Annotated in this window: 84 protein-coding genes; 36 read left to right on the forward strand and 48 right to left on the reverse strand. The window is 58.9% G+C overall.

The annotated features are described in order from the left end of the window. Positions 1-174: 174 nt before the first annotated feature. The 9 genes from hemW to FZE95_RS17285 form a co-directional block, all read right to left on the reverse strand. Positions 175-1,359, reverse strand: a complete 1,185-nt coding sequence (gene hemW, locus FZE95_RS17245) for a radical SAM family heme chaperone HemW (protein ID WP_150302064.1) — start codon at positions 1,357-1,359, stop codon at positions 175-177. Continuing rightward, positions 1,356-1,961, reverse strand: a complete 606-nt coding sequence (gene rdgB, locus FZE95_RS17250) for an RdgB/HAM1 family non-canonical purine NTP pyrophosphatase (RefSeq protein WP_150302065.1) — start codon at positions 1,959-1,961, stop codon at positions 1,356-1,358. Before rdgB ends, hemW begins: the two co-directional genes overlap by 4 nt. Next, a complete protein-coding gene (locus FZE95_RS17255) occupies positions 1,954-2,403 on the reverse strand; it encodes a DUF4426 domain-containing protein (protein WP_150302066.1) in 450 nt (149 codons plus the stop codon). The genes rdgB and FZE95_RS17255 overlap by 8 nt, the downstream gene beginning before the upstream one ends. 15 nt (positions 2,404-2,418) lie before the next feature. Next, complete coding sequence (gene metW, locus FZE95_RS17260) at positions 2,419-3,009, reverse strand: methionine biosynthesis protein MetW (protein ID WP_150302144.1); 591 nt, start codon at positions 3,007-3,009, stop codon at positions 2,419-2,421. A 2-nt stretch (positions 3,010-3,011) separates the two neighbouring features. Then, positions 3,012-4,154, reverse strand: a complete 1,143-nt coding sequence (gene metX, locus FZE95_RS17265; protein ID WP_150302067.1) for a homoserine O-succinyltransferase MetX — start codon at positions 4,152-4,154, stop codon at positions 3,012-3,014. A gap of 139 nt (positions 4,155-4,293) precedes the next feature. Then, positions 4,294-4,584 carry a DUF167 family protein gene (locus tag FZE95_RS17270; protein ID WP_150302068.1) on the reverse strand — a complete coding sequence of 97 codons (291 nt, stop codon included), beginning with the start codon at positions 4,582-4,584 and terminating at the stop codon, positions 4,294-4,296. A 29-nt stretch (positions 4,585-4,613) separates the two neighbouring features. Further along, positions 4,614-5,204: a YggT family protein gene (locus FZE95_RS17275; RefSeq protein WP_150302069.1), complete on the reverse strand. Its 591-nt coding sequence runs from the start codon at positions 5,202-5,204 to the stop codon at positions 4,614-4,616. Positions 5,205-5,213: 9 nt separating this feature from the next. Beyond that, positions 5,214-6,032: a pyrroline-5-carboxylate reductase gene (proC, locus tag FZE95_RS17280; RefSeq protein ID WP_150302070.1), complete on the reverse strand. Its 819-nt coding sequence runs from the start codon at positions 6,030-6,032 to the stop codon at positions 5,214-5,216. A gap of 3 nt (positions 6,033-6,035) precedes the next feature. Beyond that, positions 6,036-6,737 (reverse strand): YggS family pyridoxal phosphate-dependent enzyme, encoded by a 702-nt coding sequence (locus FZE95_RS17285; RefSeq protein ID WP_150302071.1) that lies wholly within the window; start codon positions 6,735-6,737, stop codon positions 6,036-6,038. Positions 6,738-6,815: 78 nt separating this feature from the next. On the opposite strand from FZE95_RS17285, the gene FZE95_RS17290 reads away from it, so the two are divergent. Next, positions 6,816-7,850 (forward strand): type IV pilus twitching motility protein PilT, encoded by a 1,035-nt coding sequence (locus FZE95_RS17290; protein WP_150302072.1) that lies wholly within the window; start codon positions 6,816-6,818, stop codon positions 7,848-7,850. Positions 7,851-7,910: 60 nt separating this feature from the next. Continuing rightward, positions 7,911-9,053 carry a PilT/PilU family type 4a pilus ATPase gene (locus FZE95_RS17295; RefSeq protein ID WP_150302073.1) on the forward strand — a complete coding sequence of 381 codons (1,143 nt, stop codon included), beginning with the start codon at positions 7,911-7,913 and terminating at the stop codon, positions 9,051-9,053. Between the two features lie 78 nt (positions 9,054-9,131). Here the strand turns inward: FZE95_RS17295 and FZE95_RS17300 are convergent, their stop codons facing one another. The 7 genes from FZE95_RS17300 to gshB all read right to left on the reverse strand — a co-directional run bounded on the left by FZE95_RS17300 (position 9,132) and on the right by gshB (position 15,254). After that, on the reverse strand, positions 9,132-10,400 hold the full coding sequence (locus tag FZE95_RS17300) for a dihydroorotase (RefSeq protein ID WP_150302074.1): 1,269 nt from the start codon (positions 10,398-10,400) through the stop codon (positions 9,132-9,134). Between the two features lie 2 nt (positions 10,401-10,402). Then, positions 10,403-11,398, reverse strand: a complete 996-nt coding sequence (locus tag FZE95_RS17305; protein ID WP_150302075.1) for an aspartate carbamoyltransferase catalytic subunit — start codon at positions 11,396-11,398, stop codon at positions 10,403-10,405. Between the two features lie 7 nt (positions 11,399-11,405). After that, positions 11,406-11,912: a bifunctional pyr operon transcriptional regulator/uracil phosphoribosyltransferase PyrR gene (pyrR, locus tag FZE95_RS17310; RefSeq protein WP_150302076.1), complete on the reverse strand. Its 507-nt coding sequence runs from the start codon at positions 11,910-11,912 to the stop codon at positions 11,406-11,408. Continuing rightward, positions 11,909-12,346, reverse strand: a complete 438-nt coding sequence (gene ruvX / locus FZE95_RS17315; RefSeq protein WP_150302077.1) for a Holliday junction resolvase RuvX — start codon at positions 12,344-12,346, stop codon at positions 11,909-11,911. Before ruvX ends, pyrR begins: the two co-directional genes overlap by 4 nt. Then, positions 12,346-12,915, reverse strand: coding sequence for a YqgE/AlgH family protein (locus FZE95_RS17320; protein WP_150302078.1), 570 nt, complete (start codon positions 12,913-12,915; stop codon positions 12,346-12,348). The genes ruvX and FZE95_RS17320 overlap by 1 nt, the downstream gene beginning before the upstream one ends. Before the next feature lie 108 nt (positions 12,916-13,023). Further along, positions 13,024-13,923, reverse strand: a complete 900-nt coding sequence (locus FZE95_RS17325; RefSeq protein WP_150302079.1) for an energy transducer TonB — start codon at positions 13,921-13,923, stop codon at positions 13,024-13,026. A gap of 368 nt (positions 13,924-14,291) precedes the next feature. Then, entirely contained in the window at positions 14,292-15,254 is a 963-nt protein-coding gene (gshB, locus tag FZE95_RS17330) for a glutathione synthase (protein ID WP_150302080.1), read from the reverse strand. Positions 15,255-15,471: 217 nt separating this feature from the next. On the opposite strand from gshB, the gene pilG reads away from it, so the two are divergent. The 8 genes from pilG to FZE95_RS17370 all read left to right on the forward strand — a co-directional run bounded on the left by pilG (position 15,472) and on the right by FZE95_RS17370 (position 27,987). Continuing rightward, on the forward strand, positions 15,472-15,888 hold the full coding sequence (pilG, locus tag FZE95_RS17335) for a twitching motility response regulator PilG (protein ID WP_150302081.1): 417 nt from the start codon (positions 15,472-15,474) through the stop codon (positions 15,886-15,888). A gap of 36 nt (positions 15,889-15,924) precedes the next feature. Further along, on the forward strand, positions 15,925-16,290 hold the full coding sequence (gene pilH, locus FZE95_RS17340) for a twitching motility response regulator PilH (protein WP_150302082.1): 366 nt from the start codon (positions 15,925-15,927) through the stop codon (positions 16,288-16,290). A 52-nt stretch (positions 16,291-16,342) separates the two neighbouring features. Further along, positions 16,343-16,879 (forward strand): chemotaxis protein CheW, encoded by a 537-nt coding sequence (locus FZE95_RS17345; RefSeq protein ID WP_150302083.1) that lies wholly within the window; start codon positions 16,343-16,345, stop codon positions 16,877-16,879. An 81-nt stretch (positions 16,880-16,960) separates the two neighbouring features. After that, positions 16,961-19,000: a methyl-accepting chemotaxis protein gene (locus FZE95_RS17350; RefSeq protein WP_150302084.1), complete on the forward strand. Its 2,040-nt coding sequence runs from the start codon at positions 16,961-16,963 to the stop codon at positions 18,998-19,000. A 94-nt stretch (positions 19,001-19,094) separates the two neighbouring features. Beyond that, positions 19,095-19,937 carry a CheR family methyltransferase gene (locus FZE95_RS17355; RefSeq protein WP_371923576.1) on the forward strand — a complete coding sequence of 281 codons (843 nt, stop codon included), beginning with the start codon at positions 19,095-19,097 and terminating at the stop codon, positions 19,935-19,937. A 2-nt stretch (positions 19,938-19,939) separates the two neighbouring features. Further along, positions 19,940-26,380, forward strand: a complete 6,441-nt coding sequence (locus FZE95_RS17360; RefSeq protein WP_150302086.1) for an Hpt domain-containing protein — start codon at positions 19,940-19,942, stop codon at positions 26,378-26,380. Further along, a complete protein-coding gene (locus tag FZE95_RS17365) occupies positions 26,373-27,344 on the forward strand; it encodes a chemotaxis protein CheB (RefSeq protein ID WP_150302087.1) in 972 nt (323 codons plus the stop codon). Before FZE95_RS17360 ends, FZE95_RS17365 begins: the two co-directional genes overlap by 8 nt. Before the next feature lie 166 nt (positions 27,345-27,510). After that, positions 27,511-27,987 carry a chemotaxis protein CheW gene (locus tag FZE95_RS17370; RefSeq protein ID WP_150302088.1) on the forward strand — a complete coding sequence of 159 codons (477 nt, stop codon included), beginning with the start codon at positions 27,511-27,513 and terminating at the stop codon, positions 27,985-27,987. 48 nt (positions 27,988-28,035) lie between these two features. Here the strand turns inward: FZE95_RS17370 and FZE95_RS17375 are convergent, their stop codons facing one another. Together FZE95_RS17375 and ompR are read right to left on the reverse strand one after the other, a co-directional pair. Beyond that, complete coding sequence (locus tag FZE95_RS17375; RefSeq protein ID WP_223825114.1) at positions 28,036-29,343, reverse strand: ATP-binding protein; 1,308 nt, start codon at positions 29,341-29,343, stop codon at positions 28,036-28,038. Beyond that, entirely contained in the window at positions 29,340-30,056 is a 717-nt protein-coding gene (gene ompR, locus FZE95_RS17380) for an osmolarity response regulator transcription factor OmpR (protein ID WP_150302089.1), read from the reverse strand. The genes FZE95_RS17375 and ompR overlap by 4 nt, the downstream gene beginning before the upstream one ends. A 252-nt stretch (positions 30,057-30,308) precedes the next feature. Here ompR and FZE95_RS17385 point away from each other — a divergent pair, with 252 nt between their 5' ends. The 3 genes from FZE95_RS17385 to gshA all read left to right on the forward strand — a co-directional run bounded on the left by FZE95_RS17385 (position 30,309) and on the right by gshA (position 34,723). Further along, positions 30,309-32,678, forward strand: a complete 2,370-nt coding sequence (locus FZE95_RS17385) for a Tex family protein (RefSeq protein WP_150302146.1) — start codon at positions 30,309-30,311, stop codon at positions 32,676-32,678. A 1-nt stretch (position 32,679) separates the two neighbouring features. Beyond that, positions 32,680-33,081 (forward strand): PaaI family thioesterase, encoded by a 402-nt coding sequence (locus FZE95_RS17390; protein ID WP_150302090.1) that lies wholly within the window; start codon positions 32,680-32,682, stop codon positions 33,079-33,081. 70 nt (positions 33,082-33,151) lie between these two features. Beyond that, entirely contained in the window at positions 33,152-34,723 is a 1,572-nt protein-coding gene (gshA, locus tag FZE95_RS17395; protein WP_150302091.1) for a glutamate--cysteine ligase, read from the forward strand. Between the two features lie 478 nt (positions 34,724-35,201). On the opposite strand, the gene FZE95_RS17400 is transcribed toward gshA, so the two are convergent. Next, positions 35,202-35,606 carry a flagellar basal body-associated FliL family protein gene (locus FZE95_RS17400; protein ID WP_223825115.1) on the reverse strand — a complete coding sequence of 135 codons (405 nt, stop codon included), beginning with the start codon at positions 35,604-35,606 and terminating at the stop codon, positions 35,202-35,204. Between the two features lie 164 nt (positions 35,607-35,770). Here FZE95_RS17400 and FZE95_RS17405 point away from each other — a divergent pair, with 164 nt between their 5' ends. After that, entirely contained in the window at positions 35,771-36,748 is a 978-nt protein-coding gene (locus tag FZE95_RS17405) for an NADPH:quinone oxidoreductase family protein (protein ID WP_150302093.1), read from the forward strand. 74 nt (positions 36,749-36,822) lie between these two features. On the opposite strand, the gene trmL is transcribed toward FZE95_RS17405, so the two are convergent. The 5 genes from trmL to glnA form a co-directional block, all read right to left on the reverse strand. Beyond that, a complete protein-coding gene (gene trmL / locus FZE95_RS17410) occupies positions 36,823-37,290 on the reverse strand; it encodes a tRNA (uridine(34)/cytosine(34)/5-carboxymethylaminomethyluridine(34)-2'-O)-methyltransferase TrmL (protein WP_150302094.1) in 468 nt (155 codons plus the stop codon). A gap of 167 nt (positions 37,291-37,457) precedes the next feature. Beyond that, complete coding sequence (gene ntrC, locus FZE95_RS17415; protein ID WP_150302095.1) at positions 37,458-38,888, reverse strand: nitrogen regulation protein NR(I); 1,431 nt, start codon at positions 38,886-38,888, stop codon at positions 37,458-37,460. Beyond that, positions 38,885-39,964 carry a nitrogen regulation protein NR(II) gene (glnL, locus tag FZE95_RS17420; protein WP_223825116.1) on the reverse strand — a complete coding sequence of 360 codons (1,080 nt, stop codon included), beginning with the start codon at positions 39,962-39,964 and terminating at the stop codon, positions 38,885-38,887. The genes ntrC and glnL overlap by 4 nt, the downstream gene beginning before the upstream one ends. 298 nt (positions 39,965-40,262) lie before the next feature. Next, positions 40,263-40,904, reverse strand: a complete 642-nt coding sequence (locus FZE95_RS17425; RefSeq protein ID WP_150302097.1) for a DUF4124 domain-containing protein — start codon at positions 40,902-40,904, stop codon at positions 40,263-40,265. 143 nt (positions 40,905-41,047) lie between these two features. Next, positions 41,048-42,451, reverse strand: coding sequence for a glutamate--ammonia ligase (glnA, locus tag FZE95_RS17430; protein ID WP_150302098.1), 1,404 nt, complete (start codon positions 42,449-42,451; stop codon positions 41,048-41,050). Positions 42,452-43,005: 554 nt separating this feature from the next. On the opposite strand from glnA, the gene thiI reads away from it, so the two are divergent. The 11 genes from thiI (at position 43,006) to dtd (ending at position 54,374) form a co-directional block, all read left to right on the forward strand. Then, the gene (gene thiI, locus FZE95_RS17435) at positions 43,006-44,463 is read left to right on the forward strand and encodes a tRNA uracil 4-sulfurtransferase ThiI (protein ID WP_150302099.1); all 1,458 of its coding nucleotides are present in this window, start codon (positions 43,006-43,008) and stop codon (positions 44,461-44,463) included. A gap of 141 nt (positions 44,464-44,604) precedes the next feature. Next, positions 44,605-46,416: a translational GTPase TypA gene (typA, locus tag FZE95_RS17440; protein WP_150302100.1), complete on the forward strand. Its 1,812-nt coding sequence runs from the start codon at positions 44,605-44,607 to the stop codon at positions 46,414-46,416. 523 nt (positions 46,417-46,939) lie between these two features. Then, a complete protein-coding gene (locus FZE95_RS17445) occupies positions 46,940-48,448 on the forward strand; it encodes an RICIN domain-containing protein (protein ID WP_150302101.1) in 1,509 nt (502 codons plus the stop codon). Between the two features lie 137 nt (positions 48,449-48,585). Further along, positions 48,586-48,837: a GlsB/YeaQ/YmgE family stress response membrane protein gene (locus FZE95_RS17450; RefSeq protein WP_150302102.1), complete on the forward strand. Its 252-nt coding sequence runs from the start codon at positions 48,586-48,588 to the stop codon at positions 48,835-48,837. A 150-nt stretch (positions 48,838-48,987) separates the two neighbouring features. Continuing rightward, positions 48,988-49,443, forward strand: a complete 456-nt coding sequence (locus FZE95_RS17455; protein ID WP_150302103.1) for a VOC family protein — start codon at positions 48,988-48,990, stop codon at positions 49,441-49,443. A 78-nt stretch (positions 49,444-49,521) separates the two neighbouring features. Next, complete coding sequence (sodC, locus tag FZE95_RS17460; protein WP_150302104.1) at positions 49,522-50,043, forward strand: superoxide dismutase family protein; 522 nt, start codon at positions 49,522-49,524, stop codon at positions 50,041-50,043. Positions 50,044-50,183: 140 nt separating this feature from the next. Then, the gene (locus FZE95_RS17465; protein ID WP_150302105.1) at positions 50,184-50,720 is read left to right on the forward strand and encodes a DUF924 family protein; all 537 of its coding nucleotides are present in this window, start codon (positions 50,184-50,186) and stop codon (positions 50,718-50,720) included. Between the two features lie 133 nt (positions 50,721-50,853). Then, positions 50,854-52,188, forward strand: coding sequence for an META domain-containing protein (locus tag FZE95_RS17470; protein WP_150302106.1), 1,335 nt, complete (start codon positions 50,854-50,856; stop codon positions 52,186-52,188). Positions 52,189-52,292: 104 nt separating this feature from the next. Beyond that, the gene (locus FZE95_RS17475; protein ID WP_150302107.1) at positions 52,293-52,871 is read left to right on the forward strand and encodes an NnrU family protein; all 579 of its coding nucleotides are present in this window, start codon (positions 52,293-52,295) and stop codon (positions 52,869-52,871) included. 91 nt (positions 52,872-52,962) lie between these two features. Continuing rightward, complete coding sequence (pip, locus tag FZE95_RS17480; protein WP_150302108.1) at positions 52,963-53,934, forward strand: prolyl aminopeptidase; 972 nt, start codon at positions 52,963-52,965, stop codon at positions 53,932-53,934. A 2-nt stretch (positions 53,935-53,936) separates the two neighbouring features. Further along, complete coding sequence (gene dtd / locus FZE95_RS17485; protein ID WP_150302109.1) at positions 53,937-54,374, forward strand: D-aminoacyl-tRNA deacylase; 438 nt, start codon at positions 53,937-53,939, stop codon at positions 54,372-54,374. Positions 54,375-54,376: 2 nt separating this feature from the next. Here dtd and FZE95_RS17490 read toward each other — a convergent pair whose 3' ends face one another. The 11 genes from FZE95_RS17490 to ubiE all read right to left on the reverse strand — a co-directional run bounded on the left by FZE95_RS17490 (position 54,377) and on the right by ubiE (position 61,797). Continuing rightward, the gene (locus tag FZE95_RS17490) at positions 54,377-54,970 is read right to left on the reverse strand and encodes a 2-hydroxychromene-2-carboxylate isomerase (protein ID WP_150302110.1); all 594 of its coding nucleotides are present in this window, start codon (positions 54,968-54,970) and stop codon (positions 54,377-54,379) included. Between the two features lie 24 nt (positions 54,971-54,994). Continuing rightward, a complete protein-coding gene (locus FZE95_RS17495) occupies positions 54,995-55,723 on the reverse strand; it encodes an SDR family oxidoreductase (protein ID WP_150302111.1) in 729 nt (242 codons plus the stop codon). Between the two features lie 94 nt (positions 55,724-55,817). Next, on the reverse strand, positions 55,818-56,525 hold the full coding sequence (locus FZE95_RS17500; protein WP_150302112.1) for a 16S rRNA (uracil(1498)-N(3))-methyltransferase: 708 nt from the start codon (positions 56,523-56,525) through the stop codon (positions 55,818-55,820). Then, positions 56,522-57,322 (reverse strand): twin-arginine translocase subunit TatC, encoded by an 801-nt coding sequence (gene tatC, locus FZE95_RS17505; RefSeq protein ID WP_223825117.1) that lies wholly within the window; start codon positions 57,320-57,322, stop codon positions 56,522-56,524. The genes FZE95_RS17500 and tatC overlap by 4 nt, the downstream gene beginning before the upstream one ends. After that, positions 57,291-57,749, reverse strand: coding sequence for a Sec-independent protein translocase protein TatB (gene tatB / locus FZE95_RS17510; protein ID WP_150302113.1), 459 nt, complete (start codon positions 57,747-57,749; stop codon positions 57,291-57,293). The genes tatC and tatB overlap by 32 nt, the downstream gene beginning before the upstream one ends. A gap of 6 nt (positions 57,750-57,755) precedes the next feature. Beyond that, positions 57,756-57,986, reverse strand: a complete 231-nt coding sequence (gene tatA / locus FZE95_RS17515) for a twin-arginine translocase TatA/TatE family subunit (RefSeq protein ID WP_150302114.1) — start codon at positions 57,984-57,986, stop codon at positions 57,756-57,758. A 23-nt stretch (positions 57,987-58,009) separates the two neighbouring features. Further along, positions 58,010-58,342: a phosphoribosyl-ATP diphosphatase gene (locus FZE95_RS17520; protein ID WP_150302115.1), complete on the reverse strand. Its 333-nt coding sequence runs from the start codon at positions 58,340-58,342 to the stop codon at positions 58,010-58,012. Beyond that, on the reverse strand, positions 58,335-58,748 hold the full coding sequence (gene hisI / locus FZE95_RS17525; protein WP_150302116.1) for a phosphoribosyl-AMP cyclohydrolase: 414 nt from the start codon (positions 58,746-58,748) through the stop codon (positions 58,335-58,337). The genes FZE95_RS17520 and hisI overlap by 8 nt, the downstream gene beginning before the upstream one ends. A gap of 72 nt (positions 58,749-58,820) precedes the next feature. Continuing rightward, positions 58,821-60,416 carry a ubiquinone biosynthesis regulatory protein kinase UbiB gene (gene ubiB / locus FZE95_RS17530; protein ID WP_150302117.1) on the reverse strand — a complete coding sequence of 532 codons (1,596 nt, stop codon included), beginning with the start codon at positions 60,414-60,416 and terminating at the stop codon, positions 58,821-58,823. After that, a complete protein-coding gene (locus FZE95_RS17535; RefSeq protein WP_150302118.1) occupies positions 60,413-61,036 on the reverse strand; it encodes a ubiquinone biosynthesis accessory factor UbiJ in 624 nt (207 codons plus the stop codon). The genes ubiB and FZE95_RS17535 overlap by 4 nt, the downstream gene beginning before the upstream one ends. After that, a complete protein-coding gene (ubiE, locus tag FZE95_RS17540) occupies positions 61,036-61,797 on the reverse strand; it encodes a bifunctional demethylmenaquinone methyltransferase/2-methoxy-6-polyprenyl-1,4-benzoquinol methylase UbiE (protein ID WP_150302119.1) in 762 nt (253 codons plus the stop codon). The genes FZE95_RS17535 and ubiE overlap by 1 nt, the downstream gene beginning before the upstream one ends. 156 nt (positions 61,798-61,953) lie before the next feature. Between ubiE and FZE95_RS17545 the strand changes: the two genes are divergently transcribed. The 3 genes from FZE95_RS17545 to FZE95_RS17555 all read left to right on the forward strand — a co-directional run bounded on the left by FZE95_RS17545 (position 61,954) and on the right by FZE95_RS17555 (position 63,537). Then, the gene (locus tag FZE95_RS17545; RefSeq protein ID WP_150302120.1) at positions 61,954-62,229 is read left to right on the forward strand and encodes a polyhydroxyalkanoic acid system family protein; all 276 of its coding nucleotides are present in this window, start codon (positions 61,954-61,956) and stop codon (positions 62,227-62,229) included. Between the two features lie 153 nt (positions 62,230-62,382). Further along, on the forward strand, positions 62,383-62,793 hold the full coding sequence (locus FZE95_RS17550) for a phasin family protein (RefSeq protein ID WP_150302121.1): 411 nt from the start codon (positions 62,383-62,385) through the stop codon (positions 62,791-62,793). Positions 62,794-62,814: 21 nt separating this feature from the next. Continuing rightward, positions 62,815-63,537: a phasin family protein gene (locus FZE95_RS17555; protein ID WP_150302122.1), complete on the forward strand. Its 723-nt coding sequence runs from the start codon at positions 62,815-62,817 to the stop codon at positions 63,535-63,537. Between the two features lie 137 nt (positions 63,538-63,674). Here FZE95_RS17555 and FZE95_RS17560 read toward each other — a convergent pair whose 3' ends face one another. The 8 genes from FZE95_RS17560 to FZE95_RS17595 all read right to left on the reverse strand — a co-directional run bounded on the left by FZE95_RS17560 (position 63,675) and on the right by FZE95_RS17595 (position 73,897). Further along, positions 63,675-64,289, reverse strand: a complete 615-nt coding sequence (locus tag FZE95_RS17560; protein WP_150302123.1) for a TetR/AcrR family transcriptional regulator — start codon at positions 64,287-64,289, stop codon at positions 63,675-63,677. 29 nt (positions 64,290-64,318) lie between these two features. After that, complete coding sequence (locus FZE95_RS17565) at positions 64,319-65,950, reverse strand: PHA/PHB synthase family protein (protein ID WP_150302124.1); 1,632 nt, start codon at positions 65,948-65,950, stop codon at positions 64,319-64,321. 212 nt (positions 65,951-66,162) lie between these two features. Then, entirely contained in the window at positions 66,163-66,543 is a 381-nt protein-coding gene (locus FZE95_RS17570) for a gamma-butyrobetaine hydroxylase-like domain-containing protein (protein ID WP_150302125.1), read from the reverse strand. 237 nt (positions 66,544-66,780) lie between these two features. Further along, positions 66,781-68,121: an ATP-dependent protease ATPase subunit HslU gene (gene hslU, locus FZE95_RS17575; RefSeq protein WP_150302126.1), complete on the reverse strand. Its 1,341-nt coding sequence runs from the start codon at positions 68,119-68,121 to the stop codon at positions 66,781-66,783. A gap of 16 nt (positions 68,122-68,137) precedes the next feature. Beyond that, positions 68,138-68,671, reverse strand: coding sequence for an ATP-dependent protease subunit HslV (gene hslV / locus FZE95_RS17580; RefSeq protein WP_150302127.1), 534 nt, complete (start codon positions 68,669-68,671; stop codon positions 68,138-68,140). A 251-nt stretch (positions 68,672-68,922) separates the two neighbouring features. After that, the gene (locus FZE95_RS17585; RefSeq protein ID WP_150302128.1) at positions 68,923-69,513 is read right to left on the reverse strand and encodes an SPOR domain-containing protein; all 591 of its coding nucleotides are present in this window, start codon (positions 69,511-69,513) and stop codon (positions 68,923-68,925) included. 5 nt (positions 69,514-69,518) lie between these two features. Further along, complete coding sequence (argS, locus tag FZE95_RS17590) at positions 69,519-71,264, reverse strand: arginine--tRNA ligase (protein ID WP_150302129.1); 1,746 nt, start codon at positions 71,262-71,264, stop codon at positions 69,519-69,521. A 374-nt stretch (positions 71,265-71,638) separates the two neighbouring features. Beyond that, positions 71,639-73,897 carry a primosomal protein N' gene (locus FZE95_RS17595; RefSeq protein WP_150302130.1) on the reverse strand — a complete coding sequence of 753 codons (2,259 nt, stop codon included), beginning with the start codon at positions 73,895-73,897 and terminating at the stop codon, positions 71,639-71,641. A gap of 191 nt (positions 73,898-74,088) precedes the next feature. Here FZE95_RS17595 and rpmE point away from each other — a divergent pair, with 191 nt between their 5' ends. The 3 genes from rpmE (at position 74,089) to FZE95_RS17610 (ending at position 76,526) form a co-directional block, all read left to right on the forward strand. Continuing rightward, entirely contained in the window at positions 74,089-74,304 is a 216-nt protein-coding gene (rpmE, locus tag FZE95_RS17600) for a 50S ribosomal protein L31 (protein ID WP_150302131.1), read from the forward strand. 23 nt (positions 74,305-74,327) lie between these two features. Continuing rightward, on the forward strand, positions 74,328-75,107 hold the full coding sequence (locus tag FZE95_RS17605) for a thermonuclease family protein (protein WP_150302132.1): 780 nt from the start codon (positions 74,328-74,330) through the stop codon (positions 75,105-75,107). A gap of 156 nt (positions 75,108-75,263) precedes the next feature. Beyond that, positions 75,264-76,526 (forward strand): malic enzyme-like NAD(P)-binding protein, encoded by a 1,263-nt coding sequence (locus FZE95_RS17610; RefSeq protein ID WP_150302133.1) that lies wholly within the window; start codon positions 75,264-75,266, stop codon positions 76,524-76,526. A 51-nt stretch (positions 76,527-76,577) separates the two neighbouring features. Here FZE95_RS17610 and FZE95_RS17615 read toward each other — a convergent pair whose 3' ends face one another. The 5 genes from FZE95_RS17615 to fmdA form a co-directional block, all read right to left on the reverse strand. Beyond that, on the reverse strand, positions 76,578-77,651 hold the full coding sequence (locus FZE95_RS17615) for an AAA family ATPase (RefSeq protein WP_150302134.1): 1,074 nt from the start codon (positions 77,649-77,651) through the stop codon (positions 76,578-76,580). Positions 77,652-77,717: 66 nt separating this feature from the next. Next, the gene (locus tag FZE95_RS17620; protein WP_150302135.1) at positions 77,718-78,764 is read right to left on the reverse strand and encodes an aliphatic amidase; all 1,047 of its coding nucleotides are present in this window, start codon (positions 78,762-78,764) and stop codon (positions 77,718-77,720) included. A 24-nt stretch (positions 78,765-78,788) separates the two neighbouring features. Continuing rightward, complete coding sequence (locus FZE95_RS17625) at positions 78,789-80,429, reverse strand: sigma-54-dependent Fis family transcriptional regulator (protein WP_150302136.1); 1,641 nt, start codon at positions 80,427-80,429, stop codon at positions 78,789-78,791. Between the two features lie 54 nt (positions 80,430-80,483). Continuing rightward, entirely contained in the window at positions 80,484-80,807 is a 324-nt protein-coding gene (locus FZE95_RS17630; protein WP_150302137.1) for an FmdB family zinc ribbon protein, read from the reverse strand. Between the two features lie 71 nt (positions 80,808-80,878). Then, positions 80,879-82,108 carry a formamidase gene (gene fmdA, locus FZE95_RS17635; RefSeq protein ID WP_150302138.1) on the reverse strand — a complete coding sequence of 410 codons (1,230 nt, stop codon included), beginning with the start codon at positions 82,106-82,108 and terminating at the stop codon, positions 80,879-80,881. Positions 82,109-82,550: 442 nt separating this feature from the next. Here fmdA and urtA point away from each other — a divergent pair, with 442 nt between their 5' ends. The 5 genes from urtA to urtE are packed head-to-tail and all read left to right on the forward strand — an operon-like array spanning position 82,551 to position 87,413. Then, the gene (gene urtA, locus FZE95_RS17640; RefSeq protein WP_150302139.1) at positions 82,551-83,795 is read left to right on the forward strand and encodes an urea ABC transporter substrate-binding protein; all 1,245 of its coding nucleotides are present in this window, start codon (positions 82,551-82,553) and stop codon (positions 83,793-83,795) included. A 58-nt stretch (positions 83,796-83,853) separates the two neighbouring features. Next, positions 83,854-84,774 carry an urea ABC transporter permease subunit UrtB gene (gene urtB / locus FZE95_RS17645; RefSeq protein ID WP_150302140.1) on the forward strand — a complete coding sequence of 307 codons (921 nt, stop codon included), beginning with the start codon at positions 83,854-83,856 and terminating at the stop codon, positions 84,772-84,774. A gap of 27 nt (positions 84,775-84,801) precedes the next feature. Beyond that, complete coding sequence (urtC, locus tag FZE95_RS17650; protein WP_150302141.1) at positions 84,802-85,971, forward strand: urea ABC transporter permease subunit UrtC; 1,170 nt, start codon at positions 84,802-84,804, stop codon at positions 85,969-85,971. Further along, on the forward strand, positions 85,968-86,708 hold the full coding sequence (gene urtD, locus FZE95_RS17655; RefSeq protein ID WP_150302142.1) for an urea ABC transporter ATP-binding protein UrtD: 741 nt from the start codon (positions 85,968-85,970) through the stop codon (positions 86,706-86,708). The genes urtC and urtD overlap by 4 nt, the downstream gene beginning before the upstream one ends. 15 nt (positions 86,709-86,723) lie before the next feature. Then, positions 86,724-87,413, forward strand: a complete 690-nt coding sequence (urtE, locus tag FZE95_RS17660) for an urea ABC transporter ATP-binding subunit UrtE (protein WP_150302143.1) — start codon at positions 86,724-86,726, stop codon at positions 87,411-87,413. Positions 87,414-87,545 lie beyond the last annotated feature (132 nt).

The following is an 87,545-nucleotide window of genomic DNA, read 5'->3' on the forward strand; positions in this document are numbered from 1 at the left end:
ACGCCGTAGAGGGAGAGGGAGGAGACCATCTCATCGAGTTCCATCTCGACCATAGGCGTCGCCGGCTCGTAGGTTGGCCAGGATGGAACCTGGCCCTCCATAGCTGGTGCTGTCGTGGAGCGTGGAGCTTTGTTCCAAGCTGGCGACGCGGATTGGCGGTTCATCCCCATCGAGCTATGACTCGAGAAACATCTCAAGCAGATCATTGAGAAACAACCGCCCGCGCTCGGTTGGGCGCAGGCGTTCTTCCCATGGTTCCAGCAAGCCTTTGTCCATCGCCAGCTGTAGTTGCGGAGTGATGTCTGCCAGCGCCAGGCCCGTTCGCGCCGCGTAGTACCCGGTCGGCACACCTTCGACCAGACGCAGGGCATTCATCAGAAAATCAAAGGGCAGTTCCGCTGCCCCCAGCTCCTTGCGCCCGGAGCAGAAGGGGCGGGCCGGATCCAGGTAATCCTTCGGCGTGCGGGTCTTCCAGTAGCGTTCAATGCGACCATCGGGATGGCTGAATTTGCCGTGGGCGCCCGCACCGATACCGATAAAATCGCCGTACTGCCAATAGTTGAGGTTGTGCCTTGCCTGCTGCCCGCGGGCATAGGCTGAAATCTCATACTGAATGAATCCCGCTTCGGCCAGCCGCGCCTGACCCGCTTCCTGGATATCCCAGAGCACGTCTTCCACCGGCAGGGTTGGCGGCCGTGAATAGAACACGGTATTGGGCTCAAGAGTCAGCTGGTACCAGGAGAGGTGTTCAGGACCGAGGGCGATCGCCTGCTCGATATCGGCGCGCGCATCCGCCAGGGTCTGGCCGGGCAGGCCATGCATCAGGTCCAGATTGAGATTATCGAAACCGGCGCGGCGGGCCATGTCCACGGCGCTCAGCGCTTCGCGGTCGTCGTGAATGCGACCCAGGGCCTTCAGGTGCGCCGGGTTGAAGCTCTGAATGCCGATCGACAGCCGGTTGATGCCCGCGCTGCGATAGTCCGCGAACTTGTCCTGTTCGAAGGTGCCCGGATTGGCTTCCAGCGTGATTTCAATATCCGCGGCGAAATTCAACCGAGTGGCCATCGCTTCCAGCAGCCGACCGAGGCTCGCCGCGGAAAACAGGCTTGGTGTGCCACCGCCAAAGAAGATAGAGGTGAGTTCGCGCCCGTGCGTGCCGGGCAGATCCTCTTCGAGATCGGCTATCAGCGCATCGATGTAGGCGTCTTCAGGCAGGCCTGAGTCGCTGGTGTGCGAGTTGAAATCACAATACGGACATTTGCGCACGCACCAGGGGATATGCACGTAGGCGGCAAGAGGCGGTCGTTGCAGGATGGCAGCCGCGCCAGTTGAGCCTGGCGCGCGGCGGGGATTGATCACGACAGCCCGAGGCGGGAACGCAGTTGCGCCATGGCCCGACCACGGTGACTCAGGCGGTTCTTTTCGTCGGCCGGCAGTTCGGCGCTGGAGCACCCGGTCTCCGGCACCCAGAACAGCGGATCATAGCCAAAGCCATTGCTGCCGCGGGGTTCGGTCAGAATGCGTCCACGCCATGCGCCTTCACACACAATGGGCGTCGGATCATCCGCGTGCATCAGTAGCGCCACTACGGAAATAAATCGCGCTCCACGCTCGGCTTCCGGCACGTCAGCAAGCGCTTCAAGCAGCTTGGTATTGTTCGCTGCATCGCCGCCGCCCCCTGCGTACCGTGCGGAATAGATGCCCGGCGCGCCGCCTAACGCATCCACAGCCAAGCCGGAATCATCGGCCAACGCCGGCAGGCCGGACGCGCGTGCAGCGTGCCTGGCCTTGAGTATGGCGTTCTCGATGAAGGTGAGGCCGGTTTCTTCAGCTTCCTCGCTGAGAAACTGGCTCTGCGGCAGAACGTCCACCGCATCCCCCAGCATGGCCTGCAGCTCGGCCAGTTTGCCGCGGTTACCGCTGGCCAGCACCAGCTGGCGAAAAGGCAACGCCTTACTCATCCGGATAGAATTCCTGCATGAAGGTCATGGTGTGTTCCGGTGCGCCTTCTTCTGTCTGCACCGAGACTTCAAAGCGCAAAACGCCACGCTGGGCAGCTGTATAGTTCGCTACGAAGTAGATGGCTTCTTCTTCCTGTACGCGAATGAAATCAAGATCCTGGCGCTGCTCCAGCACGTTTCGTACGTTGCCCTCGACAATGGCATCGATCGGCTCAGGACCCTCCGGCGTTTGACGCTGGACGGCTATATTGATCACACCATGGGTCGGGCCGCGTTCCAGTCCTACGTTGGCAGCGGTTTCAGGGGGCAGGTAACTGCTGTTGAATACGGTGCGGTACACCAGCAGATCGCCAAAGCGCTCGGGCTCGGCGGGGCTCTGTGCTTGTGCCATGGCGAGAGGGGCGGCCAGAAACAGCATGGTGCATAGCAGCTTGCGTAACATAACGGTACTCCTTGATCAGCGTGTAACACGGTAGATTGCGATCTCACCCAACAAGTTCGGCCATAGGGCGCTCAGTTTTCCAGCCTGATGCGACTGGTCTACTACCAGCCGGTCCAGGATCTGAATAGAGCGCTCGCGGCACAGATCCTCAAAATCCCTGAATGTACAAAAGTGAATGTTGGGCGTGTTGTACCAAGTGTAGGGCATGAAATCGGACACCGGCATCTCGCCGCGTAATCCGAGATACAACCGGCAACGCCAGTGGGCGAAATTGGGGAAGGTCAGAATGCCTTCCTTGCCGATGCGCAGCATGTCTTCGAGGACGCGATCCGGATAGTGCATGGCCTGCAAGGACTGGGTCATGACCACTGTATCGAAGCTCTTGTCCTCGAAGTTGTCGAGTTCCTTGTCCAGGTCCTGTTCGATCACGTTGACGCCCTTGCGCACGCAGGCACTGATCTTGTCCGGATCGATTTCCAGCCCATAACCGTGCACGCCCTTGCTGTCTCGCAGGTAGCTCAACAGCTCGCCATCGCCGCAACCCAGGTCGAGTATGTGGCTGTTGGGCCGAATCCATTGTTCGATGATTTGCAGATCGGCGCGCAAGGTCATGCGTCCACCTCGATACGGTTCATATAACCACTCAGCGCGTCGGCATAGCGGGGTATCGGCAGCAGGAAGGCATCGTGGCCCTGGGCTGCCTCGATTTCCAGATAGCTTACCGGCTTGTTAGCGGCCATCAACGCATTGACCAGCTCCCGCGAGCGCGCCGGAGAGAAGCGCCAGTCGGTGGTGAAGGAAATCACCAGGAAGCGAGCTTTGACGTTTTGCAACGCCTTGGTCAGGTCGCCACCGTGGCTCTCGGCGGGGTCAAAATAATCCAGCGCCTTGGTCATCAGCAGATAAGTGTTGGCATCAAAGCGCGCGGAAAACTCCTGGCCCTGGTAGCGCAGATAGCTCTCGACCTGGAACTCCACACTGGTGAAATCGTAGTTGAGCCGATCGGTACGCAGCTCGCGGCCGAATTTCTCGCCCATCGAATCATCCGACAGGTAAGTGATATGGCCGACCATGCGGGCCAGCATCAGGCCGCGTTTGGGGATGACGCCAAAGGCGGCGTAGTCACCGTTGTGAAAATCCGGGTCAGTGATGATGGCCTGTCGGGCGACCTCGTTGAAGGCGATGTTCTGCGCCGACAGCTTGGGTGCCGCGGCGATTGCCACGCAATGGCGAAGGCGCTCGGGATAGCTGATCGCCCACTGGATGGCCTGCATACCGCCGAGGCTGCCGCCCACTACCGCGGCCCAGCAATCGATATCCAGCACATCAGCCAGGCGCGCCTGGCTATGCACCCAGTCTTCAACTGACAGAACCGGAAAGGTTGCGCCGTAGATCTTGCCGGTTTGCGGATTGATGCTGCCGGGACCTGTGGAACCGTGGCAACCGCCCAGATTATTCAGGCTGACCACAAAGAAACGGTTGGTATCAATCGGCTTGCCGGGACCAATGCAGGCATCCCACCAGCCGGGCTTGCGGTCATCCACATTGTGATAGCCAGCGGCGTGGTGGTGCCCGGACAACGCATGGCAGATCAGCACGGCATTAGTGCGGCTGGCGTTAAGTGTGCCGTAGGTTTCGTATACCAGGTCAAACTGGGTCAGAGTCTTGCCGCAGGCCAGCCGCAGCGGCTCTGAGAAGGACTGACGCTGGGGAGCGACCAGGCCAACTGAATCAGCAGGAAATCCGGACATCGGGAGTTTGTTCCTTAAACGCGGCTGCGACGAAGCGTCAACAGACCCTATTAACTGGTAGCGCAGGAGAGGATAGATACAGCGCGCGCACCCAGCGAACGAGGCGCCAGTCTAAAGAGCGCAACGGGTGGGTGCAATATCAGCAGCGGCTGATCTTCAGTTCGGGCGGCAATACGCCAGGCGCCTCAATGGCAACGCGTTTCTGTCTGCTTTGCTGGCCACTGAGCAGGCTGACCCGCGGCCTCGGCACGGCGAACGCTGTGGCCAGGAATTTCAACAGCATCTCGTTGGCTTTGCCATCCACTGGCGGGGCGCTGATACGAATCTTCAGGCGTTCGCCGTGCAGCCCGGCAAAGCCCACGGCCCTGGCGCCAGGCTGCAGGTGACAGTCCAGAATCAGACTGTCGTCGCGCCATGAGTAGAACGCCATAAGCTCGCCCCGTTGCGTGTCGCTGGCCCTTAGAGCGCCAGGGTCAAACCACGGGGCATACCGGTCGCGGCAGCCAGATTGGCGACGACCAGCATGTCGACCAGGCGCAGGGCAATGAAGGCGAAAATCGGCGAGAGATCCAGCCCGCCCATCGACGGAAGTATGCCGCGAATGGGCGCCAGCACGGGTTCGCAGAGTTGCTGTACCAGCATGGCTGCAGGGTTGCTGCTGTGCGGCGCGACCCAGGACAGAATCACGCTGATGATCAGGGCGAAAAAGAAGATCTTGAGGAACAGGGCGGTGACGCCTATCAGTGACCAGACAAGCAGTTGCCCGATGTTTGGCAGCGCGTACCCCATCAGCATGACGATGATCGCTATCAGTACCAGCTGGATCAGAATCGCCAGCACCAGGGAGGCCATGTCCAGCCCGCCAAAGCTTGGCACAACCTTGCGCAGCGGCTTGAGCAAAGGCTGGGTGGCGCGCACGATGAACTGCGAAAGCGGATTGTAGAAGTCGGCGCGTATCAGCTGCAGGATGAAACGCAGCAAAACCACCAGCAGATACAGACTGCCAAGCGTCTGCACCAGATATATTGCTGCCATGTTGACGTTATTCATAGTGGTTCCTTATGCAAGTTCCCTGGACATTTCGGCTGCACGTGCGGCGGCGGCCTGCATGGCCCGTGCGACAATTTCCGGCAGGTCATCATTGGCGAAGCTGTTGATCGCCCGTTCGGTGGTTCCGCCTGGCGAGCTGACGCGACGGCGCAGTTCCGCAGCGTCGACATCGCTGTGTACGGCCATGTCCGCTGCGCCCAGCGCGGTATACAGCGTCAGGCGTTCGGCAGTTGCGCGTGGCAATCCGAGCTGTTCACCTGCGGCAATCATCGCCTCCATCATGTAGAAGAAGTAGGCCGGACCGCTGCCCGACACGGCAGTTACCGCATCGATCTGTGATTCCTGATCCAGCCACAGGCTGATGCCGACCGCGTTGAGGATGTCTTCGGCCTGGCCTTTCTGCTCGGGCGACACGGCGGCGTTGGCAAACAGACCGCTGACACCCTGACGGCGCAGCGAAGGCGTATTGGGCATGCAGCGGACGATGGCCGTCTGCTCGCCCAGCCAGTCGCTGAGACTGGCACTGCTGATGCCGGCGGCAATGGAGATGATCAACTGACCCGGCTTGCGCTCGGTGGGCAGCGCACGGCACACCGCCTGCATGACCTGAGGCTTTACCGCCAGCACCAGTACGTCACATTCGGCGGCCAGCCTGGCGTTGTCCGTGGTGGTGCGGATGTTCAGTTCGGCGGCCAGTTTGTCGGCCTGCTCGGCCCTATGATCGCTGGCCAGGACGCGCTCGGGTTGCATGCCCTGCTGCAGCATGCCGCCGATGAGGCTGGTGGCCATATTGCCGGCGCCGATAAAGCCGATAGTCGGAGCGGTCATGATTTATCCTTGATCGGAAAGAGGGTTTGAATAGTCCCGGGGGCCGAACAGCGCGGTACCGATACGTACGATTGTCGAGCCTTCCTGCACGGCTTCGGTGAGGTCATCGGTCATCCCCATTGAAAGCGTATCGAGAGGTTGCGGCAGCGCTTGCATGGCCTGTCGCAACTGTTGTAACGGAACGCGCCGCGCCGCGCTGTCATCCGCTGGCGCCGGAATCGCCATCAGCCCGCGCAGCCGCAGCCGGGGCAGGCTGGATACCGCAGCTGCCAGCGCAGGCAAATCGTCGGGCATTACGCCGGATTTGCTTGCCTCAGCGCTGATATTGACCTGCAGACAGATATTCAACGGCGGCAGGTCCGCAGGCCTCTGATCGGAGAGGCGCTGGGCAATTTTCAGGCGGTCAACGCTGTGCACCCAGTCGAAATGCTCGGCGATGGCGCGGGTCTTGTTTGATTGAATGGGGCCGATGAAGTGCCAGGTGAGCGGCAGGTCTTGCAGCGCGGCTATCTTGTCCAGCGCTTCCTGCAGGTAATTCTCGCCAAAATCGCGTATACCGTGTGCCCATGCGTCCCGTATTGCAGTTGCTTCCCGGGTCTTGGTCACCGCCATCAGCGTCACTTCCTGCGGGCCGCGCTCGGCGCTCTCTGCGGCGCGGAAAATGCGGTCGCGAACGTTTGCAATATTGTCTGCTATCGTGGACATTACTGTCTCTGGATACCTTGCCAATCGGATTTGATCTGCCGGCATTCTACATGCATGCAGGACGCTATGGGGAACCCTATGGATATTACTGAGCTGTTAGCCTTCAGCGCCAAACAGGGCGCGTCGGACTTGCATCTTTCGGCCGGATTGCCGCCCATGATTCGAGTGGATGGCGATGTGCGTCGGATCAACGTGCCGGCGATGGAGCACAAGCAGGTGCACGCGCTGATCTACGACATAATGAATGATAAGCAGCGCAAGGATTTCGAAGAATTTCTCGAAACCGACTTCTCCTTTGAAGTACCCGGCGTTGCCCGCTTCCGGGTTAACGCCTTCAATCAGAACCGTGGCGCAGGCGCGGTGTTCCGGACCATTCCGTCCAAGGTGCTGACCATGGAAGACCTCGGCATGGGCGAGGTGTTCAAGAAAATCTCTGACGTGCCGCGTGGGCTGGTGCTGGTTACCGGGCCAACGGGCTCGGGCAAATCAACGACCCTGGCGGCCATGCTCGATTATCTGAACGGCACCAAGTATCAGCATATTCTGACCATCGAAGACCCGATCGAATTCGTTCACGAATCGAAGAAATGCCTGATCAATCAGCGCGAAGTGCACCGCGACACGCTGGGCTTCTCCGAAGCGCTGCGCTCGGCGCTGCGTGAAGACCCGGACATCATCCTGGTCGGCGAGATGCGCGATCTGGAAACCATCCGCCTGGCATTGACCGCCGCAGAAACCGGCCACCTGGTATTCGGCACGCTGCACACCACCTCGGCCGCGAAGACTATCGACCGGGTAGTGGACGTGTTCCCGGCGGAGGAAAAATCCATGGTGCGCTCGATGCTGTCGGAGTCGCTGCAGGCGGTTATCTCCCAGACGCTGCTGAAGAAGATCGGCGGCGGCCGGGTCGCGGCCCATGAAATCATGATGGGCACGCCGGCGATTCGTAACCTGATTCGTGAAGATAAGGTTGCGCAAATGTATTCCGCCATCCAGACCGGGGGCAACATTGGCATGCAGACGCTGGATATGTGTTTGAAGGGCCTGGTGGCTAAAGGACTCGTCACTCGGGATGCGGCGCGCGAAAAAGCCAAAGTGGCTGATGGCATCTAACTATTTGCCAACGCAGGCCGATACTCAGCTACCGGCCCGGACGGCGATCGAGGGATAGTAATGGAATTTGAAAAATTATTGCGGCTGATGGTCGAGAAGGGTGCTTCCGACTTGTTCATCACTGCGGGCGTAGCGCCCAGCATGAAGGTGAACGGGAAAATCATGCCCGTGACCAAGACGCCGCTTTCGCCCGAACAGACCCGCGAAACGGTACTCGGCGTGATGACCGAGGCCCAGCGGCGCGATTTCGCTGACCAGCGGGAATGTAATTTTGCGATCAGCGCCCGGGGCATCGGGCGTTTCCGGGTGAGTGCCTTCTATCAGCGCAATCTGGTAGGGATGGTTCTGCGGCGCATCGAAGTGAACATTCCGACCATGGAGGATCTGCGGTTACCGGAGATTCTCAAGAAGTTGGCGATGACCAAGCGGGGCCTGGTGATCTTTGTTGGTGCCACGGGCACCGGTAAATCCACTTCGCTGGCGTCGATGATCGGCTATCGCAACAAGAACTCCAGCGGCCATATCATCTCCATCGAAGATCCTATCGAATTTATCCATCAGCACCAGAACTGCATCGTTACCCAGCGTGAAGTCGGGATCGACACCGATTCATTCGAGACGGCACTGAAGAACACCCTGCGTCAGGCGCCGGATGTGATCCTGATTGGCGAGGTGCGGACCAAGGAAACCATGGACCACGCGGTGGCCTTCGCCGAAACCGGCCACCTGTGTCTGGCCACACTGCATGCCAATAACGCCAACCAGGCGCTGGACCGGATCATCCACTTCTTCCCGACTGACATGCATCAGCAGGTGTGGATGGATCTGTCGCTGAATCTCAAGGCGATCGTTGCCCAGCAGTTGATCCCGACACCGGATGGCAAGGGGCGGCGTGCGGCCATTGAGGTGTTGCTCAATACGCCACTGGCTGCGGACATGATCCGCAAGGGCGAAGTGCATGAGCTCAAGCCTTTGATGGCGCGGTCGAACGAATTGGGTATGCAGACCTTCGATCAGGCTTTATACAAACTCTACAGCCAGGGTGAGATTACCTACGAAGATGCACTCGCCCACGCCGACTCGGCTAACGATCTGCGTCTGCTGATCAAGCTGGGCTCGGAGACAGATGGCAAGCATCTCATGGGTGATAGCAACACCGGCCTGTCCCTTGAGCCTGACGCGGACGAATTCCGGCGGCGCTAAGCCTCGCCGCTAACCCCGGCCGCTAATCATTAGTCAAGCCCGCTCCGGACCCGGAGCGGGCTTTCTGCAGGTCAAATCCTACGCCTGATAGACCAGACGGCCGGCGCTGAAGGTGTGGGTAACCGCGCCCGGCACGCCCAGCCCCAGGAAGGGACAGTTGGCCCCCCTGGATAGCCAGTTCTGACCGATTTCGCTGGAGGCGGCCGGATCGAACAGGGTGATGTCCGCCCAGTCGCCGATGCTCAACTGTCCCGCCGGCAGATGCAATGCTCTGGCCGGACCGCAGGTCAGGCGCGCCAGCAGCGCCGGCAGTTCCAGCAAGCCGTCTGCCACCAGGGTAAGCGCCAGCGGTAGCAATACCTCGACGCTGCTGATGCCTGGGGCAGACGCAGCAAAAGGTACCCGTTTGGCTTCAGGCTCGTGGGGTTGATGGTGTGATGAAATGGCCTGCACGACGCCGCACTGTACCGCCTGGCGCAGCGCATGTTGGTCTTCGCGGCTGCGCAGCGGCGGCTGCACATGCAGCAGACTTGAGAAGCCTTCCAGGTCCTCGTCACACAGCATCAGTTGGTACATCGCCAGATCAGCAGTAATCGGCAGGCCGCGGGCCTGGGCATCGGCCAGCATATCCATGGCGCGGGCACTGGTCAGGCCGCTGAAGTGTGCGCGTACACCGGTCTGCTCGATCAGCAGTAGATCCCGCGCCAGGGCGACGGTTTCTGCTGCTTCCGGAATGCCTGTCAGGCCCAGACGCGATGCGGTGGCCCCTTCGTGGGCGAGGCCGCCTTCAGCCAGCGCCGGATCCTGCGGCGTGAATATAACCGGCAGGTCGAACCCGGCGGCGTATTCCAGCGCCCGGCGCAGGATGCGGTTACTTTTCATCGGCGCCAGCCCCTGGGTAAAGGCGACGCAGCCGGCATCACGCAGCGACACCAGTTCGCTCAGGTGTTCCCCATCCAGGCCCTTGGTTAATGCGGCAACAGGAAATACGCGAACCTGGCCAGCCCGCTCGCTGCGGTCGAGTATCAGCTCAGCAACCGCCGGTTCGTCGAGCACCGGATTAGTGTCCGGCAGGCAGCACAGGCTGGTTACGCCGCCTGCCGCCGCAGCGCGGGTTTCGCTGGCAATGGTGCCCTTCTGGGACAGGCCGGGCTCGCGCAGGCTGACGTTCAGATCCACCAGTCCGGGGCTGGCAATCAGCCCGCGGGCGTCGATGACTTTCGCCTTGAACCCCTCCGGTGCCGAGCCGATGGCCTCGATTCGGCCGTCAGCGATGTGCAGGTCGGTTATCTCGTCAAGTTGGCTGGCGGGGTCGAGGACGCGCGCACCTTCGATAGTCAGTCGCATGGTTACTGGGTTTCCTGATTGAGCTGGCGCTGGGTGTTCTGACCGGCCATGGCCATCGACATAACGGCCATCCGCACGGCGATCCCGTAGGTCACCTGATTGAGGATGACCGATTGCGGTCCGTCTGCGACGGCGGATTCGATTTCTACGCCGCGGTTGATGGGGCCAGGATGCATGACCAGTGCGTCGGGTTTGGCCAGCGCCAGGGTTTCGCTGGTCAGGCCGTAGAGGCGGTAGAACTCACCTTCACTGGGCAGAAGGCCGCTCTGCATGCGCTCCTTCTGCAGGCGCAACATGATGACGACGTCCACGTCTCGCAGGCCGATGCGCAGGTCGTTGAACACGCGCACACCGTATTGCTCGATACCTGACGGCAGCAATGTGCGCGGAGCGATCACCCGAATGTCGGGACAACCCAGGGTGCGCAGTGCCTGCATGTTCGAGCGGGCGACCCGCGAATGCAGGATGTCGCCCACGATAGCCACTGAGAGATTCTCGAAGCCGCCCTTGTGCCGGCGGATGGTCAGCATATCCAGCATGGCCTGGGTCGGATGCGCGTGATTGCCATCCCCGGCATTGATGATCGCCACGTCAGGGCAGACGTTCTGGGCAATGAAATGCGCCGCGCCGGAATCGCCGTGGCGCACCACGAACATGTCGGCAGCCATGGCCTCGAGGTTGCGCAGGGTGTCGTACAGCGTTTCCCCTTTGCTGGTCGAGGAGGTGGAAATGTTCAGATTGAGTACGTCGGCTGACAGGCGCTTGGCAGCCAGCTCGAAGGTGGTTCGGGTGCGGGTCGAGTTCTCGAAGAACACATTACATACCGTCTTGCCGCGGAGTAACGGCACCTTCTTCACCGCGCGCTCGCCCACTTCAAGAAACGAATCGGCGGTGTCGAGCAGTTCGGTGAGCAGCTCTCTGGGAAGCCCCCCGATGGTCAGAAAATGTCGAAGCTGGCCCTGCTGGTTCAATTGGAGTTGGCTGGAATTCACGCTCATGGGGCTCTCAGTCTGCGGGGTTCAGGGTCAACTTTAATGGCGAAGGGCCGGTCAGTTTAACGCGGCGCCCGGGGGGCAGCACCAGGCTGGCTCCCAGGATATCCGCGCGGATGGGCAGCTGGCGGGCTTCAATATCCAGTAGCGTGACCAGGGTGACCGAGGCAGGGCGACCGTAATCGAACAATTCGTTGAGCGCGCCGCGAATGGTACGGCCGGTCATCAGTACGTCGTCGACCAGCACCAGGTGACGGTCATCAATACTGAACGGGAGTTCCGACGGGCGCACCCGTTGAGGTAAACCGTGTTGTTCGAAATCGTCGCGATAAAAAGCGATATCCAGCGTACCCAGGGGCGCATCAGGGAAGCAGCGGCTATGCAGTTGCTTGGCAATCCACACGCCTCCGGTATGGATGCCGACGAAGGCCGGGTCGCTGCGCTGATGGTGCTCCAGATAACGGGTCAGTTCCTCGGCCATGCTGTCGAGCAGCGGGTCAACCTCGGGTAGGGCGGTCATTGACTCTCCTTGGACAGATTACCCAGCCAGGTCTCGAGCAGCAGGGCTGCTGCCAGACTGTCGACCGGGCTGTCTCTATAGCTGGTCGGGCTGCGGCCGGTGTCACGCAGCTGTTGCTTGGCTTCGAACGTGGACAGGCGCTCGTCAAAGCAATGGGTGGTCACGCGGAAACGGCCTTCGAGCCGTCTGGCGAATTTCTCGGCGCGAGCGCTCATCGCGCTAGGCGTGCCGTCCATGTTGATCGGCAGTCCTACCACGAGTGCGTCGGGCTTCCATTCATCGATCAACCGGGCGATATGATTCCAGTCCGGAATGCCGTCGCGGGCGCGCAGTACAATCAGCGGCTCGGCGCTGCCGGTCAGGCTCTGGCCAACCGCAACGCCGATTTGTCGGGTACCGAAGTCGAAACCCAGTACGCGTACCGCTGGGGTCATCAGGCGTGCCCTGCCTGGCTGGTCAGCAAGCTGAGGTCTATTCCCAGCGTGCGCGCCGCTGCACCAAGCCGTTGTTCGCTCGGCATCCCGAACAGGATGTGGTGATCCGCCGGGCAGCTCAGCCAGGCGTTATCGCCCAGTTCCTGATCGAGCTGACCTGGCTCCCAGCCGGCATAACCCAGCGCCACCAGTGATTCTTCCGGGCCCTGACCGTTGACCATGTCAAACAGGATGTCCCGTGAGGTGGTTAGCTGAATAAAGCCCAGATCGAGGGTGGCTTCCCAGCGCCGCGTTCCTCTATGAAGAACAAAGCCCCGTTCGGTCTGGATAGGCCCGCCGCTGTACACCGGTATGTCGGCGATATCGGAGGGTACATCCAGCTCAGGGGAAGTCTGCTCGAGAATATCGCTCATGCTCAGGCCGCTGAGCTGGTTGACGACCAGCCCCATTGCGCCTTCTTCACTGTGATCGCACACGTAAATGAGACTGTGCATGAATCGCGGATCCGCCATGTGCGGCATGGCGATCAGGAAATGATGGGTCAGATAGTTCGAGGTAATGTCGGTCATGCCCATAGTATTGGGGGTAGCACTGACCGCTGCAAGCGCGAAGCTACAGAGGATGTCGGATTATGCAATTGGCTGGGCGCATCGGCGGAGATTGGAGGACGATACCAATCAGAAGCTGGAAACCCGGTCACCCGGTTCAAAACGCCAGGTGCGGATCAGCTCCAGAACGTCGACATCCATCAGATCGCCGGTGAAGGGAGCGAAGGGCGCGGCGAGACGAACGATGCGCAGCGCTGCATTGTCGAGCACCCGTTGCCCTGAGCTTTCAAGAATCTTCACGTCACGCAGGGTGCCGTCACGGTTGATTTGCACCTGCATACGCAAACTGCCGTAGATCCGCTGGTCACGGGCCTCGGCTGGATAGTTCTGGTTGCCGATGCGCTCGACCTTACGCCGCCAAGCTTCCTTATAGTAGGCGCCCTTGTCCTGCATGGTCGAAGCGGCATTCAGGCGGTGGATGCGTGGACGTTTGGCATACTGTTGACGCTCTTCGGCGAGTTGGGCCTCAAGACTGGCGATTTCTTGGGACAAACGCGACATATCGAAGCGCTGGGTCGGCCGCGGTGACTCGACTGGCTCAGGTCTTTCCGGGGCTTTGCTGACCCGGTCGGGGCTGGGCGCGGTGGTGGTCACAGTCTGTTGTGGTTGCTCCGGCTCAGGTGGTGGCGCGCTGATTTCCTGGGCCGGGGTGACCTCATGAATCTCGGTGTCCTGGAAAGGCGCTTCCTCGATGGTGCTGGGCGCGGCTTTTTCATCCAGAGTACCGCTACCTTCCTGGTTCATTTGCGCCAGATAGTCAGCTTCCTCCGGAGCCTCGTCCGATTGTTGCGTGGCAAGCGTGATCTCCAGCGATTTGGACAGCTCGCTGGGTGTCGGCAGGTCGAACGTCACGCCGAGAATAAGCAGCGCGTGCAATACTGCCGCCAGGAACAGGGTGAACCCCAGGCGGTCACGGGACGTGACGGTCTGCTCTGTAACAGGGGAGCTGGCTGTAGCTGCGTTCTTCATGCTTTCCGTAGGCTGATAAGTGCGAGGGTTTGCTAGGGTCTGTTGCCGTTTCATCGCGAGCCGCGTTGCTGTGTCAAATGGCGCCAGGCAAGGCGCGGGACGCAGGCAATGGTTGTTCCCTTGCCAAGTCCCGCAACGCCGCATGGCGTCATTTGCCACGCAACCCGAAGGGACGGGGCCCGTTTAGCGCAGCACTGCGTTACTCGTCGCTCATTTGGAACAACCAAACTTCACTTCTCGTGTTTTGTTCTGCACGAAACGGGCCTCCGTCGCGGCCGCGATGAAACGGCAACAGACCCTAGGGTCTGATGGCGGCAAACCGTGCTATCCATTGTGCATCGCAGTCTGCCGTCGATCAGTGAAAAAGTCTATGCGCCCGGTCGCGCTTCCAGTTGGCGAGCAATGGCATCCATAAGCTGACCGCCGATGTCGGTGTCGTACGCAGCGTCGATCTCACGGATACAGGTGGGACTGGTCACGTTGACCTCGGTTAGATAGTCACCAATCACATCGAGCCCGGCAAACAACAGGCCCCGTTCGCGTAACACTGGCCCGACCTGGGCGGCGATCCACCGGTCCCGTTCGGTAAGCGGGCGTGCTTCGCCTGTGCCACCAGCGGCCAGGTTGCCGCGCGTTTCGCCTTTTTGTGGAATGCGCGCCAGACAATAAGGTACGGGCTCGCCTTCAATCATCAGGATGCGCTTGTCGCCATCCTTGATTTCCGGAAGATACTGCTGGGCCATGATCTGCTGCTGCCCGTGATTGGTCAGGACTTCAATTATGACGCTGAGGTTCGGGTCATCTTCGCGTACGCGGAAAATCATCGTACCGCCCATGCCATCCAGCGGTTTGAGAATCACATCACGGTGCGTGCGCGCGAAAGCGCGCAGTATGTCTGCTCGGCGCGTGACAACGTTCGGTGGCGCGCATTGTGGGAACTGAGTGGCGAACAGTTTCTCGTTGAAGTCGCGCAAGCTGGCAGGTCGATTCACCACCATTACGCCTTCCTTTTCAGCCGCTTCGAGGATGTGCGTCGCGTAGAGGAATTCATTGTCGAAGGGCGGATCCTTGCGCATCAGGATGACATCCATTTCCGCCAGGCTGGCGTGACGTTCTTCGCCCAATGCGTACCACGTCTGCGGGTCGGCGTGAACAGTGAGGGGGCGCATGCAACCCATTGCCTTGCCGTTCTGCATGAAGAGATCCCGAGGCTCAAGATAATGTAGCTCCCAGCCTTTGGCTTGAGCGGCCAGAAGCATGGCCAGGGAGCTGTCCTTCTTGTAATGGATAGCGCTGATTGGGTCCATGACAATACCAAGACGTGTACGCATTCGGTGCCACCGCTGTGATGTTCTGGAAGCGTTCGAGTTTACCCTCTGGGGCGCTTTCGGCAAAAGGTTGATTAAACTCGCAGAATGCTTCAGATATGAACAACCTTTATAGATTGGTCATATAAACTGTGCTAAAAGTACGCTCTAAGGGAATGGCTGGTCGGGGGGTAGGCACCATGCCGCTCAAATCGACCCATATATAAAAAGGGCTGGTCTAATGGAAGAAAATTTCGAGAGCCTGAAGGTCATGGTCATCGATGACAGCAAGACCATTCGACGGACGGCAGAAACGCTGCTGAAAAAAGTCGGATGCACTGTCATCACTGCGGTGGACGGCTTTGACGCCCTGGCCAAGATTGCTGACAATCACCCCGATATCATTTTTGTCGACATCATGATGCCGCGTCTCGACGGCTATCAGACCTGCGCGCTGATCAAGAACAACAGTGCCTTCCGTGCTACCCCTGTGATCATGTTGTCTAGCAAGGATGGCCTGTTCGATAAAGCGAAGGGCCGCATAGTGGGTTCTGACCAATACCTTACCAAGCCCTTCAGCAAGGAAGAGCTTCTCGGCGCGATCCGCGCCCATGTTCCGCAAACCCAAAACAAAGTCGCTGGTGCTGCCGGGGCCTGAGCCCTGCTCGCCGATTAGATTCTCCGGGGGAGTCCGATGGCTCGAATTCTAGTAGTGGATGATTCGCCGACCGAGCTATACAAGCTTACCGGCATGCTCGAAAAAAATGGTTTCGAAGTTCTCAAGGCCGAAAATGGTGCTGATGGGGTGGCGCTTGCCCGTCAGGAAAAGCCTGACGCGGTGCTTATGGATATCGTGATGCCCGGGCTGAATGGGTTTCAGGCCACCAGGCAACTGACCAAGGATGCCGAAACTTCGCATATTCCGGTCATTATCGTTACTACCAAGGATCAGGAAACCGACAGGGTGTGGGGCAAGCGTCAGGGTGCAAGGGATTACCTGACTAAACCTGTCGACGAATCCACTCTGATCGATACTCTCAAGTCAGTACTTGGCAGCTAAAGACGAGCGCACACTCGTCTAATGCCACGTTTGCAACCAGAACAGGGATGGCATGGCAGATTCTACTCACCCTTTCGATGTTCTCCAGCAGCTCGTTGCCCAGTGCCGGCAACAGGCCGCGGGTCTGCCTGCCCAGGAAGTGGTAAGCGAGACCTGGAGCGGAGTCGGTTTCCGACTGGCGGGCCAGTCGATGGTCGCCGCTATGGGAGAAGTCGCAGAAATACTGCACGAACCACGTTATACCGCCTTGCCAAGGGTGAAATCTTGGGTACGGGGGGTGGCGAATGTTCGGGGCCGGCTGTTGCCCATCATCGACCTCAGTCGCTTTTTCGGTTCTTCGATAAGCGTTCCGCGTAAACAGCGCCGCGTTCTGGTGCTGGACCGGGACGACGTGTTCGTCGGGCTGTTGGTGGACGAGGTATTGGGAATGCAGCATTTCCCGGTCAGCACCTTTACCTCCGAGACACAGGATGCGGCCGAGGCGTTCAAGCCTTATGTGGTCGGCGCCTATGTTCGGGAACAGGTTTCGCTGGTATTTAATTTCCGTGCGTTGGCGCGCGATCAGACGTTTCTCGACGTAGCGATCTGACCAGGGGCGGCCGGTGTTTGCCGGTACGCAAGAGTTCAAGCTTCATAAAGAAAATGCCGTGGGCCAGGTAGGGGCCAGATGATGAAAAAGCTCGATACACAGAAACTATCCGCCATGCGTGGCAACCGAACTATCACCGGCTTGTTTGCCGTCCTGATCGTTTCGTTGTTGTTGCTATTCGTCAACTTCCTTTACCTGAATATTCAGAGTGCATACGACACTGAATATATCGGTCACTCCGGTGAGTTAAGGGTGCTGTCGCAGCAGATCTCCAAGTCTGCAACCGAAGCAGCTACCGGTACGCCTGAAGCGTTCGGCCTGCTGGCTTCCGCCCGCGATGACTTTCAGGAGCGCTGGGACTATCTGTCCGAGGGCCGCGAAGAAACTGGCTTGCCCGCGGCTCCGGCAGCCCTGCAGGAGCAGGTCGCTCGGGTACAGGACGACTGGGATCGGGTGCGCCAGAACGCCGATGTGATTCTCGCCAGTGAAGCCACGGTTCTGTCTCTACATGAAGTAGCCGTCACCCTGGCTGACACGGTTCCGCAGCTACAGGTCGAATATGAGGACATTGTGGATGTGCTTATCACGGCCGGTGCCAGCGCCAGCCAGGTCTCTCTGGCGCAGCGCCAGTCGCTACTCGCCGAGCGTATTCTGGGTTCGGTAAACCGGGTGTTGTCAGGCGATGCTGACTCGGTACTGGCTGCTGACAGCTTTGGTCGGGACGCGAGTCTGTTCGGACGTGTTCTACAAGGCATGTTGCAGGGTGACGAGGATCTGGGCATCGCCCAGGTAACCGATGAAGACGCCATCATGCGTCTGAACGACGTTGCCGACATGTTCAGCTATGTATCGGACTCGGTCGACGAGATCCTGCTGACCTCGCCGGAGCTGTATCAGGTACGCCTGGCCGCCAATGATATTTTCACCGATTCCCAGCTACTGCTGGAAAACGCGTCTGACTTGTCTCGCGGATTTGAAGAGCGTAGCGACGCGCGCTGGACGAATACCCTGGTGGGTTACGCGCTTGCTCTTATAGCGCTTGGCTGCATTTTCCTGATCGGCGTCCAGATGACGCGAGAAACCCGTGCGCGCCTGGCCGAAACCGCAGAAAAGAACGAACGCAACCAGGCCGCTATTCTGCGTCTGCTCGACGAAATTGCTGACCTGGCCGATGGTGACCTGACAGCCGAAGCCACAGTGACTGAAGATTTTACGGGTGCCATCGCCGACTCGATCAATTTCTCGATCGACCAGCTGCGCGCCCTGGTGGAAACCATCAACCATACAGCCCTGCAGGTCGCTACAGCCGCCCAAAGCACGCAGAGCACCGCGATTCATCTGGCCGAGGCTTCCGAGCATCAGGCCCAGGAAATTGCCGGAGCCTCGGCTGCTGTCAACGAAATGGCCGTGTCCATCGACCAGGTGTCAGCCAACGCCGCAGAGTCCTCAGCAGTGGCCGAGCGCTCTGTGGCGATTGCCAACAAGGGCAACGAAGTGGTGCAGAACACCATCGTGGGTATGGATACCATCCGCGAGCAGATCCAGGATACTTCCAAGCGCATCAAGCGTCTGGGTGAATCCTCCCAGGAAATTGGCGATATCGTGAGTCTGATCAACGACATTGCTGACCAGACCAACATCCTCGCCTTGAACGCTGCGATTCAGGCCTCTATGGCGGGCGACGCCGGCCGCGGCTTTGCCGTGGTCGCCGATGAGGTACAGCGCCTGGCCGAGCGTTCATCCGGTGCGACCAAGCAGATCGAGGCACTGGTGAAGACCATTCAGACCGACACCAACGAAGCGGTAATCTCCATGGAACATACCACTGCCGAGGTGGTGCAGGGAGCCCGGCTGGCGCAGGACGCCGGTGTCGCTCTGGAGGAGATCGAAAAGGTATCGACCAGCCTTGCTGCGCTGATTCAGAACATCTCCAACGCTGCCCGACAGCAGGCTTCCTCTGCCGGTCACATTTCCAACACCATGAACGTGATCCAGGAGATTACTTCGCAGACCTCCGCGGGTACGACCACTACCGCACGAAGCATTGGCGAACTGGCGAAGCTGGCAGAAAGCATGCGCCAGTCAGTTGACGGCTTCACCCTGCCGCAGCAGGACGGCTGACCGATGCAAGGGGGCCTACGGGCCCCCTGTAGCCGGCTAACGCGAGGGGCTTACTGTGAAAGCGTCGAACTGGTCATTGCAGCACCTGCCGGATATGGACGACACACAGTTCCGTCAGTGGCAGGCATTGCTTGAATCGCGCACAGGTGTCTGTGTGGGGGATCAACGCAGATTGTTTTTGCAGACCAGTTTGTGTGCACGGATGCGCGAGAAACAGATGACCGACTACCAGACCTACTACGAGCATGTAACTCAGGGAGCGATAGGCGCCATTGAGTGGTCGGCATTGCTGGACAACGTGACGGTTCGCGAAACCAGTTTCATGCGCCACAGACCGTCGTTCGATTGTGTGACCCGGCATCTTCAACAACGCTTGAGCAGTGTTTCCGAAAAGCGGCCGTTGCACCTCTGGAGTGTCGGCTGCGCTAGCGGTGAGGAAGCCTATTCACTTGCAGTAACGACCGCCCAATGCCTGCGTTCAGCTGGCATGAACGAGGATGGCTTTGGTATCTGGGCGAGCGATATCAGCCCCAAGGCTCTCGAACAGGGGCGCGTCGCCCGGTATTCCACTGCCCGGTTGGGAGGGCTCACACAGACAGAACGATCCACCTGGTTTAGCGCTCTCAGGGACGGACGGTATGAAGTCATACCGGCGCTGCGCGACAGGGTGTGCTTTACCCGCCTGAATATTCTCGAACTGGCCCAGGCCCCGATCCGGGATCTGGATATCATTTTCTGCCAGAACCTGCTCATCTATTTCCGTCGTTGGCGTCGCCGCGACTTGCTCAACCTGCTGGCCAGCCGATTGGCACCGGGCGGCATGTTGGTCATTGGTTTAGGTGAGATTGTGGACTGGAAAAACCCCTTGCTCGAGCGTGTACCCGATGACCGGGTGCAGGCCTATGTGCGACGGGAAAGTAACGGAAGTCTGGAGTGAATATGGGTGATCGGCATGATTATGTCGCCCTCGACTGGGTCAAAGGCGAAATTTCCGAGACATTGGGCCAGGCACGCCAGGCTCTGGAAGCTTTTGTAGAAAACCCCGAGGACTCAACACGTCTGCGTTTTTGCCTGACCTATATTCATCAGGTTCACGGCACACTGCAGATGGTCGAGTTTTATGGCGCAGCGTTGCTGGCTGAAGAAATGGAACAGCTGGCGCAATCCTTGATGCATGGCACCGCGAGCCGTGAAGGGGAGGCGCTGGAAGTCCTGATGCAATCGATATTGCAGATGCCGGCATACCTTGACCGGGTGCAGAGTGGGCGTCGCGACTTGCCGTTGGTGCTATTGCCGTTGCTTAACGATATGCGTTCGGCTCGTGGCGAAAAGCTGTTATCCGAAAATGCACTCTTCAGTCCGGACCTTGGGGAGCAAGGTGATATCGACCTGTCGCCGGCCCCCGAATTTGCTGATGATCTGATCGTCATGCGCCTGCGCAAATTGCGTCAGGCCATGCAGATCGCCCAGGCCGGCATCATTCGAGAGCAAAACGTCGCTGCCAATAGCCATCAGCTGGGCAGAGTTTTCGCTCGCCTGGAGTCGCTATTCAAAGGGGTTCCCTTTGGCGACCTGTGGACCATTTTCGCGGGCGTGGCCGAAGGACTCGAGCTGGGAACGATCGAGACAGGTACGGCAATTCGCAATCTGTTGCGCGAGGGTGATCGTGAGCTTCGCAGGCTGGTGGAGAAAGGCATTGCTGCGCGCGGTGAGACACCTCCTCCGGAATTGCAGCGTAATCTGTTGTTCTATGTTGCCAAAAGCCTGGGCAGCAGTCCGAGGCTGGATGCGCTCAAGGATCGTTACCAACTGCGTACCCTGTGGACCCAGGCCGAACGCGATGCCCAGTCATCGGGCAGCCGATTGGTGGGGCCGGATCGCAGTGCCATGCAGTCAGTGGTTGTGGCGTTGGGCGAAGAGCTTTTGCAAGTCAAGGAGCGGCTCGACCTGTTCGTACGCAGCGACCGTTCCGATCTGGGGAACCTCAAGGCCTTGTTGCCAACCCTGAAACAGATTGCCGACACGCTGGCGATGCTTGGGCTAGGCCAGCCGCGGCGTGTATTGCAGGATCAGATCGTGCGGTTGGAACAGCTCGCAAATGGCGACATCGAAGTCGATGATGCTGGCCTGATGGACATTGCCGGCGGGTTGTTATTCGTTGAAGCCAGCTTGCAAGGCGTTTCAGGGCAGGAGCGTGGCGAAGCTGCCGAGGCAGACGGCGAGTCCGAGACGAGTCAGGCTCCGGTTAGCCAGGACATGGCGCAGGTGCATCAGCAGGTAGTTCAGGAGGCGCGAAATGCGCTCGAGCATACTCGCGACGCCATCAATTCTTTCATTGCCCAGCAATGGAATCATGATCAACTCCAGCCTGTAGATGAATACCTCAACAGCGTTCGCGGCGGCATGGAAATGCTCGGATTGCAACGCGCCGCCGATACCCTCGGTGCCTGTCGTTTGTACGTTATCGAGCAGTTGATCACCACCCAGTCCATTCCCGACTGGGAATCGCTCGACGCATTGGCTGATGTAATTACCAGCATCGACTATTACCTCGAGCGCCTGGCGGAAGACGACAGTGACCGCGGTGACAGTATTCTCTCGGTAGCCGAGGAACGCCTTGCGGTGCTTGATTATGACCCCGCTGGCGTCTCCCGGCGCAAGGCTGAAGCCGACAATCAGCCGACGTCGGTAATCCCGGGGGAGGCGACTGCGGTGCAAACGCCGGCAGTAGAGATGGAAGACGTCGAGGAGCTGGATACCGAGCTGGTCGAGATCTTTATCGAAGAAGCGGGCGAAGTGCTGGAGGCCTTGGCCGAGTTCACGCCGATCTGGCAGGCCGAGCCGGAAAACCACAAGGCGCGCGCCGAAGTGCGCCGATCTTTCCATACGCTCAAGGGTAGCGGCCGGATGGTTCGGGCTGGCGTACTGGCCGAACTCTCCTGGTCAGTGGAGAACATGCTCAACCGGGTGATAGACCGCAGTATCGAGCTGACGCCGACAGTGTTCTCGGTAATCAATGCTGTACGTGAGGTCATGCCCCGTCTGGTAGAAGACTTTGCAGCAAACACCCAGCAGCAGTTGCCGGAAGTCTCCCGGTTGTCCGCTCATGCCGACGCGCTATCCAAAGGGCTGACACTGCCCGAAGACGCGCCCGCGCCCGTGCAATTGGCGGGTGAAGCAGCCAGCCTGGGTGAAGCCGAGCCTGAAGAAGTGGTTGATACTGAAGCGTTGGCTGCGGGTTGTGTTTCAGACCAATCGCCAGCGCTCGACGAAGAGCCTGTTGTTGTGCCCGAGAGCGAGCTGACCGAGTCCTCGTCCGAGCAAGCTATGGTCGAGGCTTCAGAGCCTCGCGAAGGGGATGAGCCGGAAGAGGACTGGATAAATGCCCAGCTAGACGCTGAATTGCTGAGTGCTGAACCTGCGGGGCTCGAGCCAGACGACGAGACCACTCAATTGCTACCGGCAGCTCCAGGTGATGTGGACGAAGAGCAGGCTCAAGCACTGGAAACAGGTGACCAGCCTGACGCACTGCAAACCGACGCCGACGCCGACGCGACTGCCGCGATGCCGGAAACTGAGCAGGCCGAGGCCGAGTTGCACCTTGATGATGCCGAAGCGCTGGCTGCGTTAGACGCCGGTGTGGCTGAAGCGTCCGAAGGCATGGATCCAGTGTTGCTGGAAATCTTCAACAATGAAACCCAGGTGCATATAGAGGAAATTCGCCGCTTCATCGCCCGCTGTGAAGACTCCGTGCCGCAGCCAATCAGTGATGCGTTGCAACGTGCGCTGCATACGCTCAAGGGTAGCGCGCACATGGCTGGTATTCAGCCGATCGCCAGACTGGTCACGCCACTGGAAAAACTGGCGAAGGATTTCAAGGGCAACCTGATCGACGCCGATGCGTCGCTGGCAACGCTGCTTGACGAAGTCGTCGGTATGATCGAAACAGGTCTGGTACAGCTGCAATCGGACCCTGAACAAGCCATTGCAGGCTCCGATAGCTTCCTTGGACGGGTGAAAGCGCTCCATGATGAGGGACTCAGCCAGCTGGAAAGCCGTCGCTCCGACGCGGAAGACAGTCGCGATAACCAGGCAGGTTTACTGTCCATTTTCCTTACCGAGGGCATAGAGCTGTTGCTGGATGCAGCCGATGCGCTGCAGGCATGGCGCCGTGGGGAAGGTGATATCGACGGATACGGTCTGGTGCGTAGCTTGAGAGAGCTGGGAGAGGTCGCCGGCGATGTCGAGCTGAATACGCTGGAGACGTTGTGCCTGCGTCTGGAAGAAGTGCATGAGGCTATTCTGGACGGTCGATTGCAGCTTGATGACAGTGTCGCGTTAGCGCTCGAAGCGGCCCATGATCGTCTGATCGTAATGATGGATCAGGTCGCCTCCCATCAGTTTGTGGTGCCTGCCGAGAACGAGATGGCGGCGCTGCACGCACTGTTTGTTGACGAGCGTACGCCGGACGCCATCGCTTCCCTGGCGGAAGAGGAGCTGACCGGACCTGCCGAGGCGCAGGAGCAGACTGTTTCGCAAGGCTCGCAGGACGATACACCGCCAGGCATGTGGCATCCGCGCGAAGCGGTTACCGATCATGAGCTGGTCGATATCTTCTTGGAAGAGGCGCAGGAAATTATCGAGAGTTCAGGCGAAAGCTTGCGCACCTGGCTCGACGACACGGGCAACAACATTGCGGTAGAAGCCTTGCAGCGCGATCTTCATACCCTCAAAGGCGGCGCCCGCATGGCCGAGATTCGCCCGGTTGGCGATCTGGCGCACGAGCTGGAGTTTCTCTACGAGGGGATATGCGAGTTCCGCTATCAACCCAGCGAGCATCTCGCCGCTTTGCTGCATGCCTGCCACGACTGCCTTGCCGATATGGTAGAGGGCGTCACCGCCGGACGCCCGATCAGCGATGGCTTGGGATTGATCGGCGCCATACGCGCTTATCGTGCACATCCTGATCAGCCAGTGGAATTGCCATCCCGCGATTCAGCCGCGCAGTCGGAATTCAATGTCAAGGCGCCGAGCTCTCCAGCTGCGGCACAACCTTCGGCATTCTCCCAGCCCATGCAAGGCATGCTGGCGATGTTCCTTGAGGAAGCGCGGGAGCTGCTCGAGCCCTGCGCTGCGCTGTTGCAGCGCAGGGAAGACGATCCCACGGCTGCGCACGATCTGTTGCACAGGGTGCAGACACTGAAAGGCAGCGCCCGTCTCGCCAACCAGCACGATCTGGCAGAACAGGCGAAGTTGCTGGAAACCGCCCTGCACGAAAGCGAGCCTGACCATGTCGAGCTGTTGGAGCGCTCACTGAGCGAGCTTCAGTCGGCGATCGAAATGCTCGCTTCAGGGCAGGAACTGTCGGCAATCGACTGGTCGCTGACGGCGCATACACAGCCTGGCTCTGTAACGACTTCCAGCAAGTCCGCGGAAAAGCCTCGCGTTATCGACTCCGGCAAGACACTGGCCGACGTCAAGGCGATCCTTCAGCAGGCGATGGAAGCGGGTGACGAGCGTCGGTCGAACGCTCGTAACAGTGCTCAGGAAACCGTTAAAGTGCCGGCTGGCCTGCTCGAGGACCTGGTGAACCTGGCGGGTGAAACCTCCATCTTCCGCGGCCGTATCGAGCAGCAAGTGACCGATTTGAGCCATACGCTGCAGGACGTGGAAAGTACTATCGAGCGGGTACGGGATCAGCTGCGCCGGCTGGATATGGAAACCCAGGCACAGATCCTTTCACGCCATCAGGAAGAAATAGAACAGGCCTACGAAGAATTCGATCCGCTGGAAATGGACCGGTATTCGCAGCTGCAGCAACTGTCCCGCTCGCTGTTCGAGTCGGCGTCCGACTTGCTTGATCTGAAAGAAACCCTGGCCTCCAAGAGCCGCGATGCGGAAACTCTGCTTATCCAGCAGGCTCGGGTGAATACCGAATTGCAGGAAGGTCTGATGCGTACCCGGATGGTGCCATTCGACCGCTTGTTGCCACGCATGCGCAGGGTAGTCAGACAGGTCGCCGGCGAACTGGGAAAAGAGGTCGAACTGGTCGTCGGTAATGCTGAAGGGGAAATGGACCGCAGCGTGCTTGAGCGCATGATCGGCCCGCTGGAGCATATGCTGCGTAACGCGGTTGACCATGGCATCGAGATGCCGGCGGGGCGCGAAGCCGCCGGCAAGCCGGAAGAAGGTCGCATTACCCTGGATCTGCGCCGTGAAGGCAGCGAGATCGTGCTACAGCTCGCTGATGACGGTAAGGGCATCAACCTGGATGCGGTACGCCGCAAGGCCATCGAGCGAGGCTTGCTGGATTCTGATGTCGAGTTGTCTGACGACGAGATTCTGCAGCTGATCCTCGAGGCAGGCTTCTCTACCGCCGACAAGATTACCCAGATATCGGGCCGCGGCGTCGGCATGGATGTGGTCAACGCGGAGGTCAAGCAGCTCGGCGGTAGCATGACGCTGGTGAACGAGCCGGGCCAGGGCACCGCCTTTACCATCCGCCTGCCCTTTACCGTATCGGTGAACCGCGCGCTGATGGTTTACTCCGGCGATGACCTGTTCGCCATTCCGCTGAATACCATTGAAGGTATCGTTCGTGTCTCGGGTTACGAGCTGGAGGCCTACTATGCTCCGGATGCGCCACCCTTTGAATACGCTGGTAAAACCTATGATCTGCGGTATCTCGGAGAGTTGCTGGTCACCGGCCAGCAGCCCCGGCTAACCGGGCATTCCTTGCCTCTCCCGGTGATCCTGGTGCGGGGGGCCGAACACAGCATGGCTGTCCAGGTGGACGCGCTGGCAGGCTCGCGGGAAATCGTTGTGAAGAGCCTCGGGAAACAGTTTGCGGTCGTACCGGGTATCTCGGGTGCCACCATCCTCGGTGACGGCCGGGTCGTCGTCATCCTCGATCTGCTCGCCGTGATTCGTGCCCAGCAGGCGTTGCAGTCACAGCAACGACTGGCCGCTGAGCGCGCTCAGAGCATTGCTGCGCCGCTCGAAGAGCGCTCGACGCTGGTCATGGTGGTGGATGACTCGATTACGGTTCGCAAGGTCACTACGCGACTGCTTGAGCGTCACGGTATGGAAGTGGTGACTGCCAAGGACGGCGTCGAAGCTATTGCCATGCTGCAGGATATCCAGCCGGATATCATGCTGCTGGATATCGAGATGCCCCGCATGGATGGCTTTGAAGTAGCCACCCTGGTGCGTCACGATGAGCGGCTCCAGGATCTGCCGATCATCATGATCACATCCCGAACCGGTGAAAAACACCGTGAGCGGGCGCGGACTATCGGTGTTAACGATTACCTCGGCAAGCCCTATCAGGAAACCGAGCTGCTCGAGGCGATAGGCAAGCTGGTTACCATTCGTGAATGAGACGCCGGCACCGGCCATTGCCTTGCTCGCCAGCCAGCCAGCCAAGCGAAAGCTGCTGGCTGAGGTGTTGGTCGAGTTCGGCTACCGGGTTGTCTTCGCCAATGAGCCTGAGCGGCTGGATTGTGCGCAACTGGCGGCGGTTGATACTGACGCATGGTTGCTCGAGTTATCGGAAGAATCAGAGCTTGCCGAGTGGCTGCTTGAACATAGCCCGGTCCCGGTACTATTGGGGACGGGGGAAGTACCTGACCGGCACAACGAGGAGTATCCGCGCTGGAAACGCAGGTTGTATAACAAGCTTCAGCCTCTGCTCGGCGACCCGCCAGACGGGCAAGCGCCGAACTTGTCGGTAGCGCCTCCAAACCAGTCAGGGGTGCCTGTTGCGCGTTGCGTCTGGTTGCTCGCGGCCTCGCTTGGCGGCCCGGCAGCAGTAAAAAGTTTTCTGGATGCGTTGCCTGCAGATCTGCCGGTAGCATTCATTTACGCACAACACATCGATGCAGGCTTCGAGTACAAACTCCCGCAGATTCTGGGGCGGCACAACAATTGGCGGTTCTTCAATTGCGAGGAAGGCTCGCGTTTGCACGAAGGCGAGGTGATGGTCGCGCCTATCAAGCGCGCAATCGAGTTTGGTCCCGGCGGTGAGGTGCGATTGTCTGATCAGCCGTGGCCAGGCGCTTATCAGCCAGCTATCGAGGTGTTGCTGGATGGGGTCGTCAGGGCTTTCAGTCCGGGATGTGGCGCGATCATCTTCAGCGGTATGGGTGAAGACGGAGTGAGTGCGTGCGGCCGCATGCACGCAAAAGGCATGCAGGTGTGGACGCAGAGTGCGGAAAGCGCAGCCTGCGCGACGATGCCGCTGGCGGTCCAGCTTGCCGGATACAGCAGTCGGCAGGGATCACCGGAGGAGCTCGCAACGGCGATGCAACAGTGGGTCGACCAGGAATGGCTCGTTGCGCTCTAGCGCTGCTGAAAAATCAGCGCAGCCGTGGCCCGATACACTCATGCGAATTGGCAGGTTGCAGGCTGCGTCAATGCATGGCGTGCCTGCTGCAAAGCGGCTGGGTTACAACATGATCACGACGAAGGGTCGATAGACCTGGCGCCACGGATATTATCGAGAGGACAAGATGGCAACGTCAGATGCATTGGAAAGCTTGAACGGACTGGTTGTACCGCTCGCTTCAAAACCCCTGTTACTGCCTAACATCGCGGTTGCCGAGCTGGTGGGGTACCGCCTGAGCCAGCCAGCTACCGAGGGGCCCGAATGGTTTCTCGGCTGGACAACCTGGCGGGATCAGCTGGTCCCCTTGATTGATCCGGAACGCCTGCTGGGACAAACCCCTTCGGCGGACAGCTCCGCCCAGCCTCGTACACTGGTGCTCAACGCGCTGGGCGGCCGGTCAGGGCTGAAGTTTGTTGGCATGCGGATCTCTGCCATCCCGCGGTCACGCAAAGTGATTCGTGGCGAAATCGAAACCACAGACGAAGGTGCTGAGTTCGTCCTCCAGGAAGTCAGCCTTGGTGGCGATTCGCAGAGCATGTTGATCCCCGATCTGCTGGCCATCGAACAGGCGTTGGCCGATACCGGATTGCTACGCGCCTGACAGGCGGCTCGCAACATCCTTTGGCCGGGTTTGATCCCGGCCGGTTCTTCAGTCTGCTACCGGAATACTGAAGCGGGCTTCGGTACCACCGCCGCCGCGGTTGAGCAGCTGTACCGTTGCGCCGTGGGTATCGGCTATGCGCTTGACAATCGCCAGGCCCAATCCGGTTCCCTTGGTCGAGCGCGCCCGGTCGCCCCGGGTGAAGGGCGTAAACAGCGATTCCGATTCGGCCGGTTCGATGCCGGGCCCCCTGTCCAGCACTGCAACGACTAGATAACGCTGGGCACCGGTGCGGGTTTCGTAGGTGCAGACTTCAACCCCTGCGCCGCCGTGCTTGAGCGCGTTTTCAATCAGGTTGGTTATCGCGCGCTTGATCGATAGTCGACGCAGCGGTGTGATCGGAACGGGCTCAAGACACAGTCGTACCTTTTCCTCTCCGGTATTGAGCGGTGCGGCCACTTCTCTGATGAGCTCGTTGATATCTGCCGGCTCGGAAGCCTCGGCATTACCTTCGCGGATGAATGCCATGAACTGGTCGAGGATCGCGTCCATATCCTCGATATCCCTGATCATTCCCTCGGTGAGTTCAGGGTCGCTGGATGACAGCATTTCGGTTGATAGCCGCATGCGTGTCAGCGGTGTGCGCAAATCATGCGACACCCCCGCGAGCAACAGAGTGCGATCACGGTTGGCCTGCTCGACGTCATGTGCCATCTGATTGAAGGCCCGGTATACCTCGGCAATTTCTGCCGGCCCGCCGGTATCCAGCAGCCGGATTCGCTGCCCGCGTCCGACCCGCCGGGCGGCCAGTTCCAGTACCTTGAGCGGTCTGTTCAGCTGGCGCACGAAGATCCAGGCGGTTGCAGTGGACAACATACCGATCAATAACAGCCAGGTGACCACCCACCAGATGCGCTGGCCGCGTAGCGGATGCGCATAAAGCGGAACCTTCAGCCAGTTATTCCCATAATTGGCTTGATGGATCCAGATGGCTGGCTCTTCCTGGGTCCGCACCCGTACCTGGGTGCGGTCACCGAGCTCGTCGCGTACCTGATTGGTGAAAATGCCTGAATAAGGCCAATGGATTTCCCCTTGCGGAACATTTTCCTCGGCAACCAGCTCCATGCCGGTCATACGTTCAAGGTCACTACGCGCTTCGGGATTGCTGGTCCAATAGGCATGTACCAGCATCGCCGTGCCATGGCTATATTGGCGGTCGACCAGCAGATCCTCGTTGCTCATCAGATAGACAATGGTGAGCAGCTTGGAGAACAGCGTGACCACCAGCACCAGGAGGAGGGTTCGGGCGAAAAAACTACGCGGCAGTAAAGGATGCCAGCCGGGACCTCCCTTCACTTGCCGTCCGGTACGAATACGTAGCCCACGCCCCAGACTGTCTGGATATAACGTGGCTTCGACGGGTCGGGTTCAAGCATGCGGCGCAGGCGGGAAATCTGGACGTCAATTGAACGCTCCAGCGCATCCCATTCGCGGCCGCGTGCCAACTGCATCAACTTGTCCCGCGTCAACGGCTCGCGTGGATGCTGGACCAGCGCCTTGAGCACGGCGAATTCCCCGGTGGTCAGCATATGGACTTCGTCGCCCCGTTTGAGCTCGCGGGTCGCCAGGCTGAGCACGAAATCGCCGAAGGTTACTTCGTTATCATCCGAGCTCGGCGCGCCTGGCACCTGCGGCGACTGCCTACGTAGCACGGCCTTGATACGTGCCACCAGCTCCCGGGGATTGAACGGTTTGGGCAGATAGTCATCGGCACCCATCTCCAGCCCTTCGATGCGGCTGGTCTCGTCGCCCTTGGCGGTCAACATGATGATCGGCGTGCGATTGCCCTGATCGCGCAGACGTTTGCAAGCCGTCATGCCATCTTCACCGGGCAGCATGAGATCGAGCACGATCAGAGAATAGAGTTCACGGGCCAGCAAACGGTCCATCTGCTCGGTGTTCTCAACGGCGCGCACGCGATAATCCTGCTCCGTCAGGAAACGCTCCAAGAGCCGCCGCAATCGTACGTCGTCATCGACAATAAGGATTTTTTCGCCTTCGCTGTTCATGCGTCTCGCCTTGTCTGATATAGAGATCATTGTCGCGCAAGCCGTCGGGTTTGCTCATTGACCCCTTGTTACAGGAAATGTCTGGTGGCGTTTGATCCGGGCTATGAAGCCGCGCCGTCTCGTCACCTTTTCCAGCTTCGTATTAGTACACCTTAGCCGTTGGCAGCAAGGGCTGCTGCGTCCAGTTTCCTCGTTTACCGCGAGACTCGGTTATACTGCGCGGCTCGTTGAAAAGACTGGGTGCCCGTGCCGATGGAAAGTATTGCTTCACGTATTGCCAGCGAGCTGGCAGTTCGCCCCGAACAGGTGATCGCTACCGTAAGCCTTCTTGATGAAGGTGCCAGCGTTCCGTTTATCGCACGCTACCGGAAAGAAGTCACCGGCAGTCTTGATGATACCCAGTTACGTTTTCTTGAAGAGCGGCTGCGCTATCTGCGCGAACTGGATGATCGGCGCCAGAGCATACTTGCCAGTATCAGCGAGCAGGGCAAGCTGACGGCGGAGCTGGAGCAGAGCATCCGCGAGGCCGATACCAAAACCCGTCTTGAAGATCTGTACCTTCCTTATAAGGTCAAACGCCGCACCAAGGGTCAGATTGCCATTGAAGCCGGCCTTCAACCCTTGGCCGACCAGCTGTTTGACGATCCCGGCCAGGACCCCAGCCAACTGGCGGCCGAATACGTTGACGCCGACAAGGGCGTAGCAGACGTCAAAGCTGCGCTTGATGGCGCCAAGTACATCCTCATGGAACGCTTCAGCGAAGATGCGGGACTGCTTGAGCGTCTGCGTCAGGCGATGCGCCAGGACGGCCGCGTAACGTCACGTCTGATTGCCGGCAAAGAGCAGGAAGGCGCCAAGTTCCGTGATTATTTCGAGTATGACGAGGCGTTTCGCAATGTGCCTTCGCACCGGGCATTGGCCATTCTGCGCGGTCGCAACGAAGGGATATTGAGCATCTCGTTGCAGCTGGGCGATCCGGATGCGCCGTCGACTGCTACGCATCCCTGCGAGGGCATGATCGCCGAAGCCTTTGATATTACTGATCAGGGTCGCCCGGCTGACAAATGGCTGGCCGAGGTCGTCCGCTGGACCTGGCGGGTCAAACTGCTGGGTCATGTCGAAACCGAGCTGCTGGGCGATCTGCGTGAGGTAGCAGAAGACGAGGCGATCCGCGTTTTCGCCAACAATCTCAAAGACCTGTTACTGGCCGCACCCGCCGGCCCCAAAGTCACGCTGGCAATGGATCCGGGTCTGCGCACAGGCGTCAAGCTGGCCGTCGTCGATGCCACCGGCAAGCTGGTCGACACCGCCACTATCTTTCCCCATGCGCCCCGTAACCAGTGGGATCAGTCACTTGCGGTGCTGACGTCGCTGTGCAAGAAACATGGAGTGAATCTGATTGCCATTGGTAACGGCACGGCATCACGCGAAAGTGACAAGCTGGCCGGGGACCTGCTCAAGCTGTGTCCAGACCTGAAAATGCAGAAGATCACGGTTTCCGAAGCGGGCGCCTCGGTGTATTCGGCTTCCGAACTGGCTGCCAAGGAATTTCCCGATCTGGATGTTACCTACCGTGGCGCGGTTTCCATCGCGCGGCGCCTGCAGGACCCGCTGGCGGAACTGGTGAAGATCGAGCCCAAATCGATTGGCGTTGGCCAGTACCAGCACGACGTGTCCCAGCTGAAGCTGGCGCGTAGCCTCAACGCTGTGGTCGAAGACTGCGTAAACGCCGTGGGGGTGGACCTGAACACGGCTTCAATGCCCTTGCTTACGCGTGTATCGGGCCTGAATCCGACCATTGCGCAAAATATCGTGGACTATCGTGACGCCCACGGTGCGTTCGCCAGCCGTCGCGAGCTGCTCAAGGTCACCCGGCTTGGCGCCAAGACCTTTGAACAGGCAGCCGGCTTTCTGCGTGTGATGGGCGGCAATAATCCGTTGGATGCCTCCGCCGTTCACCCCGAGGCGTATCCTCTGGTCGAACGTATCGCAGGGGAAACCGGCCGGGACATTCGTGGCCTGATTGGCGACTCCGCTTTTCTTCGCAAGCTGGAGCCGGCCAAATTCACCGACGAACACTTCGGCATTCCGACTATCAGCGACATCCTCAAGGAGCTCGACAAGCCGGGCCGTGACCCGCGCCCCGAATTCAAGGCCGCCGCATTCCAGGAAGGCGTCGAGAAGATTGGCGACCTGACGCCCGGCATGGTGCTCGAAGGCGTAGTCAGCAACGTAGCCAATTTCGGCGCCTTCGTTGATATCGGCGTTCATCAGGACGGGCTCGTGCACATTTCCATGCTTTCGCACCAGTTCGTCAAAGACCCGCGTGACGTGGTCAAGGCCGGGGATATTGTCAAGGTGAAGGTGCTTGAAGTCGACGTGCCACGCCAGCGTATCAGTCTCACCATGCGCATGGATGATCAGTTAGGCGCCACTGCGTCGGGTGCCGCTGCGTCCGCTGTAGCTGGGTCTGCTTCGACTCGCAGTGGCGAACGCCGCCCTGATCGCTCTGGATCGCGGGGCACGGCCAAGCAAGGCACATCAAAAGCTGGCGCTCAGCCCGCTGCGACTGGTACGTTTGCCAACCTGTTCGCAAACGCGAAAAACCTGAAGAAGCGCTGATATGACCGAACATCCGAAGCTGGCCGAGATCATGGAGAGCCGCATGAGCGCGTTTACCCAATCGCTCGGTGTCAAATTTCACTCGATCGAGCGGGGCAGCTGTGTTCTGCGCCTGCCGGTGCTGGAACATCACTTCAATTCCACCGAGCGGGTACACGGCGGGGTGATTTTCAGTCTGCTGGATTCCGCCATGGGCGCTGCCGCCTTCAGCGTGCTGGAGCCTGATGAAAGCACGGCAACCATCGAAGCCAAGATTAATTACACCCGCGCGGTAACCGGCGGCGAACTGGAATGCACCGGAAAGGTGGTTCATGCCGGCACGCGCACCATCATCGTCGACGGTGAAATCTGGCAGGACGGCGTGCTGGTAGCCAAGTGTCTGGGTACCTTTGCACGCATCTGAACGCTTCTATACTGTTAAAAAATCCGGTGCGCAGGGTGTCACCGGTTTCCATGCCCAAGGAGTGACAACCTTGTCACCAACGCTCAGCCAGTATCTCGAACTTCTTGGTCAGCCGACCTGCCGTGAGCAGTTGCTCGACTGCAAGCACGGCATCGAGAAGGAAAGTCTGCGAATTACCGAAATGGGTGCTTTGGCTCAGACCCCGCATCCCACGGCTCTGGGCTCGGCCCTGACGCATCCGACCATTACCACGGACTATTCCGAAGCACTGGTGGAGCTGATCACGCCGGTTTGTACCAGCATCGACAGTTTGTTCGAGAACCTCGACCGTGTTCACCGCTTTACCTATAGCCAGCTGGGAGACGAGCGGTTGTGGATCCAGTCCATGCCCTGTCTATTACCGGAGCGTGATCAGGATATTCCGATTGGCTGGTATGGCACTTCCAACATCGGCATGCTCAAGCATGTCTATCGCCGCGGTCTGGCGATTCGTTACGGCAAGGCCATGCAGTGCATCGCAGGCATTCACTACAACTTTTCGCTACCCCACCAGGTCTGGCAAGTGTTGCAGCAGCATGACGGCGATCAGCGCCCAGCGCAGGATTACCAGTCGGCCCGTTACATGGCGATGATCCGCAATTTCCGTCGCTACGCCTGGTTGTTGATGTATCTCTTCGGCGCGTCACCTGCGGTGTGTGCGAGCTTCCTGCAGGGACGCGACCACAGGTTGCAGCGGTTGGGTGACAAGAGTCTGTATCTGCCCTACGCGACCAGTCTGCGGATGAGCGACCTGGGCTACAACAACAACGCCCAGTCGGGCCTGAATATCTGCCACAACGGGCTGGATCAGTATATCCAGAGCATGCAGCAAGCCATCAGCATGCCTTATGCGCCCTACGCTGAAATGGGCACCCATGATGCGCAGGGCAACTGGCAGCAGCTCAATACCAATTTGCTGCAGATTGAAAACGAGTTCTATAGCCCGATTCGTCCCAAGCGCGTCACGCGCAGTGGCGAAAAACCGGTGCACGCGCTCGCAGCGCGCGGCGTGGAATATATTGAAGTGCGTTGCATGGATATTGACCCCTTCGCGCCGCTGGGGATCGAGCCCACCACCGCGCGGTTCCTGGATAGCTTCCTGTTATTTTGCGCGCTACAGGACAGTCCCGAATTCGAGCCTGCGGAATGTGAGGAAGCGGGCGTGAATTTCGACCTGGCGGTGAAACGCGGCCGGGAACCGGGCTTGAATCTGCAGCAGAACGGAACCGCGGTCGCGCTCAAGGACTGGGGGCTGGAACTGCTGGACGACATTGCTGCCTGCTCACGACTGCTCGATCAGGCGCATGCGACGTCCGACTTCAGCGACAGCCTGAGTCAGCAGCGGGACAAATTGCACGATCCCGATCTAACGCCTTCGGCGCGGGTGCTTGCGGAGATTCAGCGACACGGCAACAGTTTCTTCCGTTTTGCCCTGGCGCAATCGGAAGCGCACCGGGAATATTTCATGGCGCGGCCGCTCGATGCCGAAAGTCTCGAAGACTTTCGGACACAGGTGGAGGAATCGCTGGCCGAGCAGGCCGCTATCGAGGCGAGGGACGATGTGGATTTTGACTCCTTCGTCAGTACCTACCTGAGCCAGTAACTTCGGTAGTTAGCCATCTCAATGTCGGAGCCTGTCTTGAGGTGGCGGGCTCGCTCTGCCAGTGATGGGAGGGCTAGCCGCAAGTCCGACTCTGGCGGAAGTTCGGGGTCAGCTGCCGCAAGCCGACAGGGCCGCGCCGACACGCTGCAGGTACGTCCCTGTAAGCTCGTCGATGACATCCCTGTCATCGGACGGTCGACGCAACCCTGTCGCCTTGCTTCGCAGAAAGATTTGAGTTTCCGGATGGCACAAGCCAATACTGGTTCATTCTCCGCATCACACCAACGTCTGATCGAGCCCACCGGCTGTCAGGGTGGAGCAAGTGTTGAAAACAGGGATGTTTTCGCCAAGCCTCCAGGGATGGGTTCACGGCGTCTTGCGCAATCCTGACAGCTNGCCAAGCCTCCAGGGATGGGTTCACGGCGTCTTGCGCAATCCTGACAGCTGGCGGGCGACAGCGCCGGGTGCCAGTTCCAACTCACTGTGTAATGAGATTATTGAACAACAGATCCGTGACCAGCGGCTGACCTTCCTCTTCTTCCAGTACCTGCTGGACCGCTTGCAGTGCTTCGCTGCGCAGCTGCTCCTTGCCTTCCAGTCCTGCCAGAGCGTCCGGGGTCTGGCGAGCGAAGAGCGTGACCAGGGTGTTGCGTATCAGTGGGTTGTGATATTCGATACGTGACACCGCAGCGTTATCGCTGGCACGTAGCGCCACGTCCACTTTCAGGTACTGCAGTCGCGGACCGGGGCCGATGGTGCCTATGAAAGCGGGTTTCAGATCCACGTAGGGCGAGGTGCCTGGGGTGTCGGTCGCCGCCTGGGCCGGCAATCCCGCAGAAATTGCCAAAGCTAATGCCAGCCATGCCTTCTTCAATCCTTTCACGTCTACTACTCCGCTGGTTTTGCCACAGCATATCCGAGCAGGGCTGTAGCGCCAATTCATTACGCCCGCCGGTCTTATGCATGCTGATCAACCGCAGACATGGTAATTGACCCGTGCGCGGCGTATGCCGCTAGACTGTTGGAAAACCGCCCAAGGGAGACATCATGAAAGCCGTATTATGCAAAGAGTTCGGACCGGCCAGCAGCCTGGTTCTGGAAGAGACTACCGATCCGGTCGCCGGCGATAACCAGGTCGTTATCGATATCCACGCTGCCGGGGTCAACTTCCCCGATACGCTGATCATTCAGGGCAAGTATCAGATCAAGCCGCCCTTTCCGTTCTCCCCGGGCGGTGAAGCCGCAGGGGTGGTGGCCAGCGTGGGCAGCAATGTAAAGCACCTCAAGCCTGGCGATCGGGTGATGGGCTTGACCGGCTACGGCAGTTTTGCCGAAAAGGTCGTTGCAGATGCCACAAAGGTGTTGCCGATGCCTGATGACATGGATTTCACCACCGCTTCCGGTTTCAGCATGACCTACGGCACTTCCATGCATGCCCTGACGCAACGTGGCGAGCTCAAGCCGGGTGAGACGCTCCTGGTGCTGGGCGCGTCCGGTGGCGTCGGTCTCGCGGCGGTCGAAATTGGCAAAGCCATGGGTGCTCGAGTTATCGCTGCGGCGTCTTCTGCTGAAAAACTCGAGGTCGCTCGCAATGCCGGCGCCGATGAGGTGATCAACTACAGCGAAGTCAGCCTCAAGGACGCGGTCAAGGAGCTCACCGGGGGCAAGGGCGCGGACGTGATCTATGATCCGGTCGGCGGCGATCTGTTCGACGAGGCGGTTCGCGCAATCAACTGGAAAGGCCGCTTGCTGGTCGTCGGTTTCGCCAGTGGCCGTATTCCCGATTTCCCGATCAACCTGGCGCTGCTGAAGGGCTCGTCAATTGTAGGGGTGTTCTGGGGTTCCTTCGCCGCACGCGAGCCACAGGCCAATCTGGACAACTTCCGCCAGCTGTTTGCCTGGCATTCCGAAGGGAAGCTGAAGCCGCTGGTGTCTGAGCGCTTCGCATTGGGCGAATATGAGCAGGCCCTGGAACTGCTCAGCTCGCGCAAAGCGGTGGGCAAGGTAGTCATGCAGGTTCGCTAGTATGGTGCGGGTCTGCTCCGTTCCGTCGCGGCTCGCGAGGAAACGGAGCAGACCTTGAAGAGTTGTGAGGCTGCTTACCCCAGCGCGCCAGCAAAGCCCTGCTGGCGCCAGGCCTCGAATACCAGTACTGCTGCGCTATTGGACAGGTTCAGGCTACGGCTGTCTGGCAGCATCGGTATGCGTAGCACCTGGTCGGCTGGCAGGCTCTCACGAACCTCCGCTGGCAAGCCGCGGCTTTCCGGACCGAACAGAAACATATCCCCCTCACTGAAGCGCACATCGGTGTAGCTGCGCGTACCCTTTGTGCTCAGGGCAAACACCCGCTGTGGCTGAACCTGGGCAAGACAGCTGGCGAGGTCCGGGTAGGTTTTCAGCTCGGCAAACTCGTGATAATCCAGTCCCGCGCGGCGTAGCCGCTTGTCGTCCAGCTCAAAGCCCAGCGGTTCAATGAGATGCAAGGTGCAGCCTGTATTAGCGCACAGGCGGATGATGTTGCCGGTATTGGGCGGGATTTCCGGTTCAAGCAAGGCGATATGAAACATGCTGGCGTATCGAGTCAGGGGAGTGGACGGCAGTGTATGCGGCCCAAGTCACCAGCAGCAAGCCGCCACATATCAAAAATTATTCATATCGCAGGCTTGTGCAACCCAGCAGCATTCCCAAGCTCATAGCTTCCAGCTTCCAGCTTCCAGCTTCCAGCTTCCTATGTCTATTCCATCTCCTCCTCTTCCGCGCCTTCGCTGTTCATGCCCAGCTCCTTGATCTTGCGGGTCAGGGTATTGCGTCCCCAGCCGAGCAATTGCGCGGCGTCCCGACGTCGGCCAGCGGTATGTTTCAGCGCGGTTTCGATCATGATTCTTTCAAATGCCGGCACTGCAGCATCCAGTAGATTGGTCACGCCACGGGCCAGCTCCTGATCGGCCCAGTTGCGCAGGCTGAGCTCCCAGTGGTCGTCCCCGACCGTTTCCTGGTGCTGAGTGAGCATCTCGGGCGGCAGGTCTTCAATCAGGACTTCACGGCTTGAAGCCATAACCGTGATCCAGCGGCAAGTATTTTCCAGCTGCCTGACGTTGCCTGGCCAGGGCAGGGTGCTCAAATATTCCTGGGTCTGTGCCGTGAGAACCTTGGGTTCAACTGACAATTCCTGCGCGGCGCGGGCCAGAAAATGCTGTGCCAGGGTGGGTATGTCCTGGCTGCGTTCGGCGAGCTTCGGAATATGAATGCGAATAACGTTCAGGCGGTGGAACAGGTCTTCGCGGAATTTTCCTGCCTGGACCAGACCTTCCAGGTTCTGGTGTGTGGCGGCAATGATGCGAACGTCGACCTTGATCGGGGTGTGACCACCGACCCGGTAGAACTCACCATCTGCCAGTACGCGCAACAGCCGCGTCTGGGTTTCCGCTGGCATATCGCCGATTTCATCAAGAAACAGTGTGCCGCCGTCGGCCTGCTCGAAGCGCCCGCGACGCTGTACAGCGGCGCCGGTAAAAGCGCCTTTTTCGTGACCGAAGAGCTCCGACTCCATCAGATCCTTGGGAATTGCGGCCATATTCAGCGCGATGAACGGGTTGCGCGCGCGCGGGCTATGCCGGTGCAGGGCATGGGCAACCAACTCCTTGCCGGTCCCGGATTCGCCATTGATTAACACGGTGATATTGGAATGGGACAAGCGTCCTATGGCCCGAAATACCTCTTGCATCGCTGGCGCTTCGCCAATGATCTCCGGGGTGCGCATCTGCGTCGTGTCCTGCGCGGCACTCTGCTGTTCGCGGCTATGCGCGAGGGCGCGTCGAACCAGGGCTACCGCTTCGTCGACATCGAAGGGCTTGGGTAGATATTCGAATGCGCCGCCCTGGTAGGAGGCCACGGCGCTATCCAGATCGGAATGCGCCGTCATGATGATGACTGGGACTTTGGGGTGCTGATCGCGAATCTGCGCCAGCAGATCCAGACCACTGGTGCCGGGCATACGGATATCGCTGATCAATACGTCCGGGTGCTGGCGCGACAGCCTGGCCAGGGCACTATCGGCGCTGTCAAAACAGACCGGCTCCATTCCTTCCTGCTGCAGTGCCTTATCCAGAACCCAGCGTATTGAGCGGTCATCATCAACAATCCAGACGTTTTCGGCTCGGCTCATGCATTAGTCTCCGGGTGTTGTTCCAGCGGAAGGAACAGGTTGAATTGAGTATGGCCGGGTGAGCTCTCGCACTCGATCAGTCCCTGATGCTGGCTGATGATATTTTGCGTGATGGAGAGGCCCAATCCCGTGCCATCGGCACGGCCGCTGACCATGGGATAGAAAATACTATCGAGCAGTGCAGGCGGAATGCCCGGCCCGTTATCGATTACCCGCAGGTGGCAGACTAGCCGGTGGCGCTTGTGGCCGATGGTGAACTGTCGCAGTGCCCGGGTCTGCAGGACGATGCGGCCCTGCTCAACCTGGCCATTTTCGGTGATCGCCTGCATGGCATTGCGCACGATATTCAACACTGCCTGGATAAGCTGTTCGCGGTCACCCATGAGTTCGGGAATGCTCGGATCGTAGTCACGCTGCAGATCGATCTGCCCATGGGTTTCGGCCTGTATCAGATGAGCAACTCGCTCGGTGATCTCGTGGATGTTCAGGGGTTGCAGGCTCGGCGGGCGGTAGGGGCCAAGCATACGGTCGACCAGGTTACGCAGACGGTCAGCTTCTTCAATGATGACGTCGGTATAGTCGCGCAGTGATTGGCTGGGCAGCTCACGGGCAAGCAGCTGCGCTGCGCCACGAATGCCGCCCAGCGGGTTCTTGATCTCGTGGGCGAGGCCGCGCACCAGTACCTTGGTGACTTCCTGCTTGGCCAGTTGGGCTTCTTCCTTGGTGATGCGCAGCAAGCGGTCCCGGGGGTGCACTTCCATCAGGATCCAGTTATACCCGGCCGCGGCAAGCGGAGTCACCGTATAGTCCACCACCAGGCTGTTGCCGTTGTTCAGGCTGAGCTGGGCTTCGCGTTTGGTGAAAGCGTGCATGTTGTCCAGCGCATCATGCAGGGAAGCCAGCGCTGAGGCACGGTCATGAAAGAAATCCCCGACGGGCTGCTGCTGAAGCCGCTGACCGCTTACCTCCAGCAGCATCTCCGCAGCCGGGTTCAGATAACCGAGGCACAGCTGGTCGTCCAACAAAACGACTGCAGTGGTGAGGTTTTCGAGAATCTGAATTCGGTCTGGCAGCATAGTGGTCCCCATTGTTTGATCAGATAAATGCAAAAAGCGAACCACCCTGGAGCGCTGCTCACAAATGAGGGCGGATAAAACAGTGGAAAGGCTACATTTCAGACCATACCCTCAAAAAAGGCCCGTTTATGGAGCCGTCGATCAATCCACTGTTCGCCTGAATGGGTGGCAACGCACCAGAACCCTGCACCCCATGTGGCCGGGTTGGTCCAGGCGAGTCGATGATGCTGTTGAGATGGGCATTGAAATGACAAGTGTGCACCAAACAGGTGCGCACCTGTAGGGAGGGTGTTCTGTTTCAGTTACCCGATCGGCTGGGGGCGGGGACGTTAGGTGCGCGTGGCGCGGCGGGAGCACGCGGCGCCTGATTGGCGTTGGCGCGGCCAGGCTGGTTGAGCGAGGTGCGTTGGATGTGAATCCGCAGCGGGTCGCTGCGCTGGATGATTTCGCCTCGAGCGTTAACGACGACAGCGGTGACCGTGTGGCTGCCCCGATCCAACTCGTTGATCTGCAGCTGATGGGCTGCATTGCCGTTTCCGGGTACCGCCTCTTCGGCAAGTTTGCCATCCACTTCTGCACGTAGCAGGTGGTTGCCGCTCAGCGGTGGGTTGGTCTCCACGGTAAGACTTAACGTACCGTCGTTGGCGCGAACGGCCTGGTCATGTGTGGGTGAGGTAATCGCCAGGCGCTGGTAAACCGTCTGGGATTGCTGTCCGGACGTCTGCGAACGGTCCCGGTCGTTTTGCCATTCCATCGCTGAGGGTGATGGTGGCTCGATGGTGTTCACCGGCCCCAGATCAATGCTGTCTGCCTTCGGGTGAGGCTGATCGGAGAAAACACGGTTGCCGTTTTCGTCGGTCCACGAATAGACCTGGGCTGAAAGGCTGCCAGCGTATAGCGCCAGCAAGATCATGCTGGCCAGAATCGATATGCGAACCATGCTGCTTCACTCCTGTGGATTACCCTTGGGCAGACCCTAGAGTTGCACTCCGCGGGATGGCTGGCAAGTTGCTATGTCACAGTTGCTGACAGACGAAAAAAAAGGGCGTCCAAACGGACGCCCTCCTGCATGTCTGCAATCGATCAGACGCTGTAGTACAGATCGTACTCGAGCGGATGAACGAAAGTGCGCACCTTCAGCTCTTCTGCCGCTTTCAGTTCGATGAACGCGTCGATCAGTTCATCGGTGAATACGCCGCCCTTGGTCAGATACTCGCGGTCGCCGCTAAGCGCCTCGAGTGCCTCCTTCAGGCTGCCACAGACCTGCGGAATCTGCTGCGCTTCTTCCGGCGGCAGGTCATACAGGTTCTTGTCTGCAGCGTCGCCAGGGTGAATCTTGTTCTGGATGCCATCCAGGCCAGCCATCAACAGTGCAGCAAAGGCCAGGTAGGGGTTGGCAGCCGGATCAGGGAAGCGTGCTTCGATACGACGCGCCTTCGGGCTGGAGACATAGGGAATACGGATCGACGCGGAACGGTTGCGAGCCGAGTAGGCCAGCATGACCGGTGCTTCGAAGCCCGGAACCAGACGCTTGTAGGAGTTGGTCGACGGGTTGGTGAACGCGTTCAATGACTTGCCATGCTTGATGATACCGCCGATGAAGAACAGCGCAGTATCGGACAGGCCGGAATAGCCTTCACCTGCGAAGGTGTTCTTGCCATCCTTGGAGATCGACATGTGCACGTGCATGCCGGATCCGTTATCGCCATACAGCGGCTTGGGCATGAAGGTAGCAGTCTTGCCGAAGGCATCCGCCACGTTATGCACGCAGTATTTCAGAGTCTGTACTTCGTCAGCCTTGTGCACCAGCGTGTTGAACTGCACACCGATCTCGTTCTGGCCAGCGGTGGCTACTTCGTGGTGGTGTACTTCGATGACCAGGCCCATTTCTTCCATGGCGTTACACATGGCGGTACGGATTTCGTGGTCGTGATCAACCGGCGGCACCGGGAAGTAGCCGCCCTTGGTAGCGGGACGGTGACCCTTGTTACCGGTTTCGTAGTCGGCGTCAGTGTTCCAGCCCGCCTGCTCGGAGAAGATCTTGAACATGGAGCCTGACATGTCGGACTTGAACTTCACTTCGTCAAACACGAAGAACTCGGGCTCCGGGCCGACAAAAACGGTATCGCCGATGCCGGTGGACTTCAGATACTCCTCGGCACGCCGGGCGATGCTGCGCGGATCGCGCTCATAACCCTGCATGGTGGACGGCTCGATGATGTCGCAGACGATGATCAGGGTCGGCTCTTCGGTAAAAGGGTCGAGGACCGAGGTTTCGTCATCAGGCATCAGAATCATGTCGGAAGCTTCGATTCCCTTCCAGCCAGCGATGGAGGAGCCGTCGAACATCTTGCCTTCTTCAAAGAAGTCATCCTTTACATCGCGGGCCGGCATGGTTACGTGGTGTTGCTTGCCCTTTGTATCCGTGAAGCGTAGATCGACCCACTTCACGTCAAATTCCTGGATCAGTTGCATCGCTTTCGACATGGTTTCCTCCAAAGAAACATTTGCCCGGGCGTCTCGCCCGGATCTTCAAATTCGAGCGGAATTTAGTTCCCGCATCCGCTGAGCTACAAGGTAGCAAAAGCTGTGCCATTTCTAAGTGCACGCTGAAATGAGCATGATAGAGCAGTAGCGCGGCTTTTGGTGCAAAAAGGTGCCGTTGCGCTGCGCAATAAGAGTGCAGTAAAGCACGTTAGTGATCAAAAATGGTGCAGATTATCGCGCGGCTAGAGGCGGAAGCTGGAAGCGTAGGCTTCAGGCTGGAAGGTCGAACCTTGCGTTGGCAGGTGAGGTCCGGCCATCAGCCGAGTGAGCCGAAAGACCTGCCCACACTTCGCAACTGTCGTGCTGTTTGCGCCAACGGTCGCTTCATAAATTGACCATCGCTGGCGGAGCAAGCGCAACAATCAACCAACAACTCCGACCTAACCCTTCCAGCTTCCAGCTTCCAGCTTCCAGCCCCACCGTCCGACGCTCAACGCCCCATCAACCCCCGGTAAGCGCGTATAATGCTGCGCTTTGCCTGGTTGTAGCTGCCCATGAAACTGATTATCAAGTTCTTTCCCGAAATCACCATCAAGACGCGCCAGGTGCGCAAGCGATTCGTGCACCAGCTCAAGACCAACGTCCGGGTGCTGCTCGCGGCGATCGATCCTGCTGCGCGGGTGGCTGGTTCCTGGGACAGTCTTGAAGTGATTCTCGGTGATGATCCGGCCCTGCAGCAGCAATGTATCGAGCGCCTGTGTAATACGCCGGGTATCGCCCATCTGCTGGAGGTGCGTGATTACCCGCTGGGCACACTTGAGGAGCTGGCGGAGCTGTGCATCGCCTGCTTTGGAGACCAGGTTCGTGGACGCACTTTTGCGGTGCGCTGCAAGCGTGTGGGGCGGCATTCATTCAGCTCCCAGGACGCAGCGCGGCTGGTTGGCGAGCAGCTGATGTTGCGTTGCGGTGCGGCGGGCGTATCGCTCAAGGCGCCCGAGGTCGCGGTAAAGATGGAGATTCGGGACAACCGGGTGTGGCTAATCCAGGCGCGCCATGAAGGGATGGGCGGGTTTCCACTGGGGACGCTGGAGCCGGTGCTCAGCCTGCTTTCCGGTGGCTTCGATTCCACTGTCGCCAGTTATCAGATGCTGCAGCGCGGTCTTTTGCCGCATTTCGTCTTCTTCAACCTCGGTGGTCGCGCCCACGAGCTGGGCGTACGGCAGGTAGCGCATTATTTGTGGGAACGCTACGCCGCCAGCCATCGCCTGCGGTTTATCAGCGTTCCGTTCGAGGGAGTGGTGGCGGAGCTGTTGCAAAACGTGGAGAACAGCCAGATGGGTGTTGTGCTCAAGCGCATGATGCTGCGAGCGTCCAACCGCATCGCCTGGCGACTGGATTTGAACGCATTGGTCACCGGCGAGGCGATATCGCAGGTGGCCAGCCAGACCCTGCCGAATCTGGCGGTGATCGATCAGGTCAGCGATCTGCTGGTGCTGCGTCCGCTGATTACCAGCAGCAAGATGGACATTATCGATACGGCGCGGCGCATCGGTACCGAAGCCTTTTCCAGCAGCATGCCGGAGTATTGCGGGGTGATCTCGGTCAATCCGGCGATCCGCACGAAGCCGGCGAAGGTGGCCGAGGCTGAAGCCGGGTTCGATTTCGCGATTCTCGACGAGGCGGTAAAGAATGCTCGCTATACCGATTGCAGCGAGCTTGAACTGGACCTCGAGGGAGCCGACGCCGTGGAGCTGGTAAGCCAGGCGCTGCCCGGTCAGGTAGTGCTGGATATCCGTGCGCCGGACGAGCAGGAGCTCAATCCGCTACAACTGCCGGGCGTTGAGGTCATGCACGTTCCGTTCTATACGTTGAACAGTCGCTTCTCCGAACTGGACGCTTCGCGCGCTTATCTCCTGTACTGCGACAAGGGCGTAATGAGCCAGCTGCACGCTCAGTATCTGCTCGATGCGGGGCATGGCAACATCCGTGTGCTACGATTGCCCAAGGTCTGAGCGAGAGCTGCAGACGGTTCGAAAAATAGCGCGTGGCGGTGTTTCGTACAAAAAACATACACTGTCACGGCTGTCTCTGTATAATGCCCCCCTCATTTTTATAAGCCGGCGAACTGCCGCGCATTTCCCAGGACGTCCATAGTGATCGAGAATCTCCGTAACATAGCCATCATTGCCCACGTCGACCACGGCAAGACCACATTGGTCGATAAGCTGCTGCGTCTGTCCGGCACCCTGGACCGTAAGGAGCTCGAGAACGAGCGCGTGATGGACAGCAATGACCAGGAAAAAGAGCGCGGTATCACCATTCTGGCGAAGAACACCGCTCTGAAATGGAATGGCTACGACATCAATATCGTCGACACCCCCGGCCACGCCGATTTCGGTGGCGAAGTAGAACGCGTAATGAGCATGGTCGACTCCGTGCTGCTGGTGGTTGACGCGCAGGATGGTCCCATGCCGCAGACGCGTTTCGTTACCCAGAAAGCATTCAAGGCGGGTCTGCGCCCGATTGTGGTCATCAACAAGATTGACCGTCCCGGCGCGCGTGCCGACTGGGTCGTCGACCAGATCTTCGATCTGTTTGATAACCTCGGCGCTACCGATGAGCAGTTGGACTTCCCTATCGTGTACGCCAGCGCCCTGAACGGGATCGCCGGTCTGGACCACGAGAATATGGACGACGACATGGATGCGCTGTTCCAGGCAATCGTCGACCACGTTCCGGCGCCTGATGTTGACGTTGACGGCCCGTTCCAGATGCAGATCTCCCAGCTGGACTACAACAGCTTCCTGGGTGTAATCGGTATCGGTCGTATCGCCCGCGGCACCGTCAAGACCAACACGCCGGTTATCGCCATTGGTGCCGATGGCAAGAAGCGCCAGGGCCGGATCCTGAAGATCATGGGTCACTCGGGTCTGCAGCGCGTTGAAGTCGATCAGGCTCAGGCTGGCGATATCGTCTGCGTCAGTGGTATGGACGAGCTGTATATTTCCGACACGCTGTGCGACATGAACAATGTCGAAGCGCTGCCACCGTTGTCAGTCGACGAGCCGACCGTCTCGATGACGTTCCAGGTCAACGATTCACCCTTCTGCGGTAAGGAAGGCAAGTTCGTTACCAGCCGCAACATCAAGGAGCGTCTGGAAAAGGAGCTGCTGCACAACGTTGCGCTGCGTGTTGAGCAGGGCGATGACGCTGACAAGTTCAAGGTTTCCGGTCGTGGCGAACTGCACCTGTCGGTACTGATTGAAACCATGCGTCGTGAAGGCTTCGAGCTGGCCGTAGGCCGTCCGGAAGTGGTTATCAAGGAAATCGACGGCGAGAAGCAGGAGCCGTACGAAAACGTCACCATCGATATCGAAGAAATTCACCAGGGTCCGGTGATGGAGCAGATGGGTCTGCGTAAAGGCGACCTGAGCAACATGGTTCCGGATGGCAAGGGCCGTATCCGTCTCGAGTACACCGTACCGGCACGCGGTCTGATCGGTTTCCGTAACTCCTTCCTGACCATGACCTCGGGCAGCGGTATTCTGACCTCTACCTTCAGTCATTACGGTCCGATCAAGAGTGGTGAAGTCGGCCAGCGTCAGAGCGGTGTGCTGGTCTCCATGGCTTCGGGCAAGGCGCTGACCTATTCGCTGGAAACCCTGCAGAGCCGCGGCAAGCTGTTTCTTGCACCGGGTGATGAAATCTATGAAGGTCAGCTGGCCGGCATCCATAGCCGTGACAACGATCTGGTGATCAACCCCACCAAGGGCAAGAAGCTCGACAACATGCGCGCTTCCGGCAAGGACGAGACCATTGCACTGGTTCCGCCGATCCGCTTCACCCTCGAACAGGCGCTGGAGTTCATCGATGATGACGAGCTGGTCGAGGTCACGCCGAAGTCGATTCGCCTGCGCAAGAAGATTCTCGACGAGAACCTGCGCAAGCGCGCCAGCAAGGGCTAAGGCTTTACGCTGATCAAAGAACCCGCCACTCCGGCGGGTTTTTTGTGTCTGCTCGTCCGCTTCTGCGCAGAGATGAATACCACATCATGCTTCTCGGATGGTGGCTAATTCACATATAGATCAACGACTTAACCCATTTGTGTGAAAGGGCTGGCCTGCGGCGGCTGCCCACCCGATTGGGTTTGCGAACTGCCCCGCTTTTTCAGGTTTTGGCGTTATGCCTTTCTGAGCGCGCCGACTAGGGTTACTGCACCCTGGCCGGGACCCAATCAGGAAGCCAACAATGTCACCATGCTCAGCCCTCCGTTTGCTCGCGGCCCTGGTCGCACCCACCTTGATTTTAGCCGCCCCGGCGCCAGTGACTGCCGGGCCCGGTCTCCCGCTTTGCCTGGGACCATGATGCTTTCGGCCAATCCGGTGCCGACACCGGAGCCGGGAGCAGAGATAACCGCCAGCACGCGCGTAGTGGGCAACCGGTTGACCGGGCAGTAGCGCACCCAACTCACCTGACTGGAGACTTTCCATGCCTCTTATCAATACCCATCGATTACAACGGCCGGGTCTGCTGCTGCTCAGCCTGCTTATTTCTGCCGCCGCGCATGCGGAGGTTGAAGACGGTCGCTATACCATCGTCTCGCGCCACAGTGGGCTGGCGCTTGCGATAGAGGGGAACAGCCAGACCGATGGCGCCAACGTCATACAGAGCAATCTGAACGGTGCGGCTAACCAGCAATTCGACGTGGATAATCTGGGCAACGGTTATTATTCGATCCGACCGGCGCACAGCGCGAAATCGCTGGATGTGTATGAATTCAGTACCGAGCCTGGAGGTGATATACGCCAGTGGTCCTTTACACAAGGCTATAACCAGCAATGGGAGATCAAGGAAGCCGGCGATCGCCACCACAAGATTATCTTGCGGCACAGTGGCCTGGCACTGGATGTGTGGGAGTGGAGCACGCGCGGTGGCGGTGATATTCGCCAGTGGACTGATACTGGCGGTGTGAACCAGCAGTGGGAGTTTCGCGCGGTTGGCGATACCGGTGGCGGCGGCACGCCCGGCGCAACGGCCTGCCTTTCCAGCCCGCCGGGCTTTGCCGCGCAGGGTAACGGCACTACCGGTGGGGCCGGCGGTCAGGAAGTGACGGTCAGCACCGGACGTGAGCTGTCCGCGGCTATCAGCAATCACACCAATGCATGGAAGAGCAACAAGTCGCACCGTACCGTTATCCGCGTCAACGGCACCATCAATGCGGGCAACTCCGGGGTAAACCGGTTTGATATCAAGGATACCGGTAACCTGTCGATTATCGGTGTTGGCAACCGCGGCGTACTGGACGGGCGCGGGCTGCTGGTAAGGGGCTCAAGCAACATCATTATCCGTAACCTGAGCATTCATCACGTTCGCGACGGCAGTGGTGACGGTATCGAGCTTGATGGCACGCGGCCGGTGCGCAACGTCTGGGTCGACCACAATACCTTCTACAACACGCTGGACATGGACAAGGATTACTACGACAGCCTGATCGACGGCAAGCTCGACGTCAGCCACGTCACCCTGTCGTACAACATCTTTCGCGACAGCTGGAAAACTTCGCTCTGGGGCCACAGTGACAGCAGCGAGGATGACCGCCGCATTACCTTTGCTTTCAACCACTTCGATAACGTCTACTCCCGCGCGCCCTTGTTGCGCTTCGGCCAGACGCATATCTACAACAACTACTACAGCCGGATTCTGGATACCGGTATCAATACCCGCATGGGTAACCGGGTGCGGATCGACAACAACGTCTTCGAGAACGCCAGGAACCCGATTGTTTCCTGTTACAGCAGCCAGATCGGCTTCTGGGATGCTCGCAACAATCAGTTCAACAACGTGACCTGGCAGGATGGCTCCGATTGCAGTATTGCCGGTCCGAACCCCGGCGCTGCTGTCAGTTACACGCCACCTTATCGCTATGATCTGCTGCCGACCAGTCAGGTCAAGAGCCATGTGATGGCCAATGCCGGGGCGGGTCGCTGCCAGTTTTAGCCCTGCAATACCGACCGCATCGCTCGAACAAGGCGCGGCGTTGTTTATGCCGACCCTGTCGTTAGCGAACTGAGTTGCACCTCTCTGGTCTCAAGCGTTACGCAATGTTTGCGCTTGAGACCAGAGGAGGTATATCCATGGGTATTATCGGTACGATCATCATTGGCCTTATCGTGGGCCTGATCGCCCGTTTTCTCAAACCGGGCAACGACAGTATGGGTTGGATCATGACCATTCTGCTCGGTATCGGCGGTTCTCTCCTGGCGACCTATGGCGGGCAGGCGCTGGGGCTTTACGAGGCTGGAGAAGGCGCAGGCTTCATTGGAGCGGTCATTGGTGCGATCATCCTGCTGGTGATCTACGGCATGGTAACCCGTGGCAAGGATTAAGCATGAGTAGAACAACAGGGCTGCCTTCGCGCAGCCCTGTTTCGTTTCAGGGCCTGCTGCGATTTTGAGCTGGCTGTCGAGTTTCCCGCGTATCAGCTGGCTAAACTGAACTAGGCTGTATTGTCAGGCAGGCCAAAGGCAGGACATTCCATGTTCACCTATATCACACTTGGCAGTAGCGACCTGGAGCGCTCGGCGCGCTTTTACGACCAGGCCCTTGCTCCGCTCGGTATCTCCCGTTGTGGTGGATCTCAGGACGAAGCGGGATGGGAAGATATCGTCGGCTGGGGTGTCTACGAACAGGAGGGCGCAACGGAGCTGGCGTTGTGGCTGTGCAGACCCTTCGATGGAGGTGCTGCCACGGTTGGTAACGGCACCATGGTTGCGCTGAAAGCTGATAGCTGGGGCGCCGTACGGGCGTTTTACCAGGCGGCGCTGGATAACGGTGGCACCAGTGAGGGTGAACCGGGGCTGCGTCCGCACTACGCGGATGACTTTTTTGCGGCCTATGTTCGCGATCCGGATGGCAACAAACTGGCGGCGGTATGCCGTGGTTTTACTGAAGAGCAAGCCACCGCCTCAGCATGTTCGTCGCAGGCTTCCTGAAACGCTGGGGCGGCGGAATAGGTAGAAACGATGCATAACCGAGCTTTAAAGCTCGACCAAGCAAACAAAGGAGACATTATGAGAGCAATTCATTGGCTGGCATTGGGTGCGGCGATGTCCGTAGGGACTGTCCAGGCTGCGTCCAGCGAAGTCACCATGAACCAGGTCAGCAGCGATGGAGTAGGCGAATTCGTTGGTCAGATAACTATCAATGAAACCGAACATGGTTTGGTCTTCACCCCCAAGTTGAATTCACTGCCCGCCGGGATTCATGGCTTCCATGTACATGAAACAGGAAACTGTGAGCCGGCCATGAGCGAGGGCGAGAACGTGGCAGCCAAGTCGGCCGGTGGTCATTTCGATCCAGACGACAAGGGCGAGCATGACGGGCCCTATGGTCAAGGCCACTTGGGTGACCTGCCGGCGCTGTATGTCGGGGATGATGGCAATGCCCATTACCCGGTTCTCGCGCCGCGAATCAAAACGCTGGAAGAAATCAAAGGTCGTGCGCTCATGATTCATGCTGGAGGTGACAATCATTCCGACGAGCCCCAGCCTCTTGGTGGTGGCGGGAAGCGGATTGCCTGCGGCGTGATCTAGGCGCAGACATTGTCGCGGCTTTCTGAGCCTGATGCTGGCAGGACCGAGCGTCCCGCCAGCTTCATATTGTGAAGTTCGCGGCGTGTGACTATTGGCGTGATCCCGGCAGCGGGGCAGTTCTTACCGATGAGCATGAGCGTATGTACTCCAATGTTCTGAATTTCTGGTTCAACGAACTCAAGCCAGCGATGTGGTGGAAGAAAGATCCGCAACTTGACCGGCTCATCGTTGACTGCTTTGGGGCGGTGCACGGGCAGGCTATTCGCGGCGAGCTCTTTAGCTGGCGCGAGAGTGCCGAGGGCCGGCTGGCAGAGATCATAGTGCTGGACCAATTTTCGAGAAACATCTACCGCGACCGCCCGCAGGCGTTCGCTTGGGATGGCATGGCTCTGGTGCTGGCTCAGGAGGCCATTACTGAAAAGGCTGACCAGAACCTCACCCTCGACCAGCGCAGCTTTATGTACATGCCTTTCATGCACAGCGAATCCTTGGTGATTCACGAACAGGCGATGCAGCTGTTTTCAATCAAGGGGTTGGAGACCAGCTTCAGGTTCGAACAGCGCCATAAGGAAATCCTTGAGCGTTTCGGCCGCTATCCCCATCGCAATGCGGCTTTGGGTCGCCCGTCCACTGATGCCGAAATCGCCTTTCTCAAACAGCCGGGCTCGAGCTTCTGATCCCGTTGCTATCTAATGATTTAACCTCGTGAATCGCTGGTGGCGGGTCAGTTGACTCTGCCCCTGGCTGCTGTGCTGTGAACGCGGTGAGGGATGTGGCAGTCTGACGGGATGCCATCAGAGGAGTCCATTAATGCGGTATCTGCTATCTGCCATGCTCATGAGTGTCTCGCTGTCCATGTTGACCGGCTGTAGCGATGACTCGCCCGCGCCTGCTCAAACGCCCCCCGTTGACGCCTCTCCGGCGGGGGATGAACAGACGCAGATGTTGCGCATCACAGGCGACCTGACCTATCAGGCGCGCACGGCCCTGCAACCGGAAAGTCAGGCTGTGATCGAGCTGCGCTACGCAGCGCCGGGTGAAACTGAGCCGGAAAGTGTTCTGGCCCGCCAGCGCATCGAACTGATCGGCCGTAACGTCCCCGTGCATTTTGTGCTCGAGGTCGACCCCGAGCAATTGCAGCGCGCCGATGCCTATCAGTTACGCGCCATGATCATGGAAGGTGAACGGGCCACCTGGTTGGCCGAACCCGTGGAGATCGGCCCAACAGCGGAGAAAATCAACCTCGGTGAGTTGGTACTGCTACCGCATCGAGAGGCAGCCTTCTCCAGCATCCTGTCCTGTGGGCAGGCTCAGATCAGCGTTGGTTATGAAGGCGATGATCTGATTCTCGAGGTGGCAGACGACGAATACATATTGCTCCCGGTTGAGACGCATGCTGGCGCCCGGTTCGAGGCTGAAGGGGACCCTGCGACGCGCTTCTGGAGCCGTGGGAACAGCGCCTTGCTGACACTTCAAGGCAAAGCTTACCCCGAATGCGTGCCGCCGGGAGCGCTGCCCAAACCATTCCTCGCCTCTGGCAACGAGCCGGCCTGGCATGTGCGGCTGGAGAACGGCGAATTGACCTGGCAGCGTCCCGATCAGGATCAGGAATTCACAGCGCCGTACCAGATCATTGACGACAATAGCGAGGGCGTGACCATCGAAGCCGGCCAGGAGGGCAGTGATCACGGGTTACGCCTGACCGCCCATCGCAGCATCTGTTACGACAGCATGACCGCGATGCCGTACCCGCGCGAGGTTTCCCTGACAGTTGATGGAGAGGCGTTGCAGGGCTGTGGCGGAGACCCAGCGCGCTTGCTGCAGGGCGCTGAGTGGGTTGTTGAGGATATCAACGGCGGAGGGATTATCGATGGCTCGCGGGTCGAGTTGGCCTTTTTGCATAATGATCGACTGGCGGGACAGGCGTCCTGCAATAACTACTCGGCCGAGTATGAATTGACCACAGAAGCGCTGGTGGTGGGGGACGTAATCAGCACTAAAAAAGCCTGCCCGCCGGCATTAATGGAGCAGGAACATCGCTTTCTCGATATGCTGCAGCGTGTGCAGCAATTCAGGTTCAACGAACAGGATGCGCTGGTTCTGCTTACTGCGGAAGGCGAATCGCTGACGGCAAGAATGCGCTAAAACGGTTTGCGGGTTGCCGTTATCGGGAGTCAACGCGGCGTCGCATCGGGTGTGCGCTGATCCCCATGCTGCCCGCACACCCATAACAACAGAAAGGATAGAAAATGTTAGCTCTGGTAGCAGGTTTGGTGATCTTTCTCGGCATTCATTCGACGGGGTTGTTCGCTCCCGATTGGCGCGCTGCGCAAAAACAGCGGCTCGGGCAGAACGCCTGGAAGGGTATCTATTCATTAACCGCGCTGATCGGTCTGGTGCTTATCGTCTGGGGTTATGGTCAGGCACGGCTGGATCCCACATGGTTATGGATCCCGCCGGTCTGGACACGGCATCTTGCGGCGCTGTTGACGATACCGGCATTCATTCTGCTGGTAGCCACCTATCTGCCCGGCACGAAGATGAAAGCGCGGATAGGGCACCCGATGCTGCTCGGCGTCAAGTTCTGGGCCATTGCGCACCTTCTGGCCAACGGCACCCTGGCCGATCTGCTGCTGTTTGGAGGCTTCCTGGCGTGGGCCGTAGCGCTGTTTATTGTCCTGCGCCGACGTGATCGCGCTGCCGGTGTGGTACGGCCTGCAGGCAAGTTGAGCCGTGATGTGATGGCGGTAGTAGTCGGGTTGGTACTCTGGGTTATATTCGCGCTCTGGTTGCATCAATGGTTGATTGGTGTGCGTCCGTTCGGCTAGATGACGCAGGCAGGTGACAGTAATAACGCCGGTGAGTAATGTTGGTAAAAACAGTATCGGTTGAGACGAGTCGACATTCAGGAGCCCGACCATGCAACTGTTGTATCCGGAGATCAAACCCTACGCTCGCCATGAACTGGCCGTCGAGGCCCCCCACGTTTTATATGTTGATGAAAGCGGTGAGCCGGACGGTCTGCCGGTGGTCTTTCTGCATGGCGGACCGGGTGCCGGTTGCGACGCGCTAAGCCGGCGTTTCTTCGACCCTTCGGTGTATCGCATCATCACTTTCGACCAGCGCGGAGCGGGTCGCTCGACGCCGCACGCCAGTCTCGAGAACAACACTACAGCCCATCTGGTCAGCGATATGGAAGCGCTGCGTGAGTATCTGAAGATCGATAAATGGGTGCTGTTCGGTGGCTCCTGGGGTTCGACGCTGGCATTGGCATATGCCCAGGCGCATCCGGACAGGGTCAGTGGCATTATCCTGCGTGGTGTTTTTCTCTGCCGCGACCAGGACATACGCTGGTTTTACCAGGAAGGCGCGAGCCACATCTTTCCGGATTACTGGGAGGACTATGCTTCGCTTATTCCGGAGGTCGAGCGTGGCGATATGGTCTCGGCCTATTATCGCCGGTTGATTGGTGATGACGAGATCCGCCGGATGCACGCGGCCAGGAGCTGGTCAGTATGGGAAGGCCGCTGCGCCACGTTGCGTCCCAGTGCGCAAGTGCTCGACCGGTTCAATGACTCACGTCGTGCTTATGCAATGGCCCGGATCGAGTGTCACTACTTTATCAACAAGGCTTTTCTTGAGCCGGATCAGCTACTGCGTGACATGCCGTCTATTGCACATATCCCTGGCATTCTTATCCATGGTCGTTATGACATGGTGTGTCCGCTGGATAATGCCTACGCCTTGCACCAGAGCTGGCCGGGCAGTGAGCTACAGATTATCCGTGACGCCGGGCACGCTGCGTCCGAGGCCGGCACGGCCGACGCGCTGGTTCGTGCCACACAGTCCATGGCGCAACGCCTGTTACACCTGCCTCCCCAGGCAGAATAGGCATGAAGGGATTGCTGCAGCGGGTCAGCCAGGCCCGGGTAGAGGTAAATGGAGAAGTTGTCGGGGCGATCGACCATGGTCTGCTCGTGCTGATTGGCATCGAGCCAGAGGATGATTACACCCGCGCCGATAAATTGCTGCAACGGCTACTGCGTTATCGGGTCTTCAACGATGCGGAGGGCCGTATGAACGCCTCGCTGCAAGACGTCGAGGGAGGGTTGCTCCTGGTCTCGCAATTCACTCTCGCAGCCGACACACGCAAGGGATTGCGGCCGGGGTTTTCCACAGCGGCGCCGCCAGAACGGGCCGCTGAGTTGTTTGAATACCTGCTCGGGCAAGCTCGCGAGCATCACACTCACGTTAGCAGCGGAAAATTCGGCGCTGACATGCAGGTGCATCTGGTCAACGACGGGCCGGTTACCTTTCTCCTGGAGGTATGATCCTAGCCTTCGCGCGCTAGGGCCTCTTCTACGAAATCCAGACGGTCTTGCCCGAAGAAGAGTTCGTCGTCGACGAAGATACTGGGAGCGCCAAACACACCCCTGGCAATGGCTTGCTCGGTGGTCTGGCGCAGCCGGTCCTTTACCGCCGGATCACCGATCAAGCCCATCACTTCTGCCGGGTTGAATCCGTTACGTTCGAGCACCTGGGCGACGATCTTCGGCTTGCCCATGTCCAGTTCGTCTACCCAGATGGCAGTGAAAACGGCGCGCAGATAGCGATCGAGCTGTTCGGTATTCTGATAAGCAGCCGCCCCACGCATCAGCTGCAGCGTATTGATCGGAAAAAACGGGTTGTGGTTGAGCGGCACACCGTAGCGCCGGGCGAAGCGCTGGAAATCCTGACGGGTGTAATTGCCCTTGGCCGGTACGCTCGCCGGTGAGCTATTGCCCGTGGCCTGAAACACGGCGCCAAGCAGCATTGGCTTGAGTTCCAGGGCAGCATTGTGGCGTTGTGCAATGGCCTTGATCTGGGTCCATGCGAGATAGCTGGCCGGACTACCGACATCAAAATAGAACTCGATTTTTTTATTCATTGCAGGTTCCTGGTGTTGAGATTTTCAGAAGGTTTCCATCCACGGACGCAGATCCAGCTCATGCGTCCAGCAGTCCCGCGGTTGGCAATGCAGCTGCCAGTACTGCTCGGCGATGTGCTCCGGGTCGAGAATGCCGGCCTGGTCCTTCAGGGCATACCGGTCGGGAAAGTTGTCGCGAATGAAGGCGGTATCTATCGCGCCGTCGATGATCGGATGTGCGACGTGGATGCCTTGGGGACCCAGTTCGCGGGCCATGCTCTGGGCAAGAGCGCGCAGCGCGAACTTGGCGCCGGCAAAAGCGCTGAAACCACTGCTGCCGCGCAGCGAAGCCGTGGCGCCGGTGAAGATAATAGTGCCGCGCTGGCGGGGCAGCATCACCCTGGCGGCCTCGCGGCCGGTAAGGAAGCCAGCCAGCGCGGCCATTTCCCATACCTTGCGATATACCCGTTCGGTGGTTTCGGTAATCGAAAATTGTACATTCGCGCCGATATTGAATATCACCACCGCAATCTCACCCAGGTCGCGTTCAATCTCATCAAATAGCGCGACCATCTGCTCCTCACGGCGGGCATCACAGCCGAACGGGTACGCCTTGCCTCCGGCGGCCTCGATGTCGCTTACCAGCGGTGCCAACTTGTCCGCCTGGCGGCGGGTGACGCATACAGCAAAACCCTCACGGGCAAATCGCCGGGCAATGGCGCTGCCCGTGGCATCGCCGGCGCCGATCACAACGGCAACAGATGGTCTGGACATGAATGCTCCTATGCTTGCGTTTTATAGGTGGATCTCCAGGGCCTTGGCGCGCTGATCTGCGGAGATGAGACGACGACGGCTTGGCCTGCAGGTATCAATAAAGCCTGGATATCAAGGCTGTTACAGCTGTTTCGACCCGCAGGATTCGTTCGCCCAGTTGCACCGGTGTGAAGCCGGCCTCGATCAGTTTTTCAACTTCGTAGGGTATCCAGCCGCCCTCCGGTCCGATAGCCAGGGTGGCCGGGGAGGCCAGGGCGCGCGGGCAGGGTGGATAGTCACCGGGATGGGCGACCATCGCCTGGCTGCCGATAATCAGCTCGGGGAGACGGTCTTCAACGAAGGGTTTGAAGCGCTTCTCGATGATGATTTCAGGCAACACCGTATCCCGGGCCTGCTCAAGCCCCAGCAACAGATTCTCGCGTAGCGCAGCCGGTTCAAGAAAAGGTGTCTGCCAGAAGCTTTTCTCGACGCGATAACTGTTGAGCAGAATAATGCGCGGCACGCCGAGGGTGGCGCAGTGCTGCATGATGCGGCGGAACATCTTGGGCCGCGGCATTGCCAGCAGCAGCGTGAGTGGGAGCTTGGGGGGCGGAGGAGCGTCCAGGGTAATGTTGAGTTCGGCCTGGTTATCCGAGAGCGAGAGAATCTGTGCCTGTCCCATCATCCCGCCAATCCGGCCTACCCGCAGCGTATCGCCGGTGCTCAGCTGCTGAATCTCGAGCATATGACGCAGACGGCGACCGCTCAGTTTTACATGGGAGGCATCGCTGAAATCCTGCTCGTCGAGCAAGAGCAGGTTCATGCTGGCGGATTGTCCTGCGCGTCCTGCTCGGCGTCCTTCTTACGTTTGAGCAGCAGGCTGAACAGAATCCCTACCTCGTACAGCAACCACATGGGACCTGCCAACAAGGCCTGGGAAATCACATCCGGAGGCGTCAGCACCATACCGATGATGAAACAGCCCACGATCACGTAAGGCCGTATTTCACGCAGCTTGGCTACATCCACCGCTCCCGTGAGAACCAGCAGAACCGTCGCCACCGGGATTTCAAACGACAGGCCGAATGCCATAAACAGGGTCAGGACGAAATCCAGATACTTGTTGATATCGGTCATGACAGCCACGCCGGCCGGCGCGGTACTGGTGAAGAAACCGAACACCAGCGGGAACACCACGTAATAGGCGAACGCCATGCCGGAATAGAACAGAATGATGCTGGACGCCAGCAAGGGTATCGCCAGTCGTTTTTCGTGGCGGTACAGGCCCGGGGCGATGAAGCCCCAGATCTGATGCAGCACGAAGGGCATGGCGAGGAACAATGCGCTGATCAGGGCCAGTTTGAAGGGCGTCAGGAAGGGCGATGCCACGTCGGTGGCAATCATGCTGGTGCCTTCCGGCAGGAACACGCGCAGCGGCTCGGATATGAAAGTGTAAAGGTCGTTGGCGAAGTAGAACAGGCCAGCGAACACCAGCATCCAGATCACGACAATACGCAGCAGTCGCGAGCGGAGTTCGGTGAGGTGTGCCACCAGGGGCATGTCTTCGGCCAGCTGGGCCGGGGTGCGCTTATCGCTCATCGGGACGTGTCGGAGAGTCATCGGTGGTATCGTCAATCGACGGCGTCGGGCCGTCGAGGGTCGCCACTGTATCGGCTGTCGGGGCAGTCTGCTCGGTGGATGTTACGGGCGTGTTACCGGCACGCTTGACGTTTGAATCGGTAACCTTGGGGTCTGCGACCGGGGCACCGGGATCCGGTTTGGCAGGTTTTTCCGGCTTGCCGCCCTGCTTGTCCTGTTTACCGCTTTTCTCCAGGTTGGACATGATCCGCTCGTTATGAAGCTGCTGGCGAATCTCGTCAGCGCCGATCTCACGCTCGACCTGAGAGCGCACGTCAGCAAAACCGCGCTTGATGCGACCAATGGTCAGCCCGGCCGTGCGCACAGCGCCGGGCAGCCGTTCGGGCCCCAGTACCAACAGGGCGACGATGGCCACCACCAGCATTTCAATGAAGCCGATATCAAACATGGACGATCAGTCCCGGGGGTGAGTTTCCGACTTTTTCTCAGGCTGAACGTCCAGGGTGTCCCCGGTCTTGTTCTGAACCGAGGGCTTTTCATCTTCATCATTGACCGATTTGCGGAAGCCCTTGATGGCTTCGCCCAGATCGCCGCCGATGCTCTTCAGGCGCTTGGTGCCGAACAGCAGGACCACGATCAGCAATACGATCAGTAATTGCCAAACACTAATGCCGCCAAAACCCATTGCAAACCTCCAGGGCAACGCCCTCAGTTATGTTGACGCGACGCCTTTTCGGCCAGGCCGGAAAGGTCAAAACGTCTTTCAAGTTCTTTCAGTACATCCTCTGGCCCGAGACCCAGATGGCTGAGCATGACCAGACTGTGGAACCACAGATCGGCCGTTTCATAGATCAGCTCCGACTTGTCATCGCTGTGCTGGCAATCCTTGGCGGCCAGAAGCGTTTCGGTACATTCCTCGCCGACTTTCTCCAGGATCTTGTTCAGCCCCTTGGCGTGCAGACTGGCCACGTAGGAAGCGTCCGCTCCAGCCTGTTTGCGTTGCTCCAGTACTTCGGCCAACCGGCTCAGCGTGTCACTCATGTTTATGCTCGTAAATGTGGTGTGGGTCCTTGATGACCGGTTCGACTGTCTGCCATTCACCGTCAGTGAATACCCGGTAAAAACAGCTCTGACGGCCGGTATGGCAAGCGATATCGCCGAGTTGCTCGACCATCATCACGATCACATCGCTGTCGCAGTCCAGGCGCAGTTCGTGCAGTACCTGGATATGGCCGGATTCTTCGCCCTTGCGCCATAGCTTGCGGCGCGAACGGGACCAGTATACCGCCCGATTCTCCTGCACGGTGAGCTGCAGCGACTCACGATTCATCCAGGCGACCATCAGCACGCGATTGCTGTGAATATCCTGGGCAATCGCAGGGATGAGGCCATTTGCGTCCCACTTTATTTCGTCGAGCCAGGCCGTATTCAAGGAAGTATCTATCATGCGTACAAGTGTGCCAGTTATCAGGGGACGGATGCCAGTTCGACGGTATCCCTCAGGGTCTATAGACAGGGTCTAGTGTTTACGGATCACCAGCCAACCACCCGTGCCCACCAGCAGCCAGTGGAGCGGCTGCGCCTGGGTCCACAGATTGACATCCGTGCCCAGACCACTGGCGCCAAGCACCACCAGCACGACACCAATCAGCCGCAAAGCGCGGCTGGAATCGTGCTTGCGAGCTGCTGGCTCCGGTTCTCGCTCCGCCAGACGGTCCATGGCGCGCCGCGTGGAGGTCAGCAGCGGTGGGATCTGCTCCAGTTGTTGGTGCAGCACACGTGCCTGCTGCTGCGGCATCATGCGCTCACGCATCCAGCGTTCCAGATAGGGCTGGGCGGTGCTCCAAAGATCCAGATCGGGATACAACTGCCGGCCCAGGCCTTCAATGTTGAGCAGCGTTTTCTGTAGCAGCACCAGCTGCGGCTGGATCTCCATATTGAAGCGTCGAGCGGTCTGAAACAGGCGCAACAACAACTGACCAAAGGAAATATCCTTCAACGGCCGAGCGAAGATCGGTTCACAGACACTGCGGATCGCCGCTTCGAATTCATTGACGCGCGTGCCCGCTGGCACCCAGCCGGAGTCGATATGCAGCTGTGCCACGCGGCGGTAATCGCGCTTGAAGAACGCCAGCAGGTTGCGCGCGAGATAATCCTGGTCCTCCGGGTTGAGGCTGCCGACGATCCCGAAATCGATGGCAATGTATTGCGGCTGCCAGGGATGGCTACGCGACACAAAAATGTTGCCCGGATGCATATCGGCATGGAAGAAACTGTCGCGAAACACCTGGGTAAAGAAAATTTCCACGCCGGCCTCGGCGAGTTTCTTCATGTCGGTGCGTTGATCGAGCAGCGCTTCCATATCCGTAACCGGCAGCCCGCTGATGCGCTCCATCACCATGACCTTGTGACGGCACCAGTTCCAGTAGACCTGTGGGATATAGAGCAGTGTGGAGTTTTCGAAATTGCGCCGCAGTTGTGAAGCGTTGGCCGCTTCACGGTACAGGTCGAGTTCGTCGAATATGGTTCGCTCGTAATCGCTGACGACCTCCACCGGGCGTAGCCGACGGCCCTCACTGGAAAAGCGTTCAAGTGTGCGTGCGGCCAGAAACAACCATTGGATGTCCTGGTGAATAGTTGCGCCAACGCCGGGTCGGGTGACCTTTACCACCACCTCGGTACCGTCATGCAGACGCGCTGCGTGTACCTGGGCCACCGATGCCGAGGCCAGCGGCTGGTCGGTAAAGCTGGCGAACACCTCGTCAATGGTCTGACCCAGCTGTTCTTCGATGCGCTGCCTGGCGAGCTCGGAGGGGAAGGGCGGGACCTTGTCCTGCAGCCAGGCCAGCTCGATTGCAACGTCGTCCGCCAGCAGATCGCGGCGCGTAGACAGGATCTGCCCGAACTTGATGAATACCGGGCCCAGATCCTCACAGGCACGGCGCAAGCGGGCGCCGCGGCTCATCTTCGGCGCGCGATGCAAACGCCAGGGGCCGATTTTCAACACGAACCGCGCAAACCACGGCAGCGGCAGCTGCAGAATGAGCTGATCGAGCCGATAGCGGGTAAAGATTTGCAGTATGCGAAACAGGCGAACAAACGCGGTGAGGTTCATGCGTCGGGGGTGTCCTGAGGCGGATTCTCTAGGCGTTGCAGGCGGGCTTCAAGCCGGTCCAGGCGCAGTTGCAGCGCGTGGAGTTCTTCTGCGGCGACGTTGGCCTCGGCTTTGCCCACCAGTTGGCGGGTTTCTTCAGTCAGATAGCGGCCCAGGCTGTGGTTCAGGCTCTGATGCGTCTGCGTGCCCCAGTCGCGGCCGCTGCGCAGCAGATTGGCAATGCCATGCGCGGGAACCGGGCCCAGCCAGCGTGCCAGTTCGGCTTCGCCATCAATCCGCAGGTCGCCGAGGATATTCTGCAGGGTGACCAATACCTGACTGTCGCCACTCAGGACCACCTGTTGATCTTGCAGCAAGCGTTGACGCTGATCGCTGAATGCCAGCTGCGCCAGCAGGCTGCTGGGCGCTGCGAGAGTGCAGTCGGGCTCAAGCTCGGACTGGCTCATCAAGCGGATTTTGCCTTCGCCGGGCAATACAAACACCTGCCAGTCAGGCGCGCTGCCGCGTATCAGGATAACCTTACCCTCCAGCGCACCGAGGCGCCTGGCGGTCAGCGGGTCACGGGCAATAGCCTGTTCCAGGCTGTACTCGATTCCCGCGAGCATGGCCTGCGTCAGCATCAGGGTTTGATTCCTCGGTGTAACGCCACGATTCCGCCGGTCATGTTGTGGTAGGTGACGCGGGCGAAACCGGCTTCTTCCATCATCGCCTTGAGGGTTTCCTGATCCGGATGCATGCGGATCGACTCGGCCAGATAACGGTAGCTTTCGGAATCCTGAGTGATGAGTTTGCCCATCAACGGCAGGAGCTTGAAGGAATACTGATCGTAGACTCTGGAGAACAACTGGTTACGCGGCTTGGAGAATTCCAGCACCAACAACCGGCCACCGGGTTTGAGCACTCGCAGCATCGAGGCGATCGCCGCTTCCTTGTGGGTAACGTTGCGCAGGCCGAAGGCAATGGTGATGCAATCGAAATGATTGTCAGGGAAGGGCAGCGCTTCGGCGTCCGCCTGAACAAAGCGGACATTGCCGGACACGCCGCAGTCGAGCAGACGATCCCGGCCGACCTTCAGCATCGATGCATTGATATCGGCCAGCACTACTTCACCATCGGGGCCGACCAGAGACGAAAACTTGCGGGCCAGATCGCCGGTGCCACCGGCAATATCGAGAACCCGGTTGCCTCGGCGGACACCTGAAAGCTCGATGGTGAAGCGTTTCCACAATCGATGGACGCCAGCCGACATCAGGTCATTCATCAAATCATATTTGGCCGCCACGGAATGGAATACATCCGCGACTTTTGCGGCTTTCTCCGATTCCGGCACGCTCTTGAAGCCGAAATGAGTGGTGTTGTCTGAGTTGTGCTTGTCAGTCATGGGGTCGGCGCCTTGGCAAATCAACCGACATTCTAACCGCAAATCGAGGGGCCGGGGCTGGTTTTGCAGCGGACAGGCTGTCGCAGTCGCGGATGACGGAAAGCCGGCATTGCGGCATGATGCCGCCTGGATCAATTCGCAGACGAGATACAATTCATGGCAACCGTAGATATCACGCGAGAACACGCTCTGGGTAAGGAAACCGCCCGGGAACGCGCACAGAAGCTGGCCGATAAACTGGCCCAGAAGCTCGATGCAAAGTGCGAATGGAAAGGCGATCAGCTGACGTTCAAGCGCAGTGGCGCCGACGGCACCATCTATGTAGCCGAGGAAAGCGTCAGGGTTGTGGTCAAACTCGGCATGATGTTCACGCCCATGTCCGGCATGGTGAAGAACGAAATCGAAAAGGCGCTGGATAAGTACCTGGCCTGACCTGGCATCTGCTGACCTGGCATCGCGCCGCCGATGAACGGTCAGCAGACCTCTGTGATTAGTATGTTTTTTCTAATTCTCCGGCGTAGTTTGACCATCAGAAGCCGGTAATTGACTCGGCTTACGTCTCACTCAACAGTCGGGAGTTACACCATGGTCAAGCTCAATACCATCGAAGCAGAAGAAAATGCATTGGCGTTTGCTGGCGACGTGCGCAAATACGCTCACCAGATCTGGCTTGCTGGACTTGGCGTGTATGCCAAGGCCGGTAAGGACAGCGCCGACTACTTCAAGACACTGGTCAGCGAAGGCGAGCAGCTGGAGCAGAACAGCAAGGAATTCATTTCCGAGCGCATCGATGCTGCCGGCAGCAAGGTCGCCAGCCTGAAGGACCGCTTGCAGGAGCGTAACGGCGGGAATCTGCATAAAGTCGAAGAGATGTTCGACGAACGCGTGGCCTCGGCATTGGAGCGCATGGGTATTCCGAGCAAATCGGATATCGAACAGTTGTCCAACAAGCTGGACATGCTGAGCGCTTCGCTGAGATCGATGCAGGCCAAGTAAGCTTTCAGAGGAGGTGCTTCCATGACGGACGATAAAAAGCACGACAAGGAAAAATGGGCCAATGATCTGGAAAATTATTCACGGCAGATCTGGCTTGCTGGCCTGGGTGCCTATGCCAAGGTTGGCAAGGAACGGGTCAAGCTCTTCGAGACGCTGATCAAGGACGGCGAGGAAGCCGAGCAGACGGCCAAGGCCAATATCGAAAAAAAGGTCGGGGAGTTCAAATCTCGCGCAGGCAAGGCCAAGGATGGCGCTACTGACAGCTTCGAGTCTAAGGGTGACAAGCCCTGGAGTAGAGCCAGCGGCCGCTGGACTGAACTGGAAGCGGCGTTTGACAAGCGACTCGGAAGCGCTCTGTCCCGTCTGGGCATGCCTACTCGCAGCGAGCTGCAGGCTCTGGATGACAAGATCGAGGAATTGTCCAGACTGGTCAGTGAGTTGGGAGCGCACCGCGCAGCCAGCGTATCCCCCGCGCCTGCGCCAGCCTCACCGGCTGCCGAAGCAGTGCATGAAACGACCGATAAGCTGGAGACCGAGCCAGAGGTAGCTGCCGCCCCGGTCGCACCGGAGGAACCCGCCAAACTGGAGCCAGAGTTGGATACCAGGGCGAATGGCAAGTCGGCAGCAGCGAACAAGCAGCGTCCGACCAAGCCCAAGGCCGCAACCAAAGCCAAGGCGCCATCGAAGTCGGCTGCCGATGAGGGTTCAGACAAGAAGACGCAGCCGGGCGAGACGGGAACCTGACGTACCCCGTCTGACCCGCTGATGTGTCAGCTGGAACCAGAACCCGATCGGTGGCTACCGGTCGGGTTTTTTATTGGCAGGGTTAGGGTCTGTTGACGTTTCATCGCGGCTCGCGATGAGACGTCAATAGACCCTGGTTAGCTGTAACGGTCTATCAGCGTGCGCATCCAGTCCCGGCTGGGCTCATCAAGGTAGGGCAGCATCAATCCCAACACCTGGCGAACGGCTTGCGACGGTCCCATATCGTCGCGGCGTGTTACGCGTTGAAAATCCAGCCAGAACACAAACGTCTGGCAGAGGGCATCAAGCAGTCGTTCGATATCGGCATCGTCGGCGGTCAGATGTCCCTGCTCGCGCAGCGCCATCAACATATTGTTCAGACTGTCACGTAGGGCGGCCAGCCAATGTTGCATGGCGCGTCTGATGAAGTCGTAGCGCCCGGTCAGGTTGGACAGGTCCTGGAACAGGAAGCGAAAGTCGGTGATGGCTTCAAACAACAGGTGCATGAACAGCCAGTAGTCTTCGGGCTCGAGCTGTTGCGGGTCGCCACGCATTTCCAGCAGATCGCGGGTGTGATCCTGAAACTGCTCCACCAGGCTGACAAGCAGCGCTTCCTTGCCGCGAAAATGGTAGTAGAGGTTCCCGGGGCTGATATCCAGGTCGTTCGCGATATCCAGCGTGGTGACGTTCGGTTCACCGTGTTCGTTGAACAGTTCAAGCGCACACAGGAGGATGCGATCTCGCGTTTTCATGTGGTCCCCGTCATGTTGCCATCACGTTCCTATAGCTGATGTACGTAACGGCCTGGTGCCGGATATTGCGCTGGATAGGTTGTGTTGCCCATCACGGCCGGCGCGTTGCGTAAATCGCCGCTGTGGCCCCGGAGCCAGGTAACCCAATCAGGCCACCAACTACCCGCTTGCCGTTCGCTGGCGGCTTGCCATTGATCGATCGTCATGCCGGTTCTGGCCGCCGCGCTTTGATACCAGGCGCCTGGGTGGCCCGGCGGATTGACCAGGCTCTGGATGTGTCCACTATGGCTGAGCGTGAAGGTTTTATCGCCACCCAGACTGTCGCCCGGATAAGCGTTTTGCCAGGGCACGATGTGATCACGCTCGGCCCCTAGATGCCAGGATGGGGTTCGCAGTTTATCCAGTTCGATGGGAATACCATCGATTACCAGGGCGCCGGACACGCTCAGGGCGTCCCGCTCCAGCAGATCGAGCAGATCGTGAACCAGCTGAGCGGGCAACCGTGTGCTGTCCTGACTCCAGAAAGTCAGTGGGTCAGGCGGCCCTGGCTGAGCCAGCAGGTAACGCTGAAAGTGCGGCCACACCAGTTGCCCGGGGCGCAACCAGGCGAAGCCTGCAGCGAGCTGACGGTGATCAATGCAACCCTTGCGCCACGCAAGATTGCGCAGGCGCTGTCGCAGGGCCGGGCTGGCCAGCAAGCTCAACTCACTGTGCTGGAGAACATGCAGGGGTGTGCCAAGGTAACTTGCAGCGCTGACCGGGCTCGACATGTTCTGGCCGGTCAGCCAGCCCTGTAGCCCCAACCCTATTACCCCGCCACTGCACACCCCGAGCAGGTTTGCCTGTGGATTACCGGAGATGGCGCAAACTGTTTCCAGGGCGGCGGCAGCTGCTTGGACATAATGCGTCAGACCCCATGCCGCATTGCTCGGATTGGGATTGCGCCAGCTGATCATGAACACCTGCATACCCTGTGCGAGGGCGTAACGGGTCAAGCTGCTGTCGGGCTGCATATCGAGCAAGTAATAGCGATTGAGTGGTGGAGGGATAACCAGTAAAGGCACGGCATGCACTGCGCTGGTAAGCGGCAGGTACTGAATCAGTTCGAGTAGCGGCGTCCGGTGAACCACCTGTCCTGCCGTAGTCGCCAGATCCCGACCGACCAGAAGACTGTTGGGGTTACCCGCAGCTGGCAACACACGCTGAGCGACGATGTCTTCCAGCAGATTGCTGATACCTTCGCGCAGACAACTCCCGCCGGTTTGTTTCAGGCGTTCCGCCAAAGCGGGGTTGAAGGGGCTGTTGGACGGCGCAATTGCATCCTGAAGTTGCCGCAGGGCCAGTTTCAGTCGCGCTCGGTCATGAGCGGATACATCAAGCCCGTCCACCCAGCCATGGGTGCCTTTCATCCAGGCAGACCAGGCGCCCACAAGCCTGCGGCGTAATGGCCTTTGCCACGCGGGATGGGCAAAACGTGCGTCTTGCCAGACGGCTTCTTCGGTGGGCCTGCCGGTTAACGCGTCGCTAAGCTCAGCAAGCAGCGCCCGCGTGTGCTGTGCATGGTGGCAGGGTTGTGAGACCGCGGAGCCTGCCAGCTTGCGCAACGTCGCGGCTAAAGATCGCTCCAGATCGTCCAGTGAATGGTCGCTATGGCCTGACATCAAGCTTTCCTTGTCCTGGTCTCGTCGAGGATCGAGAGGGCGTCGATGCGTTGGAGCGAGGGTTGCTCAAGCGCTGCGTAGGGCAGCGGCCCGCTCAGCCGAGACCATTAACGCAACGGTATGCAGCAAGGACAAGAGACCTGTGCCGGCGATGTGAAGTTCCGCCGGTTGGAAGGGGAGCGTTTAATACATCAGAGCCTGGCTACACCCGATCAGGGTACGAAGCGCACCACTGCCTCGTCGGGATCGCGGCTGGCGCCGGCTTCGGCGAGCTGGTCAAGGTAGGCCTGCCACAAACGCTCCTGCTGCGTCGCAAGCTCGTAAAGATAATCCCAGCTATACAGCCCGGTTTCATGGCCGTCGTCGAATTCCAGTTTTACCGCGTAGTTGCCCACCTGCTCGATGCCCGTAAAGCCGACATGGATCTTGCCGGTCTGCAGCACAGGGTTGCCGTGCCCACGCACTTCAGCCGAAGGTGAATAGACCCGCAGGTATTCCGCCGGCAGCGAGTAACTTTGCCCATCGGCATAGCTGAGCATCAGGGTGCGGGAGGCCTTCTTGAGTTTGATATCGGTGGGGATTGCGGTATGCATGGCAGGGTCTCGGTCGCTGTGTTCAGGAGGATGGCTGGGTGGAGGTTCGGGTTAGGAGTTTAGGTTTGGGGCGCGGGGCTGAAAGCTTGAGGCTGGAAGCTGGAAGTCGTAGTGATGTGTGGGGGGCTCGAATTTGGTATGTCCCAAACTCGTCAACCGACAAACACTTCAACATTCAGGCTTCCAGCCTCCAGCCTCCAGCCTTTCGCTTCCAGCTTCCAGCTTCCAGCTAAACGATTAGAGGATATACCGCGACAGATCCTCGTTCACCGCCAGTTCCCCGAGATGCTCGTCAACATAAGCCGCATCGATAACCATCGCCTTGCCATCCTGGCTGGAGGCAAGGTCGGCGGCGCTGAAGGAAATCTCTTCCAGCAGGCGTTCGAGCACGGTGTGCAAACGGCGCGCGCCGATGTTTTCGGTCTTCTCGTTTACCTGCCAGGCGATTTCAGCCAGGCGGGCAATGGCGTCATCGGCAAACTCGATGCCCAATCCCTCGGTCTGCATCAGCGCGCGGTACTGTTCGGTCAGCGATGCATCCGGCTCGGTAAGAATGCGCTTGAAGTCATCCGGCGACAGCGATTGCAGCTCGACACGAATCGGCAGGCGGCCCTGCAGTTCCGGAATCAGATCCGACGGCTTGGTCAGATGAAAGGCACCTGAGGCGATGAACAGGATATGGTCAGTCTTGACCATGCCAAATTTGGTGTTCACCGTGCTGCCTTCGATCAGCGGCAGCAGGTCACGCTGTACCCCTTCCCGGGACACATCCGCACCGCTTCCGCTGTCGGCGCGCTTGCTGACCTTGTCGATCTCGTCGAGGAACACGATGCCGCTTTGCTCTACCACGTGGATGGCGCGGGTTTTCAGTTCGTCTTCGTTGACCAGGCGAGCGGCTTCCTCGTCACGGACCAACTTCATCGCATCCTTGACCTTAAGGGTACGGGTCTTGCGCTTGCCCTTGCCAAAGTTGGAGAACATGTTCTGCAGCTGGCTGGTCATTTCTTCCATGCCGGGCGGCGCCATGATGTCGACGCCGACTGGGGCGTCGGCCACTTCGATATCGATATCCTTGTCATCCAGCTGACCTTCACGCAGACGTTTGCGGAACAGCTGACGGGTGCTGGAATCTTCCCGGGCCGGCTCGTCACTTACGCCCTGGCGCGGCGGCGGCAGGAGCGCATCGAGAATCCGTTCCTCTGCAGCATCCTCGGCGCGGTGGCCCATCTTGCTCATTTCCTGTTCGCGCAGCATCTTTATCGCGGCATCGACCAGGTCACGGATAATCGACTCGACGTCGCGGCCAACGTAACCGACCTCAGTGAACTTGGTCGCTTCAACCTTGATAAAGGGCGCCTGCGCCAGCTTGGCCAGGCGGCGGGCAATTTCGGTCTTGCCGACACCGGTTGGCCCGATCATCAGAATATTCTTGGGGGTCACTTCATTGCGCAGCGCATCGGGCAGCTGCTGACGGCGCCAGCGGTTGCGCAGCGCAATGGCCACTGCGCGCTTGGCGTCCTGCTGACCAATGATGTGGCGGTCCAGCTCGTGGACAATTTCGCGGGGGGTCATGGACATGCTGATTCCGAACGCCTCAGGTATTGGCGTCCAGCTCCTCGATGGTCGGGTTGTGGTTGGTGAAGACGCAGATCTGGCCGGCTATGTTCAGGCTGGATTCCACGATCTCACGGGCTGACAGGTCGGTATGGCGCAGTAGCGCCAGGGCAGATGATTGAGCGAAGGGGCCGCCGGAGCCGATAGCAATCAGGCCGCCTTCTTCCGGCTCGATGACATCGCCATTGCCGGTGATGATCAGCGATGCATCCTTGTTGGCCACGGCCAGCAAGGCTTCAAGACGACGCAGGGCGCGATCGGTACGCCAATCCTTGGCCAGCTCGACGGCGGCGCGTACCAGGTTGCCCTGATGTTTTTCCAGTTGGGCTTCAAAGCGCTCGAACAGCGTGAAGGCGTCTGCGGTACCGCCAGCGAACCCGGCAATGACCTGATCCTTGTAGAGCCGGCGCACCTTGCGCGCGTTGCCTTTCATGACGGTGTTGCCGAGGGAAACCTGGCCGTCGCCACCGATTACCACTTTGCCGTGGCGGCGGACTGAAACGATAGTAGTCACACGCAGCTCCTGATTGGCTGTCAAAAGATCGGTGACACATGACTGCATCACCGCTTCGGAACCTCTGCAAAACTACTGCGCTTGGCCATGCTGCGTTGAAACCTCGCGAAAAATGCTCACTTACAACCGCGTAAGCTGCGCGTTTTCGCTCGATTTCGCCTTGCCTGACCTTCGCTCGTTACGTTTTGCAGAGATCCCCTAATGAAACCTATCTGGGGTCAGGAGCGCGGATTTCAAGCTGCAATTGCAGTTCAGCGTGTCTCGGAACGCTGTTGTAGCAGCAGATTGTCGTAACCGTTGCCGGCGAGGGTTTTTTGCGCCTCACTGACGCTGCTGCGATCCTGGAAGGGGCCTACCTGAACGCGGTACCAGGTTTCACCGTCGCCCAGCTTGGCATCTTCCAGTTTGACATCCAGCCCGAGCATGAGAATCTGCGCCCGCACCCGATCAGCATCGCCACGCTTGCGAAATGATCCGGCCTGCAGGAAAAACCGTGTACTGTCCTGCGGCTTGGCGACTTCTTCTTTTTTGGCCGGTGCAGGTGGCGCCTGCTTGGGCACTGAGGACTCGGGAACCAGCTGCTCGGATTCCGGCAGCAAGGTGTAGAAGTCGTAACGCGGCTGCGGCTCAGCAGGTTTTGTGGGCTTTTTCGGTTGTATCTGCGCTGGCGGATTCGTGTCGCGTTTGACAGTCTCCCGGCCGGGTTCCAGCTGGAACAGAAATGCCACAAAAATGCCTATAACCAGGCCACTGACCAGCCACAACCACGGCGGAATCCCTCGCCCGGCGGAAGCTTTAGCGCGGCTGGCGCCACGTACTGGGGCTTTGCGTCCTTTGGCCATACTGCTTACATGCGCTCCAAGGTTTCAATGCCGAGCAGAGTAAGGCCTTGCTGCAGTGTTCGTCCAGTCAGGGCGGCCAGGCGCAGACGGCTGTCGCGCTGGCTGGCCTGTTCGGCGGCAAGGATAGGGCAGCGTTCGTAGAAGCTGGAGAAGCGCCCGGCCAATTCGTACAAGTAATGGCAGAGTACGTGGGGTGTGCCTTCACGGGCGACGTAATTCAGGGTATTGCCGAACTGCGCCAGGTGAGCGGCCAGTTCGTTTTCGGCTTCCTCTTCGAGAACCAGTGGGCCGAGCTGGTCCAGCTGATCCATACCGCTGCCCAGTTTGCGGAACACGCTGGCGACGCGGGTATAGGCGTACATCAGATAGGGCGCAGTATTGCCATCGAAGCTGAGCATCTGCTCGAAGTTGAAGCTGTAATCGCTGCTGCGGTGCTTCGACAGATCGGCATACTTGACCGCGCCGATGCCCACTGCCCGGGCGATCTGGTTCAGCTCATCTTCGCCCAGTTCGGGATTCTTGTCCTTTACCAGCCGATGCGCCCGCAGCTCTGCTTCGTCGAGCAGGTCGATCAGCTTGACCGTGCCGCCATCGCGGGTCTTGAAGGGCCGCCCGTCAGCGCCATTCATGGTGCCGAAGCCCATGTGCTCAAGCTGCATGTCGGCGGGCACAAAGCCGGCCTTGCGCGCGACGGCAAAAACCTGCTGGAAATGCAGCGCCTGGCGCTGGTCGACGAAATACAGCACGCGGTCAGCCTGCAGCTGCTCATGGCGGTAGCGCATCGCAGCGAGATCGGTGGTGGCGTAGAGATATCCGCCGCCAGCCTTCTGAACAATCACGGGCAGGGGCTTGCCTTCGCTGTTCTTGAACTCATCGAGGAACACACAACGGGCGCCTTCGCTTTCAGTCAGCAACCCCTTGTCGGTAAGGCTGTCGACGACGTCAGCGAGCTTGTCGTTATAGGTGCTTTCGCCGCGCACGTCCTGCTCGCTCAGACTGACGCCCAAACGATCGTAAACGGCCTGACAGTGACCCAGTGAAATCGAATTGAAACGTTGCCAGAGGGCCAGGCATTGCGGGTCGCCGGCTTGTAGCTGAACAACGCGTTCACGGGCGCGGTTGGCGAACGCTTCGCTTTCATCGAAACGGCGCTTGGCCTGGCGGTAAAAGTTCTCCAGATCGCCGAGCTCAGATTCGGCGTCGGCCGGGTTTTCTTCCAGATAGGCCAGCAGCATGCCGAACTGTGTGCCCCAGTCGCCCACGTGGTTCTGGCGGATTACTTTGTGCCCGAGAAACTCCAGAATGCGCGCCACGGCGTCACCAATAATGGTGGAGCGCAAATGGCCAACGTGCATTTCCTTGGCCAGGTTAGGAGAGGAATAATCCACCACCACACGCTGCGCCGGATCTGCCTGCGCGACACCCAACCGGTCATCAGCCAGCGCTGCTTCCAACTGGCCTGCAAGCCAGCCTGAATCCTGAAAGAAGTTGATAAAGCCGGGACCGGCGATGCTGACGCTGGCGACGGCGTTGTGCTCAGGCAGCGCAGCAATCAGTTTTTCAGCCAGATCCCGGGGCTTCATACCGGCGGGCTTGGCCAGCATCATCGCAAGATTGCTGGCAAAATCGCCATGGGCCTTATCGCGGGCGGTCTCGACCTGAATGTTGGGCGTAAGGTCGGCGGGCAAAACGCCCTGGCTTTGCAGGCTGCTAACGGCGCTGGCAAGGAGCTGGCTGATGAGGTTTTTCATGGGTAATCGGGTATCCGGCAAATGCCTGTGGAAAACCCGGCATTATCCGTTTTCTAGAGCGGCTTGCCAAATCGCATTGTCGTTATAGGGGGTGCGGCGATGAGATCGGAGCTGATCGCCAGCTATCTGCCAGGATTACGCAAGACGCCGTGAACCCGTCCCTGGGGGCTTGGTGAAAACATCCCTGTTTTCAACACTTGCTCCACCCTGACAGACAGCTGGCTCGATCGGGCAGCGGTGTGGCGGCGAGTTCAACCGCGTCCTTGATATTCGCTACGTGCGAGTCAGGTTGAGCGAAGCACGGACACGTTCCCCTCTTTGAAAAAGGGGGGCTAGGGGGGATTTGCTTTTGAAGTCATCACGAACCACCCGCCCTAAAACATATCCAGCGGATCAACATCAATTGACCAGCGCACCTTGCGCGCAAGCGGATGCTGTTCCAGCTGTGGCAGCCAGTTATATAAAAGCTGGTGCATGGTCGAGCGCTGGTCGGCCTGAATCAGCAACTGCGCACGGAAACGCCCCGCCCGCCGCTCCATTGGGGAGGGGACCGGGCCGAGCAGGTCGACACCGGTCCAGTTACCGACTTCGCATATCTGTTCCGCGAGTTCGCAGGCCTCTTCGAGAAACTGGTTGGCGAGTGCGGCCGAATTGGCCTCGGCGCGCAGCAATGACAGGAAGCTGTAAGGAGGCAGGAGCGAAGCCTGGCGTGCGGCAAGTTCGCGCTCGGCGATCGCCGCGTAACCATGCTCGGTCAGATCAATCAACAAGGGATGCTCGGCCATGTGCGTCTGGATCAGTACCTGGCCGGGCTTGTCCGCACGCCCGGCACGTCCGGCCACCTGGGTGATCATCTGCGCCATGCGTTCGGGGCCGCGGAAATCAGCCGAGAACAGGCCGCCGTCGGCATCCAGAATGGCCACTAGCGTGACGTCGGGAAAGTGATGTCCCTTGGCAAGCATTTGCGTACCGACCAGCACGCAGGGCTCCCCGCTGTGAATGGTCTTGAGCATCGACTGCATGGCCTGTTTGCGGGACATGGTGTCGCGGTCGATGCGCAGCACCGGATAGTCCGGCAGGCAGTTGATCAGAAATTCTTCGGTGCGTTCGGTTCCCGCGCCTAACGGGCGCAGATCCTCTCCCGTGCATTTGGGGCAGACCCGGTCGACCGGGCGCTGGCTACCGCAGTGATGACAATGCAGATGGTGAGGCGACTGGTGCACCGTCATGCGCGCATCGCAGCGTTTGCATTCGGCAATCCAGCCGCAATCGTGGCACATCAGCGTCGGCGCAAAGCCGCGGCGGTTGATGAACACCAGCACCTGGTTGCCCTGGTTCAGATGGTCGCGCATTGCTTGCACCAGCGGCCGGGACAGGCCTGCATCCAGTGGACGACTGCGGATGTCCAGGCATTGAAAGCTGGGCGGCTGGGCGTTCCCGGCGCGCTGGGTCAGGCGCAGCAGTTGGTAGCGGCCGCGCTGTACGTTGTGCAGGCTTTCCAGTGAAGGCGTAGCCGAGCCAAGCAGAATCCCGATCTTTTCCAGGCGCGCCCGGTACACCGCCAGGTCCCGTGCGTTATAGCGAAGGCCTTCCTGCTGTTTATAGGACAGGTCATGTTCTTCATCGATGATGATCAGGCCGGGCCGGGCCAGCGGGGTGAAGATAGCCGAACGGGTGCCAATCACCACGCCAGCCTCGCCGTCGCGGGCGGCAATCCAGGCATCCAGGCGCTCGCGGTCATTCAGGCCGGAATGCAGGATGACCACCGGCACGCTGAAGCGGCGACGAAAGCGCTCCAGTGTCTGCGGCGTGAGGCCGATCTCCGGTATCAGCACCAGAGCCTGGCGGCCCTGGCGCAGGCAGTGTTCGATTGCCTGCAGGTAGATCTCGGTCTTGCCGCTGCCGGTTACGCCTTCCAGCAGCCAGGCCCGAAAGCCGGGCGCAGGCTGGTTACTTACCGACGCGTGTTCGGGCTCTTGCCTGGCAGGTAAAATCTCGGCGAGTACTGCCGCTTGTTCAGCATTGGCCGTTAACGGCGCTTCATGTAATAAAGGAAGGGGTTCGTGCACATGATGCTGCGACTGACTGGTCTGCCGCACCAGCCCCTTCTTTTCCAGCGCCTCGAGCGTGGCGCGTGCCAGCCCCCATTGGCTCAACAGGGCGTGGGACAAACCATGCGGATGTTGCTGCAGCGTCTGGATGGCGTGTTTCTGTTTGGCGGCGCGGCTGACCGCTGGATGTTCCGGGTAAGCGCCGGGCAATAATTGCCAGATCAGGTCCTGACGCGCCAGCGCTGGCTCGCCCTGGCGAAGCAGTATCGGCAGCGCGCTGCTCAAGGTGTCGCCCAGGCCGTGCTGATAATAGCTGGCCGTCCAGGTGCATAATTGCCAGAGCGAATCAGGTAGCAGCGGCTCGAAATCCAGCAGCTCCGTGGCGCGCTTGAGCTTGTTTTCCGGTACCTCGGAGCTATCGCTCACCTCCGCGATCAGGCCGACCAGTTGTCTGTTACCGAAGGGCACCCGAACGCGCAGGCCCGGACGCAGGGCTTCCAATGGCGTATTGGCTGGCGCAAGATAATCGAACAGGCGACGCAAGGGTGAAGGCAGGGCAACCTGCAGAATCGGGCCGGACACGGAACACTCCCTGAATAATTCGTGGCTGATGGTAGCACCAAGGCGCATTCCGAGGATGCTTGCGTCTGTGCTTGTTTCTGTTATCATCGCCGGCCTGTTTTCCGGTACCAGTGTATGGTAGCGGTGCGATTATCCAGTGCGGTGCCTGATCATGTTGGTCCGGTGGCGGCACAAAAAACCGAGGAATCACCATGAAAGCTGATCTGCATCCTGTGTACCAAGATCTCGAAGCGACCTGCAGCTGCGGTAACGTGATCAAGACCCGTTCCACACTGCGTGAAACTATCCACCTTGACGTGTGCTCCGAGTGCCACCCTTTCTACACCGGTAAGCAGAAGATGCTGGACACCGGTGGTCGTATCGAGCGCTTCAATCAGCGTTTCGGTGCACTCAGCACCAAGAAGTAAGGATCGGCTGCCAGATGTTGGCAATGCTCGATACCAGAAAGGCGCTCCTCACGGGCGCCTTTTTTATTGTCTGGCTTTCAGCCCAGTCAGTATTTGCCGATGCCTGCAAGCTCGTCGGCCCCAGCGAGCCGGTGTCGGTTCGCCATGTCATAGATGGCGATACCCTTGAACTGAGGGACGGTCGACGGCTCCGGTTGATCGGTATCAATACGCCCGAGATTGGCCGGCGAGGTGAAGCGTCCGAGCCCTTTGCGCAGGCGGCTCGTCGTCGGCTGCAGCAGCTGACCGACGCCCGGGAGCTGCTGCTGTCGGTCGGCGATGAACCCAGGGATCATTACGGACGCACGCTCGGCCATCTGTTTGCGGCGGGCGCCAATGTCGAAGCGCAACTTCTGCGCGAAGGGTTGGGCTATGCGTTGGCCGTTCCGCCAAATGTCGAACTGGTTGATTGCCATGCTGTGGCCGAGCGCGTTGCGCGCCAAGGTTCCCTGGGCGTGTGGAAAGGCGCTGCCTTCACGCCGGCGGCCAAGGTGGCCTCCGGTGGATTTCAGATTGTCCGCGGTCGGGTGCAATCGGTCAGCAAGGCAGGAAAGTACTACTGGTTGGAGCTTGACGGTCCGCTGGTGCTACGTATTGCCACTCGGGAGCTTGGCTATTTCAAAGAGCTCCAGGTCGAGAAGTTGGCGGGCAGCGAAGTTGAAGCACGCGGCTGGGTGATCGACCGTACCCGAGGCAGGTTGAAGCCGGGCCATAAGCCTTTCATGTTGCCCGCCAGTCATCCCCTCATGCTGCAGCGCTACTGATCCGCAGCGAAAACCATGCCTGCGTCGCTTCATTGCAATGACACATGGATATAAGAATATGTCCTTGACATTGATCTCATGAATGATCTTGTTCGTATAGTGGGTTTTCTGTATTCTCGGCCGTCCGCATGAGCAACCTGACCGGAAATTTTGAACATGTCTGATTTGAGAACCGATGCACTCGAGTACCATGCCCACCCGCGTCCGGGTAAGCTGAGCGTTGAGCTGACCAAGCCGACTGCCACTGCCCGGGACCTGGCGCTGGCCTACAGCCCTGGCGTTGCCGAGCCTGTCCGCGAGATTGCCAAGGACGCCAACAATGCCTACAAATACACTGGCAAGGGCAACCTGGTCGCAGTGATTTCCGACGGCACCGCTATCCTGGGTCTGGGTAACCTCGGCCCGCTGGCCAGCAAGCCGGTAATGGAAGGCAAGGGTGTGTTGTTCAAGCGTTTTGCCGGTGTCGATGTGTTCGATATCGAAGTCGAAGCGGAAAGCCCTCAAGCATTCATTGACACCGTCAAGCGCATTTCCTGCACTTTCGGTGGCATCAACCTGGAAGACATCAAGGCACCTGAGTGCTTTGAGATCGAACGCGCTCTGATCGAGCAGTGTGATATCCCGGTTTTCCATGACGACCAGCACGGTACTGCTATTGTTACCGCCGCAGCCATGATCAACGCGCTGGAGCTGGCCGACAAGAAAATCGAAGATGCCAAGATCGTCTGCCTGGGCGCCGGCGCTGCAGCTATCGCGTGCATGAAGCTGCTGGTGAGCCTCGGTTCCAGCGTCGAAAACATCTACATGCTCGACCGTAAAGGCGTGATCCACGCTGGCCGTGACGATCTGAACGAATACAAGGCAATCTTCGCCACTGAAACCGACAAGCGCACCCTGGCTGATGCCATGAAAGGCGCCGACGTATTTGTTGGTCTGTCCGGTCCGAACCTGCTGCAACCGGCTGAGCTGAAGTTGATGGCTGAGAACCCGATCGTATTCGCGTGCTCGAACCCCGATCCGGAAATCAACCCGGAGCTGGCCCATGCATCGCGTCCTGACGTGATCATGGCTACCGGTCGTTCTGACTACCCGAACCAGGTCAACAACGTGTTGGGCTTCCCATTCATCTTCCGTGGTGCACTGGATGTTCGTGCTACGCGCATCAACGAAGAAATGAAGATTGCTGCTGTACACGCCATCCGCAAGCTGGCCAAGGAGCCAGTACCGGAGTACGTCTCTGCAGCTTACGGCGGAATCAGCCTGGAATTCGGCCGGGACTACATCATTCCCAAGCCGATGGATGTCCGTCTGATCGAAGAAGTGCCTGCTGCTGTTGCTCAGGCTGCGATCGATTCCGGTGTGGCTACCCTGCCATACCCAGCTCATTACCCGCTGAAGTCAGTCGAAGACTGCATCTAGTTCAGCAGGTAAAGAAAACCCGCTTCGGCGGGTTTTTTTTGTGCCTGGGAATCAAGGCCCGCATGTCGAAGTGTTCGCCGAATGCAAAAGTTTTATCTGTATTCCATCTTGCCCCAGCGACGCCTGTATCACATTGCCGGCCTCCCAGTCGGGGTGATCCAACAGCAGGCGCGCCACTGCGGGCTCCAGATGATGACGAAAGGCCCGTGCCATGGAGCGTGCGCCGTAGCGCCGATCGAAGCCCTGTTCGCCCAGCCAGTGATGAAGATCGGGGCTGAGCACCAGCTGCAGGTGGCGTCGCGCCAGGCGCTGGTTCAATCGGGTCAACGCCAGACTTACCAGTTGCCCAACCTGCTCATCACCCAGTCGCTGAAAGCGCACCCGGTGATCTATACGGTTGAGAAATTCGGGCGAGAAGTGTTTTTCCAGCGCCTGGTCAATCAGTCTTGTTTCGCGGCGTAGTTGCCACGGGTTTGGTAGCAGCTTGCGCCACCCCTGTTGCTGGCGTTGTTGATAGGTCCACAGCGCCTGCGCGCCGATGTTGCTGGTCATGAAAATCAGACTGTTGCGAAAATCCAGGGTGGCAGTACCGGAACTGAGGCGCAGCTGGCCGTTATCAAAGATATTCATCAGGGCCCGCACCACCGGCTCGCTGGCCTTTTCCAGTTCATCGAACAGGACGATGCCGGGGGCGCTGTAACTGCCTTCGATCGCGGCCTTGTCGAAGAGTGTGGTGCCTTCCTTGCTGCCAACGTAGCCGGGTGGGGCACCGGTAAGGGAGGCGGCGTAGTGCTCCTGCGCCAGGGTATTCATGTCAATCCGACACAGCGCATCGGCTTTGCCATGAATCGCCTCGGCGAGCAGTCGCACGGTTTCGGTTTTGCCCACGCCAGTGGGTCCCATGAGCAGGATCACCGCGAGCGGTTTACGCGGATCGCCGAGTTCAGCCTTGATCACCATCAGGCTGGCTTCAATGGTATCGAGGGCGGCATCCTGGCCGACGATGCGTGAGCGCAGCAGCGTCATCACCTGCTGCGGATCAAAGCGAAAACGCGAGGTGTGCGTCAGCGGCAAGGTACCGCTGGCGCGCTGGTTTTGCTCCAGTACGTCATTGATGAAGGGCATGTCTCGCATCCTTGTCTGCGGCTTGTACGAAGCAGTCAAGCGGCCCCGTTGGGCCGCAGTTCAGCCTCAAGCGCCGGCTTCCCGGTCACGTCCGGGATGCGGGAGCTCCCCGACCGGGCAGTCAGCCACGCCGATGGTGCCGCGGGTCATTTTCTCCACATCCTGCTGCGCCTTTTCCGCATCCAGCACCCAGGTACGGTAGAAGTCGAACGGACAGTCCGCTACACCGCGATCACCGTCGCCGGAGTTGTACACACCGGTATAGCCACGGTGTAGCAACTTGAACAGATGGTTCTGCGACTGATCGTTGGTCCGCGCATCGCGGATCTGCGAGACGGATAGCTGGGCGTACTGAATGCCCATTTCCTCTTCGCCGCATTCGCCCAGGGTGCGACCGTCAAAGCCGATGATCGCCGAGTGACCAAAGTAGGAATACACGCCATCGAAGCCGCTGGCATTGGCCACGGCGACATAGCAGTTGTTGGCCCAGGCCATGCTTTTCGACATCATCACCTGCTGTTCCTTGGCCGGATACATGTAGCCCTGGCAACGTACGATCAATTCGGCGCCTTTCATCGCGCAGTCGCGCCAGATCTCCGGGTAATTACCGTCGTCGCAAATGATCAGGCTGATCTTCATGCCCTTGGGGCCTTCGGTGACATAGGTGCGGTCGCCGGGATACCACCCTTCGATCGGACACCAGGGAATACACTTGCGGTACTTCTGCACGATTTCGCCCTGATCGTTGATCAGCACCAGGGTGTTGTATGGCGCTTTATGCGGATGCTCTTCATGTTGTTCGCCGGTCAACGAGAAGATGCCCCAGGTGCGGGCCTGCTTGCAGGCTTCACTGAATATCCGGGTTTCGTCCCCTGGTATGGTGGTGGCGGTGGCCATCATTTCGTCGTTGTCGTACATGATGCCCATGGTGCTGTATTCCGGGAACACCACCAGGTCCATGCCGGGCAGCCCGCGCTTCATGCCGATAATCATGTCGGCAATCTTGCGGGCATTCTCCAATACCTCATCCCTGGTGTGCAGACGTGGCATCTTGTAGTTGACGACCGCCACACCAACAGTGTCCGGGCTGCTTGAAATATCACCGTGACGCATGGTTCTTTCTCCGTATCAAATGGGTCAGATGTGTGGGCGTTCGATACCCAGCTTGCTGACCCGGTAGCGAAGCTGCCTCAGGCTTATATTCAATCGCCGTGCAGCTTCGGATTGGTTGTTGTTGGTCAGCGCGAGCATGCTGCGGATGACCTCCGCTTCGTCCTGCTGGACCCAGTTATAGGAACGGCTGTAGCTGCGGCGGTCATCACCGGCGGCTTTTGGTTCGGGTACTGTCGCGATCACGTGCGGCAGGCCATGGGATCTTTGCGGAATGGTAATGGCGCTTTCCGAGGCCAGGCTCTGGTGGAGTTGCTCGCCGTTGATCAGATCCTGATCACTGGTCAGCGCGGTGCGTTCAAGCACGTTCTGTAGCTGGCGGATGTTGCCCGGCCAGTCAAACTGCTCCAGCACGGCGAAGGCATCCGCCGCCAGGCTCCAGTTGCGCTCGTAGTGATGATTGAGCTCGTTGAGAAAGTGCAGCGCCAATTGCCTGATATCGTCCTGGCGATCACGCAGGGGCGGAAGGTGCACCGGTACCACATGCAGCCGATAGAACAGATCCAGACGGAAGTTGCCCTGGTTGACCGACTCCTGCAGATTGACGTGGGTAGCGGTGATCACCCGGAAGTCCACCGGGACCGACTGCATGCTGCCGATCGGGTCGACCTTCTTTTCCTGTAACACGCGCAGCAGCTTGGATTGCAACGCGAGCGGCATATCGCCGATTTCATCGAGGAACAGCGTGCCCCGGTCGGCCTGGATGATCTTGCCCAGCTTGCTGTGCGAGGCGCCGGTGAAGGCACCTTTGACATGCCCAAACAGCTCGGACTCGAGAAGATCGGCCGGAATCGCAGCGCAGTTAATGCAAATAAAGGGTTGTTCCCGGCGGTCGCTTTGCTGGTGAATCATGCGCGCGAATTTTTCCTTGCCGGTCCCTGACTCGCCCAACAGCATGACCGGGGCATCGCTTCGTGCGACCTGAATGGCCGAACGCACCGCGTCCATCAGCGACTGGCTGGTGCCGAGAATGCCGTGCGCAAGGCTTTGTTTGAGCATCCCCTCGACAGCGATGCTGTGGCGAAGATGCTGGTTTTCCTTGACCAGATGAGCGGTCTGTTCCACGACGAAACTATGAATGCGCAGTAGCTGGCCGATCATCGCCGCCGCTACGCGCAGCAAGCTTATGTCGTTATCGAAGGGCCGTTCGTGCAATCCCTCACGCTGTACCGACAAGACGCCGATTGGCGTCCCGGTCTCGAGAATGGGTATGGCGATAAAGGCCATGCGGCCGCCCCGGTGGTGAGACAACTCGGTGATGCGGCGGATAAACAGCGGCTCCTTATCCACATCCGGCACCAGCCCGATGGAACCCGTACGCATGACGTAGCCGGTTACCCCCTCATTGAAGTTGAGGTTGAAGCGCCCGGCCTTCAGGTCGTCAATCGACAGGCCATAGGAATAACGCACCTGAAGGGTGCTGGTGGGCGCGTCCGGCAGGCTAACCCGGCCACAATTCAGACCATAGAGCTGCGACAGCAGCCGGAGCAGTCCCTGAATGGTGCGCGGCGCGTCCAGGGGTTTCTCCATCAGCTTGGCCATTTCCAGGATGACCACCAGTTCACGCTTCATCTGTTGGGTTACCCGTTCCGGGGAGGAAATCATCATGCTGTGCGGGCTCCGGTATCTGGGGTGAACGTCCCCGGCCCGGCTGCACAGCGGTTAGTGGCTGATCATCCAGGGACGGCGGGGGCCGGTTTGTTGCTTGAGTGCCGGCGGTTGTCCATCGGCGCGTGGCGTATGGCTACAAGCACCGGAACTGCAACAACTGTGCCCGTGGCTTACCTTCGGGGCATGGGCGCTGCGCTCGTTGGTCTCATGAGCGGTGCGTTGTTGTGTGTTGAGGATCTGCAGACGCGGCGCGCACACCAGCCGCTGCATGGCTTGTCCGCAGTCGGGACAGTTGCGCGGCGTATCGCGCTCGGCGCTGGGCAATAGCGCTTCGAAGACCCCGCACGCGGGGCAGTCGAAATCATAAATCGGCATATGGATGCTTCCTGACGGTGCAAAGGGGGCTGACGGGTTGCTCCATGGCGGAGCAACCGTTTATCAGCGCTTTATTTATTCCAGATGGCCGTAGGTATTTCGTCACCGCTGACCGCGAGGGTGGGTCCGTCGGCGTTGGGCTGGATGTCGAAGTCGAATATTTCGGTAGGAATCCATACCGTTGCGCAGACGTTGGGCACGTCGACGATGCCGCTGATGTGGCCCTGCACCGGTGCGGTGCCGAGGATCGAATAGGCCTGAGCGCCGCTGTAACCGAATTTTTTCAGGTACTCGATGGCGTTCAGGCAGGCCTGGCGATAGGCAACGTGGGCATCCAGGTAATGCTGCTTGCCGTTCTCGTCGACCGATATGCCTTCGAAGATCAGGTGCTTCTTGTAGCTGGGAGAAAGATCGCTTGGCTGGAAGATCGGATTCTTCACGGCATATTTTTTTACGCCGTCCTTGATCAGGTTGACCCTGACATGGATCCAGCCGGCCATCTCGATGGCGCCACAGAATGTGATCTCGCCGTCACCCTGGGAGAAGTGCAGATCGCCCATCGACAAGCCGCCGCCTTTTACATAGACGGGGAAGAACACACGCGAGCCCTTGGTCAGATCCTTGATATCGCAATTGCCGCCATGTTCACGCGGCGGTACGGTGCGCGCACCTTCCGCTGCGATCTTGCTGGCGACATCGCCGGCGGCGCGGCCAACATGCGCAGTGGGTGCGTAGGGCGGATTGGCCAGGCCGGGCACGCGTTCCGGGTCAGTATCAATCAGCGCCTGCTCACGGGTGTTCCATTCATCTAGTAGCTCCTGCGAGGGCAGGCAACCAATCAGGCCCGGGTGCATCAGGCCAATGAACTCGACCCCCGGAATATGGCGGGACTTGGTGTAGATGCCGTTGAAGTCCCAGATGGTTTTGCGCGCTTCGGGATAATGTTCGGTAAGAAAGCCGCCGCCGTTCTGCTTGGCAAACACGCCGTTGAAGCCCCACATCTGATCGGCAAAAGCCCCGATATCCAGAATGTCGACAACCAGCAGATCGCCCGGCTCGGCGCCCTCGACCGCTACCGGACCACTCAGGTAATGCACCTTGGTCAGGTCGACATCGCGGACGTCTTCGGCGCTGTCGTTATTGGCGATCTGGCCGCCAGTCCAGTCCATGCACTCGATAATGAAATCTGCCCCGGGCTTGACGGTTGCCACCATAGGCACGTCCGGGTGCCAGCGGTTATGAATGTTGTCGTGTTCCTTGGGACTCTTGCTCAGGTCGATCTTGATCAGTGTTTCAGCCATGACGGGGGCATCCTCTTTTTTGATGTTGCGTTTCGGTCCGGTCAATCGGTCCGGTATGACGCATAGAGCAGATGCCGTGCCAGCTTTGTCATTGGAAATAAAACATGTTTTAAAACAATGGGTTGTTGGCAGATTGTCAGCTACTAACAGCAGGGCTGCCGGCTCCGGGATGACAATGTCCAGCATTGGGCTATGACAATGGCATGACAATGTCAGAGCGCGCTATTTCGGAGCAGGCGCTGCGTTGCTCCGGTGAGGCGAGGACGGCTGTGACCAGAAATATAAACTTCCCGTATTACAACTATTTAGCTGCTTATTTGGCAAAATTTGCAGCGGGACAGGCTGAGATGGCACAGGGGTTGCTCAGGTGGATTCAACAGGCGAGTGAAGCGGGGGACTGGACATGCTCGCCAGTTACATCCAAATCAAGGAGAAGCACCTCATGCATGACTCAACTCGCAAGACGCCGGCCTGGAAGCGCCATCTGCTGGCAGTTGCCCTGGGCGCTGGCCTGGGCTTTGCTGGCGCCGCTGGCGCGGCGGACCACCCGACTGACAAGGTCAATACGACAGGCCTTGCCGTAAGCGATGACACCGTCAAGGTTGGCATCCTGCATTCCGTCACCGGCACCATGGCTATCAGTGAAACCGGCTCGGTCGAAGCTGAGAAGCTCGCCATCGAGCAGATCAACGCCATGGGTGGTGTGCTAGGGCGGCAGATTGAGGTAATCCAGGAGGACGGCGCGAGCGACTGGCCAACCTTCGCGGAAAAGTCTCGCAAGCTTCTCACCCAGGACAAGGTCGCAGCGGTGTTCGGTTGCTGGACCTCTGCATCTCGCAAAGCCGTACTACCGGTTTTTGAGAAAGAAAACGGGATACTCTATTACCCGACCTTTTATGAAGGGCTCGAGCAGTCCAAGAACGTGATCTATACAGGACAGGAAGCTACCCAGCAAAACCTCGCCGGACTGGACTGGATCGCCAAGGAAAAGGATGCCAAGACTTACTACCTCGTCGGTTCGGATTACATCTGGCCCCGCACCTCGAACAAGATCGCCCGCAAGCATATTGAGAACGTACTCGGCGGCGAAGTCATCGGCGAAGAGTATTACCCGCTCGGCAACACCAACTTCGGTTCACTTATCAACAAGATCCGCCTGAAAAAGCCTGATGTGGTTTACGCCAGCATCGTCGGCGGCTCCAACGTTGCCTGGTGGAAGCAGCTCAAGGCAGCAGGTATCACACCGGAACGTCAGACTATCGTTACCATCTCGGTCACTGAAGACGAAGTGCTGGGCATTGGTGGTGAAAACATCGCCGGTTATTACTCCTCGATGAAGTATTTCCAGTCACTGGAAAACGAGAACAACCAGGCGTTCGTCAAGGCGTTCAAGGCGCGCTGGGGTGAAGACAGCGTGATCGGTGACGTGACCCAGGCTGCCTATCTGGGACCCTGGTTGTGGAAAGCCGCTGTCGAGAAAGCGGGCAGCTTCGACGTTGATGCGGTGGCTGCGGCCTCTGCCGATATCGAGCTGGAAACTGCGCCCGAAGGTTACGTCAAGGTCCATGAAAACCATCACCTGTGGAGCAAGCTGCGCATGGGACAGTGGAAGGCTGATGGTCAGGCCGAGGTGGTGTACGAATCGGAACTGATCGAGCCGAACCCCTTCCCGGAAGGCTATCAATAAGCCACGTAGCAGATGCGGTCGATTACGACCGCATCGTCGGTAAATCAGGAGAGCCAATATGGGCGGTTATTCAGGGCAAGAGCTCGCGGCCATTTTTGTCATGCAGGGATTCAGTGGCCTGAGTCTATTCTGCGTCTTTCTGCTGATGGCCCTGGGATTGGCCATTATTTTCGGGCAGATGGGTGTTATCAATATGGCCCACGGGGAGTTTCTGACCCTCGGAGCCTACATTACCTGGCTGGTTTCCGAGCTGGCCACCACCTCGCCCTGGCTGCAGCAGGTCTACTTTCCCTTCGCAATTGTTGCAGCCTTCGCTGGGGCTTTCCTGCTCGGTTACATCGTTGAAAGATTGATGATCAGTCGTTTATATCATCGACCGCTGGACACACTGTTAGCGACCTGGGGCCTGGGATTGATTCTCCAGCAGATCTATCGCTCAACGTTTGGCCCGCGTGAAGTGAGTGTCGGCATGCCGGACTGGCTGATGGGCTCATGGGCGGTAAGCGACATGATCGACATTCCGCTCAATGGACTGTTCGTCATGGGGGTAACCCTGCTGATGACCGTAAGCGTAGTGATAATGATGTATCGCTCGCGCTGGGGCATCAAATTGCGCGCGACAACCCAGAACCGCTTGATGGCAAACGCGGCGGGCATCAATACCAAGCGCGTCGATCGTTTTACCTTCGCGTTGGGTTGCGGTATCGCCGGCGTTGCGGGCGCGGCGTTCACCACTATTGCGTCTACCGGCCCGACCACGGGTTCGCTCTATATCGTGGACACCTTTCTGGTGGTGGTATTTGGCGGCGCAGCGAGCTTGCTCGGTACCGTGGTATCGGCCTTCGGTATTGCCCAATCGCAGTCGATCCTCGAATTCTTCCTCAGCGGCTCCATGGCCAAGGTGATTACCTTGCTGGTCGTCGTCGGGATCCTGATGTTCCGTCCCCAGGGACTTTTTGCAAGCAAGGTGCGCCGCTGATTGGCGCGCCGGCTGGAGGTTAACGTGATGCAAAACTGGATTAGCGCATTCGGGGGGCGGCAGCGTCTACTGCAACTGGCCGCGCTGGCTGTTGTATTGCTCGTGGTGCTGCCGCTGACGCTGGATATCTTTCGCCTGAACCTGATCGGTAAATATCTGACCTACGCGTTTGTCGCGATCGGACTGGTGTTGTGCTGGGGTTACGGTGGAGTGCTTAGTCTGGGGCAGGGGATCTTCTTTGGCCTAGGCGGTTACTGCATGGCAATGTTTCTCAAACTTGAAGCTTCGAGTCCAGAAAACACCGCCATTCAGAGTACCCCAGGCATTCCTGATTTCATGGACTGGAACCAGATTACCGAGTTACCGATTTTCTGGATGCCCTTCCACAGTCTGACCTTGACCGTTCTGTTGATCCTGACTGTGCCGGCATTGTTCGCATTTGTGATCGGGGTAGCGATGTTCAAGCGCCGAGTCGGTGGGGTGTATTTCGCGATCATCACGCAGGCAATTGCTTCGATTGCGACCATTCTGATTATTGGCCAACAAGGTTACACCGGCGGGATCAACGGGATCACTGATCTGCGTACCCTGCTGGGTTGGGACATCCGTCCGGACAGCGCCAAATACATACTGTATTTCCTCTGTTGCGTGCTGTTGATTCTTTGTCTGTTGATTGGCCAGTTCGTGCTCAGCAGTCGCTACGGGAAACTGCTCATCGCCATGCGCGATCAGGAAGACCGGGTGCGGTTTTCCGGGTACGACGTCGCCAATATCAAGATCTTTGTCTTCGCGCTGGCTGGCATCTTCTCGGCCATTGGCGGAGCCATGTTTGCACTGCAGGTCGGCTTCATGTCTCCCACTTTTGTGGGCACCGTCGTCTCCATCGAAATGGTTATCTTCTGCGCAGTAGGCGGACGTCTCTCGCTGATTGGTGCGGTGTACGGCGCCTTGCTGGTCAACCTGGCGAAATCCCTGTTGTCGGAAAGCTTCCCGCAACTGTGGATCATCTTCATGGGTGCGTTGTTCATTGGCGTGGTGTTGCTGTTTCCGCGCGGCCTGGCCGGTCTTTATGAAGACTTCGTGCAGCCGCACATTGATCGTTTCCTCGCGTCACGGCGCAAGCCAGCGCTAGTCAAGCATGAGCAGGCAGCCGAGCCAGCGCCAACGAGTGGTAAGCCGCAGGAGGTGACGTCATGAGTGCTCCTATTTTATTGGCGGTCGAGGATCTCACCGTTTCGTTCGATGGCTTCAAGGCGGTCGATGGACTGAACCTCTATGTAGAGCGAAACGAAGTGCGCGTGGTAATCGGCCCCAATGGCGCCGGTAAAACCACGCTGCTGGACCTGATCTGCGGCAAAACACGTGCTACCTCAGGCTCCATCAGGTTCAAGGACACCGAGCTCACCAGGCTCGCGGAGAACAACATCGTCAAGGCAGGCGTGGGTCGAAAGTTCCAGACGCCATCCATCTACGAGAACCTGACGGTCCGGGAGAACCTGCAGCTGTCCTACCCAACCGGACGAACCGTTTTTGGCAGCCTGTTTTTTAAAGTCACTGACCAGGTACGGGAACGGGTCGAAGCGATCGCGGACGACATATTCCTGATCGATCGGCTCGATACCAGCGCGGGTTTGCTCAGTCACGGGCAAAAGCAGTGGCTGGAGATCGGCATGTTGCTGATTCAGGATCCGGAGCTGTTGATGCTTGACGAGCCAGTAGCGGGCATGAGCGTTTCCGAACGCGAAGCCACCGCGGACCTGTTGCGCCGAATCAGTCAGAACCGTTCAGTCATCGTCATCGAGCACGACATGGATTTCGTCAAAGATATCGCGCACCGGGTAACCGTATTGCACCAGGGCAAATTACTGGCCGAAGGCAAGATGGATGACGTGCAGCGAAACGAGAAGGTTATCGAAGTGTACCTCGGTCATTAAATAGGGAGTCCGGACATGTTAAGTGTCAACGAACTGCGCGTCAGTTACGGCATGAGCGAAGTGATCCACGGGGTCTCATTGAACGTGGGGGCCAATGAAACGGTAGCTATCATGGGCCGCAATGGTATGGGCAAAACCACTCTGTTCAAATCGTTGATCGGTATGCTGCCAAGCACCGCGGGCGAAATATGCTTCCGGGGCGATGATTTGACCCGGGCGGAATCCTACCAGCGTGTGGCGAAGGGGATCGCCTATGTACCCCAGGGCAGAATGGTATTCCCTACGCTGACCGTGGAGGAAAATATCAAGGCCGGGCTGGAAGCGTCGGGACGCAAGAAAGTGCCGAACGATATCTATGAGCTGTTCCCGGTGTTGTTCGACATGCGTCATCGTAAAGCCGGAAACCTCTCCGGTGGTCAACAACAACAGCTGGCTATCGGGCGCGCGCTGGCGGCTGATCCCAAGGTGCTGCTGCTGGATGAACCAACGGAGGGCATTCAGCCTTCGATTATCAAACAGCTCGCAGTGACGTTGAATGAAATCAAGCAGCTGCGCAAGATCAGCATCGTCGTATCCGAGCAGGTATTGAGCTTCGCCACCGCCGTCGCTGATCGCATGCTGGTGATCGACAAGGGCAGAATCGTTCACGAAGCCGAAGGCGAGCAAATCGACAAGGCTTACATCAGCAAATTCCTCTCTGTTTAACCGCCGGATAAGCCCGTCCCTGTATAAGGAGCGGGCTTTATCGTCCCTTCGCTAGAAAGTTGCTTCAAACTGCTTGACGGCAAACGTCAGACGCCTATAATGCGCCTCTCTCAAGTCATGGCGCTACGGAAT

Origin of the sequence: Pseudomonas profundi, assembly GCF_008638305.1 — a bacterium.
In the GTDB taxonomy this organism is placed as follows: domain Bacteria; phylum Pseudomonadota; class Gammaproteobacteria; order Pseudomonadales; family Pseudomonadaceae; genus Halopseudomonas; species Halopseudomonas profundi.

What these genes read in the sequence shown, in the direction of transcription:
- rdgB (WP_150302065.1), bottom strand. Translation starts at nt 1,961, where the DNA reads ATGAGTAAGGCGTTGCCTTTTCGCCAGCTGGTGCTGGCCAGCGGTAAC.
- FZE95_RS17255 (WP_150302066.1), bottom strand. Translation starts at nt 2,403, where the DNA reads ATGTTACGCAAGCTGCTATGCACCATGCTGTTTCTGGCCGCCCCTCTC.
- metX (WP_150302067.1), bottom strand. Translation starts at nt 4,154, where the DNA reads ATGTCCGGATTTCCTGCTGATTCAGTTGGCCTGGTCGCTCCCCAGCGT.
- FZE95_RS17270 (WP_150302068.1), bottom strand. Translation starts at nt 4,584, where the DNA reads ATGGCGTTCTACTCATGGCGCGACGACAGTCTGATTCTGGACTGTCAC.
- FZE95_RS17275 (WP_150302069.1), bottom strand. Translation starts at nt 5,204, where the DNA reads ATGAATAACGTCAACATGGCAGCAATATATCTGGTGCAGACGCTTGGC.
- proC (WP_150302070.1), bottom strand. Translation starts at nt 6,032, where the DNA reads ATGACCGCTCCGACTATCGGCTTTATCGGCGCCGGCAATATGGCCACC.
- FZE95_RS17285 (WP_150302071.1), bottom strand. Translation starts at nt 6,737, where the DNA reads ATGTCCACGATAGCAGACAATATTGCAAACGTTCGCGACCGCATTTTC.
- FZE95_RS17290 (WP_150302072.1), top strand. Translation starts at nt 6,816, where the DNA reads ATGGATATTACTGAGCTGTTAGCCTTCAGCGCCAAACAGGGCGCGTCG.
- FZE95_RS17295 (WP_150302073.1), top strand. Translation starts at nt 7,911, where the DNA reads ATGGAATTTGAAAAATTATTGCGGCTGATGGTCGAGAAGGGTGCTTCC.
- FZE95_RS17300 (WP_150302074.1), bottom strand. Translation starts at nt 10,400, where the DNA reads ATGCGACTGACTATCGAAGGTGCGCGCGTCCTCGACCCCGCCAGCCAA.
- FZE95_RS17305 (WP_150302075.1), bottom strand. Translation starts at nt 11,398, where the DNA reads ATGAGCGTGAATTCCAGCCAACTCCAATTGAACCAGCAGGGCCAGCTT.
- pyrR (WP_150302076.1), bottom strand. Translation starts at nt 11,912, where the DNA reads ATGACCGCCCTACCCGAGGTTGACCCGCTGCTCGACAGCATGGCCGAG.
- ruvX (WP_150302077.1), bottom strand. Translation starts at nt 12,346, where the DNA reads ATGACCCCAGCGGTACGCGTACTGGGTTTCGACTTCGGTACCCGACAA.
- FZE95_RS17320 (WP_150302078.1), bottom strand. Translation starts at nt 12,915, where the DNA reads ATGACCGACATTACCTCGAACTATCTGACCCATCATTTCCTGATCGCC.
- FZE95_RS17325 (WP_150302079.1), bottom strand. Translation starts at nt 13,923, where the DNA reads ATGAAGAACGCAGCTACAGCCAGCTCCCCTGTTACAGAGCAGACCGTC.
- gshB (WP_150302080.1), bottom strand. Translation starts at nt 15,254, where the DNA reads ATGCGTACACGTCTTGGTATTGTCATGGACCCAATCAGCGCTATCCAT.
- pilG (WP_150302081.1), top strand. Translation starts at nt 15,472, where the DNA reads ATGGAAGAAAATTTCGAGAGCCTGAAGGTCATGGTCATCGATGACAGC.
- pilH (WP_150302082.1), top strand. Translation starts at nt 15,925, where the DNA reads ATGGCTCGAATTCTAGTAGTGGATGATTCGCCGACCGAGCTATACAAG.
- FZE95_RS17345 (WP_150302083.1), top strand. Translation starts at nt 16,343, where the DNA reads ATGGCAGATTCTACTCACCCTTTCGATGTTCTCCAGCAGCTCGTTGCC.
- FZE95_RS17350 (WP_150302084.1), top strand. Translation starts at nt 16,961, where the DNA reads ATGAAAAAGCTCGATACACAGAAACTATCCGCCATGCGTGGCAACCGA.
- FZE95_RS17355 (WP_371923576.1), top strand. Translation starts at nt 19,095, where the DNA reads ATGGACGACACACAGTTCCGTCAGTGGCAGGCATTGCTTGAATCGCGC.
- FZE95_RS17360 (WP_150302086.1), top strand. Translation starts at nt 19,940, where the DNA reads ATGGGTGATCGGCATGATTATGTCGCCCTCGACTGGGTCAAAGGCGAA.
- FZE95_RS17370 (WP_150302088.1), top strand. Translation starts at nt 27,511, where the DNA reads ATGGCAACGTCAGATGCATTGGAAAGCTTGAACGGACTGGTTGTACCG.
- ompR (WP_150302089.1), bottom strand. Translation starts at nt 30,056, where the DNA reads ATGAACAGCGAAGGCGAAAAAATCCTTATTGTCGATGACGACGTACGA.
- FZE95_RS17385 (WP_150302146.1), top strand. Translation starts at nt 30,309, where the DNA reads ATGGAAAGTATTGCTTCACGTATTGCCAGCGAGCTGGCAGTTCGCCCC.
- FZE95_RS17390 (WP_150302090.1), top strand. Translation starts at nt 32,680, where the DNA reads ATGACCGAACATCCGAAGCTGGCCGAGATCATGGAGAGCCGCATGAGC.
- FZE95_RS17405 (WP_150302093.1), top strand. Translation starts at nt 35,771, where the DNA reads ATGAAAGCCGTATTATGCAAAGAGTTCGGACCGGCCAGCAGCCTGGTT.
- trmL (WP_150302094.1), bottom strand. Translation starts at nt 37,290, where the DNA reads ATGTTTCATATCGCCTTGCTTGAACCGGAAATCCCGCCCAATACCGGC.
- ntrC (WP_150302095.1), bottom strand. Translation starts at nt 38,888, where the DNA reads ATGAGCCGAGCCGAAAACGTCTGGATTGTTGATGATGACCGCTCAATA.
- glnL (WP_223825116.1), bottom strand. Translation starts at nt 39,964, where the DNA reads ATGCTGCCAGACCGAATTCAGATTCTCGAAAACCTCACCACTGCAGTC.
- FZE95_RS17425 (WP_150302097.1), bottom strand. Translation starts at nt 40,904, where the DNA reads ATGGTTCGCATATCGATTCTGGCCAGCATGATCTTGCTGGCGCTATAC.
- glnA (WP_150302098.1), bottom strand. Translation starts at nt 42,451, where the DNA reads ATGTCGAAAGCGATGCAACTGATCCAGGAATTTGACGTGAAGTGGGTC.
- thiI (WP_150302099.1), top strand. Translation starts at nt 43,006, where the DNA reads ATGAAACTGATTATCAAGTTCTTTCCCGAAATCACCATCAAGACGCGC.
- FZE95_RS17445 (WP_150302101.1), top strand. Translation starts at nt 46,940, where the DNA reads ATGCCTCTTATCAATACCCATCGATTACAACGGCCGGGTCTGCTGCTG.
- FZE95_RS17450 (WP_150302102.1), top strand. Translation starts at nt 48,586, where the DNA reads ATGGGTATTATCGGTACGATCATCATTGGCCTTATCGTGGGCCTGATC.
- FZE95_RS17455 (WP_150302103.1), top strand. Translation starts at nt 48,988, where the DNA reads ATGTTCACCTATATCACACTTGGCAGTAGCGACCTGGAGCGCTCGGCG.
- sodC (WP_150302104.1), top strand. Translation starts at nt 49,522, where the DNA reads ATGAGAGCAATTCATTGGCTGGCATTGGGTGCGGCGATGTCCGTAGGG.
- FZE95_RS17465 (WP_150302105.1), top strand. Translation starts at nt 50,184, where the DNA reads ATGTACTCCAATGTTCTGAATTTCTGGTTCAACGAACTCAAGCCAGCG.
- FZE95_RS17470 (WP_150302106.1), top strand. Translation starts at nt 50,854, where the DNA reads ATGCGGTATCTGCTATCTGCCATGCTCATGAGTGTCTCGCTGTCCATG.
- FZE95_RS17475 (WP_150302107.1), top strand. Translation starts at nt 52,293, where the DNA reads ATGTTAGCTCTGGTAGCAGGTTTGGTGATCTTTCTCGGCATTCATTCG.
- pip (WP_150302108.1), top strand. Translation starts at nt 52,963, where the DNA reads ATGCAACTGTTGTATCCGGAGATCAAACCCTACGCTCGCCATGAACTG.
- dtd (WP_150302109.1), top strand. Translation starts at nt 53,937, where the DNA reads ATGAAGGGATTGCTGCAGCGGGTCAGCCAGGCCCGGGTAGAGGTAAAT.
- FZE95_RS17490 (WP_150302110.1), bottom strand. Translation starts at nt 54,970, where the DNA reads ATGAATAAAAAAATCGAGTTCTATTTTGATGTCGGTAGTCCGGCCAGC.
- FZE95_RS17495 (WP_150302111.1), bottom strand. Translation starts at nt 55,723, where the DNA reads ATGTCCAGACCATCTGTTGCCGTTGTGATCGGCGCCGGCGATGCCACG.
- FZE95_RS17500 (WP_150302112.1), bottom strand. Translation starts at nt 56,525, where the DNA reads ATGAACCTGCTCTTGCTCGACGAGCAGGATTTCAGCGATGCCTCCCAT.
- tatC (WP_223825117.1), bottom strand. Translation starts at nt 57,322, where the DNA reads ATGACTCTCCGACACGTCCCGATGAGCGATAAGCGCACCCCGGCCCAG.
- tatB (WP_150302113.1), bottom strand. Translation starts at nt 57,749, where the DNA reads ATGTTTGATATCGGCTTCATTGAAATGCTGGTGGTGGCCATCGTCGCC.
- tatA (WP_150302114.1), bottom strand. Translation starts at nt 57,986, where the DNA reads ATGGGTTTTGGCGGCATTAGTGTTTGGCAATTACTGATCGTATTGCTG.
- FZE95_RS17520 (WP_150302115.1), bottom strand. Translation starts at nt 58,342, where the DNA reads ATGAGTGACACGCTGAGCCGGTTGGCCGAAGTACTGGAGCAACGCAAA.
- hisI (WP_150302116.1), bottom strand. Translation starts at nt 58,748, where the DNA reads ATGATAGATACTTCCTTGAATACGGCCTGGCTCGACGAAATAAAGTGG.
- ubiB (WP_150302117.1), bottom strand. Translation starts at nt 60,416, where the DNA reads ATGAACCTCACCGCGTTTGTTCGCCTGTTTCGCATACTGCAAATCTTT.
- FZE95_RS17535 (WP_150302118.1), bottom strand. Translation starts at nt 61,036, where the DNA reads ATGCTGACGCAGGCCATGCTCGCGGGAATCGAGTACAGCCTGGAACAG.
- ubiE (WP_150302119.1), bottom strand. Translation starts at nt 61,797, where the DNA reads ATGACTGACAAGCACAACTCAGACAACACCACTCATTTCGGCTTCAAG.
- FZE95_RS17545 (WP_150302120.1), top strand. Translation starts at nt 61,954, where the DNA reads ATGGCAACCGTAGATATCACGCGAGAACACGCTCTGGGTAAGGAAACC.
- FZE95_RS17550 (WP_150302121.1), top strand. Translation starts at nt 62,383, where the DNA reads ATGGTCAAGCTCAATACCATCGAAGCAGAAGAAAATGCATTGGCGTTT.
- FZE95_RS17555 (WP_150302122.1), top strand. Translation starts at nt 62,815, where the DNA reads ATGACGGACGATAAAAAGCACGACAAGGAAAAATGGGCCAATGATCTG.
- FZE95_RS17560 (WP_150302123.1), bottom strand. Translation starts at nt 64,289, where the DNA reads ATGAAAACGCGAGATCGCATCCTCCTGTGTGCGCTTGAACTGTTCAAC.
- FZE95_RS17565 (WP_150302124.1), bottom strand. Translation starts at nt 65,950, where the DNA reads ATGTCAGGCCATAGCGACCATTCACTGGACGATCTGGAGCGATCTTTA.
- FZE95_RS17570 (WP_150302125.1), bottom strand. Translation starts at nt 66,543, where the DNA reads ATGCATACCGCAATCCCCACCGATATCAAACTCAAGAAGGCCTCCCGC.
- hslU (WP_150302126.1), bottom strand. Translation starts at nt 68,121, where the DNA reads ATGTCCATGACCCCCCGCGAAATTGTCCACGAGCTGGACCGCCACATC.
- FZE95_RS17585 (WP_150302128.1), bottom strand. Translation starts at nt 69,513, where the DNA reads ATGGCCAAAGGACGCAAAGCCCCAGTACGTGGCGCCAGCCGCGCTAAA.
- argS (WP_150302129.1), bottom strand. Translation starts at nt 71,264, where the DNA reads ATGAAAAACCTCATCAGCCAGCTCCTTGCCAGCGCCGTTAGCAGCCTG.
- rpmE (WP_150302131.1), top strand. Translation starts at nt 74,089, where the DNA reads ATGAAAGCTGATCTGCATCCTGTGTACCAAGATCTCGAAGCGACCTGC.
- FZE95_RS17605 (WP_150302132.1), top strand. Translation starts at nt 74,328, where the DNA reads ATGCTCGATACCAGAAAGGCGCTCCTCACGGGCGCCTTTTTTATTGTC.
- FZE95_RS17610 (WP_150302133.1), top strand. Translation starts at nt 75,264, where the DNA reads ATGTCTGATTTGAGAACCGATGCACTCGAGTACCATGCCCACCCGCGT.
- FZE95_RS17615 (WP_150302134.1), bottom strand. Translation starts at nt 77,651, where the DNA reads ATGCCCTTCATCAATGACGTACTGGAGCAAAACCAGCGCGCCAGCGGT.
- FZE95_RS17620 (WP_150302135.1), bottom strand. Translation starts at nt 78,764, where the DNA reads ATGCGTCACGGTGATATTTCAAGCAGCCCGGACACTGTTGGTGTGGCG.
- FZE95_RS17625 (WP_150302136.1), bottom strand. Translation starts at nt 80,429, where the DNA reads ATGATGATTTCCTCCCCGGAACGGGTAACCCAACAGATGAAGCGTGAA.
- FZE95_RS17630 (WP_150302137.1), bottom strand. Translation starts at nt 80,807, where the DNA reads ATGCCGATTTATGATTTCGACTGCCCCGCGTGCGGGGTCTTCGAAGCG.
- fmdA (WP_150302138.1), bottom strand. Translation starts at nt 82,108, where the DNA reads ATGGCTGAAACACTGATCAAGATCGACCTGAGCAAGAGTCCCAAGGAA.
- urtA (WP_150302139.1), top strand. Translation starts at nt 82,551, where the DNA reads ATGCATGACTCAACTCGCAAGACGCCGGCCTGGAAGCGCCATCTGCTG.
- urtB (WP_150302140.1), top strand. Translation starts at nt 83,854, where the DNA reads ATGGGCGGTTATTCAGGGCAAGAGCTCGCGGCCATTTTTGTCATGCAG.
- urtC (WP_150302141.1), top strand. Translation starts at nt 84,802, where the DNA reads ATGCAAAACTGGATTAGCGCATTCGGGGGGCGGCAGCGTCTACTGCAA.
- urtD (WP_150302142.1), top strand. Translation starts at nt 85,968, where the DNA reads ATGAGTGCTCCTATTTTATTGGCGGTCGAGGATCTCACCGTTTCGTTC.
- urtE (WP_150302143.1), top strand. Translation starts at nt 86,724, where the DNA reads ATGTTAAGTGTCAACGAACTGCGCGTCAGTTACGGCATGAGCGAAGTG.